Annotated in this window: 79 protein-coding genes and 2 tRNA genes (1 of these 81 cut by a window edge); 19 read left to right on the plus strand and 62 right to left on the minus strand. The window is 61.1% G+C overall.

The window, feature by feature from the left end; genetic code table 11:
• The 5 genes from FJE54_RS15505 to FJE54_RS15525 all read right to left on the minus strand — a co-directional run.
• Positions 1-861: the beginning of a molybdopterin-containing oxidoreductase family protein gene (locus tag FJE54_RS15505; RefSeq protein ID WP_180326778.1), read on the minus strand. Its footprint begins 1,446 nt before the window's first position; the window shows 861 of its 2,307 coding nt (coding positions 1-861); the start codon lies at positions 859-861; the stop codon falls past the left edge of the window.
• The gene (locus tag FJE54_RS15510) at positions 848-1,867 is read right to left on the minus strand and encodes a heterodisulfide reductase-related iron-sulfur binding cluster (RefSeq protein WP_139653682.1); all 1,020 of its coding nucleotides are present in this window, start codon (positions 1,865-1,867) and stop codon (positions 848-850) included. The genes FJE54_RS15505 and FJE54_RS15510 overlap by 14 nt, the downstream gene beginning before the upstream one ends.
• Before the next feature lie 124 nt (positions 1,868-1,991).
• Positions 1,992-2,966 carry an NrfD/PsrC family molybdoenzyme membrane anchor subunit gene (gene nrfD, locus FJE54_RS15515; protein WP_139653683.1) on the minus strand — a complete coding sequence of 325 codons (975 nt, stop codon included), beginning with the start codon at positions 2,964-2,966 and terminating at the stop codon, positions 1,992-1,994.
• The gene (locus FJE54_RS15520) at positions 2,966-3,544 is read right to left on the minus strand and encodes a 4Fe-4S dicluster domain-containing protein (RefSeq protein WP_139653684.1); all 579 of its coding nucleotides are present in this window, start codon (positions 3,542-3,544) and stop codon (positions 2,966-2,968) included. Before FJE54_RS15520 ends, nrfD begins: the two co-directional genes overlap by 1 nt.
• 2 nt (positions 3,545-3,546) lie before the next feature.
• A complete protein-coding gene (locus FJE54_RS15525; protein WP_139653685.1) occupies positions 3,547-6,468 on the minus strand; it encodes a molybdopterin-dependent oxidoreductase in 2,922 nt (973 codons plus the stop codon).
• A gap of 531 nt (positions 6,469-6,999) precedes the next feature.
• On the opposite strand from FJE54_RS15525, the gene FJE54_RS15530 reads away from it, so the two are divergent.
• Complete coding sequence (locus FJE54_RS15530; RefSeq protein WP_139653686.1) at positions 7,000-7,971, plus strand: MBL fold metallo-hydrolase; 972 nt, start codon at positions 7,000-7,002, stop codon at positions 7,969-7,971.
• Between the two features lie 489 nt (positions 7,972-8,460).
• The gene (locus FJE54_RS15535; protein ID WP_139653687.1) at positions 8,461-9,585 is read left to right on the plus strand and encodes an aldo/keto reductase; all 1,125 of its coding nucleotides are present in this window, start codon (positions 8,461-8,463) and stop codon (positions 9,583-9,585) included.
• A gap of 444 nt (positions 9,586-10,029) precedes the next feature.
• On the opposite strand, the gene FJE54_RS15540 is transcribed toward FJE54_RS15535, so the two are convergent.
• Positions 10,030-12,096, minus strand: coding sequence for an elongation factor G (locus FJE54_RS15540; protein WP_180326779.1), 2,067 nt, complete (start codon positions 12,094-12,096; stop codon positions 10,030-10,032).
• A 744-nt stretch (positions 12,097-12,840) separates the two neighbouring features.
• Here FJE54_RS15540 and FJE54_RS15545 point away from each other — a divergent pair.
• The 4 genes from FJE54_RS15545 (at position 12,841) to FJE54_RS15555 (ending at position 15,132) form a co-directional block, all read left to right on the plus strand.
• Positions 12,841-13,308 (plus strand): hypothetical protein, encoded by a 468-nt coding sequence (locus tag FJE54_RS15545; protein ID WP_139653689.1) that lies wholly within the window; start codon positions 12,841-12,843, stop codon positions 13,306-13,308.
• A gap of 75 nt (positions 13,309-13,383) precedes the next feature.
• Positions 13,384-13,533: a CD1871A family CXXC motif-containing protein gene (locus FJE54_RS16110; RefSeq protein WP_180326780.1), complete on the plus strand. Its 150-nt coding sequence runs from the start codon at positions 13,384-13,386 to the stop codon at positions 13,531-13,533.
• A gap of 3 nt (positions 13,534-13,536) precedes the next feature.
• Positions 13,537-14,520: a 4Fe-4S binding protein gene (locus FJE54_RS15550; RefSeq protein WP_139653690.1), complete on the plus strand. Its 984-nt coding sequence runs from the start codon at positions 13,537-13,539 to the stop codon at positions 14,518-14,520.
• A gap of 9 nt (positions 14,521-14,529) precedes the next feature.
• Positions 14,530-15,132 (plus strand): TlpA family protein disulfide reductase, encoded by a 603-nt coding sequence (locus tag FJE54_RS15555; RefSeq protein WP_139653691.1) that lies wholly within the window; start codon positions 14,530-14,532, stop codon positions 15,130-15,132.
• Between the two features lie 44 nt (positions 15,133-15,176).
• On the opposite strand, the gene FJE54_RS15560 is transcribed toward FJE54_RS15555, so the two are convergent.
• The 6 genes from FJE54_RS15560 to FJE54_RS15585 form a co-directional block, all read right to left on the minus strand.
• Positions 15,177-16,478, minus strand: a complete 1,302-nt coding sequence (locus FJE54_RS15560; protein WP_139653692.1) for an amidohydrolase — start codon at positions 16,476-16,478, stop codon at positions 15,177-15,179.
• Between the two features lie 213 nt (positions 16,479-16,691).
• Entirely contained in the window at positions 16,692-17,723 is a 1,032-nt protein-coding gene (locus FJE54_RS15565) for a phosphotransferase family protein (protein ID WP_180326782.1), read from the minus strand.
• Positions 17,713-18,879 carry an ABC transporter ATP-binding protein gene (locus tag FJE54_RS15570; protein ID WP_180326783.1) on the minus strand — a complete coding sequence of 389 codons (1,167 nt, stop codon included), beginning with the start codon at positions 18,877-18,879 and terminating at the stop codon, positions 17,713-17,715. Before FJE54_RS15570 ends, FJE54_RS15565 begins: the two co-directional genes overlap by 11 nt.
• 31 nt (positions 18,880-18,910) lie before the next feature.
• Complete coding sequence (locus FJE54_RS15575; RefSeq protein ID WP_139653695.1) at positions 18,911-19,882, minus strand: ABC transporter permease; 972 nt, start codon at positions 19,880-19,882, stop codon at positions 18,911-18,913.
• Position 19,883: 1 nt separating this feature from the next.
• Entirely contained in the window at positions 19,884-20,759 is an 876-nt protein-coding gene (locus FJE54_RS15580) for an ABC transporter permease (protein ID WP_139653696.1), read from the minus strand.
• Between the two features lie 161 nt (positions 20,760-20,920).
• Positions 20,921-22,261, minus strand: coding sequence for an ABC transporter substrate-binding protein (locus FJE54_RS15585; RefSeq protein WP_139653697.1), 1,341 nt, complete (start codon positions 22,259-22,261; stop codon positions 20,921-20,923).
• A gap of 162 nt (positions 22,262-22,423) precedes the next feature.
• Between FJE54_RS15585 and FJE54_RS15590 the strand changes: the two genes are divergently transcribed.
• From FJE54_RS15590 to FJE54_RS15600, 3 genes are all read left to right on the plus strand, one after another.
• Complete coding sequence (locus FJE54_RS15590; RefSeq protein WP_139653698.1) at positions 22,424-23,395, plus strand: nucleoside hydrolase; 972 nt, start codon at positions 22,424-22,426, stop codon at positions 23,393-23,395.
• Between the two features lie 119 nt (positions 23,396-23,514).
• Complete coding sequence (locus FJE54_RS15595; RefSeq protein ID WP_139653699.1) at positions 23,515-24,375, plus strand: Mrp/NBP35 family ATP-binding protein; 861 nt, start codon at positions 23,515-23,517, stop codon at positions 24,373-24,375.
• 168 nt (positions 24,376-24,543) lie between these two features.
• Positions 24,544-26,442, plus strand: a complete 1,899-nt coding sequence (locus FJE54_RS15600) for an FAD-dependent oxidoreductase (protein WP_139653700.1) — start codon at positions 24,544-24,546, stop codon at positions 26,440-26,442.
• 31 nt (positions 26,443-26,473) lie between these two features.
• Here the strand turns inward: FJE54_RS15600 and FJE54_RS15605 are convergent, their stop codons facing one another.
• Entirely contained in the window at positions 26,474-26,962 is a 489-nt protein-coding gene (locus FJE54_RS15605) for a hypothetical protein (protein ID WP_139653701.1), read from the minus strand.
• Between the two features lie 273 nt (positions 26,963-27,235).
• Between FJE54_RS15605 and FJE54_RS15610 the strand changes: the two genes are divergently transcribed.
• A tRNA-Ala gene (locus tag FJE54_RS15610) sits at positions 27,236-27,311 on the plus strand.
• A 65-nt stretch (positions 27,312-27,376) separates the two neighbouring features.
• Here FJE54_RS15610 and FJE54_RS16115 read toward each other — a convergent pair.
• Together FJE54_RS16115 and FJE54_RS15615 are read right to left on the minus strand one after the other, a co-directional pair.
• Positions 27,377-27,517, minus strand: a complete 141-nt coding sequence (locus tag FJE54_RS16115; protein WP_180326784.1) for a hypothetical protein — start codon at positions 27,515-27,517, stop codon at positions 27,377-27,379.
• Positions 27,511-28,359: a substrate-binding domain-containing protein gene (locus FJE54_RS15615; RefSeq protein ID WP_139653702.1), complete on the minus strand. Its 849-nt coding sequence runs from the start codon at positions 28,357-28,359 to the stop codon at positions 27,511-27,513. Before FJE54_RS15615 ends, FJE54_RS16115 begins: the two co-directional genes overlap by 7 nt.
• A gap of 182 nt (positions 28,360-28,541) precedes the next feature.
• Between FJE54_RS15615 and FJE54_RS15620 the strand changes: the two genes are divergently transcribed.
• Positions 28,542-28,967: a TOBE domain-containing protein gene (locus FJE54_RS15620; RefSeq protein WP_139653703.1), complete on the plus strand. Its 426-nt coding sequence runs from the start codon at positions 28,542-28,544 to the stop codon at positions 28,965-28,967.
• A gap of 254 nt (positions 28,968-29,221) precedes the next feature.
• Here FJE54_RS15620 and FJE54_RS15625 read toward each other — a convergent pair whose 3' ends face one another.
• Positions 29,222-30,022, minus strand: a complete 801-nt coding sequence (locus FJE54_RS15625) for a molybdopterin-dependent oxidoreductase (protein WP_139653704.1) — start codon at positions 30,020-30,022, stop codon at positions 29,222-29,224.
• A gap of 12 nt (positions 30,023-30,034) precedes the next feature.
• Positions 30,035-31,564 carry a molybdopterin-dependent oxidoreductase gene (locus tag FJE54_RS15630; protein ID WP_139653705.1) on the minus strand — a complete coding sequence of 510 codons (1,530 nt, stop codon included), beginning with the start codon at positions 31,562-31,564 and terminating at the stop codon, positions 30,035-30,037.
• Positions 31,565-31,779: 215 nt separating this feature from the next.
• On the opposite strand from FJE54_RS15630, the gene FJE54_RS15635 reads away from it, so the two are divergent.
• Complete coding sequence (locus FJE54_RS15635; RefSeq protein ID WP_180326785.1) at positions 31,780-33,261, plus strand: helix-turn-helix transcriptional regulator; 1,482 nt, start codon at positions 31,780-31,782, stop codon at positions 33,259-33,261.
• 156 nt (positions 33,262-33,417) lie between these two features.
• On the opposite strand, the gene FJE54_RS15640 is transcribed toward FJE54_RS15635, so the two are convergent.
• Together FJE54_RS15640 and FJE54_RS15645 are read right to left on the minus strand one after the other, a co-directional pair.
• The gene (locus FJE54_RS15640; RefSeq protein WP_139653707.1) at positions 33,418-33,696 is read right to left on the minus strand and encodes a PKD domain-containing protein; all 279 of its coding nucleotides are present in this window, start codon (positions 33,694-33,696) and stop codon (positions 33,418-33,420) included.
• A gap of 210 nt (positions 33,697-33,906) precedes the next feature.
• Positions 33,907-34,425, minus strand: coding sequence for a gamma carbonic anhydrase family protein (locus FJE54_RS15645; protein ID WP_139653708.1), 519 nt, complete (start codon positions 34,423-34,425; stop codon positions 33,907-33,909).
• Between the two features lie 932 nt (positions 34,426-35,357).
• On the opposite strand from FJE54_RS15645, the gene FJE54_RS15650 reads away from it, so the two are divergent.
• Positions 35,358-36,056, plus strand: coding sequence for an SAM-dependent methyltransferase (locus tag FJE54_RS15650; RefSeq protein WP_139653709.1), 699 nt, complete (start codon positions 35,358-35,360; stop codon positions 36,054-36,056).
• An 85-nt stretch (positions 36,057-36,141) separates the two neighbouring features.
• Here the strand turns inward: FJE54_RS15650 and FJE54_RS15655 are convergent, their stop codons facing one another.
• From FJE54_RS15655 to FJE54_RS15810, 32 genes are all read right to left on the minus strand, one after another.
• A complete protein-coding gene (locus tag FJE54_RS15655) occupies positions 36,142-36,441 on the minus strand; it encodes a CDP-alcohol phosphatidyltransferase (RefSeq protein WP_139653710.1) in 300 nt (99 codons plus the stop codon).
• A 91-nt stretch (positions 36,442-36,532) separates the two neighbouring features.
• Positions 36,533-39,181 (minus strand): homocysteine S-methyltransferase family protein, encoded by a 2,649-nt coding sequence (locus tag FJE54_RS15660; RefSeq protein ID WP_255467465.1) that lies wholly within the window; start codon positions 39,179-39,181, stop codon positions 36,533-36,535.
• The gene (locus FJE54_RS15665; RefSeq protein WP_139653711.1) at positions 39,174-39,998 is read right to left on the minus strand and encodes a vitamin B12 dependent methionine synthase; all 825 of its coding nucleotides are present in this window, start codon (positions 39,996-39,998) and stop codon (positions 39,174-39,176) included. Before FJE54_RS15665 ends, FJE54_RS15660 begins: the two co-directional genes overlap by 8 nt.
• A 12-nt stretch (positions 39,999-40,010) precedes the next feature.
• Positions 40,011-41,015 (minus strand): methylenetetrahydrofolate reductase, encoded by a 1,005-nt coding sequence (locus tag FJE54_RS15670; RefSeq protein ID WP_255467466.1) that lies wholly within the window; start codon positions 41,013-41,015, stop codon positions 40,011-40,013.
• An 81-nt stretch (positions 41,016-41,096) separates the two neighbouring features.
• Positions 41,097-41,963, minus strand: coding sequence for a TspO/MBR family protein (locus FJE54_RS15675; RefSeq protein WP_139653713.1), 867 nt, complete (start codon positions 41,961-41,963; stop codon positions 41,097-41,099).
• A 239-nt stretch (positions 41,964-42,202) separates the two neighbouring features.
• On the minus strand, positions 42,203-43,555 hold the full coding sequence (locus tag FJE54_RS15680) for a peptidase U32 family protein (protein WP_139653714.1): 1,353 nt from the start codon (positions 43,553-43,555) through the stop codon (positions 42,203-42,205).
• Positions 43,556-43,583: 28 nt separating this feature from the next.
• Positions 43,584-45,080, minus strand: coding sequence for a cysteine--tRNA ligase (gene cysS / locus FJE54_RS15685; protein ID WP_139653715.1), 1,497 nt, complete (start codon positions 45,078-45,080; stop codon positions 43,584-43,586).
• Positions 45,077-45,799, minus strand: a complete 723-nt coding sequence (gene cysE / locus FJE54_RS15690) for a serine O-acetyltransferase (protein ID WP_139653716.1) — start codon at positions 45,797-45,799, stop codon at positions 45,077-45,079. Before cysE ends, cysS begins: the two co-directional genes overlap by 4 nt.
• Positions 45,800-45,888: 89 nt before the next feature.
• The gene (gene ispF, locus FJE54_RS15695) at positions 45,889-46,404 is read right to left on the minus strand and encodes a 2-C-methyl-D-erythritol 2,4-cyclodiphosphate synthase (RefSeq protein WP_305002873.1); all 516 of its coding nucleotides are present in this window, start codon (positions 46,402-46,404) and stop codon (positions 45,889-45,891) included.
• On the minus strand, positions 46,401-47,243 hold the full coding sequence (gene ispD / locus FJE54_RS15700) for a 2-C-methyl-D-erythritol 4-phosphate cytidylyltransferase (protein WP_139653717.1): 843 nt from the start codon (positions 47,241-47,243) through the stop codon (positions 46,401-46,403). The genes ispF and ispD overlap by 4 nt, the downstream gene beginning before the upstream one ends.
• Positions 47,244-47,336: 93 nt before the next feature.
• A complete protein-coding gene (locus FJE54_RS15705; protein ID WP_139653718.1) occupies positions 47,337-49,901 on the minus strand; it encodes an ATP-dependent Clp protease ATP-binding subunit in 2,565 nt (854 codons plus the stop codon).
• Between the two features lie 190 nt (positions 49,902-50,091).
• The gene (gene lysS, locus FJE54_RS15710) at positions 50,092-51,612 is read right to left on the minus strand and encodes a lysine--tRNA ligase (RefSeq protein ID WP_139653719.1); all 1,521 of its coding nucleotides are present in this window, start codon (positions 51,610-51,612) and stop codon (positions 50,092-50,094) included.
• 116 nt (positions 51,613-51,728) lie between these two features.
• Positions 51,729-52,199, minus strand: coding sequence for a transcription elongation factor GreA (greA, locus tag FJE54_RS15715; RefSeq protein ID WP_139653720.1), 471 nt, complete (start codon positions 52,197-52,199; stop codon positions 51,729-51,731).
• A 171-nt stretch (positions 52,200-52,370) separates the two neighbouring features.
• Positions 52,371-52,649 (minus strand): twin-arginine translocase TatA/TatE family subunit, encoded by a 279-nt coding sequence (gene tatA / locus FJE54_RS15720; protein ID WP_139653721.1) that lies wholly within the window; start codon positions 52,647-52,649, stop codon positions 52,371-52,373.
• Between the two features lie 120 nt (positions 52,650-52,769).
• Positions 52,770-52,846: transfer RNA gene (locus FJE54_RS15725), tRNA-Pro, on the minus strand.
• A 91-nt stretch (positions 52,847-52,937) separates the two neighbouring features.
• Positions 52,938-53,375 (minus strand): PaaI family thioesterase, encoded by a 438-nt coding sequence (locus FJE54_RS15730; protein WP_139653722.1) that lies wholly within the window; start codon positions 53,373-53,375, stop codon positions 52,938-52,940.
• A gap of 23 nt (positions 53,376-53,398) precedes the next feature.
• Entirely contained in the window at positions 53,399-54,493 is a 1,095-nt protein-coding gene (locus tag FJE54_RS15735) for a coiled-coil domain-containing protein (RefSeq protein WP_180326786.1), read from the minus strand.
• A 228-nt stretch (positions 54,494-54,721) separates the two neighbouring features.
• The gene (locus tag FJE54_RS15740) at positions 54,722-55,825 is read right to left on the minus strand and encodes a coiled-coil domain-containing protein (RefSeq protein WP_139653723.1); all 1,104 of its coding nucleotides are present in this window, start codon (positions 55,823-55,825) and stop codon (positions 54,722-54,724) included.
• Positions 55,826-55,984: 159 nt separating this feature from the next.
• Positions 55,985-59,044 carry an EAL domain-containing protein gene (locus FJE54_RS15745; RefSeq protein WP_139653724.1) on the minus strand — a complete coding sequence of 1,020 codons (3,060 nt, stop codon included), beginning with the start codon at positions 59,042-59,044 and terminating at the stop codon, positions 55,985-55,987.
• Positions 59,045-59,125: 81 nt separating this feature from the next.
• A complete protein-coding gene (locus FJE54_RS15750; protein WP_139653725.1) occupies positions 59,126-60,601 on the minus strand; it encodes an extracellular solute-binding protein in 1,476 nt (491 codons plus the stop codon).
• 166 nt (positions 60,602-60,767) lie between these two features.
• On the minus strand, positions 60,768-61,919 hold the full coding sequence (locus FJE54_RS15755; RefSeq protein ID WP_139653726.1) for an ATP-grasp domain-containing protein: 1,152 nt from the start codon (positions 61,917-61,919) through the stop codon (positions 60,768-60,770).
• Positions 61,916-63,742: a lysylphosphatidylglycerol synthase transmembrane domain-containing protein gene (locus tag FJE54_RS15760; protein ID WP_139653727.1), complete on the minus strand. Its 1,827-nt coding sequence runs from the start codon at positions 63,740-63,742 to the stop codon at positions 61,916-61,918. The genes FJE54_RS15755 and FJE54_RS15760 overlap by 4 nt, the downstream gene beginning before the upstream one ends.
• Before the next feature lie 196 nt (positions 63,743-63,938).
• Complete coding sequence (locus tag FJE54_RS15765; RefSeq protein WP_139653728.1) at positions 63,939-64,754, minus strand: J domain-containing protein; 816 nt, start codon at positions 64,752-64,754, stop codon at positions 63,939-63,941.
• Positions 64,755-64,944: 190 nt separating this feature from the next.
• Positions 64,945-66,225, minus strand: a complete 1,281-nt coding sequence (locus FJE54_RS15770; protein WP_180326787.1) for a hypothetical protein — start codon at positions 66,223-66,225, stop codon at positions 64,945-64,947.
• Positions 66,226-67,406: 1,181 nt separating this feature from the next.
• Positions 67,407-68,981: a bifunctional phosphoribosylaminoimidazolecarboxamide formyltransferase/IMP cyclohydrolase gene (gene purH, locus FJE54_RS15775; protein ID WP_139653729.1), complete on the minus strand. Its 1,575-nt coding sequence runs from the start codon at positions 68,979-68,981 to the stop codon at positions 67,407-67,409.
• Between the two features lies 1 nt (position 68,982).
• Positions 68,983-69,975, minus strand: a complete 993-nt coding sequence (locus FJE54_RS15780) for an XdhC family protein (RefSeq protein ID WP_139653730.1) — start codon at positions 69,973-69,975, stop codon at positions 68,983-68,985.
• Positions 69,968-70,585, minus strand: a complete 618-nt coding sequence (purN, locus tag FJE54_RS15785; RefSeq protein WP_139653731.1) for a phosphoribosylglycinamide formyltransferase — start codon at positions 70,583-70,585, stop codon at positions 69,968-69,970. Before purN ends, FJE54_RS15780 begins: the two co-directional genes overlap by 8 nt.
• 30 nt (positions 70,586-70,615) lie before the next feature.
• Entirely contained in the window at positions 70,616-71,623 is a 1,008-nt protein-coding gene (locus FJE54_RS15790; protein ID WP_139653732.1) for a PDDEXK nuclease domain-containing protein, read from the minus strand.
• 63 nt (positions 71,624-71,686) lie between these two features.
• The gene (gene purM, locus FJE54_RS15795) at positions 71,687-72,865 is read right to left on the minus strand and encodes a phosphoribosylformylglycinamidine cyclo-ligase (protein WP_139653733.1); all 1,179 of its coding nucleotides are present in this window, start codon (positions 72,863-72,865) and stop codon (positions 71,687-71,689) included.
• 100 nt (positions 72,866-72,965) lie between these two features.
• Entirely contained in the window at positions 72,966-74,453 is a 1,488-nt protein-coding gene (gene purF, locus FJE54_RS15800) for an amidophosphoribosyltransferase (RefSeq protein ID WP_139653734.1), read from the minus strand.
• Positions 74,450-75,580: a class B sortase gene (srtB, locus tag FJE54_RS15805; RefSeq protein ID WP_255467467.1), complete on the minus strand. Its 1,131-nt coding sequence runs from the start codon at positions 75,578-75,580 to the stop codon at positions 74,450-74,452. The genes purF and srtB overlap by 4 nt, the downstream gene beginning before the upstream one ends.
• A gap of 361 nt (positions 75,581-75,941) precedes the next feature.
• Positions 75,942-77,645: a polyphosphate--AMP phosphotransferase gene (locus FJE54_RS15810; protein ID WP_139653735.1), complete on the minus strand. Its 1,704-nt coding sequence runs from the start codon at positions 77,643-77,645 to the stop codon at positions 75,942-75,944.
• A 208-nt stretch (positions 77,646-77,853) separates the two neighbouring features.
• Here FJE54_RS15810 and FJE54_RS15815 point away from each other — a divergent pair, with 208 nt between their 5' ends.
• Positions 77,854-78,834 (plus strand): Ppx/GppA phosphatase family protein, encoded by a 981-nt coding sequence (locus tag FJE54_RS15815; protein WP_139653736.1) that lies wholly within the window; start codon positions 77,854-77,856, stop codon positions 78,832-78,834.
• Positions 78,827-81,502 (plus strand): polyphosphate kinase 1, encoded by a 2,676-nt coding sequence (gene ppk1 / locus FJE54_RS15820; RefSeq protein WP_255467468.1) that lies wholly within the window; start codon positions 78,827-78,829, stop codon positions 81,500-81,502. The genes FJE54_RS15815 and ppk1 overlap by 8 nt, the downstream gene beginning before the upstream one ends.
• A gap of 1,119 nt (positions 81,503-82,621) precedes the next feature.
• On the opposite strand, the gene FJE54_RS15825 is transcribed toward ppk1, so the two are convergent.
• A complete protein-coding gene (locus FJE54_RS15825) occupies positions 82,622-83,383 on the minus strand; it encodes an IclR family transcriptional regulator (RefSeq protein ID WP_180326788.1) in 762 nt (253 codons plus the stop codon).
• 259 nt (positions 83,384-83,642) lie between these two features.
• Between FJE54_RS15825 and FJE54_RS15830 the strand changes: the two genes are divergently transcribed.
• Positions 83,643-85,259: an FAD-dependent oxidoreductase gene (locus tag FJE54_RS15830; protein WP_180326789.1), complete on the plus strand. Its 1,617-nt coding sequence runs from the start codon at positions 83,643-83,645 to the stop codon at positions 85,257-85,259.
• Between the two features lie 21 nt (positions 85,260-85,280).
• On the opposite strand, the gene FJE54_RS15835 is transcribed toward FJE54_RS15830, so the two are convergent.
• From FJE54_RS15835 to rpoB, 8 genes are all read right to left on the minus strand, one after another.
• Complete coding sequence (locus FJE54_RS15835; RefSeq protein WP_139653740.1) at positions 85,281-85,898, minus strand: ECF transporter S component; 618 nt, start codon at positions 85,896-85,898, stop codon at positions 85,281-85,283.
• An 85-nt stretch (positions 85,899-85,983) separates the two neighbouring features.
• On the minus strand, positions 85,984-86,187 hold the full coding sequence (locus FJE54_RS15840) for a hypothetical protein (RefSeq protein ID WP_139653741.1): 204 nt from the start codon (positions 86,185-86,187) through the stop codon (positions 85,984-85,986).
• Positions 86,188-86,301: 114 nt separating this feature from the next.
• On the minus strand, positions 86,302-87,351 hold the full coding sequence (locus FJE54_RS15845) for a TAT pathway signal sequence (protein WP_139653742.1): 1,050 nt from the start codon (positions 87,349-87,351) through the stop codon (positions 86,302-86,304).
• Between the two features lie 137 nt (positions 87,352-87,488).
• Positions 87,489-89,036 carry a helix-turn-helix transcriptional regulator gene (locus FJE54_RS15850; protein ID WP_139653743.1) on the minus strand — a complete coding sequence of 516 codons (1,548 nt, stop codon included), beginning with the start codon at positions 89,034-89,036 and terminating at the stop codon, positions 87,489-87,491.
• A gap of 149 nt (positions 89,037-89,185) precedes the next feature.
• Positions 89,186-90,520: a phosphoglucosamine mutase gene (gene glmM / locus FJE54_RS15855; protein WP_139653744.1), complete on the minus strand. Its 1,335-nt coding sequence runs from the start codon at positions 90,518-90,520 to the stop codon at positions 89,186-89,188.
• 3 nt (positions 90,521-90,523) lie between these two features.
• The gene (locus tag FJE54_RS15860; protein WP_139653745.1) at positions 90,524-91,018 is read right to left on the minus strand and encodes a phosphoribosyl-ATP pyrophosphatase; all 495 of its coding nucleotides are present in this window, start codon (positions 91,016-91,018) and stop codon (positions 90,524-90,526) included.
• 50 nt (positions 91,019-91,068) lie between these two features.
• Positions 91,069-95,484 carry a DNA-directed RNA polymerase subunit beta' gene (locus FJE54_RS15865; RefSeq protein ID WP_139653746.1) on the minus strand — a complete coding sequence of 1,472 codons (4,416 nt, stop codon included), beginning with the start codon at positions 95,482-95,484 and terminating at the stop codon, positions 91,069-91,071.
• Entirely contained in the window at positions 95,484-99,032 is a 3,549-nt protein-coding gene (rpoB, locus tag FJE54_RS15870) for a DNA-directed RNA polymerase subunit beta (RefSeq protein ID WP_139653747.1), read from the minus strand. Before rpoB ends, FJE54_RS15865 begins: the two co-directional genes overlap by 1 nt.
• Before the next feature lie 461 nt (positions 99,033-99,493).
• Between rpoB and FJE54_RS15875 the strand changes: the two genes are divergently transcribed.
• Positions 99,494-101,083: a diguanylate cyclase domain-containing protein gene (locus tag FJE54_RS15875; protein WP_139653748.1), complete on the plus strand. Its 1,590-nt coding sequence runs from the start codon at positions 99,494-99,496 to the stop codon at positions 101,081-101,083.
• A gap of 156 nt (positions 101,084-101,239) precedes the next feature.
• The gene (locus FJE54_RS15880; protein WP_139653749.1) at positions 101,240-104,485 is read left to right on the plus strand and encodes a cell wall-binding repeat-containing protein; all 3,246 of its coding nucleotides are present in this window, start codon (positions 101,240-101,242) and stop codon (positions 104,483-104,485) included.
• Between the two features lie 158 nt (positions 104,486-104,643).
• Here the strand turns inward: FJE54_RS15880 and FJE54_RS15885 are convergent, their stop codons facing one another.
• Both FJE54_RS15885 and FJE54_RS15890 read right to left on the minus strand, forming a co-directional pair.
• Positions 104,644-105,489 carry a DUF4097 family beta strand repeat-containing protein gene (locus FJE54_RS15885; protein WP_139653750.1) on the minus strand — a complete coding sequence of 282 codons (846 nt, stop codon included), beginning with the start codon at positions 105,487-105,489 and terminating at the stop codon, positions 104,644-104,646.
• A 6-nt stretch (positions 105,490-105,495) separates the two neighbouring features.
• Positions 105,496-106,362: a helix-turn-helix domain-containing protein gene (locus tag FJE54_RS15890; protein WP_139653751.1), complete on the minus strand. Its 867-nt coding sequence runs from the start codon at positions 106,360-106,362 to the stop codon at positions 105,496-105,498.
• A gap of 422 nt (positions 106,363-106,784) precedes the next feature.
• On the opposite strand from FJE54_RS15890, the gene FJE54_RS15895 reads away from it, so the two are divergent.
• Positions 106,785-107,732, plus strand: a complete 948-nt coding sequence (locus tag FJE54_RS15895) for a putative endonuclease domain-containing protein (RefSeq protein ID WP_139653752.1) — start codon at positions 106,785-106,787, stop codon at positions 107,730-107,732.
• Positions 107,733-107,992: the final 260 nt, after the last annotated feature.

Consider the following 107,992-nt stretch of genomic DNA (forward strand, 5'->3'; position numbering starts at 1 on the left):
ACGGCCGAATATCCGCGCTGCGCGCACGATATCGGCAGCCTCGAGCCCGCATACCGCAGCAACCGCTTCGGGGGTGTAGGCCCGCACGTGTTCGACCAGTTCGTCAAAGCCGTGACACCAGCGCTCGACAAAGGTACGGTCGATGAGGTTCTCTTCGACGATGACGTGGATCAGTCCGAGCGCGAGCGTGCAGTCGGTACCGGGTTTCACGGGCAGCCACAGATCGGCGCGGGCGGCAACCTGCGTGCGCCTCGGGTCGATCACCACAAGCGGCACCTCGCTTTTCGAAAGGGCGATAAGCGAGCGCCAGAACGCGGAGTTGTCGGATTGCGCCGGATTCGTCCCCCAGATAAACACCGCCTCGGTGCGCGTGGGGTCGATATCCGCCTCCACGGTCCATCCGAACGTGAGCGCATCCATCCAAATGCGCGGGTTCCAGCATATCTGACCGATGCCCATGTTGTTGGGAGATCCGAACAGGCTCATGAACCGATGGAGCGGCCAGAACGACGCATGGGGACCTCCGATGGCGCTGGCAAGCGTCGCAGGACCGTGCTTTTCTGCAAGAGCACGCAGGCGCGCCGCGATGTCGTCGAGCGCTTCGTCCCAGCTTATGCGCTCCCACTGGTTCGAACCGCGCTCGCCGATGCGGCGCAGCGGGTAGTTGATACGGTCGGGATCGTCGAGCACCTCAAGGTTCATGCGCCAGCGCCGGCAACCGCGGACGATCTTCTCGTCGTAAGGATAGCGTGACGTATCGGGCTCAAGGTCGACCACGCGCCCGTCTTCAACCGTTGCGGTAAACGCGCACAAATATCCGCAAAAGTGGCAGTTCGTGGGTTTCAGCTCACGCACGCTCATCGGCGCTCCCCTCGTCGGTCGGCGCACTGTTCGCGCCCGGAGATGTCTGCGCGCAATCGGCATCCGGCACAGCAGACGCGCCGCAGCACGCACCGCCCGAAAGTCCGTCGTAGTCCCGCCTGCCCGACCGCGCCTCGAACAAGAACCTCATCTGAAGGTACGGCGGTAACCCGTCCCAGTCGATGCGCTCGTCGCACAGAAGTTCGAGATAGTGCATCACCGGCAGGGTATCCTGAAAGCTCGAAAGCTGCGACGAGCAGCTCATGCACACGGTTACGAGGCCGTCGGCTCCCGCCGACTTGCCCTCTTCGCCCCGCCGCTTCGCCTGACGCGTTGCCGCATCCGGCTTGCCCGCCGCCTTTGCGAGCGAGCCGCAGCACAAAGACGATGCGCGGTTGTGCTCCATCTCGACAAGCAAGTCGCCTGCGATGAGGCTGCGCACGCCGCGGGCAAATTCGCCGATCGTGCGGTCGGGGCAGGAATCGTGTACGGCGAGCGTCGGCGCATCGCCCGCGTACGCGATGCCGTTGCGCTCGAAGAACGTACGCACGCGCTCGGGCTCAAGCGCGATTCCGTGTGCCGCGAGCACCTCGGGCAGCACGATCACCTCGACATCGGACACAGCCGGATCGAAGCTGAGCATACGGCGCACTTCAGCCGTACAGTTCGGGCATGCCGTAACGATGCGGCGCACCCCCGCCTCGGCAACCGAGCGCGAAAATTCCGAGCGGAAAGCCGGGCAGAGCACATCGGCATCGGGTTCGAACGAAAGCAGCTTGCCGCAGCACAGAAGCGAGATGCCGTCCACTTCGCCCAGATCGGTCAGCATTTCGTACACCTTGCTCATAAGCGGTTGCGCGAAGTTGATCACCGAACAACCCGGGAAGAAAACGGAGCGCGCGCCATGGCCATGCTTACGGTCTGCCCGCCCGAGCAGTTCGTAGGCATACCCATCGAGCGCGATTGCGCTATTCGTCAACGCATCTTCATACACAACCCGACCCACGCCTGACTCCTATTCGCCAGAAGGCACCGAAACCATCCGGCGCCTTCGTCGTTGCTCTATGCCGTTCTCAATCGGCCGTCGCACCTAGAAGCTGCGACGGCCGTAAGGATCTTACGAGAACATATTAGTACAGATTCTCCTTGCCCCGCCACTTCGATACGAACGTTTCGTCGCCCTTGGCGATGCGGTTGTAGTAGCGGTTCTCGCCGGGGATCTCGGCGCGCTCGTCGGAGTACACGCACAGATAGCGAAGAAGCAAGCCGCCGAGCAGCACGAGCACCGGCGCCACGATCGTTGATGCCGCAGAATGGCCGCCGCCGATGTAGAGGATGAGCGGGATGACCAAGCCGAAGCCAATCATGCCGATCCAGAACAAGGGAGCGGTCTTGCCCTTGACCCAGCGCGTGGCGACGGCTTTTGCCGTCTGGTTGCCAGCACCCAAGAACGAGAGCACCATGATGAGCAGCACCACGATCTCGGCGCACACGAGCACGATGTCGATAACGTGCACGATCTCGTGGATGATCTCGGTGACGACAACGGCTTCAAGGCTGAACTCGACCGGCCAGCCACCGAGGCTGAGCGCGATGGCTGCGCACGCCGTGGAGATGGCCGATATAGTGAACAGCACCGGAAGCGCTGGGGTCGCCCAAAACGCATGCGCCTTCAGCGTGGAGAGCATGACGCCCGTGTACACCATGATGCCGAAGCCCGCGAGGCCCGCAAGAGCGAGGAACACGCCGCGCCCGCCAGCCAAAACGCCGGCAAGCCCGCTGATCCATTCCCAAGGCAGATACGACGCCCACCAAAGCGCGCCGAACACCATGGCGATTACGAGCAGCGTTGCACCCCACTTGATAATGGCGGTCGCCGTGGTCCATACGCGCCAGAACACAAGCGGCTGCCCCAGCTCGAACACCAGAAAGAAGCATCCGACGGCAAGGGCTGCGAGCGCCAGGAACATCGGCCACGCGAACAGGACGCCCGCACCCGGGGTGATGAAGAAGTCGAAGATGGCGGAAAGGAACATGATGCCGCCGCCAAGGCCACCCAAGAACAGATAGATGACGATGGGCATCTCCCAATAATGATGTTTCATTACGCCTTACCTCCCAACTCGGGAATATAGTATATCTGCGGGTCGGTTCCCAGTTCGGTGAACAGACGCTCGGTCTTCACCGAACCGATGAGCTTGGAAACCTCGCTCTCGGGATCGTCGAGATCGCCGAAGATACGGGCCTTCTGATGGCAGGTGTCCACGCAGTAGGGTTTCGCGCTCGGATCCATCTGGCGGCGATCGCGGCAGAACGTGCACTTGCGCACGAATCGGTGCAGACGCGGCTCAAGATGCGAGGCGTCGCGCATGCCGTAGGGGCACGCGTTCACGCACACCTTACACGCCATGCATTTCTTCGAATCGATCCAGACGGTGCCGTCCTCGTCTTGCTGGCTCGCACCCGTGGGGCAGCAGGGAACGCACTCGGGGTTCGCGCAGTGCATGCACAGAAGCGGCGTCCAGTCGCGGTGGACGTTGGGCCAGGTTCCCTGGGTTCCCTCGGTGACAACCGGGTTGTATACGATATCCAACGGAAGGTCGTTCCATGTACGACAGGCAACCGTGCACGACTGGCAGCCGATGCAGCGACGCTTGTCGATGACCATCACGTACCGTGTCATATCTATTCTCCTTCCTCGGCCGCTTGGGCACCTTCGGCTGCGGCCTGATCGCTCGGCTCGCTTTCCTCGGCGGGCTGCTCGGCAACGAGCTCGTTATAGCTCATGTCGAAGCATCTGCCGCTCGCCTCGTCGACGAGGCACGCACGTTCGGCATCGTAGAGCCAACCGTAGTAAGCATCGTGGAACGCGCCGGTTTCCGGATCGATGAGCCACCCTGAGTTGGGATCGTAGATGTAGACGAACTCGCCGAGCACGGCATGGCCTCGCGCAGGATCCCATGCAAGCTGCTCGGGCACCTCGTAGGGCGCCGCTTCGGCACCCGGGTAGCAGCGGATACCCGCAACGAAGGGGATCTCTTCGCGGTCCATCGTGTACATCTTGCCGGTCTCATCGTCGACCAGACACTCGTTTGCGGCATCGTAGCGCCATCCGGTGTAAGCGTCGTGGTAGCCCTTCGTCTTCGGGTTGATGAGCCAGCCCGACTCGTCGAGGCGGAAGTGCGTATCTTTCGTGTACAGGTTTCCGCTCTGCCAGACCCATTCGTAACCCTCGGGAACGTCCTCGGGCGGTGCGGGCACCTCAAACGGAATGGGCTCGCGGGCAAGGTGCTGATCGCTCGGCATAACCGTGACGCCCGGCTCCTTCGACGAACCTGGAATGGAGAACTGGGTGTCGGCGGCTTTGTACTCTTTGTCGAACTCACCGCACTTGTACACCTTGCACATGAGGCCGCGGTTCGCCCACGAGCCGCCCATGGGATCGCAATCCCAATCGTCGACCGAGGTGAGCACGTTGACGTTGGACTCGAGGCAGCCGAACGGGTTGTCCAGGTTGGCGGAGCCGTCACGCTCGGGGAACCACCAGCCGCGCGGCGCGAACACCACGTTGGGAGCCACTTCGGGCTCAACGTTCGCGCGCATCTTGATGCGTCCGCGACGGGTTTCGATCCAGCACCAGTCGCCGTAGGCGATGTTGAGCTTTTCGGCGAGCTCGGGATTGAGCGAGAAGTACGGATCGGGATAGAGGAAGCGGATGCCCTCCATCTGGAAGTGCTCGGAATGGTGGTACGGCATGAAGCCGCCGCCGGTGGTGAGCACGACCGGGTACTCTTCGGCGATCTCAGGCGTATCGATCTCGTTCTCGATGCAACCGATGTAGGTGGGCATACCCGAGTAACCGAGCTGGCGCAGGATGGAAGAGTTGCACTCGACCTTGCCCGAAGGCGTCCAGAAGCCGCCGTTCGTGATGAACTTGTTCTGATGTAGCGGCGGATAGTACATGCGGTAGAAGTCAACGAAGTCGTTGTACTTCTCGACGCCGGGCAACGCGAGCGGCTCGAGGATGTGCATGTACGCTTCTTCCTCGGTCTCCCACGGCCACATGGCCGGATCCTGGCCGCATGCAAGGCCGAGCTTGCGCCAGAACGTCATGTCGGTATGGCGGTCGTACTTAGGCTGGATAGCGCGCCTGCCGCCCATGAACGAATCGGTAGCGCCGTAGTGGGTGACGATGGTGGGACGCTCGAGGGCGCCTGCTGCTGGGAACACGTAATCCGAGAACAGCGCTGCGGGCGTCATCCAGTAATCGACGGTGACCAAGAACTCGCACTGCTTCAGGGCTTCGAGCGTCATCTTGGCATCGCCGTAGGAGTTGACCGGGTTCGTGGCGTTCACGATGAGTGCACGCACCTTGTACGGATCGCCCGTGATGATAGCCTTGAACACGCTCGGGCCGTGGGCTTCGCAGAACCATTCGGTCGGAAGCGACTTGCCCCACGTGCGCTTGGCATTATCCGAAATGAGCTGATAGCCGGGCCACGAGGTGAGCTTGAACTTGTTGGAGCCGATCTGCTTGGACTTCTGCTCCTCGGGTAAGCACTCGTTCGCCTCCATCTCTTCGTCGGTCAAGAAGCCGAGCGAGGGACCGGGCATGCCGTCGCCGCCGGGAACGTCGAGGTTGCCGCAGACCGCACGAATGAGCGCGATGGCGTGGCTGCCCGTGGTGGAAGCGCGGCCGATCTGATCCCACGTGCAGCCCCATTGGATGCAGCCGGGACGGTTCATAGCATACATGCGAGCGACTTCGCGGATCTGCTCGGGCTTGAGCCACGTGATGGGCGCCGCCCACTCGGGCGTGTACTCCTTCACGTGCTCACGCAGCTCGTCGAACCCGTCGCACCAGTCGTTCACGAACTGGTAGTCGTACAGACCTTCGTAGATGATGGTGTGAAGCATGGCGAGCGCGAGCGCCGCATCGGTGCCGGGACGCAAGGGAACCCAAAGGTCCGCCTTGGAAGCCGTCTCGGAATAGCGCGGATCGACGACGATGATCTTGAGGCCGGCTTTCTGAAGATCGGTATAGCCGTCCATGCCGCCGAGCGTTGAAGCACCCGGGTTCATGCCCCAGAGGATGAGGCACTTGGCTCCGGCCAGATCGGTCTCGAACGGCGACCAGCCCGCAACGCAGGTCTCAGCCATGAACGTCGGGATCCAGCACAGAAGCGCGTTATGGAAGCCGTTCGGCGTGCCGAACTGGTTGAGGAAACGACGGCGCGCCCAGTCATCGGTACGCGTGGTACCGCCGGCTGAAGCCACTGCCTCCGCCCCGCTCTCGGCTTTGATCTGGTTGAGCTTCTCGGCAACTTCCTGGATCGCCTGATCGTATGGAATCTGCTCCCACTTGCCCTCGCCCTTCTCGCCCACGCGCTTGAGCGCATGGTTGATGCGGGCGGGGTGGTTGACATGCAACAGCGCGCTCGTACCGCGGCAGCACAGACCGCCGTGGTTCGAGTAATCAGGATCGCCTTCGATCTTGATCACATCGCCATCCTTGACGTAGGCAAGGACGCCGCAGTTCGCATGGCAGAAATAGCAGAGCGACTTTACCATCTCGACGCCATCGGCATGGATATCGATTTCTGTCATCTACCTTCCCCTCTACTCGTCTTCTCTCACAATGAATGCAATTCTCACATCGGGACTTCCGTGCAATGTGGAAAGAGCAACCTTGAAACGGATCGCAAGCAAGTCTACGGGAGCCCCGATGCGCGCACATCACACCGAAAGATTTAATCTTGTGTGCGAGGTAAGCCTATCGGTACTAAATCGGAATCCCCCGTTTTTCGACTCCGCCGCTGACGGATGAGACCGACCGCTCGCCTGCACAACCTGCGATGGGCGCGCACGCCGTATGCTCGGTCCCTCGGCCGGATTGCCGGCCGTCCCCCGTCGATCGGACTCGCAAAGCGGTCTCGCCTTCGGTATCCTCCTGACACATTCGCCATTATCCATTATGCGACCAATACTTCTATTGGACGGCATCCATTATATAGTAGTACATGACAATTGGGAAACATTTGCACGAATCATCCTGCGACTGGCATAAACCGTCCGCCTACAGGCCGCACGACAACCTTTATACTAGTGCATACCGACTGTAAGGAAAGAGAGCGAACCGTGAGCGAACAGCGAAACGAAACAGACGCGCCGAGCGGCACTGTCCCCCGAAAGCGCGCTGCGGCGCGCACCGAGCCCGAAGGTGCGCCCCCCATGTCAGGCGATGCGCCCCGCGAGCTAGACGATGCGCCCCCCGTGCCAAACGATGCGCCCCGCGAGCCAGAAACCGCACCCGGCAAACGCTCGATGCACACCTTCACCTTCCTCGGTACGGGCGCAGGATGCGGGGTGCCCGCGTTCTTCTGCGAATGTCCTGCATGCGTCGAAGCGCGCAACGATCCGCGCGCCCGGCGCGGCGACTGCGGCGTCATGATCGAGGGGGCCGAATGCCTCGTAATCGATACGCCGCCCGATATTCGCCATCAGCTCATCAGGGAGGGCGTACGGACAATCGACAGGCTTTTGTACACGCACGGTCATTTCGACCACCTCGGCGGCCTCGGCGAACTCGAATACATGGTGCAGCTTGTCACGAAGGCCGAGCTTCCCACCTTCGCGAGCGCCGCCACGTTCGAGGGCGTCGAGCGCGAATTCGGTTACATGACATATTGCCTCGGCATGCACGAGCTTGCACCCTTCGAGAGCTTCGAGTTCGACGGTGCCCGCTACACGGCGCTTCCCGTAACGCACGCCCCCGGCACGTTCGGCTATCTCATCGAAACGCCGCGCACAAGCCTGTTCTACGCTTCGGATACGGGCAGGCTTCCCGATGAGACCGCCGAGCGCGTGCGCGGCGTCGACGTACTTGCCCTCGATGCGACGTTTTGGAAGCGCAACTGGAGCCCCGATGCGCACCACAGCGTTCAAGAGGCGATCGAGGAGGGATTAGAGCTCGGCGCGGGCACGATCTACCTCACCCATCTTGCCATGCACTACGACGAGCCGATCACGCTTTGCGAGCTCGAAGCGTACGTCGGACAGTACGACGGACGCGTAAAGGTCGCCCTCGACGGCATGAAAATCGCCCTCTGAGATGCACCGTTAGTTTAGGCGCTATGGGCGGAGATTCGGCTCCTGCCGAACGACGCGAACGCTGCGCCCCGAAAGCGAGCATGCACCTAGCCTCAATTCCAACGAGGCAGGGCGGGCTCGTCGGAAAAAAGCCGTCTCGGTAACGGATTTTTTCGACTTGTGCACGTTCGAGGCCCCGTTAAGCACACCTCGCGGCAACAAAACGCCGCTTGCGTGGTTACGTCATTGGGTTTTGCCTGATGATGAGAACGGATATCGCTCCAAAGCCGCACGGCGAAGCCATAAGGCGTGCACAAGTCGAAAAAATCTGCTGTCGAAGGCGTTTTTCGTGCCGGAATCTAAGCCCTACGCGCGGCAGCCAAGCGCAGGCCCCGATCGCATCGGATACGGCGGGACCTGCGCTGCCGGCAAAGTTTTCCCGAAGTTTCTCTTGACTTGGAGTTTGCTCCAAGGTCTACCATGATGGCGAACCTAAACGAGAGGAGCTCCATGAGAGAAGAGTTCGAATCCACGCCGAAGTTCGGTTTCGGCTGCATGCGCCTGCCGCTTACCGACCCCGAAGACCAGACGAGCATCGACATCGAGCAGTTCAAGCAGATGGTCGATACGTTCATCGAGGCGGGCGGCACGTACTTCGACACCGCTTTCGTCTACCACCAGGGTGCATCGGAAACCGCCCTCAAGCAAGCACTCGTCGAGCGCTACCCGCGCGACGCCTACACCGTCGCCACCAAATGCCTGGCTTGGGCAGCCGAAAGCGAAGAGGAGGCGAAGGGAAACCTCGCCATCTCGCTTGAGCGCCTCGGCCTCGACTACGTCGACTTCTACCTCCTGCACAACGTCGGAGGCACCCGCACGGCGAAGTTCGACGAATACGGCATGTGGGAGTTCGCCCAGGAGAAGAAGCGCGAAGGCCTTATCAAACACGTGGGCTTTTCCATGCACGACGGAGCCGACGCGCTCGACGAGCTGTTAACCGCGCATCCCGAGATGGAGTTCGTGCAGCTGCAGGTGAACTACCTCGACTGGGACGATCCGGTTGTCGAGGCGAAGCGGTGCATGGAGGTTGCCGAGCGCCACGGCGTGCCCGTCATCATTATGGAGCCGGTTCGCGGCGGCCGCTTGGCCGACTTACCCGAGCGTGCAGCACGGGTGCTGCACGATGCCGCACCCGACGCGGGACTCGCCTCGTGGGCGTACCGCTTCTGTTGGCATCTGCAAAACGTCGTGACCGTGCTTGCCGGCATGTCGACGCTTGAGCAGGCGAAGGAGAACGCGGCGAGCTTCAAGGCCGACAAGCCCTTCACCGCCGAAGAGCAAAAAGCGCTCGATGAGGCCATCGCAGCGCTCAAGAGCGTACCTACCGTGCCGTGCACGAACTGCCGCTACTGCGTGAAGGAGTGTCCGCAGAACGTGAAGATCCCCGAGATCCTCGGTCTTGTGAACCTCGAGCTTATGGTGGAGGATCGGGAGTTCGTGAAGGGTTTGTACTCATGGCAGGCAGCAGGCGGCCGCGCATCGGAGTGCATCGCGTGCGGCGCATGCGAAGACATGTGTCCGCAGAGCATCGACATCATCGACCAGCTCGCACGTGCTGCCGAACACTACGAATAGAAAGCGAAAGCGCACCCTCGCGCTTGCACCTCTCTAGCTGCAAGCGCGATAGCGCACACGCACCTGCACCGCCCTGGCACCGCCCCGGCTGCAAGGTTTTCGACCATAGCACCGCAAGGCTCTTGCCAACTACTAGATTATGTCTTATAATTGTCGAGGTCTGAAACACAGCGGGTTCCGTGAAGGCACACACGGGACCCGCATTTTTACATTTGCGGGCAAGCAACCGCTTTCGCCTATGTTCTCTTGGATACCTCGATGAGAGAACCCAGCATGCATGTGTCGTTCTCGGTGCGACTGCGGTACCACCAAAGTCCTTCACGGGCTTTCACAAAGGGCTCCCAGAAGACAGCCATACGGCTAAACGCAAAAAGGCTCCTGCGCCTCGCGGCAATCGAACCGCACGTCGCAGGAGCCTTGCATACGAAAAGCCTAGTGAACCTCTTAGTTGCCGGCTGCCCTCGCCGCCTGGTACGCTTCGACGAGCTTCTTCTGCACGTCGTGCGGAGCCTCTTCATACCCTTCGATCTCGATGTAGTACGAGCCGCTGCCGCGCGAGATGGAGCGCAGGTCTTTCGTGTACGTGACCACTTCGGCGTACGGCACGCGTACCATGATGACCGTCTCGCCCGCATCGTTGGAATCGGTGCCGACTATGCGGCCGCGTCGCGTCGATATATCGCCCATGACCGCACCCGCGTACTCCTCGCCTACGACGATGTCCATGTTGGCCATCGGCTCGAGCAGTACCGGATCGGCCTTCTCGCACGCAGCCCGAAAGCCGATGCGCGCCGCCGTTTTGAACGCCATCTCGTTGGAGTCGACCGCATGGTAGGAGCCGTCGAATACCGCGCATTTGATATCGACCATCGGGTATCCCGCCAAGAAGCCTTCAGTCATCGCATCCTGCACGCCCTTATCGACTGCCGGAATGTAGCTGCGCGGGATCTTGCCGCCCACGATCTCATCCAGAAACTCGTAGCCGCCGCCCGGGTTGGGCTCGAGGCGCAGCCAGCAATCGCCGAACTGCCCGGCACCGCCCGTCTGCTTCTTGTGGCGGCCCTGGGCTTCGGCGGTCTTGCGGATGGTCTCGCGATAGGGAACGCGCACCGGCACGAGCACCGCATCGACGCCGTTTTGCTCTTTCATGCGTGCAAGGATGGTATCGACCTGCGTGTCGCCCATGGCGGTAAGCACAGTCTGATGCGTTTCCTCGCTGCGGGTGATGCGGATGGTCGGATCGTTTTCGGCAACGCGGGCGAGCGCGCTTCCCAGCTTGTCTTCGTCCTTCTTGTTCGCCGCTTCGATGGCCACAGGGTACTGGGGCGTGGGCATGGGCAGAGGATCAATGGCGAGATCGCCCGACTTGGACAGCGTGTCGCCGGTTTTCGCGTCGGTGAGCTTCGGCACGACGATGATGTCGCCCGCCTTCGCGCTCTTCACGTCGTTGGATTCTTTGCCCATCATGACGTAGAGGTGGCCGAGGCGGTCTTTCTTGCCCGTGCGCGAGTTGATGAGCTCCATGCCCGGTTCGAGCACACCCGAGATAACTTTCACGAAACTCATGCGGCCCACATACGGGTCCGACAGCGTCTTGAACACAAAGCAGGCAGGCTCGCCCTCTTCATCGATGAACGTCTCTTCCCCGTTGGCCAAACGGAAACGCCCGTGTGCGCGCGGCGACGGGAAGTACGTGGCGATATCCTCCATGAGGCCCTGCACACCCTGCTTGATGATGGTCGAACCCACGAACACGGGGATGAAGAGCTCTTGGGCGATGGCCTTGTCAAGCAGATCCTCGAGTTCGGCCTGGGTGAGCTGCTCTTCGCCGTCGAGATATTTCATCATGAGCTCGTCGTCGGCCTCGGCCACCAGATCGCAGAGTTTGTCGCGCGCAACGATGGCGGTATCGGCGAACTCGGCCGGGATATCGTCCACATGCTCGCTTTCACCCTCAAAATAGCGGGCCTTCATGCGGATCACGTCGATGACGCCCTTGAAGTCGGCATCGACGCCCATGGGAATAGTAACCGCTCCCAACCGCGAACCGAAGCGCGCATGGAGCGTTGCCATGGCAGAATCGAAATTCGCGTGCTCACGGTCGATATGATTGATGAACACGGCGCGGGACAGGCGCATATCCTCGGCTTCGTTCCACAGCTTGGTGGTCATAACCTGCGGACCCGCAACGGCGTCGACGACGAACAGAGCCATTTCGGCAGCTTGCATCGTAGCGAGCGTATCACCGATAAAATCGGGATGACCCGACGTGTCGAGCACGTTGATCTTGAAGTCTTTGTACGGGATAGGTGCGATCGAGGTCCCGATCGTGAACTTGCGCTTGATTTCCTCGTCGTCGTAATCGAGGTAGGACTTGCCGTCGTGGGTTGTGCCCATACGGGGCGTTTTTCCAGAGACGTGCAGCATCGCTTCTGCAAGAGAAGTCTTGCCAGCGCCGTCTTGCCCCACGAGCACAATGTTGCGCACGTGTTCGGTAGCAGGAGCTGCCATAATGACCACCAACTTTCCTGTTGCGTGGCCCACGCCTTTTGTTTATTCCCAAGGCGCGAACCACTGTCGAGCCTTACACAAACAAAGCAACCTGGAAGTACAAAACCAGTACGGCATCTAGTGTAACCCAAATGACGCTCGCAACAAGCGAGAAATAAGACCCGTGACAAGCCATGACAAGCACAACCGAATGAATGCAGGCGGCACGCGCCCACGGGAAGGCACCCCGGGTATGCAGCCGAACGAGGGTTCGGGCAAGCGCCCTTCGGAAACAAGGGGCGCTTCGGAGGCGGGGACGCTTCGGAAGCAGACGCTCTCAAGAAGCTTTTATGTTCCGGGGTTCGCGGATTCTGGCACAAATTTGGAGGTTTGACAATTATATAATGAGTTATATATTAAAATTTCGATTGGAGGCGAGCAAAATGCCTGGTCGCTGAATTTCGATACTTCCAAATATAAATATATGATATTCCATAATTGTCAAACCTCCAAATTTGTGCCAGATTTTCGGTCCTCGGGAACAGAAAAGACCGATAGCTCCCGTAGAAGAAGCGGAAATCTCATTAGGTTACGGGGCGAAGCCTACAAGGGTACCGACGCCTTCGCACGCTGCGGTCCCGTCAGTAGTCTCGTCATGTTTATGATCTTTTCTTTACCGCAAGATGACATCGCAGATGGGAGATTGGTTCTCGACTGGCCCGTTCCGTATAATCGATGGAAACCGGATCGGAAACGAGGCTCCCCATGGAACGCAACGACGGCATCATTGACGTAACCCCCGTTAATCAATCGAACGAGCGCGCTTCTTCGCAAGCGCCGCAACCATCGGCGGGCCACACGGACGCGGCTGCAAAGAGCAGCTCAGCCTCACCCGATCAACATCGAAGCGCCTCCCCCGCGCCCCACGGCACAGCCCCTAAAACCGAGAACTACTACACGTTCGACGGCACCTCGTGGCACCCCGGAGCCCAATCCGGGCAGCCCGCAAGCGGTTCTGGGCCCGCCATACCGGTCGATGCGCGCGTCATCGGCTCCACTAATACGAGCGATCAGCCGAAAAGCCGCCTCGGGGGCGCTGCCCGCATCGCTGCGGGAGGCGTATGCACGCTCGCGGGCATTCCCATGCTCATCCTTCCGGGACCGGGTTTGCTCGCCATCGGCGGAGGTGTCTACCTCATGGCAAGCGGGGCGAAGAGGCTGTTCGGCAAGTAAGAGCGTACATGACGATTCGGCGGCGAACAGCACCGAACACTCGCCGCACGAAGCCCCGTCGTATACAATTGCGCCATGAAGAATCTCGCGAAACGCATACCGTGGTGGCTTGTCGTGCTCGCAGTCGGCGTCGCGTTCATTGCGATCGGCGCGATGCAGGGCGGGTTTGCGGATACGCTGCGTAAAGCGGCGCTCATCTGCTACGAGTGCATTGGAATCGGATAAGCCATGGGTGCAATCGCCCGCTTCAAGCGCCACATCGTCCAACTGCTCGCAGCGCTGTTGTACAACCTCAACTTCGAAGGCTTCGCAACGGGCACCATCTACCAGGGCGATGCCAAAGGCTTGTGCGTGCCTGGCCTCAACTGCTACTCGTGCCCCGGTGCCATCGGAGCCTGCCCCATCGGATCGCTGCAGGCGGCGCTCGTCGCAAGCGAACAGAAGCTGCCGTTCTACATCGTCGGCACCATCCTCGCGTTCGGAGCGCTTCTGGGCCGGACTGTCTGCGGTTGGCTCTGTCCGTTCGGGCTCATCCAAGACCTGCTCGATAAGGTTCCGCTTCCCAAAATCAAAAAGGGTGCGTGGAGCCGGGCGCTCTCGGGGGGAAAGTACGTCGTGCTCGCAGGGCTCGTCATCATCGCGCCGATCGTGCTTTTGACCGCAACTGGCATCGGGACGCCCGCGTTTTGCGCATGGCTCTGCCCGGCGGGAACGCTCGAAGCGGGTATCCCTCTCGTCGCAGCGAACGAGGGGCTTCGTTTCATGCTCGGAGGCCTGTTCACGTGGAAGGTGGGCGTACTCGTAGCCTTAGTGGTCGTATGCCTGTTCGTATACCGCCCGTTTTGCCGCTTCCTCTGCCCGCTCGGGGCGCTGTACTCGTTCTTCAATCGGTTCGCGCTGCTGCGCTACCGCGTCGACGAGCACGCATGCACCAACTGCGGCGCATGCCTTTCCGTATGCAAGGTCGATATTCGCACCGTGAGCGACCGCGAATGCATTCAATGTGGAGCCTGCGCAACATCTTGCCAAACGGGTGCCATTCGCTTTTCGCTCCGTGATATGCTATCCAAAAACTTACAGTTAGACGGCCTCCCGCGCACCGATGCGGCCCAGCGGCAGATGAATGCGACTGCACAGGGGTCTGCCAGCTCGTCCGAGAAGCGCTCGGCCGATGCGCCCGCACAAAGCGCCGCCGACTCGCCCGAACCTTAAGGAGAAACCATGACACGCCTGCACCGCCCAAGCACCCAGCGGATGGTCGGCTTCATCGCCGCACTCATTCTTTCGACACTTGTCCTGTTCGGCTGCACGTCGACCGCAGCACCGTCTGCGGGCTCGGACGCGAGCGATTCGGCCGAGTCAGGCGCGAGCGATTCGGCAAACCCGAAATCAGCCGAGGTCAAGGAAGGCGTCGAAGCCCCCGATTTCGAGTTCGCCCTGGTAGACGGCAGCACGGCCAAGCTTTCCGATTACCGAGGCAAGGTGGTCGTGCTTAATTTCTGGGCCACATGGTGCGGCTACTGCGTGCGCGAGATGCCGGATTTGAACGACATCGCGCAGAACTACGACGACGTGCAGGTGCTTGCCATCAACCGTGGCGACACCCCCGCCGACGCAAAGGAGGGCATCGAGGAATACGGCTACGACTTCGTATGGGGCCTTGACGAGGACCGTGCGATCGAGGCGCTCTATCCCGCAAGCGGCATCCCCTACACGGTCGTCATCGACAAGGACGGTGTCGTGTCGAGCATTTTCGCCGGAAGCGCACCCGACATGTACCCGTACTTCGAAGAAGCGGTGACGAAGGCGGGTGCAGGAGCGTAAACCGGCGATCGCGTAGTCGGGCTCGGGGCTGGCTCCGCCTCGGCCTACACAGATGCGATGATGCGGCGGGTGCGTACTTCGACCTCCGCCTTCGCGCGCTCGACGTCGATCGTCTCCCATACGCCGTCGCGGTAGAGCACCTCGCCATCGACCATCGTCAGGCACACATCCGATCCGTGGCCTGCGTATACGAGGTTGTTCAAGAGATCGGTCGCCGGGCACCACGACGGCCCGCTCGCGTCGAGCACGGCGAGATCGGCTTTCGCTCCGAGGGCGATATGCCCGCAATCAGCACGTCCTTGCGAAAGCGCGCCTGTGCGCGTGGCGGCGCGCAGGGCGCCCGCAGGCGACACGGCGGTGGGATCGAGGTTCGCGCCCTTCTGGGCGAGCGCAAGCACGAAAAGGTCCTGGTACATGTCGAGGTTGTTGTTTGAAGCCACGCCGTCGGTTCCAAGCGCCACACTCACGCCCCGCTCGAGCATGCGGGCGATTGGGGCGAATCCGCTTCCGAGCTTCATGTTCGAAACCGGGTTGCTTGCCACGAACGCGCCGCGCTCGGCAAGGATGTCGATATCGCCGTCGTCCACCCATACGCAGTGCGCGGCGGTCACAGGTACATCGAACACGCCGAGGCTGTCGAAGTAGCGCACCGGAGTCAGGCCGCCATGGCGCCCCTTGCATTCCTCATGCTCGGATTTCGTTTCCGATACGTGCACGTGGATGTTCAGACTCTTCGCTTTCGCGAGCGCTGCAATGTCGGCGCACACCGCAGGCGTCGAGGTGTATTCGGCATGGATGTTGTAATCGATGAGGATACGGCCTTCGGCGCTGCCGTGGAATTCGGCGATGAGCTCTTCGTTGAGCGCGCTGATCGGGTACTCGGCATAGGGCTTGTCTTCGAACGCGAGCAAACCTTCGCACGCGTTCATCTTCATACCGCACTCGGTAACGGCGCGGACGCGTTCGCGGGAATGGTAGTACATGTCGGAAAAGCTCACCGTTCCGTAGCGCAGCATTTCAGCGCATGCAAGCACAGTGGCCCAATACGCGTCCTCGTCGGTAATCTTCGCCTCGAAGGGAAACACCCGGTCGTTGAGCCACGTCTGCAAGGGAAGATTCTCGGCATAACCGCGCAGAAGCGTCATCGGAGCGTGGGAGTGGGCGTTGAACATGCCCGGCACGAGCAGCTTCTCATCGCCATCGTACACCTCGCCGAACCGGGCGGCCTCCTCAGGTGTTGGCGCCTCGGTGCCGATATAGGCGATGCGGCCCTCGACCGTGCCCACCCAACACCCCGTCTGCACCTCGAAGTTCTCGTCGAGTATCGCGATATCGGAAAACAGCATGGACAAACTCCTTATCTCGTGTACGGGAACCCGAAAGTCCTCACATCAGTATAAAGCAAGCCGCCGCGCGGGAAAGACAGGACACCGCTTCGGCACATCGGCATCCACTGCTATTGCGGGCCTGCACCCAAGCGCCTTTGCGGCATGGCACGGTGCCTCGCGTTGCACTACGCACATCCGTGCGCGCCGCTGCTGCCCTGTTCGGCATCGCTTTTACGAAACGCCGAAGTACTCTCGTTCGATGAACGCGAGAAACCTATCGTCAAGATACGCTTCAATCTTTCCAAGCGTGTAGTCGTCGGCCACCGACCGCTCTCCGCTCATGTGCTGGGCGTACGCCATCGCACACCACGTGAGCCCGCGCAAACAGGTTACCGAAAGATAATCGGCGGTACGCTCACGGATGCCGTCGGTCGAAAACCGCCCGGCAACGGCGCGCACGTACGCTTCGACGAAACGGTCGATAGCGCCCGCATCGAGCACCGTATCGGTCTTCCAGAACGTCGTCGTGGGCACGAGGAAATGGGCGATATCCTGCTCCGCCTCCCCGGCAACCGGTTTCTCCCAATCCACCAGGTAGCTCGTATCGCCCTCGTTGATGAGAAAGTTCCGCGAATTGAGCTCGGTGCTCACGATATGACGCACCCGAGGAGCGTGCGGCCTGCTCGCCGTTTCGCGCGCCATCCGAGCCAAGCGCGCGACACGCGCGACGGTTGCCTCGTGCGCCTCAGACCAGCGCTCGTAGACGGCGAACATCGCCTCGCATTCGTCTACGATCGCGCCGAGCGCATCATCGGGAACGACGAGGGCATGGTCGGACGGAAGTGCAACGGCGTGGATGTCGGCCAAAAGCGCGGCAGCCAAGTTCATATCGGTTGCGTAGTCGAGCGGGCGGCCGGGCAACCACTCCTCCACAAGCACGCCTTTGCCGAAATACGCCTTCGACGAATCGACGTAGAGCACCTTCGGCGTTCTGCCGCTCGGCGCAAGCAGCTCAAGCGCGTGCGCCTCGTAGCCGATCTGATCGTCGAGGTGCATCTGCGAACCCAGGTTCACACGGAACAGGAGCCTGCGCCCTGTTTCGGGATGCACGAAGGTGAAGTTCGCGTTGTACTCGCCGCGAGCAAGCAGGTGCGCTTCCACGGAGACCCTCGCGGGAAGACGAAGCGCCTCGCGCACGGCGGTGTTTTCGGCCAGATACGCCTCGACGTTGCGAGGCGAAAGCCCTTCTTCCTCAAACGACATCGCTCGCCTCCGCTCTGCTCGTGCGGCCCAAACGGGCTTCGGCGCCGGCGCGCATGTCCGCTTCAGCCCCGCGCTCGACCGGCTGGGATTCGACGTCGCACGCACCCGTTCGGTCTTCGACGCTAGTCGCTCCCGCATCTTCCCCACCATACACGAACACGCCCTCGTCTGCGCATGCCACACCCACCTTCGCACCGGCTGAAACCAGCTCGCAGACGGGCACAGTCAGCGTCTGACCTGCAAGATCGATGCGCACGAGGTTGATCTCTCCCCTGTACACGCAACACCTCACCCGATGCACCGCCTCGGCGCACGGATCGAGGCGCACCGCCGATTGCCTGATCACCGCAGTGGCGGGACCGTCTGCCACCCCAGGTGCGGGCAGGCGCAGCGTATCGGCGACAAACACGGCATGGCGCACCTCGCCCGCAAGCGTCGAGCAATCGCCGAAGCATGCGGCGATCTCGCTTGTGGCCGGCCGTTCGAACAGCTCGTCAGGCGCGCCCCGCTGCATCACGCGCCCAGCGCTCATGTACACGATGCGCTCCGACATTTCGATAGCCTCGATCGCATCGTGGGTCACCATGATCGTCGTGGTGCCGAACTCGCGATGAAGCTTGAGCACGAGCGATCGCATATCGTCGCGCAAGTGCTCGTCAAGCCCCGAAAACGGCTCGTCCAGCAAAAGCACCTTCGGCGTACCGGCAAGCGCGCGGGCAAGCGCCACCCGCTGCTGCTGGCCGCCTGAAAGGCTCGATACGTCGCGCGCGCCGAACCCCTCGAGCTGCACGTGGGCAAGCAGTTCGCGAGCACGGGCAAGCCGTTCGGCCTTCTTCATGCCCCGCATCTTGCAGGGAAACGCAACATTCTCCTCGACGTTCATGTTCGGGAACAGCCGCATGTCCTGGAATACATAGCCGACGTTGCGCTTGTGGGCGGGCACCTCGTCGACGGACGCATCGCCGAACGCGACCGATCCCCTATCCTGAACGAGGATGCCCGCGATGATCTTGAGCAGCGTCGATTTTCCCGCCCCCGATTCGCCGAGCAGCGAAAGGAACTCGCCTTCCTGCGCCGTGAACGACACGTCGTCGAGCACGCGCTTTGCGCTCTTTCCCCCTAAGTCAATCGTTATGTTCGAAACCGTGAGCCTCATGAAATCAGGCAGCTCCTTATCCTCGCACCCATCAGTCGGTGAAATATTCGTTTCGAGCGGGCGCAAACCGCTTCAGCAAAAACTCGAACAGGAAAAACACGCCAAGCGTGACGAGCATGAACACGACGCCGTATGCGCTTGCGATCGTCCGATCGCCGCTTGCAAGATAGGGAAACATCACGAGCGCGAACGTCTTCACCGTGCCGCCCCCGATCAAAAGCGTGAGGAAATACTGGGAAAACGAGGTGATGTAGGCAAGCGACGCAGCCGAAAGGAGCCCCGGTAAAAGCAGGGGAACCTGCACCTCGATAAGCGCCCGCACCGGCCCCGCTCCCGAAACGCGCGCCTGCTGTTCGAACCTGCGCCCCGCGGCAACGGTCACCTCGCTCATGATGGTGATCGCGTAGGGCAAGGCGACGATGGTATGCGCGACGATGACGCCCCAAACCGTGTTCGCGAGCCCTGCACGGATGAAAATAACCTGCACACCCATAGCGAACACGGTTGCAGGAATGAGAAACGGAAGCACCGTCGAAAATCGGAACAACTCCTTGCCGAAAAAGCGGTGAAATGCGAGCGCTCGGGCGGCCATAGCGGCGAACACCGTGGAGAGCGCGGCCACCGCGAGCGATATCCCGATGCTCACAAGCAGCACGCTTCCGAGATCGCTCGAGGTCACGAACAGCTCGACGATACCGCGATCGGAAAACGTTTGGGGCAGAAGCTCGGGCCACGGCCATGCACTCGTGAACGCCCACACCACGACGACAGCGAGCGGAACGAGTACACATGCAAGATGCAGCGCAACGAACAGGGCTGCCACCCGTCGGCTGGATCGGCGCGAGCCCGCATGCCGCACGTTCGCCTTGGCTTCGGAGCCTGGCGAAGACGCCTGCCGCGCAGACGCTCCGTTCGCGCGCACATGCCGCACGTTCGCGCCGCCCTCAGCCGAGTGCCGCCCCGCGTGCTTCCGTACGTTTTCCTCCTTGCGCCCCTCGTCCATCTCAGCGCTTCCTTTCACGCTGCAGCACGACAAAGTACGCGATGGCGAGAACCGTGCACACGAGCACCATGATGCCGTTGATGGCCATCGCGTAGGATCGGTTCAAGATATCGGGATTCTGGAATTCCAGGTACGCGAGCACGGGAATGGCTTTCGGCAGCGTCGGACCCAGCAGAAACGGCACTTCGTACGCACCGAACGAGAAAGCGAACACGATGAGGAACGCCTTTGCAAGCGCCCCTTTGCACAGAGGGAGCGTGATGGTGAAGAAGCTTCTGATCGCCGACGCCCCGAGCGTGCGTGCCGCCTCGCCGAAGCGGTCGGACACGTTCGCCATGATGGTGATCGTGCAAAACGCTACGAACGGGATCTCCTTCCAAAGGTAGACGAGCACGATGCCCCACCCGCTCGGATCGCCCACAACCGAGGGGAAACCGCCGATGCCCTCGATGAGTCCGAGCGCGTAGAGCACGCGCGGAACAAGTCCGGTGCCCGCAAACAGCGAAACCACGAACAGCACCACGAGCGTGTGCGCGGTCATAAGCGGGATGCTGACACCGAGCACCTGTAGCGCCCGAGAAGACGAGAGCCGCACGAGCGCGGCCGAGAGCGCGATGCCGCCCACGACCGCAAGCGCCGAGGAGACCGCCGAAACATACAAGCTGAAACCGAGCGACGCCGTGAAATCGGGACGGCCGAGCGCCTCGAGGTAGTACTGCGCGGTGAATTCGGTCTTGCCGAGAAACGGCATGATGCCGAAGCCCTGCAGCACGCCGTTCACCACGCCGTACAAAAACACGAGCACGAGCACCACGGTGGGGGCGATGAGCGCATAGGGGGCCAGAGCGCTTTTGATCTTACGTCCGCACACCGACATCCCGTCGTCCTTTCTGTTCGTCCACCGATGAAATGACGAGCCCGCAGCATGCTGCCGCGGGTTCGTATGCGCCCTTCGAGCCGCCGTATGCGAAGCGCCGAAGCCCAAAGGACGACAGCGCGCATAGGCGTGTTGGGTTCGCTACCAGTATAGCGGCAATGTCACGCGCCGATAACCTCTTCGAGCCACAACTGCTCGATGAGGGAAATCACCGGACCTGCTGCCTCGACGATACGATGATCCAAAAGCTCTTCGATCGGCAGCTGCGTCACGCCGAGTGGAACGTCTTCGAACGCTGCGCGGTCGGCCTCGGGAAGCTTGTCCATGTCGAGCACGCTGATGTTCGTGAGTTCCTCGTACTGGGAAAGCTGCATTTCAGGGGAGATGATCTCGTTGATGGCTACGAGCGCGGCCGCTTTGTTTGTCGCGTTCTTGGCGATGGCCATGAAGTTCGAGTTGCCCACCGTACCGGTTTCGAAGATGAACGAGCGCGTGGTATCGGGCAGGGTCCCGTTTTTCACGAGCGCCTCGGGAGCGCCGTAGCCCATGTTCATCACGAGCTCGCCGTCGGCGTACATCGTGTCGACCGTGGCGGCGTCGGCCGGAAACGTCGCACCGGCCTTCCAGAGATACGGGTTGAGCGAGCGCAGGTACGCAAGGCCCGGATCGATGATGGCCTTGACCGACTCGGCGGTAGGATTCTCCATCGACGAGAGCTTCTCGAACTCGTCTTTTCCGATCACGCCCGCGATAAGACACGAGATGAAGGCCGTTCCCGCAAAGTCGCCCGGCTCGGGGTACGTCACCCGGCCTTCATGCTCCCGGCAAAACGCAAGGAACTCATCGGGGTTCTTCGGCGTCTCCGAAACCACCGCCGAATCCACCCACATCTGCATCTGCGCCTTACCGTACGGTGCTTCGTAGCCCTCGACCGGCGAACCGAAGTCGTAGAGGACTTCAGGGCTATCCGCGTCGATGTAGTCGTTGAAGTTGGGAAGGTACTGCGTGAACGGGCCCCACAGATAGCCGTTCTCCTTCGTCGAGTAGAAGTTCTCGCCGTTGATCCAAATGAAATCGATGCTGCCTGCCTCGACGCCGGCCTGCATCTCGCCCGAGAGCTTCGTGAGGATGTCGTTGATGTCCATGCCGACGAGGTTCAAGGTGACGTCGTACTTCTCTTTGAGCGCCGGTGCGAGCACGGTTGCGATCCAAGTGTTGCGCGGCTCCGAGCCGCCCCAGCCGTACCATGATACCGTCTGACCCTTCGCCGCTTCGAGGACGGCGTTCCAGTCGGCGTACTCGACATCCTGCGCCGCATCGCCCGAGCCCGAGCCGTCCGATCCGCCCGAGCATCCCGCAAGCGCCGACCCGAACACAAGCGTCGCCGCTGCCGTCGACGCCACCGCAACGAACCTGCGCCGCGAAAGCGGTTTCAGCTCCCGCATATCCCCTGCCCGATTCGCTGCTGCTCCACTTCTGTCATACTTTTTCTCGACCGCCATGCATGCTCCCTTCCGTGCACGCTGTCCAGCATCGCTTCGGCAGACGAACCGCCGTGCGCGAAACCGCGCGCATCGCTCTTCTCAAACCATACGGAATAGTCTACTATAAGATTATATCTATTAGTTGTAACTTGCAAGCTGATTTTCGCAAACGGAGGCATCATGGACATTGGGCAGCGCGCCGCCAAACGCATCATCTTCGATTCCGACACGACGATGGGCCTTGCCGACTGCGACGTGGACGACGGATTGGCCATCCTGTTCGCAATGGGATATGCCGCGTGCGTCGCAGAAAGCGGTGGCAGCGGGTCTGCCGTGTGCGCTGGGAACAGCACCATCGAGGGCATCTGCGCAAGCTATGGCAACAACACGCTTGATGCGGTGTACGAAAACACACACGCCCTCGCACAAGCGTTCCACCTCGACGTGCCCGTCTGCAAGGGGGCGCCCGACAAGGACCACCCCGCCTCCGAAGCCGCCTACTTCATCGTAGAGCGCGCGCACGCGAACCCCGGCGAGCTTTCGCTTGCCGTCACGGGATCGACCACGAACCTCAAAGGCGCGCTCGCCCTCGACCCAGACGTGCTTTCGCTCTACCGCGAAGTCGTGCTCATGGGCGGCATCACGCAAACGCTCGCGTTCAACGGCACGATCATGGACGAGCTGAACCTTTCATGCGACCCCGAGGCCACGGCGATGATCTTCGAGGCTGCCGCACGCGGCGCGAACGTCGTCGTCGCAACCGCGAACAATTGCCTGCCCGCGACGTTTCGACGCGACGAGTTCCTTGAGCGCATAGCGACCGATCGCGAGGGGGGCGGCGTGGTCCGAAAGCTCTGCACCTCGTGGTTCGACACCATGAAACGCTGGTACGGCCTCGACGAATTCTGCTGCTGGGATGTGCTCGTACCGGCCTACATACTCATGCCGGAGCTTTTCGAGAGCGACCCGTTCGATGTCGTGATCGATCCGCGCCTGCTTAAAGCAGGCTTCCTCGAACCCGGCTTTAAGGGGGTGCCGACCGCACGCATTGCAACGCCGCGCATCGCCGACGCGAAGCGCTTTTGCGAAACCGCCTATCGTCTGTGGGGGCAAGCTATCGCCTCAATCGAGGAGCAGGACCCTTTGCGTTGAGCACTTTGTGATACCATAGCGCAATCACAACACATCGAACCGAAAGCGCACTGCCGCAAGACGAGACGCGCCTTGGGTTCTCAGAGCAAACGCCTGTAAGGCGGAAGAAAGAAGGAGTCATGGCAGAAGAAGAATGCACGCACGAATGCTCCGGCTGCGGGGTATCCGATTGCGGGGATCGCTCGCAGCCGGTCGATCACACGCTCAAGCCCAACGACCGCTCGACCATCAAACACGTCATCGGCGTCGTTTCGGGCAAGGGAGGCGTCGGCAAATCGCTCGTGACGAGCCTGCTCGCCAGCACCATGCAGAAGAAGGGGCTGCGTGTGGGCATCCTCGACGCCGACGTGACGGGACCTTCGATTCCCAAGGCTTTCGGCATCACCAATCCGCTTTCGGCCGACGCTGACGGGATTTTACCCGCTCAGACCCAAAGCGGCATCAAGGTCATCTCCACCAACCTCATGCTTCCCGAAGACGACATGCCCGTCGCATGGCGCGGCCCGGTCGTCTCGAACGCCGTTCGCCAGTTCTTCAACGAGGTGAACTGGGGCGAGATCGACTATCTGTTCGTCGACATGCCTCCCGGAACTTCCGACGTGCTGCTCACCGTATTCCAATCGCTGCCCGTCGACGGCATCGTCACTGTGTCGGCCCCGCAGGAACTCGTCGCGATGATCGTGGGCAAGGCGGTCAACATGGCCAAGAGCATGGAAGTGCCGATTCTCGGACTCGTGGAGAACATGGCGTACTTCGAATGCCCCGATTGCGGCAAGAAGCACTACATCTTCGGCGAGCCGCAGGGCAAAGAGGTCGCCGAGCGCTACGAGATCCCCGCATACGCCACCCTCCCGATCGACCCCGCGTTTGCGCACCTGTGCGATGCGGGCAAGGTCGAGGAATACGAGGTCGGCGATGCCCTCGACGCGATCGTCGAGCAGATCGAGAAGGCTGAGTGGAAAAAGCCCGAGCAGGCTTAGGCTTCTCGTCTACAACCAGAGGTGTAGCCCACGCGGTTTCCCAAGCTGGCCGCGTGGGCTTTTTTGATTTCTCTGCTCGTTTCAAACTCCATCGGTTACTATAAAACAAGACCGTTTCGCCGTCCGCATGCCTTCACGCGGGCGCTTACCCATACAAGGAGCCGGACCATGAGCAACAACACCGGAGCGCCTAACGAGCACCGTACGAACAACAAAGGGCTGAGCCGACGCGCGTTTCTGGGCCTCGGCGCAGCCGCAGCTGTAACCGCAGGCGCGGGTCTTGCGGGGTGCGCGCCTTCCGCTTCGGTATCCACAACCGCCGTCGATCCGTCTGATAGCGGCTCGACGGGAGCCGCCGGCATCGCGGCAAACGACACGTCGACGCCCGAGTTCCTTCAAATTCCCGATCCCATTCCGGAAAGCTCGCTCAAGGAGACCATCGAAGCCGATATCGTCATCATCGGGGCCGGCCTGTCGGGCTTGTGCGCGGCGCGGGCGGCCGTCGAAAACGGCGCAGAGCGCATCGTCGTCGTCGAGAAGGCCGATTCGTACCAGTACCGCTCAAACCAAGTGGGAACAGTCGGAGGCCAGGTGCAGGAAGCGCTTGAAATCGATGTGGACGGCAAAGCGGTGGTCTCGCAGCTTGCGAAAGAGTGCGGTTACCGGCCTAACATGCGGTTGCTGAAGCTTTGGGCCGATCATTCCGGGGCCGCCCTCGACTGGTTTCTCGAACCGTGCGCAGACGAGTACGTGCTGGAAGCCGAAAGCGATCCGTACGACGGCGAGAGCCTTTCCGTCCGCAAGCTTCACTGGCCCCATCCCGACACTGCGCACACCGAAAACGACTATTATCCCGTGTTCGACACGTGCCAGGCACTGCTTCCCGATCTTGGACCCTACCTGAAGGAAACGTACAAGATTTGCGCCGATGCGGGCGTCGAGTTCAGGTTCTCCAACTGGGCCCGCCAACTCGTGCGCGCCGACGAAGGCAGAGGAAAAGTGGAATCGGTGATCGTGGTTGGCCTCGATGACGGATACCGCAGGATCAACGCCTCCAAAGCCGTCTTGCTCGCCACCGGCGATTACTCTTCGAATACCGAAATGATGCAGTACTACGCAAGGTGGGCCTCCCGCTTCCAGAGCATCTTTCCCAACGTGGATGCAAAGGGCAACAAAACCAACACGGGCGACGGACAGCGCATGGGCATGTGGATCGGCGCTAAGATGGAAGCCGGCCCGCACGCACCCATGACCCACCATCTCGGCGGCCCCTTGGGCGTAGACGGGTTTCTGCTCGTCGACGTGTACGGCGAGCGCTTTATGAATGAAGACGTGGGAGGTCAGTGGCTGCAAAACCAGCTGTCGCGCCTGCCCGAGAAGAAGGCATGGCAGATCTTCGATTCCCGCTGGCCCGAGCAGATCGGGTTCATGGACACGGGCCATGGCAACGTGAACTGGTATGTGGAAAGCGGATCGGATGTACCGAACGGCTCGTACGGCAAGAACGCCTACATTGCCCACGAAAGCAGCGAGGACGGCAATACGCCCGGGTTCGATACCTATTTCGCCGAAGATGCAGAAGGCGTAACAGCGGACTCCTTGGCAGAGCTCGCCGTGAACATGGGCGTAGAGGCCGATGCGCTCGAGGCGACGATCACCCGCTACAACGAGCTTGCCGAAGCCGGTTCGGACGAGGACTTCAACAAACGGGCCGACCGCATGTTCCCCATCGCAGAGCCGCCTTTCTACGCTTATCCGATGACCGATACCGTGCTGCTCGTATGCATGGGCGGCCTTGTGACCAACACGAACTTCCAGGTGCTCGATGCCGAGGACGATTCGCTCATCGAAGGCCTGTACGCCGTCGGCAACTGCCAAGGCGGCCGCTTTCTCGTCGACTATCCTCTTGCCGCCCCGGGCATCAGCCATGGCATGGCCATCACACACGGCAAGCTCGTCGGAGAGCTGCTCGCAGGAAAGAAAATCGGAAGCAGCGCGAGCACGGCAACGCTGCAGAACGCCGAAGCCGAAAAGGACGCAGAGGAACCGCCCGTCGAGAGCGTTTAGCGATTGCCGTGCGGCGCAGGTGTGCGCGCTTTTACGGGTGGATGTCGAAGTAGCCCGTCTGCTTGCGCACCTGCCAGGCGCACACGGCGAGCGAGATGATGAACAGCCCGCTTATGAGGCTGCTCGGATCGAGCGCACCTTGCGAGATACTGCTTGCAAGCGCCCATGCCGTTACGACGGCATCGATGAGCGCGATCCAGAAGAACAGCGCGATCTTCTGAGGATTCTTCGCACCGCGTATTCCTAAAAGGGCTACGACGACGTTGATGGCGGCACCCACCATGGCCGACACGCCGAGAAACTTGGCGAAGAACTGCGCATCGAGGTTTTCCCCGAAGCCTTTGATTCCCTTGAGCAGATCGGCGGGCACGAACCCCGAAAACGCGACGAGCAGGACGCCGAGCACCACTTCGAGCGCCGCCCACACGATCAAGACGATGCACAGTCTCCGCAGCCAAACCTGCCACGACGTCATCGGCTTCCCATCGGTCCCGATGGGAACCTTCTTTTCACTGCCCATTACCTTGTCCGTCCGAGTCGATGCACTTACATGAAACGAACGGCTCCGTCCTATACGAAGCCGCGAAACTACCATATTAGTATACTGTACCAAGAACAGCTGGCCGCAACGTCGAGCGAGGGTTACGGTTCCGTAACGGTGCCCTGGCGAGCTGCATGCGCCTGGAAACCAGCGGACTCAGAATCTGCTGTAACGGTGAAGGACCTTCGTTTCGCGCGAAATTAGGACTTGACCGAGCACCTGAGTCAGGTATACTGAATCTCGCACTTTTTCGGGGCCTTAGCTCAGCTGGGAGAGCGCATGGCTGGCAGCCATGAGGTCAGGGGTTCGATCCCCCTAGGCTCCACCAGAGACAGTACAAGCCGGATGATCGCTCATCCGGCTTGTTTTTTTTCGATACGGGTAGCACAGCCCTCACGTTTCGTAGATGCATTCCCCCAGAAGTCGGAAGTCGTAGCCCACCATGCTTGCGAGGCTCTGCCTGAACGCTTCACTTTTAAGGCTCTGCTGCACGGTACGCATACTGCGGTCGGTCGAAGGCTTCTTCGCTACCACGAGCACAAGCTGCTCGGTCTGGGCGGCAGGTAGTCGAGTCCTTTCACCTGGTGGTACACTTTCTCGATGCCGATGCCCACATCGGCATCCTTGCGGGCAATAAGCGACCCTTGTACGAGGGCCGACGATATCTCGCGGTCGTACCCGGGTATCGCTTTCGGATCGGCTTCCATGATGCGCAACCGCTCATCGAGCAACACGCGTGCCGCCGAACCTCTCTCTCGGTTTGCTAGCACGGCCCCCGAACGCAGCAGATCGCTCCACGATCGCAGGCCGAGCGGGTTTCCCCGTTGCACGAGCAGCCCTTGCGTGTAGTAAGCCATCTGATATACCTTCACCGGCATGCCGGGCAGAAGACGCTTGATGTAAGGAAGGTTGCACGATTCGCTTGAGCTGTCCCACAGGCTCACCGCTGCTGCATCGAGGTATCCGAAGTACAGATCGACGAGCGCTTGGTAACTGTTCTGATAACTACGTACGACATGGACGCCCATCTCGGCGAGACACGAGCAGAGGCCATCCACCATGGCGTCCGACCCCCCGAGTAAAAACGCGTCAGACGTTGTTCTCGGAATACGGTTGCCGATACCCGAAACAGGCGGAACCCACTTCGCAGTACCTACCGATTGCGTCAACCGCGCCGCAGTCGGGGGTTTTCCAGCTGAGTCTTGATGAGACTGCGCGATGTAGGCTTGCACATCGTCGAGGGTGAAGCGCAGCTTGCGGCCGACTTTGTACGACGCGAGCTTCCCTTCTTTGGCAAGGCTGTACACGGTGTTCTTGCTCACATCGAGCATGCGCGCAACATCGTCGGCTACTAAAGCTTTATGCGTGTATTCCATGTTCGCCCCTTTTTATCCTTGTTTAAGTATAGTACGGTTTTGTGCGAAACGAAGCGAAACAAGGCGGATTGCCAACAATTTTCCTTACACCGTTGCGGAAGACGCGAAATCCCGTAGAGTTGCAACCGTACAGAAGCGCCGCACAACGGCGGCAGTGAAAACCCCACGAGAAGGAGCACCATATGAAGATTTCGGCACGTAACCAGCTTGCAGGCACCGTTTCCGCCGTCAAGGAGGGCGCCGTAAACGGCGTCGTCGCCATCAAGGTCGGCGAGCAAACCATCAAAAGCGACATCACCATGGAGGCCATCAAGGATCTCGGCCTCGCCGAGGGCAAAGAAGCCGTCGCCATCATCAAAGCCTCCAACGTGCTTGTCGCCGCAGGCGGCGAACCTATCGCCACCATCTCCGCCCGCAACCAGTTCCCCGGGACCGTCATCAAAATAGAGAAGGGCGCGGTCAACGGCCACGTTGCCATCGAGATCGCCGACGGCACCACGATAACCGCATCGATCACCAACGAAGCCATCGACGACCTCGGCCTTGCCGAAGGCTCCCCCGCCGTCGCCATCGTAAAGGCGACCGACGTGCTTGTAGCCGTCAAGTAAGCAGCCGCATGCATTGCCGGCCGCCTTGCGGCTTAAGAAGAAACGGGCAATAGAAAAGGCCCTCGCCCGTTTATATGGGCGAGGGCCGTAATCGGATAATCGCGACCCTCGCCGTTCGCCCGCGTGCGCGCACGTGCCCTTTCGCCGTGGCTGATCGTGCTCTTTGTTCTATCCGCGTGCGCGCACGTGCCCTTTCTCCCTCGGCTCCGATTACGATCCGGAGCCGAGGGCGTTCGACCCCGAGCTACGCCCCGCTATCCGGCGCTCGTGATCCCTACGTTCGGACGGTTCGCGTACTGGCCTTCGGGCGCGTCCTCGGTCCCTGGAACCGCGGGCGCCTCATCCTCGGCAGTCAGCTCAATCGAAACGATGTTGCGTGTGAAGTACTTCGCCGCCGTCGAATCGATCCAGAGCTGATTGGTGCCCCCGACCGATTCCGAGAGCCCCTCGTGGTTGATCGCGTACGACAGAATCGATGTGCGCGCCATGACGTAGTCGTAAGGCAGCGACATCGTATAGCCGTCTTCCGAGACGAGCGTAACCGTGTTCACGCCTGGCAGCGGCACGGCACGTTCGACAATCGTTGCAAGCGGCACGCCGGTAACCTCGGCGTTGATGACCGCCGCGCCTCCTGCGGTGTTCGCTGCGCACGAGCAGCCCATGAGCTTCGTCTGCTCGTCGTCGGCCGCAAGCTCTCCGAGCGTCGCCGAATAGGCATTCTCAACATCGCCCGAAACCGATACGGACCAATCGCTCGGCGCAGTTACCGTGAATTCGGTCGTCGCGTTGCAGAGCGCGTTCGTAGCCTTCTGGAACACTTCCGCGATCTTCCAGTTCGGCGTTATGATCGACTGTTGGTAAGCAAACGATCCTTCGACACCGGCAACCGATACAAACGGCGCCTGCACGGTCGCTGAACTCTCGACGTGATTCCACGTTGCGTTGGAGTCGTCGGGCAAAACGGCATCCGCCGGTTCCGCGAACGCGACGACGCCCGGAGCGAGCAGCGTTACGCCAGCCGCCGCGCCCACGATCTTCGTTACCGCATGTTTCATGATTCCTCCCTTCTACTGCACGTTGAAGAACAGCTGCGACGGATCGGTGCTCACGCTGCCATCGGCGGCCACCGCGCGCACTTTGATCAGATACGACCCCGGTTTTTCGGGCGTATAGGTAAGCTTCCAGTTCACCCAGCGCATCGTGTCGGTCTCGCCGAGATCGTAGGTTGTCCACGTCTTGCCCTTGTCAAGCGATACCTCGACGGCAGTTACTGGAACCTCATACGCATCGGCAAAGCCTTCGAACTCGATCGCTTCACCAGCCTTGAAGATCGTGCCGTTCGCATAGTTGAATATCGCCGTGTTGGGCTTGTTGAACATCTCGCCTGTCTTCGGATTCGTGAACCCCTTGAAATACTTCGGCTCGACCGGGTCGTTCGCGAAGCTCAGCTCCACGACGCGCTTCGTGTAGTGGCATCCACCGAGCGTCGGCGTCCACAACTGCACGGGATAGCCTTGCAGCATGCCGAGCTTCTCGCCGTTGATCTCGGTTACAAGCAGGATGTCGTCTTTGTACTGGTCGACGTATTCCTTTGGTAGCGGATACACATCCCAGCCGTCATCGGCAATGGAGTGTAGCGCGTTCCAGTCGGCGCCAACGCCGGCCTTTTCCATGAGCACTGATAACGGGATGCCCTTGACCTCAACGTTTGCAACATAGGCACCGCCAGGAGGATTGGTCTGGCAGTCCATCTTGTACACTCGATCGACCATCTGGTCTTCGAAATCGGTGAGCTTGAAGGTGAATTCGCTTTCCACCGTGCCGCCCACCTTGATCTCCCAGTTCTGGTACGCCTCCTCGGATGTATCGTTGTCGGGAGTAATGCCCTGATGGTTGGCGTTTTCCCAGTAGTAGAACACCTGGTCGGTCGGGGTGATGGAATCCTGCGTAAAGCTGAAGTCTCCCGCAACCTCGGGTACGGGCGTGATGCCCATGTAGGCGGTGTCGTACTTCACGAGATCCCACATCTCATGTTCGCCTGTCGTCGGGTTGATGTAGTGGCAGGAATTGCAATCGCCCTTGAACTCGTCTGAGTCCATATGCAGTGCATGCATGCTGTCCTGCATGAACAGAGCCTTGGAATGACACATGTAGCAAAACTTGAGCGAAGCATCCACGTTGTATGGATTCCACAGTTTCGGATGCGTCATCGGCAGAAGTTGCGGTGCGTCGATCAGCGAAGAGTGGCAGCCTTCGGCCACACATCCGCGGTTCTCGCCCTTAAGGATCGCCGTGTTCCACATGTACGGATCGTTCGGAACGAGCTGGATCTGCGTGCCGTCGTCTTCCGTAGTGACTTTCGGCGCGTAGAACTCCTGAGCCGCCGCCACCTTCTCCTCCCCTTGGAGCATCTTGATGCGATCCGCCTCAGCGTCGACGCCATCTGCCTGCTCGGGCGAATCGCCTGCTGGTTCGCTCGCGGTAGCCGACTCCTTCGGTGCGCTCTGCTGCGGTTGGCCCGAGCACGCCCACAAACAGCACGCAAGCGCACAGGCCGAAAGCGCGATCAGCAGAATCGTTGTCAGCCGCTTTCCCATTGAAACCCTCCTTTCGTTTCTGGCTTCCGATGCTTCACGTTGCCGGAAGCCCCCTTTTTCAAAGGATATGAATTTGCATCGGTCGCGTCATCCAGAGAAACTCATGAAAGGCAAACGTGCTACAGTATAAGCAGATGGATGACTGGTTCGATGAGGGTTTGAGCGGGACGGAAACCACGATCAACAGTTTCTGTTGATCGCATATGGGGAGAAGCATGCAGAAGAAGACCACCGAATCGCACGACGGCTTGCTTGCGCAGCTCGTGCATTTACCGAACGAAAAAGGCGCTGCGCGCATACTCGCTTCGATCAACTGGCCGTTCGCCGTCGGGTTCGCCCTTTGTCAGACATGGAACGTCTTGTGCGTATCCCTTCCCGACCCTATTACGTACACGTCGCCCTTTCTCGACCTTCGTTGGGTGTCGCTTTCGACAGCACTTGCCCTCTCGGTGGCGGCGGCCGTTTGTCCGAAGCGCGCACGCAAAGCGCTCCGCAACCGGCGCTTTAATCTGGGGATCGGTATCGTCGCCGCCCTCGGTAGCATGCTCGGCCCCTTATCGGCGCTCGTTCCCGAGCTTTCGGTTCAACTCATCTACCTCGCCGCCATTGCTGTGGGCGTCGGGTTTGCAGGCTTGTTCCTCGCATGGTTCGACGCGTTCGTCGGCACACGCGATATGATGGGACTCGCAATCAGCGTCGTCGTCGCCACAACCCTTACCTACCCGCTTGCCAACATGCTCGCTTCCGATCAGATGAGCCCTTGGGTTTCCGCCGCGATCGCCTCGATTCTGCCCCTCGCATCGATCGCTTTATTGTGGAGAAATCCGAAAAGCGCGACGCTCATTTTCGAACGGGATCCCGCTAAACCCGACGCGCGCAGAAAGCGGCTGCTTCTGAGATTCTGCTTGTGCCTCTTTCTGGTGATCGCCATCATCGAAGCGGTCCGGAACCTCTTGCTCAACGGAACTGCCATCACGTTTTACGCCGGCGTAATCAACCTCGGTGCGCTTGCCCTGAAACTCGCCTGCTCAGTGTGGCTGCTCGCTATATTCGACGCGCGCAGCGCCGATGGCGTGTCCGCTTTGTACCGTACGGCTTTCGTGCTCTTACTCGGCGTCGTGCTCTGCATTCCTTATCTGCTCGAAGGCAACTGGATCGCGCATACCCTGCTCGATCTGAGCTCGTTTTTCTTCCAGCTCACAATGATCATGGTCGCATTCGAAATCAGCATCGGGTTCTCGCTGTGCCCCGTACTCGTGTTCGGTTACGCGCGCACCGCATGGGCGGCGGGCGCTTTAGCGGGAATCGGACTCGAACAGCTCTGCCGCACGGTCGGCGTAGAGGCAGTCCAGGCGCTTGCCGTAGTACTCGGGCTCGCCGCCGCCGTTGCGTTCGTTTTCGTGTTTACCGAACGAGACTGCGTTGAGATCCTCTCAAGCTTGCCTTTGCCTGTCCACACGCCCCGCTTCAAGCGACAATGCGACCATCTTGCAAAACGCTCGGGCATTTCCGACCGCGAATCGGAAGTGCTCACGCTGGTGGCGAAGGGCAGATCGGCGAGCCGTATCGCCGAAGACCTCAGCGTTTCGCTCGCCACCGTGAACTCGCATGTCCATCACATTTACCAGAAACTGGGAATCCACTCGCGCCAAGAGCTCATCGACCTGATCGAGAACGAGCGTGTTTTAGATGAATGAGAACATGTATGCTTGACGCTGAATCGGCACCGCACGCACTCGCGATGCACCTGCGCTCTCTGCTGCATTCGGGGCGGATCGGTGCCGCGCGCTCGCGATGCCATCTCGTTCTCCGCCGTATACGGGGCGCGCCTTCGTCCTTTTGCCGCGGAAGCGTCAATCGACCTCGAACTCGACGACATCGGCCAACGGGCTGCGCGTGCCGTCTTCGTTTACCGCCCGAACCCGCAACCGGTACAGGCCGGGTTGCGTCGGCGTGTAGACGAAACTCCACGTGAGCAGCTTGTCACTCGTCGCGTCAGGTGTATCATGCCGCGTCCACGTAGCCCCCTCGTCAAGCGAGAACTCGATGGCCGCGATGGCCTTGTCGAAATCGTCCGCATACCCCGAAAACGTCAGCGGTTCGCCGACCGTGCCCGTAACCCTTCCCAGCATATCGTTCGCCTCCTCGGATCGCATTGCCATTGTCAACCATGGCGCGCGGACGCGCATCAACAGTTCATGTTGATTTCGCCTCGAAAGGCATCTTGCGACGCACGGGCGCACGTTGCACCGTCTGCTTCTGCCTCGCGCCTGACATAACCCCTTGCAAGACAACGCGCGCCGTACGTACCGTCCCGCTTCGCTTCGCGCTTGGGATGCGCCTCATCCGGCAACGTGCGTACGCGCATACTCCATCGCGTCGTCGACGTACACCTGGGCGTTTGTTCGATTATGCTCGACCGCCGCATCGTCAAGCGTGCGGACGACCGTTCCCGGAACCCCCACCACAAGCGCGCGTTCGGGCACGATTTCCCCTTCTTTCACAAGCGCCCCAGCTGCGATGAGCGCGCCCTTACCGATACGGGCTCCGTTCAGCACCGTTGCGTGCATGCCGATGAGCGCCCCGTCCTCCACCACAGCACCGTGAACGATAGCGTTGTGCCCCACCGACACGTCGTCGCCGATGATGACGGGGCTTTCGTGATCGGAGTGCAGCGTAGCGTTGTCCTGCACGTTGCTCCTCTTCCCGATACGGATGGGGGCCAATTCCGCCCTGATAGCAGCGCCGAACCAGATCGAACTTCCCTCTTCTGCAACCACATCGCCGCACACGGCGGCGCTGTCGGCTACGAATACCGCCGCACCTACGTCGGGCACCGCTCCCTTGTATCCGATGATCATACGGTCCTCCCGCTCGCTTTTTCCTGTCGAGTATAGAGCATCGACTGCGCGAAGGTTGCGCGCACAGCGGCTTTCCACAGGATGAATCCCCCAGGTGCGTAGGCGCGTAGGGCTATGCCCGCGAGCAGGCGATTCCGTAGACGGTCGCAAGCGAGCCGCCTTCGGAGCCGGTTGCGGGCGAGCCTCGGGGAACCTATCGCGGGCGAGCAGCCACTTCCGAGTCCGCCGTTCTCATCCTGCGCCAGAAGCGCTTGAGGCATGGAGTCTCGCTCGAACATCTATCGTGCCATATGGCACGGTCCGCGTTGAAGAACAATATTCGCAGAGAAGGTATATACCGATTTGATCAGGTATAATGCAAAAAGCTTGCGGTGGGCCGAAAATGCAGAGAAGAAATCAGGACAGAAATCATGCCATATGGCACGATTTCCGTACGGAAACCGCCCCGCGGAAGTCTGTTCGGTAAAAACGGACTGGAACCCGGCCGATCGGATCTTATCGGATGACCCAGGGCCCGCGCCTTGCCGAAACCCCGGCGCGACCCAGAGCAGTTTCCCGCCGCACGGGCGGTTGCGGGGAAAAACCGTGGCAACGCTCTCGAGTTGGCTGAGATTTGCGATCGTGAACTCACATAGGGAAGAAGATAACTTTTCGATCAGGACCTCTCGTGCGAACGCACAAAAGTATCACTCTAACATATGCCGTAAACACCGCTTTTCGAGTTCACGATCGTAAATCTCTGCCAACTCGAAGCGGTTTTTGTAGATTCCTTCCGCATGTCGAGCCCCTTTCATTCGCCCACACCCGCACCCGCCACCGATACCGAAAAGAAACCATGCACCGTACCCGTTTGCGCCGCTTTTGTCGGCATGCGACAATGGGTCGACTACCCACGTCCGCGCAGACAAGAACAGCAAGGAGCGCCGAACGTCATGTCCATCGAACTGACCGACGAATTTATCGCATCGAACATCATGGGACCCAACACCGCCCTGCTCGCCGAAGAGCTCGTCCAAGACCTCGAGCTTCCAAGGGGCTCGCGCATACTCGATCTCGGCTGCGGCAAGGGGGTTTCTTCGCTCGTCCTGTACAACCGCACGCCATCGACTATCTTCGCCGCCGATCTGTGGATCACCGCAACAGAAAACTTCGAGCGGTTCCGCAAACAGGGTGCCGACGATCGGATCGTGCCTGTTCACGCCGATGCACTCGATATGCCGTTCGCCCATGGCTACTTCGACGCGCTCGTGAGCATCGATTCCTACCACTATTTCGGATGCGAGGAAGGCGTGATCGACGCCGTTTCGGCCTACGTGAAACCAGGGGGAGAAATCCGACTTGCCGTACCTGGCATGGTGCGGGACTTCGGCGACGATGTGCCGCCCGAACTGCTTTTGTCGTGGACGCCCGAGGACCTGGAATCGATACGCTCGATTGCGTGGTGGAGCGACCTGCTCGGCCGCTCGGAATCGATCGACATCGTATCGATCACCGAGATGGCGTGCTTCGAGCGAGCATGGGACGACTGGCTCGCATCCGGAAACGAGTACGCACAGCACGACCGCGCCGCCATGGAAGCGGGAGCGAAAAAGCACATGAACCTCATCGCCATTCGTGCGATCAAGCGCTGAGCAAGTAAGCCTTAGGCTCTGGGTACAAGCGAGCAACGCGGGAAATCAAACGAAAGGCGGCTGATCGTCAGCCGCCTTTTCAGATTTATTCGCTTTTCTCAGATGCGTAGAAGACGGCTTTGTCGAACACCTCTTCGATCGTCTTGCCGTCTATGAAGGGCAGGGCCATGAACTCGCCGATGGTCGGCACCAGCTCGCTTGCATCGACGTAGTGACCTTTTTCATTGAGCTGCGCGGTGTCCTGCGCCCTCCAGTACCGGTCGTTCACGTCGGTCAGGTAGTACAGCTTGCCTTCGACCTCCATGTACGCCGAGTGATGAGCGCGAAGGTACATCGGCAGCTCATCAAATGAAACGTCAAGCTCTTCCGTTGCTTTCTGTCCCATAGCAAACCCCTTCTCTTCGGGAGAAATACCAGGTATCCATCATAGCAAGAGAATGCTGCGTGCGGAACCGAGAATCCGATATTGCAACGTTTTAGCCTCGCTGTTCGAAGAAGGAGCCGGCGATGCGGGCAGCTTCGGCGGCATCTTTGCCGTAGTAGTCGGCTCCGATCATCGCGGCGTACTCGGGATTCAACACCGCTCCCCCGACGAACACCGCACAATCGGGCGCCTGCTCGCGAAGCAGGCGGATGGTCTCCTCCATCGCCTTGACCGTCGTGGTCATGAGCGCCGAAAGACCCACGAGATGCACGTCATGTTCCCGAACGGCGGCGAGCACCGCTTCGGGCGACACGTCGCGCCCGAGGTCGATCACCCGATAGCCGTAATTCTCGAGAAGCATCCGCACGATGTTCTTGCCGATATCGTGGATATCGCCTTTCACCGTGGCAAGCACGATGCGCTTATCGCTTTCGAACGCCCCGGGCTCGGCGTGAGCGCGAATGGTATCGAACCCTGCCTTCACCGCCTCAGCCGACGCCATCATCTGCGGCAGGAAGAATTCGCCCCGCTCGAACTTCGCACCCACGAGATCGAGGATGGGGATGAACACGTCGTTGACGATCTCCATGGGCGCCCGCTCGGCAAGGAGCCGCTCGGTCGCTTCGGCCATTTGCTCTTTTCTACCCGTCATGATGAAATGCCTGATGGATTCGAGCGGATCGTCGGCGTGCGCTTCGCCTTGGGCAGAGGAAGGGCGGTCTAGCGCAGGCGAAGCGCCGAGCACGTCCGCCGAATCCAAGCCCGCCGTCTGCGCGGATGGCGTGTCGGATGCCACCGCATCTGCAGCTGCGAGCGCATCGGCAGCACCCTTCGCCGCCCGAAGCGTCGAGCCGCTTTTACCGGCACGGTACGGGTCGGGCTTGGCCGCATACTCTTCGATGAAGGCCGAAGCCTGCCTATCCTCCGCATCGAGCACGCGGAAGCTCTTCACTACGTCCATGTAGCGCTCGGACAGCGGATTGAGGATGGGCATGTCGAGACCTGCTCCGAAGGCGGCTGCGAGAAACGTCGCGTTCACCAGTTCGCGCTGCGGCAAACCGAAGCTTACGTTCGACACGCCGAGCGTGGTGCGCACGCCGAGCCGCTCCTTCACAAGCGTGACGGCCTTAAGTATTTCGCGCGCCTCTTGCTGATTCGTCGACACCGCCATGACGAGGCAGTCGATCACGATGTCGTGCCGGGTGATTCCGTAAGTTTCAGCCGTCTGCACAATGCGCTCTGCGATGGCAAAACGCTCTTCGGCGGTCGGGGGGATGCCGTTCTCATCGAGCGTGAGCGCAACGAGCGCGCACCCGTAGTGCTTGGCTATCGGAAGGATGGCTTCGAGGCTCTCGCGCTTCCCGTTCACGGAGTTGATGATGGGCTTGCCCGCATAGCGGCGTACCGCGGTTTCGATGGCCTCCGGGTCGCTCGAATCGATTTGGAGCGGCAACCGCGAAGCCACCTGCAGCTTCTTCACAAGATCGAGCAGCACGGCAGGCTCGTCGATCTCGGGTAGGCCCACGTTCACGTCGAGTATCTGTGCACCCGCTTCTTCCTGCGCAATGGCTTCCCCGATCGCGTAATCGAGGTTGCCCGACACAAGCGCCTCTTTGAGCCGCGGTTTGCCCGTGGGATTGATGCGCTCGCCGATCACAGCGGTAGCGGGTTTGCATCCCTTGAGGATTACCGCTTCCTGCGATCCCGTCACCGCACACACCGGATCGAGACGGCGCGCTTCGGGTACCCGACCCTTCGCCAAGGCAGCGATCTTCTCGATGTAGGCGGGCGTGGTGCCGCAGCATCCGCCCAGAACCGTTGCGCCCGCGGCGAATATGCGCTCCATGGCGCGCCCGTACTCGTCGGGCGTCACGTCGTACACGGTCCGATCCCCTTCGACGCGCGGAAGGCCGGCGTTGGGTCGCACGACCACTGGGCACGGCGTATAGGCGACCATGCTCTCGACGATCGGCGCAAGCTCGTCGGGGCCGAGCGAGCAGTTCACGCCCACCGCATGCGCCCCGAGCGACGAAAGCGTGATGGCTGCGACCTCGGGACTCGTGCCGAGGAAGGTGCGCCCGTCTTCACCGAACGTCATCGAGATGAAGATGGGCAGGTCGCAGTTTTCTTTGGCCGCAAGCACCGCCGCCTTCGCCTCGAGCAGATCGGTGAAAGTTTCGATGGCGAGCAGATCGGCTCCCGCATCGCGCGCAGCCACCACCTGTTCGGCGAATAGATCGTACGCCTCGTCGAATGACAGCGTGCCGAGCGGTTCGAGCAACGCGCCGATCGGTCCGATGTTCGCGGCGATGTAGCGTCCGCCCGCCTCTTTCGCGCAACGGATGGCTGCAGCGAACACCTCTTCGACGCGCGCCTGCCCGTCGAGCTTGCGTCGGTTCGCGCAAAACGTGTTCGTGGTGAGCATCTGCGCTCCTGCCGCCACGTAGTCGGCATGGATCGCGGTTACACCCTCGGGATTCGAAAGGGTGAGCAGATCGGGTTCTTGGCCGGGCTGAACGAGCTCGCGCGCCTGAAGAATCGTTCCCATCGCACCGTCTTGCACCAAATACGCTTCGCCCCGAAGCACCGCGGCAAGATGATCGTCTTTGATGGTGAGGCCCGCAAGCCGGTCGTAGGGCATGTCTTTGCAAAACGACGTAACGCGCAGGCGGGCGGCGCGGGCTTCCGAATGATTATCCATGGCAGACCCTTCCGGTTGTTCGAAACGTACAGAAATCCCTCATGCGGCAAAGCGAGCAAACGCGCACCTCGGCATCGGCGACGGGCCCGTCGAACAGGCCGATGATGGCGGTGATGCTTTTCGTGGGCACCAGAAGATCGGTGTCGGTAACCGAAAGCCCGAGCGACTCAAACGCCCCGAGCACCGCCACGAGACGCGGTTGGACGGCAAGCGGCAGGTCACCGTAGCCCGGGCTGTAGCGCCAATTCGCCTGTAGGCCGCGCATCGCCGCCTCGGCGACGACGGTCGCTTCCGCGGCATCCGCAACCCGCTCGATCAAAGCCGAGCAGGCAGCATCGTATACGAGCGCATCGAGGGGATTGATCACCTTCAACCGAGCGAGCTCCTGCTCGCTCTTCGCGCCGAGCGTGCACGCCAAAAGCACGCACTCGCACGCTCCGTTGAGGTGGCGTACGATATCGAAGCCTTCGAGCATAAGCGGAGTACCGAGTACCTCGACGAAGGGGCGCTCTCGCTCGCCCGCCGCAGCATCGACCATCTGCGCTTCGCTATCGGGCTGCCGAGCGCCACCTCCCTGCTCGGAGTCGCCTCCGAGCACCTCATCGCCATCGGGCTTTCGGCTGCCGGACGCCCCGGCGTTTCGCGTGACGGTGCCGCGCACCTGCACAGCGAACCGCTTTGCAACGCATGTCGGATTGAGCTCTTCCCCTACCCGATCGATGATTGCGTCGATCCGATCGTGCAGATGAGGCTCGATCACCTGTCCCGCATAGCCGAGATACCGCAGAACCTCGGTGCGATCAATTTTGTAGTCCATAATCGGGGCCGCCTAGCGCCAGCAGGGCTTCTGAAACGCCGCGCCCCGCTGCGCACGCAGGGCCCGTACGGTGTCGCATGCGATGCGCGGCTGGTTCATCGTGTAGACGTGCAGCCCGTCCACCCCGTGGGCTTGCAGATCGACAAGCTGATTGCACGCGTACTCGATGCCCGCTTTGCGAAGGCTTTCGGCATCGTCTTCGTATTTGGCGAGCAGTTTGATGATAGGCGATGGAAGCGACGCGCCGCACATGAAAACCATCCGCTGGATCTGCGCCTTGCCGAGAAACGGCATGATCCCCGCCGTGATGGGCACCGTGACGTTCGCATCGCGGCACGCTTCGAGGAACCGGTAGAAACAGCTGTTGTCGAAAAACAGCTGCGACACGAAAAACGATGCGCCCGCATCCTGCTTCTGCTTGAGGTGCTCGATGCTCGTTTCAAGCCGTTCGCACTCGATGTGCCCTTCGGGATAGCAGGCCGCACCAACGCAGAAACCCTCGTCGACGAGCACGCCGATGGTGTCCTTCGCGAAGGGGAACTCGGATACGTCGCATCCGTCCACGCGATCGCCGCGCAAAGCGAGCACGTTTTCGATGCCCTTCGCCTTCAAATCGGCAACGCGATCAAAGAGTGTGCGCTCGGTAAGCCCCCTGCAGGTAAGATGAGCCATGACGGGCACGCCGAACTCGGCCTGGATCATGTGGGCGATCTGGGTAGTGGCACCGCCGTTTCCGCTTCCACCCGCCGAATACGTGACGCTGATGAAATCGGGTTCGAGCGCAGAGAGCTCGCGTGCTACCTCGTGCGCGGTCTCAAGCGTAAGATCTCCCTTCGGGGGGAATATCTCGAACGATATGGGCTGGGCGCCGTGGGCGAATGTTTCGGTAATGTTCATGGCTGCTAGTATAGCAAGGCCGATCGAGCGGTGCGCAGAAATCCTCGATCCGAGCCGAAACAACAGCCGCATGAGCAGAACTGCAAACCAGGGCCCGAGCAGACCGAAAGGCGGCTGCATGTCGCGCAACCGCCTTTCGCCGCAAGCTCGTTCGCATGACCGCGCTTGACCGCCTCCGAACGGGCTCGGAGATTTCTGCACCTACTTTCGCGCCGAGAGCCGATACTTGTCCCACGGGAAGTACACGGCAAGCGCGCCGAGCCCGGAGAGCATGATGGTAAGCACCGCAATCGCTACGTTCACCTCCATCAGATGCACGCCGACACCGACGACAGCCCACACGATCACCGCACCGAACGCATAATCGCTAAACGTGCGTTTCATATAGAACGCGAGGGCGAAAAACGCTACGGCGAGCACGATGGTGCTGATGGGTTGGATAATGGAGAACTCCGCCCCCGTAAAGCGCGTCGCCACATGGGCTATGTTCGCAACCGTCGCCACGCAAAGCCAGGCGAAGTACAGCGAAATCGGCACGCGATCGATCCATCTCGTCGAAGTTTCGTGGACGCGCGCGTACAGCATGCCGAGCACCACGAGCAAAGCCGCGATTACAATGATCGAGGGAACGAATATCTCGAAGTGCCACAGCGCGAGCCATGCGATGTTGAACACGCAGGTCGCCGTAAACAAAAGCGCCGTCCTGCCGAGAGGGATCGCGCCGTATGATTCGTCTTGGGAAGCATTACCCGAATACGCGACGAGCCATACCGCGAGGCCGATGTAGATGACCGACCAGATGGAGAACACGTAGCCCGCCGGCGTAAACCAAGTGAACACCTCGTTCGAAACCTCGGCCGAGGTCGTCCCGCCAAGTGCGAATATCTCGAACGCCGCATTGCAGGCGATCGTGACCGCGTACGCGATCCACACGACCGCGATGTTCATGCGCGTCGTCGAGCTTTTGCGCACGCCCGAGCCTTTCGCCTCCTGCCATGTACCGCCTGACGCCTGCGCCACCGATTGCTTCCTCTGCTGATACGCCGTATTATCCGTTGTTGCGCCCATGGCCGCACTCCCTTCGAAACCGAGTCGCCCGCAGGCGAAACCAATGATTGAAGGAAAGTCTAGCAAGGGCAGGGTCTCCGTCGGTCGCAGCGGCGTTGCGGCTTTGTATCGAATCGGTTCGCTTTCCAACCGCCTGTCAACGAAAGCTAACTTTAAGGCATGCGAAGCCGAAACGTTGCTGCACCTGCCTCGGCCGTGCGCAGTCGCACTGTCCGCTGCGCAGGCCGCACCGCGCAGGTCTAGCGTTCGACGCGCAGGATGTCCATGGGCTCCAAAGGAAACGGGCAGGCGATCACGTAGGAGTCAGTCGCGCGGTCGGCGACGCTCACGGGCTCGAGGGATTCATCGGTGCCCGAAACGTGTCGCTCGGCAAAACGCTCCTTCGCCTCGCACGCTGCAGGAGCGTCGGACTCACCGCACGCAGCACCCTTTCCCTCGCGCACCGCAGCAGCGTCGGACTCGCCGCCCGCAGCGCCCACCTCGCGCGGCGCGACCACATGACGCAGTGCGGCGGCAACGAGCGTGCGCACGGGTTTTCCGGGCGATAGCACCTCGAGCTCGTCTCCCTCGAAGAAACGGTTTCTCAGATCGATGCGCACGTCGAACAGCCCGTCGGCCCGCGCCTCGCACGCCTCGACGGTGCCCGCAAGTGCATGGGTTTGCGCGTACTCGGGACCGTGCGGCGCCTGTTCGGCGGGACCGTAGAAGAACCCCGTTGAATACGGCCGATGGCTCACCGCCTCGAGATCGCGGTCGAACGCAGAGGGATCGGCTCCGTCGAGCACCTGACGGTACGCGTTCACCACCGTCGCCACGTAGTACGCTTTCTTCACGCGCCCCTCGATCTTGATCGAATCGACGCCTGCACGCGCAAGATCATCGAGGTGGTGGAGCATGTTGAGGTCTTTGGAGCTTAAGATGAAACTGCCCTTTTCGTCTTCCTCGATCGAGAAACGCTCCTCGGGCCGCGTCTCTTCCACGAGCGCATAGGTCCAGCGGCATGGCTGGGTGCAGTAGCCCTTATTGGCGGAGCGCCCGTTTACGTGGTCGCTGATGAGGCAGCGCCCCGATACCGCCATGCACATCGCACCGTGCGCGAACACCTCGAGTTCGAGTTCGTCGGGAAGCGCTTCGCGCATGGCTGCGATATCGGCCACGCTCATCTCCCGCGCGCACACGATGCGCCGCGCCCCGAGCTCATACCACATAAGCGCGGCTTCGGCGTTCATGCACGATGCCTGCGTGCTGATATGGAGCGCCACCTGCGGAGCATGGCGCTTCGCAAGCCGAACAGCCCCCAAATCGCTCATGATGAACGCATCCGCACCGGCCTCGGCGAGCGCCTCGAGGTAGGCGGGCAGTGCCGCCACATCGTCGCCCGTCATCGATGCGTTGAGCGTTACGTGCACCGCAACGCCCCGCTCGTGAGCGCATGCCACCGCACGCGGCATATCGGCGAGAGCGAAGTTGGCAGCACGCTGCCTGAGCCCGAAGCGATCGCAGGCGAGATACACTGCATCTGCTCCGAAATGGATGGCGTAGGCAAGCTGGTCGAAGCCTCCCGCCGGAGCGAGCAGCTCAGGGGTCTTCATCGGTCGCACTGTGCGTCCATTCGCGCGGCTAGCCAAGCGAGACGCGCGCGCCCTGCGGCGTATCCTCGATGGTGAAGCCGAGTTCCGACAAACCGTCGCGCACCTTATCGGCGAGCGTCCAATCCTTACTCGCACGCGCCTCGGCCCGGCATGCAAGCAGCGCCTCGACCGCTTCTTCGGGACTCTCCCCTGTGTAGTCCGCGAGCTCGGCGGCAAGCGGCACCACCTCGGCTGGATACGCGCTCACAGCCGTATCGCCTTCGGCCAGATCGATGCCGAACGCCCCCATCAGCTCGATCACGGTCGCACGCGCCTCCTTAAGAGCCGCCACGTCGGTGGTCGAAACCGTCTTATCGGCTACCTGCGCGTTCAACTCGCCTACATAGGCGAACAGCTCGCCGAGCGCTCCTGCAGTGTTGAAGTCGTCGTCCATCGCAAGGATGAACGCGGTGCGCGCCTCGCGCGTCTGCTTCATGATCGCCCGCGTATCGAGCGGCGAGGGGATGTCTTCGGCGTTCTCGATGAGCCAATCGAGGTTCTTCACCGCATTCGCAATGCGGTGAAGCGCGGTTTCCGCCTCCGCCAAGCGGTCGGCGGAGAAGTCGAGGGGGCTGCGGTAGTGCGTTTGCAGGATGAGCATGCGCAGCACCGCGGGTTTCGTCGTCTCAAGCACATCGCGCAACAGCAAAAAGTTGCCGAGCGATTTGCTCATCTTCTCGGAATCGATGCGCAGCATGCCCGCATGCATCCAATAGTTGGCGAACGTGCAGCCGCATGCCGCCTCGCTCTGAGCGCGCTCGTTCTCGTGGTGCGGGAACACGAGGTCAGCGCCTCCCCCGTGGATGTCGAACGGCAGCCCGAGGTACCTGCGCGACATGGCGGAGCACTCGATGTGCCAACCCGGCCTGCCCTCGCCCCAAGGCGAAGGCCACGACGGCTCGCCTGGTTTGGCGGCCTTCCATACCGCGAAGTCGAGCGGGTCGCGCTTGCGATCCTCGAGCCCCGCGCCGCACGCGCGCAACTCGCGATGGCCCGATTCCATCTCGTCGATGTTGCGGTGCGAAAGCTCGCCGTACGCGGGGTACGAGCGCACCGAGAAGTACACGTCGCCATCGACCTCGTAGGCATGACCGCCCTCGATCAACTCCGAAATGAGATCGATCATCGAATCGATTTCCTCAGTCGCCTTCGGGCGGATATCGGGATCGAGCACGCCCGCTCTGCGCATGTCTTCGATGAACGCTTCAGTGTACTGCGCCGCAACTTCGGCAGCAGGACGGCCCTCTTCGTTTGCCTTCGCGATGATCTTGTCGTCGACGTCGGTGATGTTCTGCACGAACGTCACGTCAAAGCCGCGCCACATGAAGTAGCGGCGGATGATGTCAAACGCGATGAACGTGCGCGCGTTGCCCACGTGAATGTAGTTGTACACGGTCGGGCCGCAGACGTACATGCCCACGCGTCCGCGCTCGACCGATTCGAAGTTCTCTTTACTTTTGGTTTGGGTGTTGTATACCTTGATCATGATTTTTCTCCCAACCGTTGTTCCAATTCGTCGATGCGCTCTGCCAACTGTTTAAACCCGGGTGCCTCGCACGCGTCACGCAGCTCTCGCTCAAGTTCGTCAATGCGCGAAGCCAACCGCTCGCACTCCTCCGTCACCGGGTCGGGCAAGCACTCGCGGTGCTTCGCCGCATCCTTCTTCTCGGTTTCGACGCGCTTGCCGTCGCGCATGACGATCTTGCCGGGAATGCCCACGACCGTGCAGTTCGGCGGTACGTCGCGGACCACAACCGCTCCCCCGCCCACCTTCGAGTTGTCACCGATGGTGATGTTGCCGAGCACCGAAGCGCCCACGCCCACCAGCACGTTGTCGCCGAGTGTGGGATGACGCTTACCGGTCTCGTTGCCGGTGCCGCCGAGCGTCACACCCTGGTACAGCGTCACGTCGTCGCCGATCACCGTGGTCTCGCCGATGATGACGCCCATCGCATGGTCGATGAAGAACCGCCTGCCGATCACGGCGGCCGGATGGATCTCGACGCCGGTTACAAAACGCGTGAACTGCGACGAGATGCGTGCGAGGCTTTTGAGCCCGTGCGTCCACAGCCAGTGCTCCACCACGTGCGACCAGCGCGCATGGAGCCCCGGATACGTGAGCCAGATGATAAACGAGCTCTGAGCGGCAGGATCGCGCTCCTTCACCGCCTGAATGTCTTCGCCGATTGTTTTGAATATGTTCATAGATCGTCCGTCTTCCAGTCGAATGTGCATTGTAGCATTGCAAGGGCTGCGCACGGCTGGCCGTGCGCAGATTGACGCAATCGCCAACGCTACCTACATCGACAGACAAGACAGACGGCGCGGGCGGAGATACCCTCTTCCCGGCCCTCGAAGCCGAGCCGTTCGGTCGTAGTGGCCTTCACGCCCACCGACTCGGTCGAAACGCCCATCGCCACACTGAGGTTCTCGCGCATCGCATCGCGGTACGGAGAAAGCTTCGGCGCTTGGGCGGCGATTACGCAATCGACGTCGAGTATCTCGAAGCCCTTCTCGCGCACGAGCGCCGCAACGGCAGCGAGCAGCTTGAGGGAATCGGCATCTTTGAATGCGGGGTCGGTGTCGGGGAAGAGCTTGCCGATATCGCCCGCACGCACCGCGCCCAAAAGCGCATCGGATACGGCATGCGCAAGCACATCGGCATCCGAATGGCCGAGAAGACCCCGATCATGCGGTATAGACACGCCGCCCAAGATGAGCTTGCGGCCTTCGGCGAAGGCATGCACGTCGAATCCGAGGCCGACCTTCAAACCCGCTAGAGCCCCTGCTATGCTGCGCTCGTCGATCACCGTTCGGCATCCTTCATGGGAAGGGCACGGACGGCAGCAGCGAGCATGAGGTAGTCTTCAGGCACCGTCAGCTTGATGTTGTCGCGCTTGCCTTCGACGACGAGCACGCGCCCGCCGAGCCGCTCGATGAGCGACGAATCGTCGGTGCCCATGAACCCGTCGGAAAGGGCGGAAGCGTGCGCTCGGCGGTAGATACCCGCTCGGAACACCTGCGGCGTCTGCGCATTCCAGAACACACGGCGATCGGGGGTACCCACGATCACGCCGTTCTCGACCACCTTCAGGGTATCGACCGCAGGATGGGCCACCACGGCTCCGTCGCAGTCGATGTTGCCCTTGAGGACGTTGATGGTGTGGGTGATCATATCGGGCGAGATGAGCGGCCGGGCGCCATCGTGCAGCACCACGTACTCGAACTCGTCGGGGACGCACTCGAGTCCTGAGAACGCCGACTCCTGGCGGCTCGGACCCGAGGGAGCCACGACAACGGGAGTGACGAAGGGAAAGGCGTCGATCGCCCGCTTGAGGTACTCGTCGCATCGATCTTCGGGGCACACGATCACGATGAGGCCGATATCCCCCACAGCATCGAACGCTTCGGCCGACCAGGTGAGGATAGGCTTGCCTGCGATCTCTACGAGCTGCTTGCCGCCTTCTTTGCCGAAGCGCTCCCCCGTGCCCCCCGCCAAAATGATGGCTGCCGTCTTAGGGTTCTCGTCGACCTTGCCCTTGAGACCCCCCATGCTCTGCGTGAGCGCGTCGAGATCGAGGTCATCGAGCGCAAGCTCGGGCCTTTTGAGCACCTGCGGTGAAAACACCGGATCGATCGTTTTGCCCATATGGTCGTATATCCCCTCTCATCAGCGATGCGCGGGAGCCGTCGCACTGCGCAACGGCTCCCGAACTATCTCATCGCTCTGTCAAAACCAGCCTTAGTCGGCAGCGCCGCCCGACATCGACCCGCCGCTTCTGACACCCGCATTCGCCAAATCGAAGTTGGTCAGGAGCAATTCGGTGTCTTTAGCTATGCTATCACGTTTGCGCGGTGCAGGTATAGAGCCGCTTCCCGCCTCGAACGTGAGTTCTCCGTCGAGGTAATCGACGTCGATGACCGAACCGCTCGTCCACTTGCCCTCGAGAATCTGCTCGGAGATGGGGTCCTCGAGCAAGCGCTGAATGGCACGGCGCAAGGGACGCGCGCCGAACGCAGCATCGGTTCCCTCTTTGGCGATGTACTTGCTTGCCGCATCCGAGAGGTTGATCGTCATGTTCTGCGAAATCAGACGTTCGCGCAGCTCGGCTACCATGAGGTTCACGATCTGGGCGATCTCGTCTTCGGTGAGCGACTTGAACACGATGATCTCGTCGATGCGGTTCAAGAACTCGGGGCGGAAGAGCTTCTTCATCTCGCTCATGACCCTGCTCTTGATCTCCTTGTCGGACAAGCCCGCGCTCGCATCGCTCTGGAAGCCGAGGGGCGTGGACTGCGCGATCTCGCGCGCACCGACGTTAGAGGTCATGATGATGATCGTGTTGCGGAAGTCGACCGTACGGCCCTGCGCATCGGTCAAACGGCCTTCTTCGAGAATTTGAAGCAGGATGTTGAACACGTCCGGATGCGCCTTCTCGATCTCATCGAACAGCACCACCGAGTACGGACGCTGACGAACCGCTTTGGTGAGCTGGCCGCCCTCGTCGAATCCGACGTAGCCCGGAGGCGAACCCACGAGCCTCGACACCGAGTGCTTCTCCATGTACTCGCTCATGTCGAACGACAGAAGCGCATCTTCGGAATTGAACAAAAACTCGGCAAGCGCCTTGGAAAGCTCGGTCTTGCCCACGCCCGAAGGGCCTAAAAAGATAAACGAGCCGGCGGGACGCTTCGGATCCTTCAGGCCCGAACGGCTGCGGCGGATAGCCTTGGAGAGCGCGGTCACAGCCTCTTCTTGGCCGACCAGACGCTCGTGGAGCACGCTTTCCATGCGCAGGAGCTTCTCGGTCTCGGCCTCGGTGAGGTTGGATACCGGCACGCCCGTGGTCATCGAGATGACGTCGGCGATTTCCTCGACCGTCACCTGGTTGATCGACTTCTGGGCATCCTCTTCCCACTTCTTCTCGGCCTCGACGCGCTTCTCGCGCAGCTGCGATTCCTCGTCGCGCAGACTTGCAGCGCGCTCGAAGTCCTGCGATGCGATGGCCTCGTCTTTCTCGGCGCGCAGCCGGCGAAGCTCGTCATCGAGCTCGCGCAGTTCTTTCGGGAGCGTCATGTTGCGGATGCGCATGCGCGCGCCCGCCTCGTCGAGCACGTCGATCGCCTTGTCGGGAAGGAAGCGGTCCTGAATGTAGCGGTCAGACAGCTGCACGGCGGCCTGCAGCGCATCGTCGGTGAAGTGCACCTGATGGTGCGCCTCGTACCGGTCGCGCAGACCCTCCATGATGCGCAGTGCCTGCTCCTCGTTGGGCTCGCCCACCGTGATGGGCTGGAAGCGGCGTTCAAGGGCCGAATCCTTCTCGAGGTGCTTGCGGTACTCGTCGATCGTGGTTGCGCCGATGACCTGAATTTCACCGCGCGACAGCGGCGGCTTCAGGATTGCAGCGGCATCGATCGAGCCCTCGGCCGAACCTGCGCCGATGAGCGTGTGGATCTCGTCGATGAACAGGATCACGTCGCCTTCGTCCTGTACCTCTTTGATGCACTTCTTCAGACGCTCTTCGAATTCGCCACGGTACTTGCTGCCGGCGACGAGGGCCGAGATGTCGAGCGTAACCAAGCGCTTGTCTCGCAGAATGTCGGGAACCTGGTTCGAAACGATAAGCTGCGCCAAGCCCTCGGCAACGGCGGTCTTGCCTACACCGGGCTCGCCGATGAGGAGCGGATTGTTCTTCTGGCGGCGCGACAGCACCTGCATGACGCGTTCGATCTCGCCCGCACGGCCGATGACCGGGTCGAGCTTGCCTTCGCGCGCCTTCTTGGTGAGATCGGTGCCGAACTCCTTGAGCATACTGTCCGACGACGAGGATTGCGCCTCGAACGCGCCGCGACCTGCGTACACGGGGCTCTGACCCACGAGGTCGTTCAAGGCGGAGCGCACGTTGTCGCCCGTAACGCCCAAGCGGCCGAGCACCTCAAGCGCGGTGCCGTCGCCCTCGCGGACGATGCCAAGCAGTAAATGTTCAGTGGAAATGTAGCTCTGTCCCATCTGCATGGCCTCGCGCAGCGAGTTCTCGAGGACGCGCTTGACGCGGGGCGTAAAGCTCAAGTGCCCCGAAACATCGGTGTCCTCGTCGATTGCGACGACCTGGCGGATGGCCTGGACGACGGCGTTGTACTCGACGCCCAAACGATCGAGCGCCTGAGCGGCAAGGCCGTCCTCTTCCTGTATCAGCCCGAGCAGCAAGTGCTCGGTGCCCACATAGGGCTGGTGCAAGGCACGGGCCTCATCCTGAGCCAGGACGAGGACCTTGCGGGCCTTGTCGGTGAATTTCTCAAAGCTCATACATGCCTCTATTCTCGCAAATTTGCTTTCCGCATAATATTAGCACTCAAGTCAAGTGAGTGCTAAAACGACAACGGGCTGTAACGCTTTATCACACGATCATCAAAAACCCGTCTGCCGTACGCCGATCGGGTGCATCTCAGCACCCGTTGCGCAGGACCTGTCTGCAACGGGCCGAAAAGCCGTGGCCTCAGCGCTCCTTAGCCTCGTCGCGCATGTGGGGGAACAAGAGCACGTCGCGGATCGAGGCGGAATCGGTGAGGAGCATGACCAAGCGGTCGATGCCGATGCCGCAGCCGCCCGCCGGAGGCATGCCGTATTCCAGCGCACGCACGTAGTCGTCATCGTATCCCATAGCCTCGTCGTCGCCGAGGTTTTTCGCCTCCACCTGCGCGCGGAAACGCTCTGCCTGATCGACGGGATCGTTGAGCTCGCTGAACGCGTTGGCGTATTCATGACCGCAGATGAACAGCTCGAAGCGCTCGGTGAGGTTCGGGTCGTCCGCTTTCTTCTTGGCGAGCGGCGACACTTCCAAGGGGTGCTCGGTCACGAACGTCGGTTGGATGAGCTTCTCCTCGGCCACCGCCTCGAATATCTCGGCGATGAGCTTGCCTTTGCCCCACGCTGCTTCCGCATGTCCGCCGTTGCGCTCGAGGATTTCCACGAGCTCCTCGCGCGTGCGCGCAAAGCTGACATCTTCGCCGGCCCCGTCGCTCGCGAGCTCTATCATGGTAGCGCGGCGCCACGTTCCCCCGAGGTCGATGTCCTGCCCCTGGTACGTGATGCGCTGCGTGCCGCACGCGGCAAGCGCTGCCGCCTGGATGACGCCTTGCGTGAGCTCCATCATGCCCCCGAGATCGGAATATGCCTGGTAGAACTCGATGGTAGTGAACTCGGGGTTGTGGTGCAGATCCATGCCCTCGTTGCGAAACAAACGGCCGATCTCGAACACGCGCTCGAAACCGCCCACAAGCAGGCGCTTGAGATGGAGTTCAGTTGCGATGCGCAGGTAGAAATCCTTGTCGAGCGCGTTGTGGTGCGTCACGAACGGGCGCGCGTTGGCACCGCCTAAGATGGGCTGCAAGATAGGCGTTTCCACCTCGTAGTAGCCGTGCTCCTCCATATAGCGGCGGATGGCGGAGACCACTTTGGAACGCTTCACGAACGTGGAGCGTACCTCGGGATTCACCACGAGGTCGACGTAGCGCTGCCGGTAGCGAGTCTCTTTGTCGGCGAGCCCGTGGAACTTCTCCGGCAGCGGGCGCAGCGACTTGGACAACAGCTCGAAAGACGTGACAGCAACCGAAAGCTGGCCGCGCCTCGTGCGGATCATCGTGCCCTGAACGCCGATCCAGTCGCCCACATCGAGGTCTTTGATTTCGGCGAACGCCTCGTCGCCAAGCGCGTTGATGCGGCAGAAGAGCTGGATGTCGGCCGTCGCATCGCGCAGCTCGAGAAAGACGATCTTGCCCTGGTCGCGCTTGGCCATCACACGGCCCGCGATCTGCACCTCGTCCTCAGTCGATTCGCCGTCAGGCAGATCGGCGTACTTCGCATCGAGCTCGTCAACGTGATGGCTGTACGCAAATGCGTGGCCGTACGGGTTCTTGCCCTCGGCTATGAGCGCCTCGCGCTTTGCGCGGCGCACCTCGATCGGATCGTCTTCGATCTCTTCTGAGGCAACGGCATCGGTGTTGGTCGTGTCGGTCATGTGCTTCCTTCTCGTCGGTCCGGTAACGCAAACGGACCCGTGGTTCACAGGGTCCGTTTCTGCGAGCCCGCTTGTCGGACCCGCGATATGGCCACCCGTGAAGCCGGGTCCGTGCTCTAGTGCTCTATCTTCGTGATGTTCATCACGATCTTTTTACCCGTCGGTCCCTGCGTTTCGACGACATCGCCCTTCTTGTGGCCCAGAAGCGCCGAGCCGACAGGCGATTCGTTGGATATCTTGCCGGCTGCCGCATCGCTTTCCGCGCCGCCGACGATGGTGAACACGCGCTCGCGTCCATCCATGTCGACCGTCACGCTCGAGCCGATGTTGACCTTGCTGGAACGCTTGGGTACGGTAACCACAGTGGCTTCGGACAGAATACGGCTGATTTCGGCAATGCGCGCCTCCATCATACCCTGCTCGTTTTTCGCATCGTCGTATTCGGAGTTTTCAGAAATATCGCCGAATTCGCGGGCGACTTTGATGCGCTCGCCGATCTCGGCGCGCTTTTCGGTTTCAAGATAGTGAAGCTCGGCTTCGAGCTTCTCTTTTCCCTCTTGCGTGAGGATGAAGTCTTTGTCTGCCATGCAACTCACCTGTCTGTGACAAAAAACATGCACGCAGCTCGTGCGTGCGCTTGTACGGTTCTCCTTTGCTTTCGAGCCGATGTTCACCGTGTGCGCGAAAGCGGGAGCCTGCATATGAAAACGCGGCATGTGCATTGGTTGCACATGCCGCGAACCATGCTCACAATACGACTATTCGGCCTTCTTCTTCGTAGTCGCTTTTCTGGTCGTCGTCGTGGTCTTCTTCACCGTCTTCTTAGGCTCTTCTTCCTCGACCTCTTCGACTTCTTCTTCAGCTTCTTCCTCGGGCTCTTCGATTTCCTTGTCGCCGCCGCCGATGCCTTCGCGAAGGTTCTTGACGGTTTTGCCGAGGGCACTGCCCAGCTTGGGAAGGTTTTTAGGCCCGAAAATAAGCAGAATCACCACGAGGATGATCAACAGCTCGGGAACGCCCATGCCGAGAATCTTCATACAGTCCTCCACTCGTTGATGCGGGCTCTTCGACCCGCACAATCTAACCACGTCAGAGTACCACAATGCGTATAGATAAGGGATGCATCTTAACAAAAGAATACATCCCAGGTCTGTACATGGTCGGGTTGACAGGATTTGAACCTGCGGCCTCTGCGTCCCGAACGCAGCGCTCTACCAAACTGAGCCACAACCCGATGCTTATTGCGGCGGACGTTATATTAGCACAACCATCGAAAAAGAAAAGGGCACAGACTGAACTTGTTCCGACAAGCAGGTATTTTCGCCTTATGAATTGCCCGCACGCTTCGCCGCTTTACGTGCGCGCTCCTTCTCGGCAAGGCGCTCAAGCGATACGATCTTGGTCATGATGACGCCGTCGGAAACGACATCGCCTTCGTCGTCGTAGGCGACGACGCTCCAGAACTGCTTAGAGCCCTCGGTACGGTCGAGCTCGGCAACGCCGGTGAGCATGCCGCTTTTCCCGCTTTTGCGATGCCGCACCGAAACGTCGATGCCGAAGGGTCGCTCGCGCGAAAGGTCAACGCTCGCTTCGGCCCCCACGCTCGCCACCGATTCCAAAAGCGCAATGGTGGCTCCGCCGTGCACGAAACCGAAGGGTTGGAGAATATCGGGGGTAATAGGCATCACCGCCACAACCCGCGTTGCGGACTCTTCTGTGTACTCGATGCCGAGCGTCGAGCTGAACCCTGGTTTCTTCGTCATGGATGCACGTATCGGCCGCTTCGCTAGTAGCGGACGTACACCATACCAGACTGCACGCCGCCGATGCACACGCCTTGGCCGGGCGATGCCGCATGGATCATCTGGCCGCCCCCGATGTAGATGCCGCAGTGCCCTTCGTTGACCGCGATGTCACCCGGCTGGGGGTTGTTGGTTCGCGACCACCCGAGGAAGGTATAGGTCGAGCCGAGCCGCGAGTAGCTTCCGGTGAGGCAGTAGCTCACGAAGCCGGAGCAGTCGAACTGGCCGGGGGCGCATGCCCCTGAGACGTATTCCGCGTTACCCACGTAGCTGTAGGCACGATCGACAATAGCGTTGCCGGTGACTGCGTTGTACGGGGGCTCGACGCCGCCCGAACCACCCGCGTTCGAAGAACCGCTGCCACCGCCCGTATTCTGGTTCGACGTTTGCGCGTTCTGCTCGATGGCCGCTTGGGCCGCCGCAGCGCGCGCGACCTCCTGGGCCGCCTGTTCCTGCGCGAGCAGCTCAGCCGCTTCAGCGCTCAGAGAGTCGTAAGTCTCCTGCATAGCTGCCGCCGAAGCCGCAGCCTCTTCTTTCTTGACGCGGGCCTCTTCGGCCTTCTCGCTCGCAATAGTTTCCTGGCGGGCGTATTCGGCTTTCTCGGCCTCCACCTGAGCGCTCAGGTCTTTCGCTTCCTGCACCAGATCGGCATCGCTTTGGTTCATCTTCTCAAGCAGATCCCAGCTGGTTGCGAATTCCTCGAAGCTGGCTGCCCCAAAGAGCAGATCGAGAAACGTCAGGCTGCCGTTGCGGTACATGCTGTTCGCACGGTCGCCAAGCCTTACCTGCAAATCATCGATGCGAGCGTTCAGGTCGTCGATGCGGCCCTGGGCTTCCTCCATATTCGCTTGAGCGGCTTCGACCTCGCTTTGCGCCTGAACGTAATCGTTGGATGCCTGATTGAGGTTATCCTGAAGCGAATTGAGCGACGCGAGCGCTGTCTGCGCTTCGGCCTGCTTATCGGCCGCCGTCGGTTCCGCTAACGCGGCCCCCGGCATCGCGAGCGTTACGGCGACTACCGCGGCCAGCACCATCCGAGTCGAGCTTTTGACGCGACCCTGCTTCTTGCAATCCCTCATACGACCTCCCGATCGAGCACCTTCGTTCGGAGACACACTGTTGGTAGTGTACCAAATCGGCACCGATTCTAAACCATCGCTTACCGAAAGCCCATAGCACCATCACGTTCGGGACAAGCCTACGCCGCATGCAACACGATTTCGCAGGCTGCATCCAGAAGAAAACCCGCTTTCGCGGGTTTTCGGGTTTCGAAGCATGATACGGTTCGCAACGCAAACGGAAGAAACTTAGTAGCGGACGAACACCATACCGCTCTGCACGGGACCGACGACAACGCCTTGTCCGGTTCCCGCCGCATGGATCATCTGGTTATTGCCGATGTAGATGCCGGTATGACCCGAGTTCACCGCCACATCGCCCGGCTGGGGATCGGAAACGCGCTGCCATCCGAGGAAGGTGTAGGTGGTTCCCAAGCGCGTGTAGCTGCCGGTCAAGCAATAGCTCACGAAGCCGGAGCAGTCGAATTGGCCGGGAGAGCACGCGCCCCACACGTACTGGGCATTGCCGACGTAGCTGTACGCACGATCGACGACGGCGTTTCCGGTGACCGCGTTGTAGGGCGGTTCGGTGTACGTCGGCCCGCTGCTATTCGGCGTGCCGCCTCCCCCGCCGCCGTTGTTGTTCTGGGCCGCCGCTTCTCGCGCAGCCTGCTCGACGACCGCCTGCGCTGCCGCAGCTTCCGCCGCTTCCTGAGCGGCGCGCTCCTGCTCGAGCAGCTCTGCCGCTTCGGCGCTCAAGGTGTCGTAGGTCTCCTGCATGGCGGAAACGGTGGCTTCGGCCTCTTCCTTGATGCGCTTGGATTCCTCGGTCTTCTCGGCCGCCACGGCTTCCTGGCGCGCGTATTCTTCCTTCTCCGCCTCTATCTCGGCACGCAGATCCTTGCTCTGCTGTACCATATCGGCGTCGTTCTGGTTCATCTTGTTGAGAAGATCCCAGTTCGTCGTAAAGTCCTCGAACGTGGTCGAGCCGAGCAGCAAATCGAGGAAGGTTAGATTGCCTGAGCGGTACATGCTGTTCGCACGGTCGCCGAGCTTGTCCTGCACCTCGGCGATCTGGGCATTCGTCTCTTCGATGCGGGCTTGGGCCTCTTCCATGTTCGCCTGGGCCTCTTCGAGCTCCGCAAGCGCGGTGAAGTAATCGTCCGATGCCTTGTTGAGGCTGTCCTGCATCGAATTGAGCGATGCGAGCGCCGCCTGCGCTTCGGCCTGCTTGTCTGCTGCAGTGGGTTCGGCAAAGGCTGCGGCAGGCATGCACAGCGATAGAGCCACCACCGCCGCAAGAACCGAAAGAACTGCGCCCCTGACGCGGTTTGGTGCTGTTTGCTCTCTCATGCAACCTCCTGATTGAGCGTCATCTCGTCGACGCGCTAGCCGGTTTGAACGTCGTTTTCCGTCGACACACTAGGCGGTAGCTTAGCAAAGGGGTACAGGTTCATGCCGAATATGAACCCAATGCCTACAGGAAGTTCACAGAGGATTCACGATCCTTGCTCACAACCCGCTCATGCGTCTGATGGTTTCGCGCAGGGCCTCATCCCCGCCTCCGGGATACGGCGCGGGCTTTCCGACCAGGTAGCCTTGGATGTAGTCGACACCGAACCCGATAACCGTTGCGAGCTCGGCCTCGGTTTCTACACCTTCAGCGATCACCTGCACGCCGCGGTCGTGGGCGTAGGACAAAAGCGATTTGAGGATATCCTGCCGATCGACGTCGGTGTCGATGCCGCGGACGATCGCCATATCGATCTTCACGTACGCTGCCTCGAGCTCGAGAAGCGTCGTATCGCCGTTGTAGCCCGACCCGAAATCGTCGATCGCCAAACACGCGTTCCAGCGCCGCGCAAGCGACTCTTTGTACCCGAATAGCTCGCGCCCGAAATCGCTCTCGGTTATCTCGATGACGAGCCGGTCGAGCAGTGCGCCGAACCGGCGCTCGAGATCGCGCTCGTCCTCGGTGGAAAGGCTTTGCGTACCGATGCTGTTCACAAAGAGCTTCGCCCCGCTGCCCGGGTCGCGCTCTTCGAACAGCGCGAGCGAGCGGGAGAACGTGATCTGCTCTATGCGGTACAGCTTCGATTGCATGCGCGCGAGATCGATCACCATCGAAGGAGATTCCAGCGAATGCATCTGCGGGCGCATGAGCGCCTCGTAGGCGAATACCTCACCGGTACGGGCATCTACGATCGGCTGGAAGTGATAGTCCACGAGCATTTCGTCGAGGAGCTTATTCAGGTCTTCGCGTTTTTCGAGCATCGAGGACTGGACGTCGTAGCGGTTCTTATCGAAAAAGCACAGTTCGCCTTTGCGGTAGTGTTTCGCCGTGTACATGGCGAAGTCGGCGTAATCGCGCAGCTCGTCGTACTCCAGAGCATCACGCGGATAGAGCGCGACGCCGATGGAGCCGCGCACCTTGAGCATACGCCCGTCAGGGGCCTCGATCATCGTTTGCCCGAGGCGGTTCTTCAGTTCGTCGAAGCGCTCAGCAGCCTCCTGCTCGTCGGCACAGCTGCGGATGAATACGAGGAATTCGTCGCCCGATACGCGCGAGCAGAGATCGTCTTCGCGCATGACCGAAAGCAGCGCGGCGCCGGCTGCTTGAATGTACTGATCGCCCCAATCGTGGCCGAAGGAATCGTTCATGAACTTCAAGTTGTCGAGATCGAGCATGCCCATCGCGGCGAAGCGCAGCTCGCCCGTCGCGAAGATGCGCATCATCTCCTGCTCGAACGCACGCCGATTCAAAAGGCCGGTGAGGATATCGTGATCGCGTTCGTGTTCGATCCGTCGCCTGGTGCGGATTTCGTACGTGACGTCTTCGACGATGCCGACGGAGCTTCCCTCGTCGGCGTCCTCGGTCACATCGAACCGAAGATAGCGGTCGCGATGGGGCAACGCTATGATGTGCGCTGCTCCCGAATCGGGCTCGGAGAAAGGCAGATACGCTTTCATGAGCTTGTCGAACCCTTGCGCGCCGAGCGTCCCGTCGCGCATCTGCTGCCGATCGACGCCGTCGGGCACGTACGGGAAATCGAGCGCGCCGAGTGTTTCGAAGAACCGGTCGGTGTAGGTGATCGCTCCCGTTTTCCAGCTGTATTCGAATGCGCCGACCGCATGGTCCGAAAGCGCCATGATGCGCGAAAGGCGCTGCCCCGCGGCAGCTAAGCCCGTTGCAAGAGTTCCGATCGAATCGGCCAGCTCATCGATTTCGTGCACGCCAGTCTTCTGGAAGTCGAACGAGGCTTCGGACTTCGCACCCGGTCGTTCGCCGACGCCGCGCACTTCGTTCATCAGGCGGCGCAGGCGCGAGGATGAGAACCACGCCGTGGCAACGGCGAGCAAGATGCCCGCCCCGAACGACGTCCCCAAAATCGCAAAGAGGTTCGATTCGAGCACCTCCGAAGCGCGGAACAAGGTGTTCTCGGGCACGAGCCCAAGCAGGTACCATTGCTGCGAGGCGAACGGCGACGTCGAATCGTAGAGCTTGAGGGCGCTTGCATCCGCTATACCTTCGACCTGCCCAATCGATTCGTCGCTTTCGACCACGAGATAGCCGCGTCCGTCGAGCGAAACCGACAGCCTATCGCCTTCGACGTAAAGGTTCTGGGTCGCACCGGTTGAAGCGACAACGTCGAGCGCCGCGCTCGTTTCAACCGCGTCCGAAGATCCGGAAAGCACGCCCTCTTCGCCGCTATCGGCAACAGCGAGCAGATATGATCCTTGCCCAGACGCATCGAGGTCGCGATACGGGAAATACGAGGCGACCCTGTTGACGTTGATCTCGATGCCGAAAACGCCGTACACGTTGCCCTCGTCATCCTTGACAGGAATGCTGTACGTGATCGATCGGTTGCCGGTATCGCCGATATCGTCAGGAAGCCCCCAGTACCCCAGATCTTCGGCTGCCGCATCGGGATAGTCGAGCGCCGCTTCGAAGGGCTTGCGGTAAAACGCATTCGCAGACTCGTCGCCCGAAAGCGTGAACGCCGCTTCCCACGAACTCGCCAATGCGATGTCCGTTCGCTTCGCTAGGCCGATGGGGCACGCAGCCAGCAACAGGTCCGAGCCGTTGTCTAGACTGACATCGGGGTTGGAATCGAGCAGGTACAGCGCGCTATGAGGGGCTTGCCCGCCCCGGGTGCCATCCTCACCCGACCCATCGGTCAAAACGAAGTAGACGCCGTCCGCTTCAGAGCGCTGCACGAAGGCGATCATATCGTCGAATGCACGGTCTATGATCTCGAGCGCCAAAGGCGAAGCCGTTTGGATGTCGGCGGCCGTCGCACCATATTCGTCGAGCACCGCCTTGGTGGTATCGGCGAGTTTCTGCACCGTCTCGCCGGTTTCCGACCACCGGAGCACCATGTCGTTTTCCAAATACCCCGCGCGGCTATTCACGCGTTCCGAGAACAGGCTGTACGTATCCTCTTCGAGTATGGTCAAGCTGTCGCTGCGGATGATGACGAAATAACAGACGAGTGCCTGAACGGCTAGGGCGATGACAATCGGGGCGACGATGATCGCCCGAAACGAGAGGCCTCGCCCCGATCGCATCCGGGGCGCCTCGTTTCGTTCACGCGTCTGTTTGCCCTTGCTTCCCATGCGCTTTCACTCAGCCGGCACCGAGGGCGCCTATCAGCCCAGCGTCGCGGTAAGCTCGCGGGTAAACGATTCAAGCCACGCTTCGAACCGCTCATCGGTGTTGAGACTCGCTACAGCCTCTTCACGGCTCTCGCCTGAGGCAATGGCCGCGAGTACCTGCTCGCGATCGGCGATGGCCGCATCCGACATCGACGTTTCGAGCACCGCGCGTGCATCGACGCCACCTGCAAACGGCGCGTTGGCGTAAACGCCGTCCGACACGGTCTCGAGCGTTGCCTCGAGGTTGATCAGATAGTTTTCATGCGTATCTTCCATGCCTTCTGCAACGGCGGCGATGTTTTCGTACGTGCATGCCTCCTGGGTTACCGGGATGTAGCCCGCTTCGATGGAGAAACTCGTGTTCTGCTCCTTTTCAGTGAGCCACTTGAGGAATTCCACGCAGGCGAGCTCGGTGCGCTCGTCGCTCTTGGCGACCGCAAACCCCGCACCCTGCTGCGGGGCGCACGCCACACCCTCGGAAAAGCGCGGTGCCGCAAGGGCTCCGAATTCGATGGGATAGCTCGTCTGATCGTCGACCGTCACTTCGGCTGGAAAGTACACAACCGAAGAAGACGAACCGAGATAGCAGATCAGATCGCCCGTTTTAATGGCATCCGAGCGATAGCGCCCTTCCGCCGAAAAGTACCCGTTGATAAGCGGCACGTAGTAGTTGTCCCACAGCGCCCGCATCGCATCTGTGTCGATGTCGGGCGTGCATACGCCGTCTTTGACGGCGAACAGCTCGTGCCCGAGCTGTTTTGAGCCGGTAATGAGGTAGTTCGCCATCGAGTCGCGTCCGAAAAACGGCTTGCCGTCATCGGCAACATCGGGCGTCTGCGCATCGGTCCACTCGTAATAGCGCTGCGATAGCGCCGTGATACCCTCGATCGTTTCGAACTCATCGAGCGTGGAGCCGGTTTGCTCGGCGAAGGGCGCCCAGTCGGTCATGTTGATCTGGACGGTCTCGGTCGCCTTGCTGATGGGCAGAAGTTTCAAGCCCCCGTCGCCCGCGAAATCCCCTTCGGCAAGGAAGCTATCGATGAACGCACCCTTCTCTTCGGCCGTGAAGTACGGATCGAGATCGGCGACCTTGCCCATCCGATCGATCACGTACGCCGTATCGGCGTACGTGAGGAATATCGAGGGCATCGAGCCGGCGCCGACGAGTTCTTCTGCAGAAGCGGTCACCGCGGCTGCAAGGTCGTTCACGCCGCCCTGGCTCGCATGGGTAACCGAAACGCCGACCTCCTTGCCTTTCGTGGCGTTGAAATCGGCGACGAGACTCTCGAACGCCTGCTGCTGATGTCCGTTGTAATACGTCCACACTTCCACCTGGACGGGATTGGACGGATCGAGCGCTTGCTCCTCAGGCGTTTCCTGGGGAGAAGCGCATCCCGAAACGAACAGCGTCGCGGCCAGAATCACCGCGACGACCGACTGCTTACCGATACGCTTGCCCGCACCCCTCATGTAAGAACCCCCTTGTATGAACAAAAGCAGCTGCCGTCAACGAAGAATCGATACCGTTGAGATACTATATAACCTCCATTGTAAACTATTTGCAGGCCATAAGGCGCTACAACGGCGAAACCGTCGGTTGAGGCCATGAGCACCGCGCGGTGCGGCAAGCGGAGCGCTATTCTCTGATGAATTCCCGCAAGTCAGAATTCATGAGAAACACGCGTTCGGTATCGTCGTCCTCGTCGGTCTCGAGGAACAAGAAGCCGAAGTTGCCGAATGCATGGTAGTCGAACTGTCGCAGGCAGAGCACATGGGAGAAGCGCGCACGAAACGCCTCGTAGTCGAACCGCTCGTCACCTTCCATGCCCGACGGCGCGCCCAGCACCGACATCGTGTAGAGCTTGCCTTCCCTTCCAACACCGATGCGCTCCCAATCGGGCAACTCATCCTGAAGGAAGCACTCGTAGGTTCGAAACCCGTAGGCGAACCAGCTCACATCGGTGCCGCCGAGCCCCGCAAAGCGCAGGGGGTTGAACTCGATCGGGCGGATGACGTCGCCCGAAACGCGCACTTCGACGTGCACGGGAAAATTCTTCGCGCCCACAAGTTCGTTCACGAGGTCGAGCCATGCGGCGAAACGCGGTGCGGTTTCGGAAACGATCGATACGCCCGTACAGTACATGCGATCGCTCGTATCCGACGGCGAAGCGAAGTCGTGGCGCAGCACGTCGAGCACGTGCGCCTTGCCTTCGGCATCCCAGTAAGCGTCGATGGCGTACTCGGTTCCCTCGATGTAGCCCTCCAGCACGAACTCGCTCGCCCCGATGACGCTTTCGGGGTACATGTCCCGCCAGCTTGCGGCATTGCGCTCGATATCGGCGAGTGCCGCCTTCCAATCGGCTTCATCGGCAATTGCATACACCCCGACGCTGCAAAACCCGACCGAAGGCTTGAGCACGAAAGGCGGTTTAAGTTCGGAGAAGTCGAGTGCAGGAAGTTCGTCAGCAGCGCACGTCATAAAGAAGAAATCGGGGTCAAGCGGTGCGAGCACGCGCCTCATGAGCGCTTTGTCCTTGAACATCTCGAGGGGACGGGTGATCGATTCGCATTTCACGTGCTGCGCGAGCCACGCAAGCGCGTTTTCCGAACTGGTATAGAGCCGCTCGCCCGCCTCGATGCGGCTGACGGCCTCGTCTTCGGGGCAAAGCGCGATCGCGTGGTCGGCAGCGACGCGGCGGGCCATGGCGTTGTCGAGAACCGGATGCTGCGAATCCTCGAGCCATGCGATCAGCGTCTCGGATACGAACGGTTCTTCAAGCATTATCATCGGAAATCCTCCTTATCGTCGCCCTCGCCTTGATGCGGGCGTTTCATTTTGTTTATCGATCTGCGCCTCAAGCGCTCGGTGCGCGCGTCACGTTCAGCCTGGCCGCGAACCGGCTCGCGCTGCTTCGCCATCCTATCACGAGGCAAGGCGTCGATCCCGTCTGCGGAGCCCTTGTTCTTGTTTTGTTGCACACGCTCCCGCTCGATACGCTTTGCCGCACGTCGGCGGGATACCGCCCCTTGGGGAAACAGCGAATCGAATCCGCCGGATGAAGCCGTCGCCAAGCTTCCCTCGTCGTGGGCCTGCTGTATGATGCGCGCGCCCGATTCCGCCTTCTCCTGCCACGACGGCTCACCCGCACCGTTCTCGGCCCCGCTGCGACCCTGATCAACCTGCGCGCCGTCGGAGCCGGTGCGCACCGGCGTGATTTTCGCTCGGCCCGCGCGCCGGGGCAGCGCAAGGGGTTTGTCGAACGCCGCCCGCTTCCAGAACAGCCACACGACGAGCACGACAACGGCAAGCGCCACCTTAGCGGTGTCGACGAACAAAAACTCTCCACCCGCTATGAGGATGAGCACGGTGACGGCGAGTGCCCACGCCGTACGAAACCGCATGACAAGGCCCACCGCAAGCACCAAGAGCACGATGCCGCACGCGATGAGCCACGGACCTTTGAGAAACGCGCCCATATCGATCCACGAGGTGAGCGCGCTGTACGGCTCGAACGTCGTCGGAATAAGCGAGAGGCCGATATTCACCAATCCCACGAGCCCGACAAGGGTGCCCGAAATCCACCCGATATCCTTCGCGCGCTGCTGCTCGGTCGCGTTCTTCTTATCGGCGAAGAAGCCCGATTGGGAAAGCAGCAGGGCCCCGATGCAGAACGGGATCCAAAACATGATGCCGCGGTACACGAGCGCAATCGCCGTCGCGGTTGCAAGCGAGCAGCCGTGCGCGGTGAGAATCGCCGCGATGGCAGCCTCCACCACGCCCACCCCTTGAGGCGTCGGGCTCAAGATTACCGAGATGGCAGCTACCGCGAACGCGGCAACGAGCGCCGATACGTGTTCGAAGCCGAACGCGTATCCGATGGCGACCAAACACGCCATGTTGAGCACCGCCGAAAACGATGCGTAGCCCACCGTAACGAGCGTACCCACGGGGTTGTGCGCGAGGATGCCCGCCGAATCGATGAACGAGCTTGCCGTGCGCCTGCCCCACCCCGGCTTCATGCGCTTCTTGACGAGGCCGAGGACGCGGTTTATAAGCTTTTCCACGATGAGGAACACTCTGAACAGCACGCGCGGCTTGCGGTAGCCCACGACAAACATGCTCGACAGGATGAGAAGCACGCCTGCGAGCAAGAGGCCGCCGACGAGGAACAGCGTATTCATCGTACCCGAGACGAGCATGGTGATGAACCCGATCACCGAGATGACGAGGACGGCAGCGAAGTAGCCGATCTGCGAAAGGATCGCCCCGCTTGTGGCGGTGCCCGCATCGGCCCCTTTGCGGTGCGCGTCGTCGATGATGAACGCCACGCCCGTCGCGCCCGAGAACAAGCAGAACGTATTGATGAACACGAGCGAGAAGATGAGCACGATGTTGTGCCAAAGCCCCGTCTTGAAGCCGACGGCGGCGAACGCGGCATCGTAGGAGAGCGCCTGTACGATGTGGCGCCCGAGCATAAGGACGATGGAAACGGCGATGGGAACGAGTGCGCCGGTTTGGAGCGTCTTGAGGAATTCGGCGAGGTAGTCGGCGTTCGCTATGAGCACGCAACAGGTCACGATGCCCAGCACGAGCAGTAACGCCTTCTTCACGCGACTTCCTTCCTGTTTCTGCGAAAGCCCTAGTATAGCAAGCATCGGGTCGGCTGCGACCGACAACGGCGCAACGAACAGAAAGGACGCTCGAGCGAGAGCCGACGCGAAGGCGGGCTGGAAGCGGCGACATCACTGCGCGCGCGGCTCGCAAACGCCGGTTTTTGCCTCGCGCGCAACCCGTCTGCCAAGGCGCTTACCTTCTCGGACCAGCCGCTTTCCGCGTTTGCCGGTACAGGGTAACGGCGTTGCGCACGTTCACGATGTCGAACAGCACCGCGAGGGCGAAAAAGATCGCGAGTCCGAAGGTGACGGCGCCCGCACGCGGAGCGATGAGCATAAGAAACGGAGCGCCTATAAGCGCGATCGGGAAGAAGAACGCGATGAGGCAGCTGCCGAGGCGCTTCCACAACCCGTAGATGACCGACGCCGCCACGTAGAGGAACAAACCCGAAGCAGGCGATGCGAGCACGCTTAAGACTGCAAGGCACACGAGCTTGACGCCGATGACGCCCAGTTCGGTCCGTAGATCCTTCTTCGCATCCTCGTATCGCTCGGCGGGCGTTTTCTGCGGCTGCGCCGTCCCGAACGGATCGAAGGGGTTCCCTGCCTGCGACGCGCCGTCCCATGAGGTCCACACCCAGGTGGTTTGGCCCTGACCGCCGCCGAACGGCCAATCCCCGAACGGATCGCCGTAAGGGTTGTTCGACGAACCGGGCGTTCCGCCGCCCTGCCCGCGCGCAGGCGAGCCGCCATAAGGATTCGCGTAGGGGTTGTAAGGGTTCGCATAGGGGCCGCGTCCGTATTCAGGCTCCCATTTTCTCGATATGAGCACGTCGCGAGCCTCGTTGATGCGCTTGGTCTGCTCTTCGGCCCACGCATGCTTTTCGGGATCTTGAGCGTACTTGTCCGGGTGATGCTCGATCACCTTGACGCGGTGGGCCTTCTTGATCTCATCGTCGGTGGCCCCATCGTGGAGTCCGAGGATTGAAAGCGCTTCAGATTTCTTCATACCCTCACTATACGCAACCGCATCATACAAGCGACTTGCGAACGGCTTTCCCGTTGCCGTTACGTAAGAAATCTACACGTGCCCGCCATAGGTTATGCGCCAGATGGGGTATCTGCCGCCGAACGGGCGGCCCGGGCGTTCGGCCTGATTCACGGCTCATCGGGCGTGGAAGCGGACGCTTCGTCAAAGCTTATGCACCCGCCGAGGCATCCGCGTCGTCTGGGCCCTTCCCTTTTTCCGTCGGCGGAGCGGGATCTTTGAGCACGCCCGTTATGCGCTCTTCGAGGGTGAGCTTGCGCGGCGCGAACGGGTGGGGCAAGGGGATGTCGTGTCCGATGGAGCGCAGCGCGATATCCCACAGCGTCTGGCTGCCCCCGTAGTAGAGATAGCGCTTCTTGAGCAGCGGAAGCTTGCTTTCATCGACCGAACCGTCGGCGGCGAAGGCGTCGATGATCGCGTTGGATACTTCCTTCGCCTTGCCCTTGCGCAGTGCGACGACCGCGTTCGCCACGAACACGCCTACGGTGTAGGGCAGTACGAACGCCTTGATGAGCGCTATGAGGTCTTCGGTCTTGTATCCGGAAAGCGAATCGACTTGGCTGTCGAGCACACTCGCATCGATTGCCGAGGCGAGCTGGCCTGTTGCGCTTTCGGCGGCAAACCTTTGCACGTCGGTGAGCCATACGCCTGCAAACACGATGACGGCAGCGCCGAACGCCGCCGCCACAAGGCTGATGCCCTTAAGCCAGCGAGATACGCTGCGCATCCAGTAAAACGGTATCGAGAACGTGTACAGAAGCAGCAAAAGCGCCGCAAGCACTATCGACGCGGCGATGATCACCGAATCCTGCTTGAGGAAGTAGTCGGTCGCCATGCCGAGGATGCGCTGCACGTCGTAGAGCCAATCGAATCCCGCCTTCAGCATCCCCTCGGCCGATATGCCGATTGCCCCGAGCGCCTGCATCGCCCACGAAAGCAGCATGCTCGCCACCACGACGACGATGAAGAAAGCAGGCAGCGTGACCGTGATGCTCGTGAGCCCCCGAAGCACCGTCTTATCGAAGCGCAGTGCGAGGAAGTAAAACAAAAGAAACCCGCCTACGAGCACTGCCGTGAACACAAGGTACGTTGTGATCGCCTCGGGAATCGCGATCTGCGTGAAGGTCCCGAAGAGCGCTTTGAGGAAAAGCGAGAGCGCAAGCGATACCGTAACGGCTCCGCATCCGAGCGCCCAGGCCCGCTGCAGGCGATCGTCGTGCGTTTCGAGGCAGGGCTTTCCCTCCTCGTCGACGAGCGCAACGAGATCGAGCGATACGATGGTGCGAACCGCATAGGCAACCTTGACACCGAGTGCGGCGGCAATGGGAGCGAACAGAACGAGTCCGATCCAAGGAGGAAGAACCAGGCAGAGGCCACCGAATAAAAGCATCGAAAGCGCGATGCGGTACAGGCTCGTAAACGGTCTTTTCATCCAAGCCATCAGGCGGGACCCGAGCTTGCGAAACACCTTCACTCTGTCATGCGCAGGTTTGTTCATCCTTTGAGTGTATGGCCCGATTCGCCGTCGGGCAAGCAACGACTGCGCAACAAGCGCTCGCAGGGCATCCACGAGGCCGAACCGGCGAGCGCGAAGGGGACGAGGGCGTGCGGTCGGGGGCCACACGCACCGGGACTGCGTGCCGGGGATCGTGCCGGGATCGTACTTAAGGTCGTGCCGGGATCGTACTTAAGGTCGTGCCGGGATCGTGCCATATGGCACGATTTCTGTTCTGAAAATCGCCCGGAAAGAACGGCTTGAAAACCGAACTGTCGATAACCCCACGTCAGAAGCTTGTGTCCCTGCGGTACCTTTTCAACCTGGTTCCAACATCGTGTCATATGGCACGATGTTGGAACCAGAGCATGCCCCGCTGTCAGACCGGGGTTGGCATAGTACCCTTTCTGGGACATTGAAAGCGGGCGCCTGCCCACGATGCGGCCGCCGGCGCGCTCGGAGGACGCCGGCGACGGGCCCCGAGGCAGGCCAGCGCGGGCCGCGCCGCAGGTACGGGTGCACGCGCACGTTCGAGACGACGGCGTTTGCTGGTGCGCCTTTTTTGCACGGTTTCCTCCTCTTGTGTTGCGCCTAGGGAGCGCGGGCGTGAAGTTGTTCCCGCAAACTCGGGCGAATCCCCCGACCACAGCTCTGTAGCCGATCGCTCGTCGGCGGCAGGAGCCACTGGCTGGCCTCCGGGGCGACCCGGGAGCCTGATTCCGCAACACATCGAAGGAAAACGTGCATCCGGCGGATTTTCCGATGTCGAACCAGAACCGGCACGGCATCGCATGGCACAACCCGGCGATTCGGCACTTGAGAGTGCTCCGAACTGGCGGGTGTCGATCCGGTTTGGCGGCGGAGGCGCCTTAGAGGATATGGAGGCGTATCGCCAAGGAACACAAAAACGGCCGGATCGCGATGATCCGGCCGCTTCGCAGGTTGGCTGAGACACGGCAGCGAGCTGTCGGTCCGCTCCGCCGCCCGGGCCCCCGTCGCGCCGTGCGCCGCGACCGCGGAGTGGTCGACGGACTTGCGATAGGGCGTTGCGCCGCGGGCAGTCCTGCGACCCTACGTCATGGCATGGGCCGCGCTGCGGTCCCGCGAGAAGCCCGGGCTTAGTGCCTGAAGTGGCGGTGCCCCGTGAACACAAGCGCGATGCCGTGCTCGTCGGCCGCGGCGATGACCTCCTCGTCGCGGATCGAGCCGCCTGGCTCGATGACAGCGGTGATACCCGCTTCCGCAAGCGCATCGAGACCGTCGCGAAACGGGAAATACGCATCGGACGCGGCGACGGCGCCCTTGGTCTTCTCACCCGCCTGCTCGACGGCGATGCGCGCGGAGTTCACGCGGTTCGGCTGGCCGCCGCCTACGCCCACCGTCGCATGGCCCTTCGAGATGAGGATCGCGTTGCTCTTGACCGATTTGCAGACCTTCCACGCAAAGAGGAGCTCTTCCATCTCGGCCTCGGTGGGCTGACGCTTGGTCGGCACCGTGAAATCGGCGGGATCCTCGGCGACCGCATCGGAGTCCTGGCACAGCAGGCCTCCCTCGACCGAGCGGAATTCCACCTCGCCGCCCGCGGGGTTCACGCCGCCCGTGGAAAGCAGACGCGCGTTGGGCTTCGACTGGTACATGTCGAGCGCATCGCCCGCGAACTCGGGGGCGATGATGGCCTCGACGAACTGCTTGTTCTCGAAGATCGCCACCACGACGTCGGAGGTGACCGGGCGGTTGAACGCCATCACTCCGCCGTAGGCGGATACCGGATCGCACTCGTGGGCCTTCTTGTAAGCAGCCACGATATCCTCGTCGACGCACACGCCGCAGGGAGTAAGGTGCTTGACGACGACGCAGGCGGGCTCATCGAATTCGCGCACGGCCGCCCATGCGGCATCGAGGTCGAGGTAATTGTTGTAGGAAAGCTCTTTGCCCTGATGTTGGCGGGCGTTCGCAAGGCTGTGCGCGGCGTTGCTGTACGCATCGCGGCGGTAGAAAGCCGCCTCCTGGTGCGGATTCTCGCCGTAACGCAGCCCCTGCACCTTCGAAAGCGCAAGGTCGATGCGCGAGGGGAACTTCGCATCCGTCTCTCCCGCGATCTGGCCGGCCAGCCACGTAGCGATGGAGCCGTCGTAGGCGTTCGTCGTCTCGAACACCGAAAGCGCAAGCTTCAAACGGGTATCGCGCTTTGTGGCGCCGCCGTTTTCGCGCATCTCGTCGAGAATCTCGTCGTACATATCGGGGCGGGTGACCACGGCGACCGATTCGAAGTTCTTCGCAGCAGATCGGAGCATCGAGGGTCCTCCGATGTCGATGTTCTCGATGCAGGTGGCGAAATCAGCACCCGAATCGACGGTTTTCGTGAACGCATACAGATTCACGACCACCATGTCGATCATTTCGATGCCATGCTCGGCTGCCTCGGCCATGTGATCGGGATTGTCGCGCCGGGCGAGGAGGCCCCCGTGGACCTTCGGATGCAGCGTCTTCACGCGCCCGTCCATCATCTCGGGAAACTCGGTCACGTCGTCGATGGGCGTGACGGGTACCCCCGCATCGGCGAGCACGCGGGCCGTACCTCCCGTCGAGATGATCTCGCAGCCGAATTCGGTCGCAAGTGCCGAAGCGAACTCCACCACCCCGCTCTTGTCGGTGACCGAGATGAGTACTCGCGCTACCTTTGGATCCTCCACCTTAACTCCTTCCCAAACTGGCCTCGTGCTTCGCACGCGCCTCTTCACTGTAACGTTCACGGTACCTGACGTCGACGAGCTCGGCGACGATGGCGATGGCCAACTCCGCCGGCGTCTTCGCACCGAATTTCAACCCGATAGGACGCTTTACGAACTCCCATTGCTCGTCGGTCATGCCGGCTTCGCGCACAAGCTCGTACACGCGGCTGTTCTTGCCCGCGCACCCCATGAGCCCCACGTAGCGCACGTTGTGCTCAAGCGCCCAGACGCAGCCCTCGGGATCGAACATGTGCCCGCGCGTGAGCACGCACACGTAGTCTGCGGAATCGGCCTCAAGTTCGCCCAGAGCATCGAAGTTTCCGCCGGGAAGCACGATGCGCTGTGCGTTCGGAAAACGGCTTTCGTTCACGTAGGCGGGATCATAGTCCACCACGCACACTTCGAAGCCGACGTGCGCGGCGAGCGCGGCAACCTCGCTCGACGCGTCACTCGCGCCGAGCAGCCATACGCGCACCGAATCAAACAGGGGCACGCTCGTCCACGTGAGGCCCTCGAACTGCTCGTTATGCATCGAGGGACCGCGCGTGGCATCCTTCATCTGGAAGAGATCGCGCGGCGAATACGGGCGCGAGGCGACGCATTCCTTCGCATCGCTGCAGAAGAACACGAGCGGCTCGCCATCGGCCGAGCCGACATCGCCGTACTTCTTCGTCACCTCGTTGTCGGTGTTCGCAACCGCCTCGGCGCTGTCGTAAACGACTTTGAAGCCGAGCCAGGCAAGCTCGCCCTCGTCCATCGCCCGCGCTGCACGTTCGAACGTGGCGATATCGGACTTGTTCAGGCTTGCCGCGATGATATCGAGGTAGTCGGGCGAGATGTGCTCGTTTCCCTCGGTTGCCTCCGCGGAAAAGCAGGGGAAGTCCTCGGGCGTGAGTACGGGAACCTCGTCTTCGGCAAGGTTCTGGATGATCCGGGTCAGCGTTTCTCTAAGCACTGATGCGCACCTTTCTCTCGTCGGTTATCGAAATGCGTCCGTCAGCGAGCCAGCGCAGCACTTCGGGATACAGGTCGTGCTCTGCTTCGTGGATGCGAGCCTCAAGCGACTCAAGCGTGTCGTCTTCTCGGACCTCGACGGCGCGCTGCGCGATGATCGGACCTTTATCGTACTCGGCGTTGGCGAAGTGCACCGTGACGCCTGTGACCTTGACGCCCGCGTTGAACGCCTCTTCGATGGCATGGGCCCCTTTGAACGAAGGCAAAAGCGCCGGATGGAGGTTCAGGACGCGATCGGGAAACGCGAGCAGCACCTCATCGGTGAGCTTGCGCATGTAGCCGGCCATCACGACGTATTCGGCGCCCGCGCGCTTAAGCTCGGCCGCGATGATCTCGTTTGCTATGGCAGGATCGGCATAGACATCCTTGTTGAGCGAGCACGTGGGAATGCCGTGCTCTTTTGCGCGCACAAGCCCGTACGCATCGGGCCTGGACGAGATGACGAGCACAACCTCAGCATCGAGGCTTCCGCTTTCGATCGCATCGACGATCGCAGCAAGGTTCGTGCCGCTGCCGCTCAAGAGCACGCCGATCTTCAGCTTATCGGTCACTGTTGTTCCCTTCTTCGTACAGTTTTCATATTACACCGATGCGATGCGCTTCAGCAGGTCTTCAGGCGAAGGCAACACGCTTGCAACATCTTTCGGCAGCGTTCCCGTCAGCCTGTATTCGCTGACGCCGATCGGTTTGTCCATATCCCGTAAAGAATACTCGGCTATTGCATTGTCTTTTTCTCCGCAGAGCAAAAGCCCTATGCTCGGGCTGTCCCCCTCGTTGCGCAGCAGGTCGTCGACTGCCGAGAGATAGAAATTGAGCTTCCCGGCATATTCCGGTTTGAACGACCCAGCCTTGAGCTCGATTACGACATAGCTTTTAAGCTTAACGTTGTAGAAAAGAAGGTCGATATAGAAATCCTGCCCCGCAACCGAAAGATGGTACTGGTTGCCCATAAAGGCGAATCCCGTTCCGAGCTCAAGAAGCAGTGCCTGTATGTTTTTCACCATCTGATCCTCGATCATCCGCTCAGCCATGGTTTCGCGCTGAGTAATGAAATCGAAGATATAGGGGTCTTTCATAGCCTTCTCGGCCAAATCGCTTTCTGGACTCGGTAGACGCTTTCCGAAATTGGTGACTTTTTCCGCAAGTACTTGCCGGCCGTAAAGATCGCCCTCGATCTGGTGGGTCAGTACCGCTCTACTCCAGCCGTTTCGAATCGTTGCCTCGATGTACCAGTTTCGCTGTGCGCCCGATATGGTCTTATCGAGAATACACGTGATATGGCCCCAGGGAATTTGTGCAACAGCCTGTTGCACAAATTCGAAATCGATTTCACGAGCGAATTTCGCCATATACTTGAGGTTCCTCACCGAGAACCCTTTCGTACCGGGAAAACTCATCCTCACGTCTTTCGACAGCGTTTCGATGAACTTGCTGCCCCACTGTGCATGATCGTTAATAGACCGCCCGATACGCCAATACATGCTCACGAGTTCGGCATTTGCCTTCAGCACCGCACGATGTCGCGATTCGGCGATCTCGCTCTTAACCGATGCGAGAAGCTCCATGTACTCGTCGCTGTTAGCGAGCATTGCCGCACCCGACGCATCGCACCGTCTGGACCACAAAGCAGTTACAGGATTGGCACTGCACCGTCATGCCTGCTCCTGCCCGGCTTCCACATTCTCGCCCTCATCGCCTCCGGCGAACAGCGCGCCTTCGTTCGCGTAGACGACCGTGCCGCTTCCTTCGACGATGCGACCGACGCGATAGGTTTTCTCGCCTGCGGCGGCAAGCGATGCCTCGACAGCCTCCACCCGAGCGGGATCGACGATGAGCACCATGCCAAGACCCATGTTGAAGGTTTTGAGCGCCTCGACCTCATCGAGCTTGGCCGCTTTGCACACGAACGTCGCGATGGGGGGAACATCCCAGGAACCCAGCTCCACTTCGGCATCCACGGTTTCCGGCAGCGCTCGATCGAGGTTCTCGGAAATGCCGCCACCTGTGATGTGGGCGAGCGCGCGGACGGCTTTGTGATTCTCTTTGAGCGCTTTGGACACCGGCTTCACATAGATCCGCGTAGGCGTTAAGAGCGCATCCTCGACACTCATGCCGTCGAGCTCGTCGCGCTCAAGGCGCAGCTCGTAATGGGTCTTGCCTTCGACGCACACCTTGCGGGCGAGCGAATAGCCGTTGGAATGCAGGCCACTTGATTTAAGACCGATAAGCACATCGCCCGGCTGCACGCGCGCAGGATCGAGCATCTCGGGACGGTCGACCACGCCCACGCAGAAACCCGACAGATCATAGTCGTCGGGATCCATAACGCCAGGATGCTCGGCCATCTCTCCGCCGATAAGGGCGCATCCCGCCTGCTTGCAACCTTCCGCAATGCCCGAAACGATTTCGGAAACCGCTTCGGCCCTGAGCTTGCCGATGGCGATGTAATCGAGGAAGAACAAGGGCTCGGCGCCGGTTGCGAGAATATCGTTTGCGCACATGGCCACCAGATCGATGCCCACCGTATCGTGCTTGCCCGCAAGCTGGGCGACCTTGAGCTTCGTACCCACGCCGTCGGTGCCCGACACGAGGATCGGATCGGCCATGTTCTTAGCCTTTGCGATGGAGAACAAACCCCCGACCCCGCCGATGTCGCCGATCACCTCGTCGCGGTACGTCGCATGCACCGCGTCTTTGATAGCATCGACGGCACGGGCTCCTTCGGCGGTGTCGACACCGGCCTGCGCGTAGGTCGTCGGATTCTGTGCCCAGCTCGGCATGGCAGGCGCATCGTCCCGCTCGACAGCGCTTACGGTGATTCTCTCAGTCATCTCTTCTCCTTGTTACCTATCCCTCGTACCGCACTCGGCTCACAAGCCGAGCGCCCGCCCATCCGCGACCGCAATCGCAACCACGGACAGGCTCCTATCCTCAATCCGAAACCTCGGCTCCATCGGCCCGAGTCAACTCGGACAGGTCGGCCTTGGTCAAAAAACTCTTCTTGCTCGTACACGATGGAATGGCTATCGGGTATTTGCCCGAGAAGCACGCTTCGCAGAACCCATTATGGTTCGGATGGATGCAGTCGCGCAAGCCCTGAAGCGAAATGAAGGCGAGCGAATCGGCGCCGATGAACGAGCGCATCTCCTCGTTGGTCATGTTGGCGGCTATGAGCTGGTCGCGCGTGTCGGTATCGATGCCGTAGAAGCACGGCCACAAAACCTCGGGGCTCACGATGCGCAGATGCACTTCGGCGGCGCCCGCTTCGCGCAGCATCTCGACGAGCTTTTTCGAGGTGTTGCCGCGCACGATGCTGTCGTCGATGACGACGAGGCGCTTGCCCGCGATGACCGACGGCAGCGGATTGAGTTTCAAGCGGATGCCGAGCTGGCGCATGGACTGCGTCGGTTCGATGAACGTGCGGCCCACGTAGCGGTTCTTCACGATGCCGTCGGCGTACGGAATGCCGCTCTCGAACGCGAACCCCATGGCCGAAGGCACCCCCGAGTCGGGTACGCCGAGCACGAGATCGGCATGGGCGGGCGCCTCCTTGGCGAGCACGCGTCCCATGTTTCGTCGCGCCTGGTAGACGCTCATGCCGTCGAGCACGGTATCGGGACGGGCGAAGTACACGTACTCGAAGATGCACGCCGCGTAATCCCTCGGGCAAACTGCCTGTTCTGCATGCATGCCCTCGCGGTTGAACCGGACGATTTCGCCCGGTTCCACATCGCGGACGTAGGTTGCACCCACAATGTCGAGTCCGCATGTTTCGCTCGAAACGACCCACCCGCGGCCATCGGGAAGCTCTCCGATGCACAGAGGCCGGATGCCGTGCGGATCGCGGAACGCATAGAGCGAATCGGGGCTCGCGAGCACCATGGCGAAGGCCCCTTCGAGCGATTCCATCGCCCATTGGATGCCGCTTCGCAGATGGTGCGTCTTACGCGTAACGAGACCGATGGCCTTAGCAGCCACCTCGCTGTCGGTTCCGGAGCGGAACTGCACGCCCTCGTCGATGAGACGTGCGCGGAATTCGTTCGTGTTGACGAGCGTGCCGTTGTGCGCAAGCGCGATGAGCACGTTGTCGATTGCCGATATGTGGGGCTGGGCAGCTTCCCACGAGGCAGCGCGCCCGCTCGTCGAGTAGCGCGCGTGGCCGACGGCGACGAAGCCCTCGAGTGCAGCTAACGTGGACTCGTCGAACACCTGGGTCACGAGGCCGAGGTCTTTCGCCACCATGACGGTTTCGCCGTCGCCTACCGCGATGCCCGCGCTTTCCTGCCCGCGATGCTGCAGCGCCTGCAGGCCGTAGCACGTCATGCGGGCAACGTCTTCACCCGGCGCGAACACGCCGAACACCGCGCATTCCTCTTCGAGTCTATCGGGGCGCTCCCCGGGCATCACCGCCGTGCTCACGCGACATCACCCGCAGCGCCTTCGGCGGCCGCTGCATCCTCGGGATCGATCGAGCCGCCCTCACCGCCCTCGGCAGCACCCGCGGCATTCGCAGGCACGGCGCTGTCGGCAACGCTCGCGAACAGCACGATTCGATCGTTCGTGGCCGAATAATCGGCGCAGGTGACAAACGCGAACATCTTCTCGACATCCTCGACCGCCACGGTTGCCGAATCGGGCGCTACGGTGCTGCGGTCGATCTTGTCCTGAATATAGGCCTGCATTTCCGCCTCGTCGGCGAAAGAGGGCTGGGCGAGCGGATCGTTTGCGTTCACCACCACGAGCGAGAACGTGGTGAGCTTGTAGTTCTGCTCGGGTGTGAAAATATACACCGTACGGTGCGCGTTGAACGTGCCTTCGTCGCGGAAATCTGCGAACTGCGCGAACATCGAGCCGTCGTTCATGTGGTGGCCGTACACGATGTTGTTGGCATCGGAAAAGTCGGCTGTGTTTTCCGCCGCCAAGAAGATGGCGCCGTACGAAGCGAGCCAGTTCGTCTCGCCGTAGAAATCGGTCTTCAGGTACGTGTCGTTGTTGTCGGTGTGGACGATCGGATAGTTCACCATGGTGCCCGGCACGTAGACCCACCCCACCGTATCGGGGTTGATGGCACGCAGGGCATCCCAATCGATCACCACGTCGGAAAGCGCCACGGCGTCGATGTCGGCGGGCTCCTCGAACGCAGCGGCTGCCACGGAATTGTACTTGTCCTGGCCCTGCCAATACGAAAACGCGATCACGCCGAGTGCGATGAGCGCGCCGATGAAGACGACGAGCGCGATCCAGAAGACCACGCGCCACGGGCCGCCCTTCTTCTGCTTGCCGCCCTTCTTACCCACGATGTCGCGCCCGTAGCGGGCGCCCGGCGTCTGGGCGGAGCCCTGGGGTGCACCGGCGGGTTGCGCAAAGCCTTGCTGGCTGCGCTGGTTCACGCTCGGACGGGGCTGTCCGCTCGGGCGGGGTCGGCCCCCATGGGGAACACCCGAGGACTGCTGCTGCGAACGAGCCTCGCGCGGCATCCCGGCGCCCGCGTCAGACCGGACATGGCGCGCCCGGGAAGCGTCTTGGTTGTGCCGGTTGTCAGTCATACAGACCTTTCAGTAGCATCTCGCGTAAAACAAGAAAGCGTCGTGCACCCATGCGCCAACGCTCCCCTTTGCAGTTCGATTCCATAATAAGCAAAACGCCCCCGAAACGAGGGCGCAACGCTCTTCTGTACGTAATATCCACGGCCGATGGCCGGAATCATTACTTCTTCATTTCGTCGAAGAAGCCCTTGGCGATGAAGATAACGATGATGAGGACGATGATGGCGACGATAACCCAGACTGCCTCGATCGGAATAGTCCCGAAGAATGTTTCCATTGCACTAAACCCCTTTTGTTCGAACACCGCGGCTCGCGGTGCCGAGCGCGTCTAAAATAATACAGCGACCATAGTAACGCGGTCTCACTTTTCGCGCAAGCGCTCTGTTAACGCTTCGTTGATCACCTGAAGCGATTTTACCCGCGCGAAGCGCTTATCGTCGCTCTCGAGAACGGTCCAGGGGGCGTCTCGTGTCGACGTCAGTCTGAACATATCTTCAACCGCAGCTCTGTACTGCGGATACTTTTCACGGTTGCGCCAGTCTTCCTCGGTGATCTTCCATCGCTTGGCGGGATCGGCCTCGCGCGCTTCGAAACGGGCGAGCTGCTCGTCCGGACAGACATCGACCCAGAATTTCACGAGGATCGCGCCCCATTTCGTCAACTCGCGTTCGAATTCGTTGATTTCGTCATAAGCGCGTGACCATTCCGTTGCCGAAGCGAAACCCTCTACGCGCTCGACGAGCACGCGCCCGTACCAGCTGCGGTCGTATATGCCCACATGGCCCGCTTTGGGAAGCCTCGTCCAGTACCGCCACAAGTGCGGATGGGCGAGCTCCGGCTTCGTGGGCGCGGGGCTCGTGAAAATCGTGTAGGCCCGCGCGTCGAGCGCCTGGGCGACGCGCTTGATGGCACCGCCCTTTCCCGCCGCGTCCCAGCCCTCGTACATGACCACGAGGGGAATGCGGGAAAGATACATCCTCTGCTCGAGCGCGGCAAGCCGCTTCTGCTCGTGTTTGAGCAGGCGGCGGTACTCATCCTCCTCGAGAACGAGCGTATGATCCACCTCGTCGAGGTGCGGGATATCGGATGCGATCTCGAAACGCGAAACGATCGGCGCGAGCTTCGATGCGGCCTCTGCCTCGCGCTCGGCCGCTGCGAAGACGGCCTGCGCCTCATCGGCGCTTCGGGCGCGCGGATCGCCTTGCTCAAACGCACCTCCCGAATTCGCCTGCGCCCTCTCGGCTGCCTTCTCAGCTGCCGGATCCTTCGTACGCCCGAGCGCCACTTCGAGTGCGCCGATGAGCGTCGCGGCAATGTCGAGGTTCGCCCGCCTCTTGTCCTCGCCGTTTACGAGCACCCAGGGCGAAAACGAGAAGTCGCTTCCCTCAAGCAGCCGATCGTAGAGTTTGTAGGATTGCTTGTAATTCTCGACGCTCTTGAGCTTTTTCTTGCTCACGCGCCACCGCGTTTCCGGATCGTCGTAGAGCCTCGTCAGCCGTTTGCACTGCGCATCCTTTGACACGTGAAGGAAAAACTTCACCACCACATAGCCGTCGTCGACGAGCTGACGCTCGAACGATTCGACCGACGAAAGGTAGTCGCCAACCGCCGCTGCGCCGCTTCCCTGCTTGAGCTTCGCGGACGTAAGGTCTTCGGCCGCTTCGCCGAATTCGACGTAGAGCATGTGCTGCAAGGCCTTCGAATACCAGCCTCTGTCGAAAAACGTGATGTCGCCGCGGGGCCCGAGCGCCTGCCAGAACTCCTGCATGAGCGGATAGTAGCCGCTCACGCCCTCGTAGTGCGTAGCGAACATGCGGGCTTCTTCGATGTCGAGATCGGGAGTCACGTGCACCGAGGTCGCCCGGGCATCGAGGTTGTACAGCAAGTCCGAGATGCGGCTTCCCTTGCCCGCACCGTTCCAGCCTTCGAACAGAACCACGAGGCCCACGCCTGAAGCGCGCGCCTCCTGCTGCAAGACTACGAGGCGTTCGACCAGCTCGTCGTGGATGGGCTTGTATTCGGCTTTCGAAAGCTTGTCCAATCCGAGTTCGACCGTTTCGAGCATGGTGTGCCTCCGCATCGTCTGCCGTACCTGCGCTTGCCTGTCCTGGGCAGCCCCATCATAGCACAGAGTAAAATCGCGGTAACGCCGCACGTCCGCCCTGCCGACTCCTCGTTTCGCGCGGTACAATGAACGTGCGGCGATCAGGCCGAGATGCTTACATGCTGTCCTCTCGCCTTCCGCACAACGACCGCGCGAAACGAGGAGCACCATGCCGAACTACGGAGTCATCGACTTGGGATCGAACACGATCCGCCTGTGCGTGTACGAGGTTAAGGACGACTCCAAGCGCTCGTATTCCCGCAAGGATTTCCGCACGCTTCTGAACAACAAGGTGATGGCCGGGCTTTCGGCCCATGTATCGAACGGCATGTTTACCGAAGGTGGCGTGGCACACGCGCTCGACGTGCTCGCAGGCCATGCGAAACGGCTCAAGTACTTCGACTGCAAACGCACCGACGTGTTCGCGACCGCCGTTTTGCGCAACAGCGCCAACTCCGCCGAAGCCGTGCGCGCGATCGAGAAGGGCAGCGGGTTTCGCATAACGCTGCTCTCGGCCGAGGACGAGGCCCATCTCGGTTTCGTGGGCGCTTCGTGCGACCGCCCTATCGAGAAGGGCGCGCTCATCGACATCGGCGGCGGTTCGACCGAGCTCACCCGCATCTCTCGCGGCACCGACCACGATAACGTGAGCTTGGGGCAAGGATCGCTTTCCTCGTTCGCCGCGCACGTGCAGAGCATCCTGCCCACGCAGGCGGAGGCCGAAGCCATCGAAGCGTCTCTCGAAGAGAAGCTCGGGGCGCTCGACACGACCCGTTACCGAAGCGAGGTGCTCTACGGCATCGGCGGCAGCGTGCGCGCCGCGGCCAAAATGCATGCCGAAGCCTACGGGCAGGGCGAGCGGCCCGAAGAACTCGCCCGCGAAGACATCGACGCGATCATCGGGGCGTGCCTCGCCGACCCCGACGCATTCGCGCACACCGCCCTTAAAGCCGTACCCGACCGCATCCATACGCTGGTACCCGGATGCCTGATCATCCGCCGCCTGATGCACGATTTCGGCGCGAATTCGCTGTGCATTCGCAAAAAGGGCGTGCGCGAAGGATACCTGATAGAGCGCATGCTGATCGGCAGCGCTAAAGCCGGCTGTACGCGCATGCAGCCGTCGAAAGAAGGCGATGACCATGACTGACAAACAGGAGCGCACCATCTCGAGCCTCGGCGACGACAACATCGTAGCCGAGATGCTTGCCGAAAGCGACGTCGTGGACGCATCGGCCGCGTCCGCGAGCGTCGCGCACACGGCAAGCCCCTTCATGCAGAACCGCGAGCTCTCGTGGCTCACGTTCAACCAGCGCGTGCTCGATCAGGGCGCTGACGAAACGGTACCCCTACTCGAACGCCTGAACTTCGTCTCCATCTTCTGGAGCAACCTTCAGGAGTTCTTCATGGTGCGCGTAGGAAGCCTAACCGACCTCGCGCTCGTGAAGAAGCGCATCATCGACACCAAATCGAAGATGACACCCGACGAGCAGCTCGACGCCATCTATGCGCGCTGCCACGAACTCTACCCTATTCAGGAAGCCATATACACCGACCTGCGCGCCAAGCTCGCCGACGAGGGCATCGAGCACCTCCATGCCGCCGATCTCGACGAGAAGCAGAGGATACACCTGCACGACCACATCGCGCAGAACGTCATGCCGTTTCTTTCGCCGCAGATCGTGAACTCGCGCCACCCCTTCCCTCATTTGGAGAACGGAGCTATCTACGTGGTCGTGCGTCTCGACGACGAGGCCGCAGATGCGCCCGCCGACGAAGAGAAGAGGGACAAGCCCGCAGCCGACGACAAAGCGTCGGATAAAGCAACCGCGAAGACCGTGGCGAAACCGTCTAAAAAAGGAAAGAGGAACCTCGCCGCCGAGGGCGTGACACTCGGCATCATCCCGATGCCGCGCCAATGCGAACGCGTGATCAAGCTCCCCGGCGAAGGTTTGCAGTACATTCTCATCGAAGAAGCGCTCGAGATGGTTGTACCCGATATCTTCTCGATGTACACGGTCAAGCACACCAACGTAATCTGCGTCACGCGAAACGCCGACCTTGACTCCACCGAAGGCACCGACGAGAACGATGAAGACTACCGCGAGCACATGAGGCGCATCCTCAAGAAGCGCTCGCGCCTTGCACCCGTCCGGCTTGAAAGCGTAAAGAAGCTTTCGAAAACCGTATCCGATTTTCTGCTGAAGCGCCTGAAACTCAAGCCCCACCAGGTGTTCGTGACAAGCGTGCCGCTCGATATGAGCTACACCTACAGCCTTGCGGGCAAGCTCGACCAGAAGCGCCGCGCAGCGCTCACCTTCCCCCCGTTCACGCCGCAGTGGCCCGCCGATTTGAGCCGCACAAGACCGATCATCGAACAGGTGAGCGAGGCCGAGACGCTGCTGACCTTCCCCTACGAGACGATGGACCCCTTCGTGCAACTCCTCAAGGAAGCCTCAGTCGATCCGAGCGTCATCTCGATCAAGATCACGCTCTACCGTCTGGCCAGCCAGTCGCATCTCGCCGAAGCGCTCATCGCCGCCGCCGAGATGGGCAAAGAGGTGACGGCGCTCTTCGAGTTGCGCGCCCGCTTCGACGAGAGCAACAATATCGAATGGTCCCAGCGTTTCGAGCAGGCGGGCGCGAAGGTGATCTACGGGTTTCGCGATTTCAAGGTGCATTCGAAGATCTGCTGCATCACCCGCCAAACCGACAGCGGCATCCAGCACATCACCCAACTCGGTACCGGCAACTACAACGAGAAAACGGCCAAGCTCTACACCGACCTCTCGTTCATCACGACCGACCCCGCCATCGGCCGCGATGCCACCGAGTTCTTCCGCAACATGGGACTCGAGAACGCCTCGAACAACTACGACGTGCTCTGGGTTGCGCCGCTTCAGATCAAGCCGATGATCCTTGCAGGCATCGACCGCCAGATCGAGCGGGCGCGGGCAGGCGAGCCGAGCGGCCTGTTCTTCAAAACGAACTCCGTGACCGACAAAGACATCATCGTGAAGCTCTCCGAGGCATCTGAAGCAGGCGTGCCCGTGCTCCTGTTCGTGCGCGGGATCAGCTGCATCGTGCCGGGCATCGAAGGCTTCACCGAGAACGTGCGCGTGGTTTCGATCGTGGGCCGCCTGCTCGAGCACAGCCGCATCTACGGGTTCGGGCCGCGCGATTCGATGGACATCTACCTATCGAGCGCCGATCTTATGACCCGCAACATGGAAAAGCGCGTTGAGATCGCCTGGCCGGTACTGAGCGGCGAGCTGCGCGACGAGATCGCAGGCTACATCGACGTCTCGATGCGCGACACCGCCAAACTACGCGAGCTTCTGCCCGACAAGAGCTACACGCCCCTCGGATACTTCGCCGAAACCGACGCCAACGGCGAGAAGGAGCTGTTCGACTCGCAGGAGTATTTCATCTGCGAAGCCGAAGAGCGCAGGCTCGCCGCAGCCATGGAGGCAGCCGAGCGCGATGCGAATCGGGGAAAGGACGAAGGCGGCGCGCCCATCGCGGAGAAAGCCAACTCGCATGTGGCGGATGCCAGCGAGGCTGCGGGCGGCGCGCCCGAGCGTGAGGCGGCGGGCGGTGCGGTAGACGCGGCCGCCACCCGCACGCGCGAACAAACCGCCGATCCCGCGATCCCGGTCATTGAGCCGGAGCGCGCAAGCGAGGCGGCCGCAGCTGGCGAGCCCGACAAGCCGGGCGAGCCGAGTGTCGTCGCGCCGACCGGCATCACGATCGTCGAGCCTCGTCATCGCAGACGCCGCGGGTTGCTTAGACTTTTGTTCGGAAAAAAGCAGCGCTAGGGCGCATTCCCAAAACGAACGCGCAAACCAGCCCGCATCGATATCCTGCTCACCTGCAACAAACGCCGCTTAGCGACAGCAGGTGCCAAGGCTTCGCGACCACCTGAAACAACAGGCGCTGGAAACCACAGGCGCCACGGCTTTACGCCCGGCAGTGGTGGACGCCGGCAACCGCCTTGCCCGCCGGGCACAGCCGTACGGAGCCGCGCCGGCATCGGCCCGGCCCGCTCTGCCGTCGAACTGGGATCGCCGTGCACCCGTCAGAGACGCCGCTGGGTGATCTGCGGGGCCATGTCAATATTGGCTTAATGCAGCGGTGCCCCTCAAAGCCCAATAATCGCCGCCGTGAAGGGCTTCGTAATGCAGTACCGATGCAAGCAGATTCCTTGATAACGATAACCCCTGTTCACCGGCTCGTCGGTTCCTCGGTACATGCGATGTCCTCTCGCTTGCGCATCCCGTTGGCGCTTTAAGGCCCGCCGAACGCTTCACGACGGCGATTTTTGGGCTTCGGGCGGTCTTCCACCGCTAGACCGCCGTAGGCGTACACCCGAACCCCTCGCCGACCGGCCGCCGATGCGATCTCCGAGCGCGCCGGGGGCCGCGCATCCCGGCGGGACGTCCTCTGTCCTGCCCGTGGTTCCCGCGGCAGGCCCTTTCCCCGACGCCCTTCTGACGACCACGCCGTAGGGCGGGGCCGCTTCCCGCATCCCGAACGGGCGCATGCTGCCAATCCCGGCTTGAAGGCGATTCGGGCCGTTTCTGGCCAATTGTCTCGGCTGTCCCACGTTCCCCCTGCCGCAACCGAAGCGCCCGGAATCGCTGCATCCTCCTGAACTGGCCATACGGATTTCAAGGCAGCGCCGTGGCAGCGAAATAAACCTCCTGCGACTTTTTTTGTGGGACGGCCGAGACAATTGGCCAGAACGTAGCCCTCCTGCGTGCAAAGCCGTTCGGCGTCAAGCCGATCCCCGTGCAGCGGCGAACCGGATAGCAAATCGGCCGATCGTCCCCAAGGTAGCGGATTGCCGACACCGATCAGTAGGCAACGGCGGCAGACTTCGAAACGCAGCGAATGTTTGCACAGGGGACAGCCAACGCCGTTTGGCTATCGGGCGCTCACTCAGCGTATCCCATGCAGCTCGATATGCGCTTGGCAGCGAGCACGACCTGCTGGGCGATGTGCTCGATGCGATCGTCGGCGATCGTCTCGTTCGTGCCGCTCACGCCGACCGCAGCAATGGCGTCGCCGCGGTAGTTGAACACGGGAGCCGCGATGCAGCGATGGTCGAGCTCGTATTCCTCGTTGTCCATCGCCCACCCCTGCTTGCGCACCGTGTGCAGGTATTTCACGAACTCGTCTTTACGGGTGAACGTGTTGGGGGTGTAGGGCTTGAACTCGTAGTCGTAGAGCACTTCTTCGAGCTCGCCGCGCGAAAGGCACGCGAGCAGGCACTTGCCCATCGACGAGCAGTACGCTGGCGAACGGTACCCCACCTGCGTGTACGCTTCCTCGCTCCAGTCGGGCGATTCCTTCTCGATGTAGGAGACGAAGCCGCCGTCGAGGATGCCCAAATGGGCAGTCAAGCCGAGCGACCGCTTCAAAAGGGCGAGGTACGGCTTGGCCTCGGTTTGCAATTCGAGCGAGTTGATGTGGTAAGACAGCGTGTCGAACATCTTCGGTCCGATGGCGTAGAGGCCCTCGAGCGTCTTTTCAACGTAGCCGCGCTCGGCCATCGTGGAAAGGATGCGATGAACGGTCGATTTGCTCATGGCCGTGGCCTGCGCAAGCTCGCTCAGGCCGATCGGCCCCTGCGCATGCGCGATCGCTTCTATGAGGTCGAAGGCCCGCTCGAGTACCTGGATGCTCTTTTCTGCCACAGCTGCTCCCTGCCCGCTTTGTCGCGGCGATTGTCCGGGTCGAACCCGGCGCTTGCGCCGCAACCCCGTACTGCATTCAGTATACGGGAAACCCCATCGCCGCAAAACCCCTTGTGGCGACAAGGCCCGTTCCGCATCGTGGAACAGTGGTTCCGCATCGTGGATTTCAGGCGTTGTTACCCGATGGGCCGGTTCCTATACTGCGGGGCATGAAGCATGTACACGAGAATGCATGCGCCTTCGAGGAAGGGATACGATCATGGGAGAAACGTTCAATACGAACAGCACTGCAACCAACACGCACACGATCTCGCGCAGGAACTTCATCGGCGCGGCAGCGGTCGGTCTGGGCGGCATGGCGCTCGCGGGGCTCGCAGGATGCGCGCCCAAAGCTGCGAACGGCGAAGGCGCAGCACAAGGCGAAGGCGCCTCGACAAGCGTCTCCTGGGACGGCGAGTACGATGTCATCGTATGCGGCGGCGGCGGTGCCGGACTCACGGCCGCCTACTCCGCGCTCGAAAACGGCGCGGAAAGCGTCGTCGTATTCGAAAAGGGTTCGCAATGCGGCGGCACGACGGCGCTCGCAGAGGGGGCGATCCAAGCTGCAGGCACGAGCTGGCAGAAGGAGAAGGGCATCGCCGACGACACGCCCGACGTGCTGTTCAATTTCTGGATGTGCGACGGCGAAGGGCTCATCGACGAGGACCTCGTGCGTACCATGGCGGACAGCGCCGCCGACAACGTGCAGTGGATGGCCGACAACTTCAACATCACGTACGCGAACGTGTTCGGCGCATATCCGACCCCCTACCTTCCCGCCGAGTACCTCAAAGACCGCATCCACCTCATCGCCGACGCATCCGATCCGACGAAGACCGGCGGTGCCGTCTGGATCACGAACGCGCTCAAAGCGGTGAAGGACAAAGGCGGCGACGTGGAAACGGGCGTCGAGGTCGCCTCGATCGTCATGGACGGCAGCACAGCGGCGGGCATCGCCACGAAAGACGGCAAGAACTACAAGGCGAACAAGGGCGTCATCCTCGCCATGGCCGGCATCGAGCACAATGAAGAGCTTGCGCTGCAGTACAATCCCCAGCACTACTGGGATCTCAAAACCCAAAGCGTCATCACCGCACCCACCGACACCGGCGACGGCATCGTCATGGGCATCGAGGCAGGTGCGAAGACCGTTTTCCATGGCTGCGTCGATCTGCTGCTTCCCACCTGGTCCTACACCAACAACCAAAATCCCGAGATACCTTACATCCTCGTGAACATGCGCGGAACCCGATTCGTGCGCGAGGACACCACCTACGCGTTTCACTGCCGTGCCCTGTTCAATGCCGCTATGCAGGAGGGCGGGGCCGACGGGGCCACCTACATGATCATGGATAAGAAGATGGAGACTTCGGACAAGATGTGCGCCTGGTCGGACAATGCCGAAGGCGGTGCCGATGCCCGCAAAGCCGCGCTCGCCGACGGAACGCTTACGCAGGCCGACACCCTCGAAGCGCTTGCCGAGGCCATCGGCGTACCCGCGGCAACGCTTTCGTATTCGGTGGGTAAATGGAACGAGGACTGCGCCGCCGGCGACGACACCCTGTACGGACGCGTCAAGCAGCTTACCGCCCTCGATGAAGCGCCGTTCTACGCATGGAAAACCGTGAACTCCAACATTGGCGCCATCGGCGGCCTCAAGATCAACACCGACGCAGCCGTGCTGAGCACCACAGGCGAGCCGATCGGCCACCTGTTCGCCGCAGGTGCGAACAGCGCCGGATGGCTCGGCCCCTATTACCCCGGCTCCGGCACCTGCCTACAGGGTGCGCTCACCTGGGGGCGCGTTGCCGGAAAGTCTGCCGCAACGGTGGCGTAGCTCGTTGCTACGCATCGCGCTCTACCCCGCAGGGTCGTCGACGGACGCCCGTTCGGTACCGTCCGTTTTCTCCCCCGTCGCATCGGCCGGCGTCGAGTCGCCTTCCGCGAGCAGCGTTTCGAGCTTTCGGAAGGCGACGAGCGCGATGCCGCCGTTCACAAACGCCTTCGCCACGTTGAAAGGCAGTAGAGCGGGCGCGATGAGGGCGACGATCTCCGCGAACGTCGCTTCCGTGTATACGGGCATGACGACGAAGTTCAACACGATGGACACGACCGTTGTGCAAACAATGCCAACCGCCGTGGCAAAAACGGCTCCGAAGAGCGTTGGGATGCGCCGGTAAATCGAGCCCATCGCAATGACAAGCGTTACCGACGCAAGGATGTTCATGAATGCTCCGAGCGGATCGGTTACGAGCCGGGGGATCCACGCGAGCACCGCTACGGCCGATCCGACCCAGGGACCGTACAGAAGCGCCGCCAGCGCCGCGATCACGCCTGACGGATCGTACTTGAGCCAAGGGGCTTGAGGTATGAGCGGCATCTCGACAAAGCTCAGCACCATGGCCATCATAACGAGAATGACAAGCGCCGCGATCTGCTTCGGTGAGCGTATGGTGAGCTTTCCTAGATGCGACATACCCGCCTCCGTTCAAAACCTTCGTTCGCCACCGACAAGAACCTCCGCTCGATGCATGCCCGTTTCAGTATACCGCCATCGGCGATCAACTGCGCGGTGCGCTGCAAACAGCCGTCGGCACAGCAGGCTCCGTCGTAAGCTCAGGCGCAAAAGCCTTCGGTACGAAGAGAAACGTCGAGGCGCCGAGCGCGATGACAACAAGCAGCGCCGCCGCAATTCGCGCGCGCACGGCATGCCGTGTGAAACCGCTGCCGAACAATCCCGATCCCGTCGTTGCTCTTCCTATCATGCGAGCCTCCATCCTCATCGGCCGGCCTCGCCGCCAACCGGATCGAACCGGAAGGCAGCGGGCCGGTTGCTCAAGGTACACGGCCGATTCGCTCACCTGCAGTCGCTCGGTTTTCTACACCGTTTTAGCTGCGTCGATCGCCGCCCGCGCGTAGTTTGTCGTATCGGCAAGCGTAGCACCCGAAACCGCATCGATGCCCGGTGCCTTGTCGCTTGTCGATGTACCGGCGAGATACGCTTCGATGGCTTCCATCGAGGTGATCCAGTCCTGGGTTGCGCCGCCTTTTTCCTTGAGCGATTTGCTGTACACCGGCGAGTTTACCGATTTCGACATGAGCACCTTGCCTTCTGCCGCGCCTTCGCCGAATCCCGCATCGGAATTGGGGACGGCTTCGATGCCTTCGGTGTCAGCAGCCGTGTACTGGAAGTCGTCGATGCTCGCCGCGACGATGGTATCGCCCTGCACAAGAGCAATAGCGCTCGTGAAGCACTTGTCGCCGTGGGCAACCGCGAGGATCATTCCAAGCTCGAGATCGCTGCCGTCACCCGAATACGCGCCTTCGGCGATGATGTCGTTGTTTTTTGCAATCTCGGCTACGGCTGCAAGATAGTTCGGCGTATCGACGAGCGTTGCGCCCGAAACCGCATCGATGCCCATATGCTCGAGCTCGCTTGGCTGCTTGCCGGCGGCCGCCGCCTCGATGGCGTCCATGGAGGTGCGCCACGGTTGGGTCGATCCCGCAGCTTCCTTCATGTGGGCCGAATACGAATCGCTGCTGAATGACTTCGAGGCGAGCACCACGCCCTGTGCGTAGCCCTCGGCAAATCCTCCGTCGGAGTTCGGCACCGGCACAAGTCCTGCGGTATCGGCAGCCATGTACTGATAATCGTCGACGCTCGCCGCAAGGATCGTACCGTCCGCGGCAGTTGCAACGACAACCTGGGTGAAGCACTTGTCGCCATGGGCGGAGGCGTATCCTCGGTGGAGCACCACGGGGTTCGATTCGCCGGAAGGCGCTGCATCCGCCGCCGCATCGGAGGCATCTTCGCTGCCGACCGCCTGCTTCGGGGCGCATCCGGGCAACGCTGCTGCTCCTAGAAACAATGCGCTGAACGAAACTCCTGCAACGATGAAAGTACGCCTGCTCATGATGCGATCATTCATATGACCCTCCTCATTCGATGAAGCCTATCTGCCGAGATCCAGCGTATGCACGTCTCGGTGTTTTGTGAATCATCGGATTGAGGGAAGTTAAAACATGCTTTCTGAGCAGGTGGTTTACAGGTTCTCTACAACGGCTTTCAACGCGGTGCCGCATCGGTTTCGGGCGTCTCCCCAATTTCGTCTATACGGCTTATCAGCTCTTCGCGCGACGAGACGTCGACTTTGCGGTAGATGCTCTTGACATGGCTGCGCACCGTGCTCTCGGCGATGACGAGCGCTTCGGCTATGTAGACCGAACCGTAGCCGCGTCCGAGAAAGCGCAGGATCTCGCTTTCGCGCGGGGTGAGTCCGCATGCGCGCGCAACATAATCGCACCGCTCTTCGAGCGTAGCCGACCTGCCCGCCTGTTCGCCGGGTTTTTCGAGAGCGTCGGACAGGTCAATCCCCTCGATCACAAGACGCCACACACGCGACGACGGCGTGACGATCAGCAGGATGACGGCTACGAGCAGAAGTACAAGCAGCACGTTGAGACGGTACGCCCCGAGCACGCCCGCGTCGAGGTTCGCATAGGAAGGCATGGCTATGAGGCAGGCGGCGATGACGAGCATGCAAGCGGCAGGCAGTGCAAGCGACCTCATCCTACTCATCATCATGATAACCATCGCACACATGACGAGCCCGTATACGAAGCAGAACACGTAGACGCCCACGTTGAGAAACAACCCGCGCACATCAAGCGGTGCGAAATCGCCCACCACGAACACCACCGCAGCAATAAGCGGAAGGTAGATGCGGTACGCGACGTTGATCGTAGCGCGCTCGGTTTTCATGAACAGCAGCACGATTGCGCACAGCACCGCGATCGAACCGCCGAGCACCTCAACCAGAACGTCGCCGTAGAACGTATGGTGCATGTTCATGCCGGCTATGAAGAGAAGGAACACCACCGCAGGCGTAACGATGAAGAACAACGTACGGGACAGCGGCGTTGCGAAGTCGCTTCCGCTTTCGATGAGCGACATGTCGAGCCTGCCGAACACATCCCACCAGTTCGCACCCGACGTCGTGGCATCGAGCCCCGCACCTGCGGAGCCCCAAGCACTCCTCACGCACCCGAGCATACCCGCGACGGCAAGAAGCGCAAGCGCCATCGCCCGAAAGGGCACCGTCATGAACAGCACGAGCGTATCGAGGGCGAACACGGCTGCACCGAGCGCCACGAGCGATCCTAGCGCTATCCGTAGATCCGGAAGGGAAACCTGCCGCGCCCACGCCATGCAGAGGACGGCTCCGCCCGCCCCGACGAGTGCTCCGGCCGAAACGGCGACGAGCTGCGGTACCGGAGCGGCGAAATGCGCTGCGCACACGATAAGCATACCAAGGGCGTACGACGTCCCGGCACCGACGAGCAACGTGCGTCCGAGGCGCGCATAGGCGGTTTTCAAGAGGCACACGAACAGCATGGCGAGCGATGCGAACATGGCGGCGAGCGCCACCGCCGTCAAAAACGGAGCCGACGTCAGCGGCTCGAGCAGCGGCCCGTCCGACGAAGAGGCGAGCACGGGTCGCATGAGGTCGAGCGGTGCAAGCAAAAGCGGCGTGCTCGCGAAGAACGCCGCCAATGACAGCAGTGAAACCGCATCGAATCCAGCCCATCGATAGCCCGCTCGGAGGTTGCCCATAGCCCCGCTTTCCGTCCGCCTGCATGTGCTATCACCATGGTACCACTGACGCTTCGCCTCCGAGGTAACAACGAGCGAATCGGTAGGGTATCGCGTGGTGTTCGCCGTCCGACGGATGCCCTTGCGCGCTTTTCGCCGTCGGCGCGAGCCTATAGCTCGGCTTCGACCACCTGCGCGATGGCCTCGGCGTATTCTTTCGCGGTCGCATCGTCGGCGGCTTCCACCATCACGCGCACCACCGGCTCGGTGCCACTTGGGCGCACGAGGATGCGGCCTTCTTCGCCGAGCTCGGCTTCGGCCTCGGCCACAGCACGCGCGATTGCCGCGTTGCCGTCGAGCGCGTGCTTATCGCCCACCTTCACGTTAATGAGCTCTTGGGGAAACCGCTGCATGACGCGCGCAGCTTCGGCGACCGATCCGCCTGCGCGCTGACAGGCGGCCAAGAACTGCAGCGCGGTCACGAGGCCGTCGCCCGTGGAGTTGTGCTCAAGGAAGATCATGTGACCGCTCTGCTCCCCGCCGATCGCAAGGCCGCGCTCGCGCATGGCTTCGAGAACGAAGCGATCCCCCACCTGCGTCTGAATGACCTCGATGCCTGCATCCCGCATGGCATGGGTGAACCCGAGGTTGCACATGACGGTCGATACAACGGCGTTCTCAGGTAGAAGACCGCGCCTCGAAAGGTCGATGGCGCACACGGCCTCCACCACGTCACCGTCGATTTCGCCGCCTTCTGCATCCACGAACATGACGCGGTCGGCGTCACCGTCATGCGCGACGCCCACATCGGCACCTGTTTCGGCTACGAGGTCGCGCAACGGCCCTAGATGGGTCGATCCGCAGGCAACGTTGATATCGGTGCCGTCGAACTCGTCGTTGATGACGTGCACGGTCGCCCCGAGACGCTCGAGTGCATCGGCGCTCGAAACCGCCGACGCACCATGTCCTACGTCGAGCGCGACAGTAAGGCCATCGAAGCGCACGCCCTGCTCGGCAACGCTTGCAACGGCATGTTCGATGTAGAGTTCGGCTGCGCTCTCAACGGGAATCGTCACGCCGACGCCGCTGCCCGTGGGAAGCTCGGCTTCGGCGGCCTTGCCCGAAACCACGTATGCCTCGATTTCGTCTTCGAGCGCGCACGGCAGCTTGAAGCCCTGGGCGTCGAAGAACTTGATGCCGTTGTACTCGGGGGGATTGTGCGAAGCCGAGATAACGATGCCGCCGTCGCAGTACAGCTCGCGCACCAAAAGCGCAACGCCCGGCGTCGGAATGATGCCCGCCGCAAACGCCGTGCCTCCCATGCTCATGATGCCCGCGACGACCGCCGCTTCGAGCATGTCGCCCGAAAGGCGCGTATCCTTGCCGATCACGATGTTGCCGCCGAGAAACGCCACGGCCGCCTGCCCGAGCGCAAACGCCTTCTCGCAGGTCAATTCTTTATTCGCAATACCCCGAACCCCATCGGTCCCAAACAGTCTCGCCATCGGTTATTTCCCCCTCTGAATGTATTCGTCGCGCAGAAGCACGCCGCCTGCGGGCCGCTCCCCCTCGGTCATGCGGCTGTTGAGCTCAGCTGCGAACTCCTCGAGCGAGATGCCGTAGCGCTCGAACACGACGAGCAGGTGGTACACCACGTCTGCCGCCTCGTAGCGCAAGTGGTCGACGCCCTCGTAGTACTCGGGCGGCAGCTCGGCGCACACCGCATCCTCGTCTTCGCCGATGCCGACGGCGAACGCCTCGGCCGACTCCTGCGAAACGAGCATGCGGGCCTCGATGTCCTTCGCCGCAAGCGCCACTTCGCACGCCTCCTCGACGATCTTCTTGACAAGCTCGTCCTCGCTGCCGTGAAGCAAGCGGCACGTGTAACTCTGCTCGCCCGCATCGCGCCTTTCGGCGACGGTCCCGGCAAGCGCTTCGAGCGTCGCGCCTATCTGCGAAGGCACGGCGGGAGCGCCCTTGATGGTATAGGTCTTCTGGGCCATTGCACTGTCCTTATGCGAAAGGGGGCGCCGTGAGCGCCCCCTGACCGAATTTACTCTTCGTCGTCGGAGCTTTCGCCGCCGGAGGCTTCATCGCCCTCGGCGCTGGAAAGCCCGAATCCGAACGATCCCACCGAGCCCAGCAGTGCGTCGAGCTCTTCGAGGTTTCGTTGGTACGAGCGCGGCGGAAGCGCTTCGCCGAGCATGTCTTCACCCTCGGTGTTGAACGTCGGAGGCTCGTCGCCGCCGATGAGAATCGTATCATCCGGGCTGAACACCATGTCCAGAAGCTGGCTCATGTCATCGCTCGTCGCGGCAAGATCGTCCTCGATGACCTGGAGCAGGTTATGCTCCTCCAAGCCCTCCTTGAGCTCTTCGATCGCCTTGACGCCGATGCCCTCGATGCGCAGCAGATCCTCCTCGGTATGGCCCACGAGATCGGCGACCGTTTCGATGCCGGCCTCGGAGAACTTGTTGGCCCACCGTTGCGACACGCCCAGATCATCGTAGATGTAGAGGCGTGCATCCTCGTCGGTAAGCGCAGGCGTGCGGTGGCCGAGCGACATGCCGCTGTAGTAGTTCGTGTAGTTCGTACCCATGTTGAGGTAGCTGTCGCCGTCAAGCGACCAATCCTGCGGCTGCGGCAGCAGATCCTCGATGTCGCGCAGCGCCTCGGGGGCGAACTCGGGCAGCGTATCGCTCGTGACGCGATCGACCGGACGGCCCTTGTAGGTGAGGCCGACCTTGCGGTAGCGCGGCAGACCCGTGCCTGCGGGAATCGGCTTGCCGATGATGACGTTTTCCTTCAGACCCGCGAGGTTGTCGGTCTTGCCCTCGATGGCAGCGTCGGTGAGAACCTTAGTGGTCTCCTGGAACGAGGCGGCCGAGAGGAACGAGTCGGTGGCAAGCGATGCCTTGGTGATGCCGAGCAGAAGCGGCTGGCCCACCGGCGGCTCTTTGCCGTCGAGCACGAGCTCGTTGGCGACCTTCTCGAACTCGAAGCGGTTCACCTGGCGACCCGGCAAAAGATCGGATTCACCCGCATCGGTCACGGCCACCTTGCGCAGCATCTGGCGCGCGATGACCTCGATGTGCTTGTCGTTGATGTCGACGCCCTGGCTCACGTACACGCCCTGGACCTGGCTCACGATGTAGCGCAGCGTCGTGTTCGGATCGGTGAGGCGCAAAAGATCGTGCGGGTTCACCGAGCCCTTGGTGAGCTGCTGGCCCACCTTCACCTGGCTGCCGTCGAGCACGCCCGGAAGCATCTGGGCGCGAGCCGACACCACGTATTCGCGAATGTTGCCCTGTTGATCGTGGATCGTGAGGGTTTTCGTCTGCTTGTCGCCCGCGATCTGCAGTGTGCCCGCGATCTCGGCGAGGACGGCCTGGCCTTTCGGCTTGCGCGCCTCGAACAGCTCGGTAACGCGAGGCAGACCGTGGGTGATGTCCTCGCCCGCGACGCCGCCGGTATGGAACGTTCTCATGGTGAGCTGCGTGCCGGGCTCGCCGATCGACTGGGCGGCGATGATGCCGACCGCCGTGCCGATGTTGACGGGACGGGAAGTCGCAAGATCCCAACCGTAGCACTTCTGGCACACGCCCTGATCGGCATGGCAGGTCATGACCGTGCGGATGATGACCTCCTCAATGCCGTTGTCCTCAAGCGCCTTGATCTGCGCCATGGACGTCACGTACTCGCCCGCAGCCACGATCATGGAGCCGTCTTTCGCGACCGCATCTTCGAGCAGGCAGCGGCCGATGAGGTTCTCGTCCAGATCGCCCTTCTCGTTGTAGATCGGATACGGCACGCCGTCTGAGGTTTCGCAATCGATCTCGCGGATGATGACGTCTTGCGCGACGTCGACGAGACGGCGGGTCAGATACCCCGAGTCGGCCGTACGAAGCGCCGTATCGGCGAGGCCCTTACGGGCACCGTGCGTGGAGATGAAGTACTCGAGCACCGAGAGGCCCTCGCGGAAGTTCGCCTTGATCGGGCGGTCGATGATCTCGCCCTTCGGGTCGGACATGAGGCCGCGCATGCCGGCGAGCTGGCGGATCTGCTTGATGTTACCGCGGGCGCCGGAGAACGCCATCATGTAGATGGGGTTGAACTTGTCGAAGTTCTCGGCCATCGCCTCGCCGACCTCTTCGTTCGCTTCGTTCCAGATGTCGACGACCTGCTTGTGGCGCTCTTCCTGGCTCATGAGGCCCATCTCGTAGTCCTCGTCGATCGCATCGACCTTCGCATCGGCTGCGGCGAGGATGGCCGGTTTCTCGGGCGGCACCGTCGCATCGTACACCGACACGGTGACGCCGGCGCGCGTTGCGTAGTGGAAGCCCGCGTCTTTCAGGCCGTCCAAGATGGCGGGCACCGAAGAGAGCTCGTAGCGGTTGCACACATCTTCCACGAGACGGCTGATCTCCTTCTTGTTCATCTCGTAGTTGAGGTACGGGTAATCGGCGGGCAGCACGTTGTTGAACGTGATGCGCCCGATCGTGGTCTCGATGCGCTCGCCTGCCTTGTGGTCCTCGAACTCGTTGTAGCTCGTGGCCACGACGGTGTCCTTGGTGAGGCGCACCCAGATCTTGGCCTGCAGGTCGAGTTCGGCACGCGCATCGTAGGCGTTCATGGCGTCGTCGAAATCGATGAACGACCTTCCCTCGCCCTCGAAACCTTCGCGAGCGGCGGTCAGGTAGTACAGACCGATGATCATGTCCTGTGTGGGCACGGTCAAAGGACGGCCGTGAGCGGGCGATTTGATGTTGTTGGCCGAGAGCATGAGCACGCGGGCTTCGGCCTGCGCCTCGTTACCGAGCGGCACGTGCACAGCCATCTGGTCGCCGTCGAAGTCGGCGTTGAACGCGGTGCAGACAAGCGGGTGCAGCCTGATGGCCTTACCCTCGACGAGCACGGGCTCAAAGGCCTGGATGCCGAGGCGGTGCAGGGTGGGTGCGCGGTTCAGGAGCACCGGATGCTCGGTGATGACCTCTTCGAGCACGTCCCACACGTAGCTTGCGCCGCGGTCGACCGCACGCTTGGCGGCCTTGATGTTGGCGGCGTACTCAAGCTCGACCAAGCGCTTCATGACGAAGGGCTTGAAAAGCTCGAGCGCCATCTGCGAAGGCAGACCGCACTGGTGCAGCTTCAGCTGCGGGCCGACGACGATGACCGAACGGCCGGAGTAGTCGACGCGCTTGCCGAGCAGGTTCTGACGGAAGCGGCCCTGCTTGCCCTTGAGCATGTCGGAGAGCGATTTGAGCGGACGGTTGCCGGGGCCCGTGACCGGGCGGCCGCGGCGGCCGTTGTCGAAGAGCGAGTCAACCGCCTCTTGCAGCATGCGCTTCTCGTTGTTCACGATGATCTCAGGCGCGCCGAGGTCGAGCAGGCGCTTCAAGCGGTTGTTGCGGTTGATCACGCGGCGGTACAGATCGTTCAAGTCCGACGTCGCGAAACGGCCGCCGTCGAGCTGCACCATCGGGCGCAGATCGGGCGGAATGACCGGGATGACGTCGAGAATCATGTCGGTGGGCTTGTTGACGCTCTTCAAAAAGGCGTCAACGACCTTGAGGCGCTTGATCGCCTTCGCGCGCTTCTGGCCCTTGCCCGTGGAGATGGTCTCGCGCAGCTCGTCTGCAGTTTTGGCCAGATCGATGTCGTCGAGCAGATCGCGCACCGCTTCGGCGCCCATGCCGCCCTTGAAGTAATCGGAGTAGTTCAAGCGCATCTCGCGGTAGAGTGCCTCGTCGGGAACGAGCTGTTTGGGCTCGATCTTCATGAAGGCCTCGAACGCGTCGGTGCGCAGCGCCTTGCGCTCGTTGAACTCCTCGTAGATATCGGCGATTTCCTCTTCGACCTCTTCGGGGGCCATACGCTCGTCCTCGTCGACGTCGTCGACGAAATCGTCGTCCTCCGGCACGTAATCGGTGGACAGACGGCGGGTCGACTCGATGAGGCGATCGCGCTCGGCGTCGAGCTCCTCGAGATCGGCGGCCAGCTCGTCGCGCAGCTCGTCGACATCCTCCTCGCGGGCTTCCTTGTCGACCGACGTGATGATGGAGCTGGCGAAGTACAGCACCTTCTCGAGCTCCTTGGGCGGGATGTCGAGCAGGTAGCCGAGGCGCGAAGGCGAGCCTTTGAAGTACCAGATGTGGCTCACCGGAGCGGCGAGCTCAATGTGGCCCATGCGCTCGCGGCGAACTTTGGAGCGGGTCACTTCGACGCCGCAGCGCTCGCACACGATGCCCTTAAAGCGGACGCGCTTGTACTTGCCGCACGCGCACTCCCAGTCTTTCGTGGGGCCGAAGATCTTCTCGCAGAACAAGCCGTCTTTCTCGGGCTTGAGCGTACGGTAGTTGATGGTCTCGGGCTTTTTCACTTCGCCGCGCGACCAGCTGCGCACGTCCTCGGCAGAAGCAAGGGAAATGCGCAGGGCATCGAAATTGTTCACGTCGAATTCCGTCGTCATTATTCCTCCCCTCCCTCACCGATGAGGTCGTTCGTATTGCTGTAGCCGTCCGCTACGTCTTTCATCAAATCTCCCAGTTCAGCGGCGATGTTGTCGAGCGCGAACGCCGCGTCGTCTTCCTCGGTCTTCTTCGCGTCGGCCTGCAGCGCAGCAAGCAGTGCGGCATCGCCTGCATCCTGCTCGTTCTCGTGTTCCTGCGTGATGTCGATCGCGTGGTGATCTTCGCCTTCGAGCTCGACGTTCAGGCACAGAGACTTCATTTCCTTGACGAGAACCTTGAAGCTCTCGGGTACCTCGGGGGCGGGGATGTTCTCGCCCTTCACGATGGCCTCGTAAGATTTCACGCGGCCCGACGTATCGTCGGACTTGACGGTGAGGATCTCCTGGAGCACGTTGGAAGCGCCGTAGGCGTAGAGCGCCCACACTTCCATCTCGCCGAAGCGCTGGCCGCCGAACTGCGCCTTGCCGCCGAGCGGCTGCTGGGTGATAAGGCTGTAGGGGCCGGTCGAGCGGGCGTGGATCTTGTCATCGACCATATGGCCGAGTTTGAGGATGTAGCTCTGGCCGACGGTGATGGGCTCGCGGAACTGCTCGCCGGTGCGCCCATCGTAGAGCCATGCCTTACCGGTCGGCGTGAGCTGCGGCACGAATTCGTCGCGCGCATGCTCGCCGTACTTGGCATGGTTGATGTTCAAGAGGTTCCGGTTCGCCTTCATGATGGCGTCCGAGATCTCCTTCTCGGTCGCGCCGTCGAACACAGGCGTCGCCACGTGGATCGGGCCCTCGACAACCTCATCCGAGCTATCGGAATCGGACCAGCCCCATTTGGCGGCCCAGCCGAGATGGCATTCGAGCAGCTGGCCGACGTTCATACGCGAAGGAACGCCGAGCGGGTTCAAGATCACGTCGATCGGGGTGCCGTCGGCGAGATACGGCATGTCCTCGACCGGCAGGATGCGGCTGATAACGCCCTTGTTGCCGTGGCGGCCCGAAAGCTTGTCGCCCTGCTGGATCTTGCGCTTCTGAGCAACGTAGATGCGCACGAGCTCGTTCACGCCCGGCGAAAGCTCGTCGCCCTCGAGGCGCGAGAAGCGGCTGATGCCGATGACGCGGCCGCCGGAGCCGTGCGGCACCTTGAGCGAGGTGTCGCGGACTTCGCGGGCCTTCTCGCCGAAGATGGCGCGCAGAAGGCGCTCTTCGGCGGTGAGCTCGGTTTCGCCCTTCGGGGTGACCTTGCCCACGAGTACATCGCCCGGGAAGACTTCGGCGCCGATGCGGATGATGCCGTCGGCATCGAGGTCGGAGATCATATCGTCTGAGATGTTGGGGATTTCGCGGGTGATCTCCTCGGGCCCAAGTTTCGTATCGCGCGCATCGATCTCGTATTCGGAGATATGGATGGACGTGAGCAGGTCTTCGGCGACTACACGCTCGGACACGATGATGGCGTCCTCGTAGTTGTAGCCCTCCCATGGCATGTAGGCGATCATGAGGTTCTGGCCGAGCGCAAGCTCAGCACCGTCGCAGCTCGGGCCGTCGGCGAGCACATCGCCCGCTTGCACTTCGTCGCCCTTGCGCACGATCGGGCGATGGTTGATGCAACCGCTCTGGTTGGAGCGCTGGAATTTCGGGATCAGGTACTCGTCGTATTCGCCATCGTTGTTGAGCACGATGATGGTCTGGCCGTCGACGTAATCGACAACGCCCGGATTCTGGGCGACGAGGATCTCGCCGGAGTCGACCGCAATGCGGTGCTCGATGCCGGTGCCCACAAGCGGCGCCGACGGGCGCAAAAGCGGCACGGCCTGACGCTGCATGTTCGAACCCATGAGGGCGCGGTTCGCGTCGTCGTGCTCCAAAAACGGAATGAGCGAGGTTGCCACTGACACCATCTGGCGCGGGGACACGTCCATGTACTCGACCTGCGCGGGCGGCACCTCGTCGGGCTCGCCGAATACGCCGTTGGAGTCCTTCGTGCGGCAGAGCACGCGCGCCGCCTCGTGGAAGGTGCCGTTCTCGTCGAACGTGCCGAACGCGCGCGTATCGGGATCGAAGAGGTCGTTAGCCTGGGCGATCGTGTAGTTCTCTTCCTCGTCGGCCGTGAGGTAGTCGACCGTATCGGTCACCTTGCCCTGCTCGACGCGGCGGTACGGCGTCTCAATGAAGCCGTAGGGGTTAATGCGCGCATAGGTTGCGAGCGAGCCGATGAGGCCGATGTTGGGGCCTTCAGGCGTCTCGATCGGGCACATGCGGCCGTAGTGCGAAGTATGGACGTCGCGGACCTCGAAGCCTGCGCGCTCACGCGACAGACCGCCCGGTCCAAGCGCCGACAAACGGCGCTTGTGCGTGATGCCCGCTGCGGGGTTCGTCTGATCCATGAACTGCGAGAGTTGGGAGCTTCCGAAGAACTCCTTGATGGCCGCCACGATGGGGCGGATGTTCACGAGCGACTGCGGCGTGATCTCATCGGGCTCCTGCATGCTCATACGCTCGCGCACGACGCGCTCCATGCGGGAGAGTCCGATACGGAACTGGTTTTGGATGAGCTCGCCCACCGTGCGGATACGGCGGTTGCCGAAGTGATCGATGTCGTCGGTCGTGAAGCCATCCTGGCCGGCATGGAGCCCGACGATGTACTGCATCGAGCGGATGATGTCGTCGTCGGTCAGCGTGGAGCTTTCGTAATCGGGATCGAATCCGAGCTTCTTGTTGATCTTGTAGCGACCCACCTTCGCCAGATCGTAGCGCTGCGGATTGAAGAACAGGCCCTCGAGGAGCGTGCGCGCCGAATCGATGGTCGGCGGCTCGCCGGGACGGAAGCGCTTGTACAGCTCGATGAGCGATTCCTCTTTGGTCGTCGCGGGATCGCGGTCGAGCGTGCGCAGGACCATCTCGTCGTTGCCGAGCAGCGAGATGATCTCTTCGCGGCTTTCGGCCAAGCCGAGGGCGCGCAGAAGCAGCGTGGCCGGCTGCTTGCGCTTGCGGTCGATGCGAACCGACAGGATGTCGCGCTTGTCGGTCTCGAACTCGAGCCAGGCACCGCGTGACGGGATGACCTTTGCATTGTATATGGTTTTATCGGAAGTCTTGTCGCGCTCGGCGGCGAAGTACACGCCGGGTGAGCGGACGAGCTGCGAGACGACGACGCGCTCGGTGCCGTTGATGATGAAGGTGCCGCGCGGGGTCATGAGCGGGAAATCGCCCATGAACACGTCCTGCTCCTTGATCTCGCCAGTCTCACGGTTGATGAAGCGGATTTCGACGAAGAGGGGCGCCTGGTAGCTGACGTCCTTCTCCTTGCACTCGTCAACCGTGAACTTCGGCTCGCCGAACTCATGCCGGCCGAACTCGACGCACATGTCCTTCGTGCTGTTCTCGATCGGGCTGATATCGCCGAACGCCTGTGCAAGACCCTCGCTCTTGAACCATTCGAAGCTATCCGTTTGAATAGCGATCAGGTTCGGGACGTCCATGACGTCAGGGATCTTGGCGAAGCTTCTGCGATTCCTATAAAGGCTGGTGGGAGCACTTTTTTTAGCTTGAGCCACGAGGCTGTTCCTCCTTCATGAGAATCAGGTAAACTGCGAAAAAGTCGCGATTCCCTAAAATACGGCCCCGTAACCCTCCCGTCAAGAAAAAGTTTTTTGAATTGTGGTTGTTTTTTGATTTTATGAGCACGAACTGGGGTTTTGCAAATATGACATTTTGGTGCCGCAGGACGCGTGCACGGCTTTCTCCTTGGGAACGAATCTGGCGTACCTGGCAACAAAAGCACACGCCGAGCAGATGGAGCGCCTCCAACCGGTTGCCCGCCGCTCGACCGTGTGCCCTGTAGTGCGGCGGGGCCCGAGGAAAGCGACATCCGCCTTGGCTCCTGAGTGGGAATTCTCACCTTCATTCGTAATTCTTACTGAAATACTTGTAATTCTTCCTTCCCCACGCGCAGTTGTTGGCGCACAATACAGACAAGAGCGTTTCGCGCTCCGACTGCACGGCGAAAGGAAGCGCCATGTACCACCGTACCCTCCACATCGCGCTGTTCGGCACCGACTGCGAAACCGAAAAGGCCATCCGGTCGGTTGCGTGTCCCGAGCACTTCTCGTTCGATCTGAACGCGTATAAGACGTTCGACGCCGACGCGTTCGTTGCCTGCGATATCGCTCTCATCGACTGCGTCGGACTGTCGCTTACGGACATCACGCTTCCCCCGAAAAAGAACGCCGCGCGTACGGTCTTCCGCGTTGAGGCGCATCGAGTAGCGGAGCTGTTTTCATCGCATGCCAAAAACGCCGATGACATCTGGCTTTCACCCATGCCTCCCGAACTGGTCGCCTTCAGGTTCGCCAAGCTCATCGAGCACGAGAAGACAAGCGCCGACCTGGCACTTTCTCGGCAGTACCTCGACACGGCCATCGATTCGATTCCCGAACTCGTCTGGTTCAAAGACGCCCGCGGATCCCACCTCAAAGTGAACGACGCCTTCTGCAGAACCGTCGAGAAGACCAAAGAGCAGGTGGAGGGGCGCGGGCACTATTACATCTGGGACATCAGCCCCGAGGAGTATTCGCAAGGCGAGTACGTCTGCCTTGAATCGGAAGAAGAAACGATGGCGGCGCGCGCAACGTGCTTGTTCGACGAGCAAGTCAAGACAAAGAACGGCATGCGCCAGTTCAAGACGTACAAATCGCCGCTCTTCGACTACGACGGATCGGTGATGGGAACCGTAGGCATCGCCCACGACGTGACCGATCTCGGCAACATCGAAACCGAGCTCGAGATATTCATCGACTCGGTGCCGTACGCGATCGTCGTGCTCGACATCGACGAGACGATCCTTAATATCAACGAGAAAGCCGAAGAGTACTTCGCGGTCAAACGCGAGCAGGTTATCGGCGGCGCCTTCGATACCTGGAGAAGGCTCGTACTCGGAGACGCCGTGGTCGATTCGCACGACTTTTCCGATTCGACCTTCTTCTCGGCGGAAATCGACGGTACCATGAAGACGTTCGAGGTGAACCAACGCACGATCGTCGACGTATTCGAAAACGAAACCGGACAGCTGCGCATCTACCGCGACGTGACCAAAGAGCGCGAGCTTGAGGAGCGCGTTCTCAGAAGCGCAAATACCGACTACCTCACCGATTTGTGCAACCGGCGTTTTCTGTACGACCAGCTTGCGGCCCATGAGGGCGATCCCGTCGCGATCGCCTACCTCGACCTTGACGATTTCAAGGGCATCAACGACCGCTTTGGCCATCAGGTGGGAGACGAGGTGCTCATCGAGGCCGGGCGCGTGCTCACCGGCACGTACCCCGACAACATCGTCGTCCGCATGGGCGGCGACGAGTTCATCGTCGCGATATTCGATCCCCCCGCAGACGAAGTACTCAGAGAACGCGCATTCGACTGCATCGAGGCGATCGGCGAGCGGTTTTCTGCAGACGATTTCCCCCTTAAAACGAGCGGCTCGATCGGCATCGCCGTCGACCGTTCGGGCATGCTTTCGATCGACGACCTGATCAGGCAAAGCGATGAGGCTCTCTACCGCGCGAAACGGGCGGGCAAATCGCAGTGCTGCCTTGTGGAGGCTGCGCGATAGCGCTACCATAGCGCTTTGAGGGTCTATTCGCCACCGTCTGCATATCATTTTTTAGAAAACATCTTACATATAATTCTGTATACTGCTATACTCTGCCAACTTAGGTAAGATCTTTCATATATACGTACAGAACTTTGAGAAAGGACGGTCAGCGACATGGTTCGAACAGTTCGAAACCTCTTCGCCTTTTTCATGGCTTGCGCTTTAGCGTGCATGTTCTTGGGGACACCCCTTGCATCCGCGTATGCCGAAGAAGCGGCTTCCCCCGCTTCTGGGCCCCTTGAAATCGGCATCGTTACCGATGAGGAAAGCGACGCTTCTCACAATCAGGCGGAACAATATCCCCCTTCCGAGGACCCCCTCGCTTCCCCCGATTCGCTCTCTCACAACGCAGGCAACGGACCTGCTTTCCCTGGCGACGCGACGGCCTATGCCCCGCTTTCCTCGCCCACCACGCAAGCGGAGCTGCAACAGGCGCTCATCTCCGCCTCAAGCGGAACCACCATCGAGCTTTCCCAGGACATCGTGATCGACGGCAACGGCATGACGTACGATCATTCCTCCCAAATATGGTCGCCGGCTACCGACGTGCCGCTTTTCATACCCTACTCGCTCTCTTCGATCACGATCGACGGCAACGGCTACAGCCTCAAGCTCGCGCCCGGCTACACGGGGCTCCACATCAACGCCGAGGATCGCCCGTCCGCCTCGCGAACCATCACGCTTAAGGATCTCGTGCTCGAAGGTCATAACGTCGGCATCGATCCCGCCACGGCGCTCGACGTGCGGCTGCCGGGCGGCGGCATGCATGTTGACGGCTTGTACACGACGCTCGCCTGGAACAACGTCACCATGACGGGAGTCCACGGCATAGGAACGGGCGGCGGACTCGTCAACTACGGCTGCAAGGTCGTTCTCACTGACTGCACCATCAAGGACGTGTCTGCCACGAGCAACGGCGGATTCTACACGTCGTCGGGCGGAGGCAACAGCTACGGCGGCGGCCTCACGATGAACGGCGGAACGGTTACGGGCGCACGCTCGGGTGGCAACGGCGGGTTCGCCCTTCTTTCGGGCGGCTCGCACATCTTGACTGGCGTCACCTTTGAAGACTGCTCGGCTGCCGGCGAAGGCGGCGCCATCTCGAACGCGCAAGGATCGAGCACGTATGCCCTCGTTTCATGCACGTTTACCGGCAACTCGTCGGGTGGCGGAGGTGGCGCGGTTCACGCCCAGAACGGTGGCCACACCATCACCGACTGCACGTTTACGGGAAATACAGCAGGAACCAATCCGAGCGCGTGGCTCAAGGTCGGCGGGGCGCTTTACCTCAGCCACACCACGCAATCCAATTTCTCAACCATCTCGGGATGCGCCTTCACGAACAACACGGCCACAGACGACGGCGCGGTTTACGGCCAAGGATTCGATTTCGCGAACGTGAGGTTCATCGGCAACAGCGCAACCGCGGGCTCAGGCGGGGCGGTGAACTGCAATCCCCATACCTGGTTCACGCTGAACGGCGGGTACTTCGAGGATAATTTCGCTTCGACCGGTCAACTCAACTGGGACGTCGACAACCCGCAATCGTGCCTTGATTCGGGGCTCGCCTTCTCCGACCTCGCAAACCACTACAAGGCGAACGTCGCGGACGAGACCGGTTTGACTGCGCAGGCGGCAAACGCCAGGGTGGCGCCTTCGAACTGCATGAACAACTACGATATCGCCCCCTACCCGTTCACCACCTACTTTTTGACTACGGGCACCGGTGCCGTATGGAGCGATCGCGGCACCGATGCGCAGCGCTCTTTCAACGTGGGCACGCAGACGATATCGGATGCGTTCGATAGCCGCAGCATCTCGGTTTCGCACGAAGACGGCAAGCGCCTGCTCGGTTGGTGGTTCCCCATCGGTCAGCTTACGTCAGGCGGCGTTCCGGTGACGTTCGAGGGGTACGGCGACGACCCGTACGTCATCTCGTACGGCGTGAACGATGCGTTGCTCAAGGCGCAGGGCTTCGACGAGAGCGCCATCGTGGACGAGAGCACCTATGTCATCCGCGGAAGCTACCACTACCTTGTTCCAATCTGGGAGGATCGAGCCGACCTGGTATACCATCCCGATAGCTCCACACAGGTAGCGGATCCCGACGGCCCCTTCGGCATGCTCACCGAAACGCCCGCAAAAAGCCTTGGGGCGCTCGGGGCCGAATCGTCGGCGCCCGAAGGCCAGGTGCTTGTCGGCTGGGCGCTGACCGAGCACACCGTCGACGGCGAGACGCTCTACGCCCCCGGTGACAGCATTGTGGTGGAGACCGACGATCTCGAGGACGGCGAGGTGCACCTGTACGCGCGCTACGGCGATGCGCCGGATCCGTTCGAACTTTCGGTTGCGCGCCTGTACGGCGAGCACCGCTACGCAACCTCGAAGCAGGTTTCGACCTACGAGCGCACGACCGAGAACACGGTGATCCTTGCCTCGGGCGACGATTACCACTTCCCCGATGCGCTCACCGCATCCTCGCTTTCCGGGCACCTCGGAAACGCGCCCATCGTACTCACGCCCACCGACTGGCTTACCAAGGAGGCGAGCACGGCCATCAACGACGATCTTTCGGCGGGCACGGTCATCATCATCGGAGACCAATACGCCGTTTCGAACGAAGTAGAAGCCGCGGTGCGGGCGCTTCCCTCGGTTGCCGACGTACAGCGCATCGGCGGTGTCGATCGCCAGCATACCGCCGAGCTCATCAACGACGAAATCGGTTCGGACCGCTATTCGACAGCCATCATCGCACGTTCTGACGATTTCCCCGATTCGCTTACCATCTCGTCGTGGTCTGCTATTACGACAAGCCCGATCTTCCTGACCGAAAACGGATCGGCAAGCCTCACCGCAGAGACGAAAGCAGCGCTTGCCTCCGGCGGGTTCAACCGCGTGATCGTGCTCGGCGACCAGTACGCGGTGGCCGATTCGGCGCTCGAGGAAGCGAAAGCTGCAGCAGGATTGACCGATGCGCAGGTGATTCGCCTCGGCGGCGTCGACCGCTACCACACCTCTTCGCTCGTAGCGGAGTGGACGACCTCGAACGATCGCTCTGACTTCGAGCGCCTGTGCTGGGAGAAGCCCGCCATCGCCCGCGGCGATGTGCACGCCGACTCGCTCACCGGGGGCGCCCTCCAAGGACGCGATCGCTCGCCCGTGCTGCTCACGAACGGCTCGGCGGCAAGCGATTACGCGACGGCTTTGCTCGCCGCGCAGGACGGATTGGTTTCCGAGCTGCGTTTCTTCGGGGATCACTACGCGATATCGATCGAGACGACCAAGGCGTTCATCTCGACGCTCACCTGGGATTCGATTTCCTGGAAGCCCGACGATGGCGTAGCCATCGACCTGACGTAGGCTCGGGGGCCGTCGTATGAAGGCGCCCGCCGAATGCGTTTCGGCGGGCGCTGCTGCATAGGGGATTCTGACACGTCCGCGCGGGTTGCGCTGGCTGTTCAAGGTTCAGGGATCGGCTGACCGGAGTTCGGGATCGCAGTCGGACCGACCGCACGAACCTACTGCGTTTTGCTCAGGATGAACCTGCCCGACGCCATATCGATGTCAAACGTGGCTCCGCCGTTTTTGTGCACGTAGGTGCCACCGCCTTGCTGAGACGTTTCGAACTGGCTTTCGAACGAACCCGACGCTTTATCAACGTAGGCCGTGAATCCGTCGTTTTCGGGAATCGACACGGCGATGGTTCCGCTTGCCATGTCGGCGTCGATGGTGCGCGGGCATGCACTGCTTATCACTTCGATGCGGCCCGACGCCGCATGGGCCTTGAGCGTCTCGGTGACGGTGCCGTTCGCGAACGATTTGCCGCTCGCGACGTCGATGGCAAGCTCGCGCGCCGTGAACCCGTTTGCCTCGAGTTCGCCTGAAGCAAGGTCGACGTCGAGCTTATCGCAACCGATGCCATCCACGTTGTAGTACCCCGACGCTCCATCGATGTCCACCACGCCCAAACTTGCGGCGTATTTTTCGGGAACCCTGATTTCCAAGCTCTTACTGCCCCAGAAAAAGCACGAGAACCATCCGCCGTAGTCGATGTGCAGCGTATCGCCCGACACCTTCCAACGCATCTCGCGGCCCTTCGTAAGGCCCTCGCCCGTTTCGATAAGCTCGATCTCATCTGTGCTCGAGGCGACCACGTGCATCTGAACCGACCCCGCCGCCCAATCGACTTCGATGTTCTTAACGTCGCCTGCGGCGACGGTTGCGCTTCCGATCATAGTATCGCTCCCTAGTCTCAGCTGCCATGTCGAGCAGCTCGCTCCGAATCCTGCGATGGCGAACAGCGCCACGGCAAGCAGGATCGCAACGGTGATTTTGGCGTAGGACGCCCCTGTCAAACGAGCCATGGTTTCCTACCTTCTGTTGTTCGGGTCGTTGTCGATGACGTGGGCAATGTAATAGTAAAGGGGGATGGTGAGGAACACGATCCACGCCGGATGCCAGATGCCCCAGAAAAACCCTGCAAGCAGAAACACGATCACGCACAAAATCGGATACGGGAAGCTCGACCACGAACCTTTGCTGCCGGCGTTGATCTCACCTGTAGCGCTGCGCATCTCGCGCTCGACGTACGCGTCCTCCCATTCTTTGCTGCCAACGGGATACTGCGCTGGATTCGGCTGTGGCGCAACGCCGGGCGCGGGAGGCTGGCCGACGGTACCGGAGCCGTACGTCTTGCCGACGGCACCGGGTATGGGAGGCTGTGCGGGCATGGTGTAGTACGGATACGGCTCGCCCGTGGGCGGCGGGAATGCGGATGCTTGGCCAGTCCCCGGTGTGGCGGGCCCCTGGACAGCTCCCGATGCAGCGGGTGCTTGGTGCGCTTGGGTAGTACCCGATGGGGCGGGCGCTTGGTGCGCTTGGGCTGCTGCTGCGCTCTGGACAGCTTGAACGTGCGCGGCTGCTGCAGCCGCTTGCGCTGCGGCAACGCTCGCCTTCTCGGCGGCTGCTTGCGCTTTTGCCTCGGCCGAGACGGTGCGGTCTTGAGCTTCGTAGCGAATATCGTCTTCGAGGTCTTCGTCGAAGCGAAGCAGCTCGTCGAGTGTCACGCCGTACAGTTTCGCGAGCGCGACCAGGTTTCCGGTGTCGGGAGACGATTCCGCGCGCTCCCACTTCGATACCGCTTGACGGGACAGTCCGAGCTTTTCGGCAAGCTCCTCTTGGCTGTAGCCCTTATCGCGTCTCAACTCTGCGAGGCGTTGGGCGATCTCGACGTTCATGAATGATTCCTTCCGTGATGTTCGGGCCATGTTGCTTTTCTCTTTCGTCGACACGTCCAACACTATCGTTGCGGCAGCGGTTGCACCAGCAAGTCTGGTAATCATTTTACGCAACCGACGGTTGCATTTACGTGTGATATGGGGAAATGTCAAAAAACCGCGCGAAGCACGCAGGGTGGTGAGTGTTTGGTTTTGGGGATCGAAAGCAACTCCGCCCACAGGCTACGTAGACTTTGCAGAGAACCGTTCGCATTCGCACGTAAAAGCGGTAAGGTTCACGTGATATCGGTGCAAGGTGCTTATGCTACGCTCTATGTATGAAGTATTTCATCGGATACGATTCGGCTCTTGAGTTTTGGCGGTCGCCGCTTGCCCCAGCCCGACCGCAGCCCACTCGCGCGCTCCCTACACCAAGCTCACGCATGAACCGAAGCGAATTCAGATCGATCGATTTCGCCAGCCTCGGCATTTCTGAAAAACCTGTGCATCTCGTTATCGCCGACAATGCCAGCCGCGTACGGTTCGATCATGTAGTATGCCACTGCGTCGGCGCATCAATCCCCCGAGGCTCCTTCGTCAAACTAACGGATACCGCGTATGTGAGTTCCGTTGACTTTCTGTTTCTCCAAAAAGCATCTGAATACACCGTTTCCCGATTAGTGCTGCTGGGCATGGAATTATGCGGAACATATGCGCTTGACGAAACCGATCCTCGAGGGTTTCGGGATCGAGAACCCCTCACGTCAGTTTCGAAGCTGCAGCGCTTCGTCGAGAAGGCGGGAGTTATGTACGGTACCAAAAAAGCCCGAAGGGCATTGAGGTTTCTTGTCGACGGATCGGCTTCACCTATGGAATCCATCCAAGCAGTTTTGTTTTTTCTGCCCTGCTCTCTCGGAGGACATGGGGTCGCACGCGGCGAGCTAAACGGCCGCATCGAAGCAAGCGTAGGGGGTAGGCCCTTTCCGAACAACACATTTTATCGCTGCGACATCCTCTGGCGCGCGCACCGTCTTGTAGTGGAATACGAAAGCGATATGTGCCATACGGATCCCGACCGAATCTCCGCAGACTCGAAACGTCGCACCAGCCTAATTGCCGCAGGATACACCGTTGTAACGATCACTAAGAAGCAGTTGTTCGATGCACGAGAATTTGAAAAGATCGCCAATCTGCTGATCCGGCATACGGGTAAGCACGTTCGAAAGCAGCCTTACAATATCCTCACCAGAAGACACGCTCTGCGCAAAGAGCTTTTCGCAACCATCCCGAAGGCAAAAGGCCAAAATCCTTGCGCGCCGCCCGATCACGTCGAACCATCGGACGGCAACGATGCCGACAGGGACCCCCAAAACGTCGAATCACATACATAGATCACTTGCTGGCAAGCATGGCTTAACGTGCATATGAGACCTATCGTGCGCTTATGTAAAGATTCGGATTCAGGATCTGCTTACAGCTGGAGCAACGCCCGGGCAAGAAAACCAGCTTCTTGCAACAGATTTTTGGCTGTGTTAGACCACTGTTGACATATTCCAGTACTCTCCGAAGGGAAACGGAGTTGAAGGATAGTTCCTTCTGGTCGTCTCGTATGTTCCGCTTATGGCATTTGAGTACAGCACCTCACGACGGT

The organism is Raoultibacter phocaeensis, from assembly GCF_901411515.1.
Lineage (GTDB): Bacteria > Actinomycetota > Coriobacteriia > Coriobacteriales > Eggerthellaceae > Raoultibacter > Raoultibacter phocaeensis.

What these genes read in the sequence shown, in the direction of transcription:
- nrfD (WP_139653683.1), bottom strand. Translation starts at nt 2,966, where the DNA reads ATGAAACATCATTATTGGGAGATGCCCATCGTCATCTATCTGTTCTTG.
- FJE54_RS15520 (WP_139653684.1), bottom strand. Translation starts at nt 3,544, where the DNA reads ATGACACGGTACGTGATGGTCATCGACAAGCGTCGCTGCATCGGCTGC.
- FJE54_RS15525 (WP_139653685.1), bottom strand. Translation starts at nt 6,468, where the DNA reads ATGACAGAAATCGATATCCATGCCGATGGCGTCGAGATGGTAAAGTCG.
- FJE54_RS15535 (WP_139653687.1), top strand. Translation starts at nt 8,461, where the DNA reads ATGAGAGAAGAGTTCGAATCCACGCCGAAGTTCGGTTTCGGCTGCATG.
- FJE54_RS15540 (WP_180326779.1), bottom strand. Translation starts at nt 12,096, where the DNA reads ATGGCAGCTCCTGCTACCGAACACGTGCGCAACATTGTGCTCGTGGGG.
- FJE54_RS15545 (WP_139653689.1), top strand. Translation starts at nt 12,841, where the DNA reads ATGGAACGCAACGACGGCATCATTGACGTAACCCCCGTTAATCAATCG.
- FJE54_RS16110 (WP_180326780.1), top strand. Translation starts at nt 13,384, where the DNA reads ATGAAGAATCTCGCGAAACGCATACCGTGGTGGCTTGTCGTGCTCGCA.
- FJE54_RS15550 (WP_139653690.1), top strand. Translation starts at nt 13,537, where the DNA reads ATGGGTGCAATCGCCCGCTTCAAGCGCCACATCGTCCAACTGCTCGCA.
- FJE54_RS15555 (WP_139653691.1), top strand. Translation starts at nt 14,530, where the DNA reads ATGACACGCCTGCACCGCCCAAGCACCCAGCGGATGGTCGGCTTCATC.
- FJE54_RS15560 (WP_139653692.1), bottom strand. Translation starts at nt 16,478, where the DNA reads ATGCTGTTTTCCGATATCGCGATACTCGACGAGAACTTCGAGGTGCAG.
- FJE54_RS15565 (WP_180326782.1), bottom strand. Translation starts at nt 17,723, where the DNA reads ATGTCGTTTGAGGAAGAAGGGCTTTCGCCTCGCAACGTCGAGGCGTAT.
- FJE54_RS15570 (WP_180326783.1), bottom strand. Translation starts at nt 18,879, where the DNA reads ATGAGGCTCACGGTTTCGAACATAACGATTGACTTAGGGGGAAAGAGC.
- FJE54_RS15575 (WP_139653695.1), bottom strand. Translation starts at nt 19,882, where the DNA reads ATGGACGAGGGGCGCAAGGAGGAAAACGTACGGAAGCACGCGGGGCGG.
- FJE54_RS15580 (WP_139653696.1), bottom strand. Translation starts at nt 20,759, where the DNA reads ATGTCGGTGTGCGGACGTAAGATCAAAAGCGCTCTGGCCCCCTATGCG.
- FJE54_RS15585 (WP_139653697.1), bottom strand. Translation starts at nt 22,261, where the DNA reads ATGGCGGTCGAGAAAAAGTATGACAGAAGTGGAGCAGCAGCGAATCGG.
- FJE54_RS15590 (WP_139653698.1), top strand. Translation starts at nt 22,424, where the DNA reads ATGGACATTGGGCAGCGCGCCGCCAAACGCATCATCTTCGATTCCGAC.
- FJE54_RS15595 (WP_139653699.1), top strand. Translation starts at nt 23,515, where the DNA reads ATGGCAGAAGAAGAATGCACGCACGAATGCTCCGGCTGCGGGGTATCC.
- FJE54_RS15600 (WP_139653700.1), top strand. Translation starts at nt 24,544, where the DNA reads ATGAGCAACAACACCGGAGCGCCTAACGAGCACCGTACGAACAACAAA.
- FJE54_RS15605 (WP_139653701.1), bottom strand. Translation starts at nt 26,962, where the DNA reads ATGGGCAGTGAAAAGAAGGTTCCCATCGGGACCGATGGGAAGCCGATG.
- FJE54_RS15615 (WP_139653702.1), bottom strand. Translation starts at nt 28,359, where the DNA reads ATGGAATACACGCATAAAGCTTTAGTAGCCGACGATGTTGCGCGCATG.
- FJE54_RS15620 (WP_139653703.1), top strand. Translation starts at nt 28,542, where the DNA reads ATGAAGATTTCGGCACGTAACCAGCTTGCAGGCACCGTTTCCGCCGTC.
- FJE54_RS15625 (WP_139653704.1), bottom strand. Translation starts at nt 30,022, where the DNA reads ATGAAACATGCGGTAACGAAGATCGTGGGCGCGGCGGCTGGCGTAACG.
- FJE54_RS15630 (WP_139653705.1), bottom strand. Translation starts at nt 31,564, where the DNA reads ATGGGAAAGCGGCTGACAACGATTCTGCTGATCGCGCTTTCGGCCTGT.
- FJE54_RS15635 (WP_180326785.1), top strand. Translation starts at nt 31,780, where the DNA reads ATGCAGAAGAAGACCACCGAATCGCACGACGGCTTGCTTGCGCAGCTC.
- FJE54_RS15640 (WP_139653707.1), bottom strand. Translation starts at nt 33,696, where the DNA reads ATGCTGGGAAGGGTTACGGGCACGGTCGGCGAACCGCTGACGTTTTCG.
- FJE54_RS15645 (WP_139653708.1), bottom strand. Translation starts at nt 34,425, where the DNA reads ATGATCATCGGATACAAGGGAGCGGTGCCCGACGTAGGTGCGGCGGTA.
- FJE54_RS15650 (WP_139653709.1), top strand. Translation starts at nt 35,358, where the DNA reads ATGTCCATCGAACTGACCGACGAATTTATCGCATCGAACATCATGGGA.
- FJE54_RS15655 (WP_139653710.1), bottom strand. Translation starts at nt 36,441, where the DNA reads ATGGGACAGAAAGCAACGGAAGAGCTTGACGTTTCATTTGATGAGCTG.
- FJE54_RS15660 (WP_255467465.1), bottom strand. Translation starts at nt 39,181, where the DNA reads ATGGATAATCATTCGGAAGCCCGCGCCGCCCGCCTGCGCGTTACGTCG.
- FJE54_RS15665 (WP_139653711.1), bottom strand. Translation starts at nt 39,998, where the DNA reads ATGGACTACAAAATTGATCGCACCGAGGTTCTGCGGTATCTCGGCTAT.
- FJE54_RS15670 (WP_255467466.1), bottom strand. Translation starts at nt 41,015, where the DNA reads ATGCAGCCGCCTTTCGGTCTGCTCGGGCCCTGGTTTGCAGTTCTGCTC.
- FJE54_RS15675 (WP_139653713.1), bottom strand. Translation starts at nt 41,963, where the DNA reads ATGGGCGCAACAACGGATAATACGGCGTATCAGCAGAGGAAGCAATCG.
- FJE54_RS15680 (WP_139653714.1), bottom strand. Translation starts at nt 43,555, where the DNA reads ATGAAGACCCCTGAGCTGCTCGCTCCGGCGGGAGGCTTCGACCAGCTT.
- cysS (WP_139653715.1), bottom strand. Translation starts at nt 45,080, where the DNA reads ATGATCAAGGTATACAACACCCAAACCAAAAGTAAAGAGAACTTCGAA.
- cysE (WP_139653716.1), bottom strand. Translation starts at nt 45,799, where the DNA reads ATGAACATATTCAAAACAATCGGCGAAGACATTCAGGCGGTGAAGGAG.
- ispD (WP_139653717.1), bottom strand. Translation starts at nt 47,243, where the DNA reads ATGGGCAAAACGATCGATCCGGTGTTTTCACCGCAGGTGCTCAAAAGG.
- FJE54_RS15705 (WP_139653718.1), bottom strand. Translation starts at nt 49,901, where the DNA reads ATGAGCTTTGAGAAATTCACCGACAAGGCCCGCAAGGTCCTCGTCCTG.
- lysS (WP_139653719.1), bottom strand. Translation starts at nt 51,612, where the DNA reads ATGACCGACACGACCAACACCGATGCCGTTGCCTCAGAAGAGATCGAA.
- greA (WP_139653720.1), bottom strand. Translation starts at nt 52,199, where the DNA reads ATGGCAGACAAAGACTTCATCCTCACGCAAGAGGGAAAAGAGAAGCTC.
- tatA (WP_139653721.1), bottom strand. Translation starts at nt 52,649, where the DNA reads ATGAAGATTCTCGGCATGGGCGTTCCCGAGCTGTTGATCATCCTCGTG.
- FJE54_RS15730 (WP_139653722.1), bottom strand. Translation starts at nt 53,375, where the DNA reads ATGACGAAGAAACCAGGGTTCAGCTCGACGCTCGGCATCGAGTACACA.
- FJE54_RS15735 (WP_180326786.1), bottom strand. Translation starts at nt 54,493, where the DNA reads ATGAGGGATTGCAAGAAGCAGGGTCGCGTCAAAAGCTCGACTCGGATG.
- FJE54_RS15740 (WP_139653723.1), bottom strand. Translation starts at nt 55,825, where the DNA reads ATGAGAGAGCAAACAGCACCAAACCGCGTCAGGGGCGCAGTTCTTTCG.
- FJE54_RS15745 (WP_139653724.1), bottom strand. Translation starts at nt 59,044, where the DNA reads ATGCGATCGGGGCGAGGCCTCTCGTTTCGGGCGATCATCGTCGCCCCG.
- FJE54_RS15750 (WP_139653725.1), bottom strand. Translation starts at nt 60,601, where the DNA reads ATGAGGGGTGCGGGCAAGCGTATCGGTAAGCAGTCGGTCGTCGCGGTG.
- FJE54_RS15755 (WP_139653726.1), bottom strand. Translation starts at nt 61,919, where the DNA reads ATGATAATGCTTGAAGAACCGTTCGTATCCGAGACGCTGATCGCATGG.
- FJE54_RS15765 (WP_139653728.1), bottom strand. Translation starts at nt 64,754, where the DNA reads ATGAAGAAATCTGAAGCGCTTTCAATCCTCGGACTCCACGATGGGGCC.
- FJE54_RS15770 (WP_180326787.1), bottom strand. Translation starts at nt 66,225, where the DNA reads ATGAAAAGACCGTTTACGAGCCTGTACCGCATCGCGCTTTCGATGCTT.
- FJE54_RS15790 (WP_139653732.1), bottom strand. Translation starts at nt 71,623, where the DNA reads ATGCTCGCTAACAGCGACGAGTACATGGAGCTTCTCGCATCGGTTAAG.
- purM (WP_139653733.1), bottom strand. Translation starts at nt 72,865, where the DNA reads ATGACTGAGAGAATCACCGTAAGCGCTGTCGAGCGGGACGATGCGCCT.
- srtB (WP_255467467.1), bottom strand. Translation starts at nt 75,580, where the DNA reads ATGACTGACAACCGGCACAACCAAGACGCTTCCCGGGCGCGCCATGTC.
- FJE54_RS15810 (WP_139653735.1), bottom strand. Translation starts at nt 77,645, where the DNA reads ATGCTCGAAACGGTCGAACTCGGATTGGACAAGCTTTCGAAAGCCGAA.
- FJE54_RS15815 (WP_139653736.1), top strand. Translation starts at nt 77,854, where the DNA reads ATGCCGAACTACGGAGTCATCGACTTGGGATCGAACACGATCCGCCTG.
- ppk1 (WP_255467468.1), top strand. Translation starts at nt 78,827, where the DNA reads ATGACTGACAAACAGGAGCGCACCATCTCGAGCCTCGGCGACGACAAC.
- FJE54_RS15830 (WP_180326789.1), top strand. Translation starts at nt 83,643, where the DNA reads ATGGGAGAAACGTTCAATACGAACAGCACTGCAACCAACACGCACACG.
- FJE54_RS15835 (WP_139653740.1), bottom strand. Translation starts at nt 85,898, where the DNA reads ATGTCGCATCTAGGAAAGCTCACCATACGCTCACCGAAGCAGATCGCG.
- FJE54_RS15840 (WP_139653741.1), bottom strand. Translation starts at nt 86,187, where the DNA reads ATGATAGGAAGAGCAACGACGGGATCGGGATTGTTCGGCAGCGGTTTC.
- FJE54_RS15845 (WP_139653742.1), bottom strand. Translation starts at nt 87,351, where the DNA reads ATGAATGATCGCATCATGAGCAGGCGTACTTTCATCGTTGCAGGAGTT.
- FJE54_RS15850 (WP_139653743.1), bottom strand. Translation starts at nt 89,036, where the DNA reads ATGGGCAACCTCCGAGCGGGCTATCGATGGGCTGGATTCGATGCGGTT.
- glmM (WP_139653744.1), bottom strand. Translation starts at nt 90,520, where the DNA reads ATGGCGAGACTGTTTGGGACCGATGGGGTTCGGGGTATTGCGAATAAA.
- FJE54_RS15860 (WP_139653745.1), bottom strand. Translation starts at nt 91,018, where the DNA reads ATGGCCCAGAAGACCTATACCATCAAGGGCGCTCCCGCCGTGCCTTCG.
- FJE54_RS15865 (WP_139653746.1), bottom strand. Translation starts at nt 95,484, where the DNA reads ATGACGACGGAATTCGACGTGAACAATTTCGATGCCCTGCGCATTTCC.
- FJE54_RS15875 (WP_139653748.1), top strand. Translation starts at nt 99,494, where the DNA reads ATGTACCACCGTACCCTCCACATCGCGCTGTTCGGCACCGACTGCGAA.
- FJE54_RS15880 (WP_139653749.1), top strand. Translation starts at nt 101,240, where the DNA reads ATGGTTCGAACAGTTCGAAACCTCTTCGCCTTTTTCATGGCTTGCGCT.
- FJE54_RS15885 (WP_139653750.1), bottom strand. Translation starts at nt 105,489, where the DNA reads ATGGCTCGTTTGACAGGGGCGTCCTACGCCAAAATCACCGTTGCGATC.
- FJE54_RS15890 (WP_139653751.1), bottom strand. Translation starts at nt 106,362, where the DNA reads ATGAACGTCGAGATCGCCCAACGCCTCGCAGAGTTGAGACGCGATAAG.
- FJE54_RS15895 (WP_139653752.1), top strand. Translation starts at nt 106,785, where the DNA reads ATGAACCGAAGCGAATTCAGATCGATCGATTTCGCCAGCCTCGGCATT.